Annotated in this window: 97 protein-coding genes, 4 tRNA genes and 1 other RNA gene (2 of these 102 running past the window's edge); 46 read left to right on the forward strand and 56 right to left on the reverse strand. The window is 51.8% G+C overall.

Annotated elements, in window-relative coordinates; genetic code table 11:
• Window positions 1-526, reverse strand: the start of a protein-coding gene (locus tag Q0Y46_RS00495) for a GH116 family glycosyl hydrolase (protein ID WP_297943661.1). It extends 2,612 nt beyond the left edge of the window; the window shows 526 of its 3,138 coding nt (coding positions 1-526); the start codon lies at window positions 524-526; its stop codon lies off the left edge, out of view.
• A 130-nt stretch (window positions 527-656) separates the two neighbouring features.
• Between Q0Y46_RS00495 and Q0Y46_RS00500 the strand changes: the two genes are divergently transcribed.
• The 11 genes from Q0Y46_RS00500 to Q0Y46_RS00550 all read left to right on the forward strand — a co-directional run bounded on the left by Q0Y46_RS00500 (window position 657) and on the right by Q0Y46_RS00550 (window position 8,958).
• Entirely contained in the window at window positions 657-857 is a 201-nt protein-coding gene (locus tag Q0Y46_RS00500) for a hypothetical protein (RefSeq protein WP_295678448.1), read from the forward strand.
• A gap of 23 nt (window positions 858-880) precedes the next feature.
• Window positions 881-1,477, forward strand: a complete 597-nt coding sequence (gene purN, locus Q0Y46_RS00505; protein WP_297943664.1) for a phosphoribosylglycinamide formyltransferase — start codon at window positions 881-883, stop codon at window positions 1,475-1,477.
• Between the two features lie 75 nt (window positions 1,478-1,552).
• Window positions 1,553-2,350 (forward strand): ribonuclease HII, encoded by a 798-nt coding sequence (locus Q0Y46_RS00510; RefSeq protein ID WP_366522463.1) that lies wholly within the window; start codon window positions 1,553-1,555, stop codon window positions 2,348-2,350.
• Between the two features lie 176 nt (window positions 2,351-2,526).
• Window positions 2,527-3,219 carry a MotA/TolQ/ExbB proton channel family protein gene (locus tag Q0Y46_RS00515; protein ID WP_295678451.1) on the forward strand — a complete coding sequence of 231 codons (693 nt, stop codon included), beginning with the start codon at window positions 2,527-2,529 and terminating at the stop codon, window positions 3,217-3,219.
• A gap of 11 nt (window positions 3,220-3,230) precedes the next feature.
• Window positions 3,231-3,638, forward strand: coding sequence for a biopolymer transporter ExbD (locus tag Q0Y46_RS00520; protein WP_295678452.1), 408 nt, complete (start codon window positions 3,231-3,233; stop codon window positions 3,636-3,638).
• Complete coding sequence (locus Q0Y46_RS00525) at window positions 3,635-4,363, forward strand: energy transducer TonB (RefSeq protein WP_297943672.1); 729 nt, start codon at window positions 3,635-3,637, stop codon at window positions 4,361-4,363. Before Q0Y46_RS00520 ends, Q0Y46_RS00525 begins: the two co-directional genes overlap by 4 nt.
• A gap of 27 nt (window positions 4,364-4,390) precedes the next feature.
• Window positions 4,391-5,662, forward strand: a complete 1,272-nt coding sequence (locus Q0Y46_RS00530) for a translocation protein TolB (RefSeq protein ID WP_295678455.1) — start codon at window positions 4,391-4,393, stop codon at window positions 5,660-5,662.
• Between the two features lie 26 nt (window positions 5,663-5,688).
• Window positions 5,689-6,264, forward strand: a complete 576-nt coding sequence (locus Q0Y46_RS00535) for an OmpA family protein (protein WP_295678456.1) — start codon at window positions 5,689-5,691, stop codon at window positions 6,262-6,264.
• 18 nt (window positions 6,265-6,282) lie between these two features.
• Entirely contained in the window at window positions 6,283-7,122 is an 840-nt protein-coding gene (locus tag Q0Y46_RS00540) for a tetratricopeptide repeat protein (protein ID WP_297943675.1), read from the forward strand.
• A 21-nt stretch (window positions 7,123-7,143) separates the two neighbouring features.
• A complete protein-coding gene (locus Q0Y46_RS00545; protein WP_295678460.1) occupies window positions 7,144-8,019 on the forward strand; it encodes an NAD(P)/FAD-dependent oxidoreductase in 876 nt (291 codons plus the stop codon).
• Between the two features lie 24 nt (window positions 8,020-8,043).
• Complete coding sequence (locus Q0Y46_RS00550) at window positions 8,044-8,958, forward strand: radical SAM protein (RefSeq protein WP_297943678.1); 915 nt, start codon at window positions 8,044-8,046, stop codon at window positions 8,956-8,958.
• 3 nt (window positions 8,959-8,961) lie between these two features.
• On the opposite strand, the gene Q0Y46_RS00555 is transcribed toward Q0Y46_RS00550, so the two are convergent.
• Both Q0Y46_RS00555 and tgt read right to left on the reverse strand, forming a co-directional pair.
• Window positions 8,962-10,758, reverse strand: coding sequence for a long-chain fatty acid--CoA ligase (locus Q0Y46_RS00555; RefSeq protein ID WP_297943682.1), 1,797 nt, complete (start codon window positions 10,756-10,758; stop codon window positions 8,962-8,964).
• Window positions 10,759-11,055: 297 nt separating this feature from the next.
• Entirely contained in the window at window positions 11,056-12,192 is a 1,137-nt protein-coding gene (gene tgt / locus Q0Y46_RS00560) for a tRNA guanosine(34) transglycosylase Tgt (protein WP_297943685.1), read from the reverse strand.
• 265 nt (window positions 12,193-12,457) lie between these two features.
• Between tgt and Q0Y46_RS00565 the strand changes: the two genes are divergently transcribed.
• Window positions 12,458-14,617 carry a family 43 glycosylhydrolase gene (locus tag Q0Y46_RS00565; protein WP_297943688.1) on the forward strand — a complete coding sequence of 720 codons (2,160 nt, stop codon included), beginning with the start codon at window positions 12,458-12,460 and terminating at the stop codon, window positions 14,615-14,617.
• 96 nt (window positions 14,618-14,713) lie between these two features.
• Here the strand turns inward: Q0Y46_RS00565 and Q0Y46_RS00570 are convergent.
• The 6 genes from Q0Y46_RS00570 to Q0Y46_RS00595 all read right to left on the reverse strand — a co-directional run bounded on the left by Q0Y46_RS00570 (window position 14,714) and on the right by Q0Y46_RS00595 (window position 18,463).
• Window positions 14,714-14,797: transfer RNA gene (locus Q0Y46_RS00570), tRNA-Leu, on the reverse strand.
• A 281-nt stretch (window positions 14,798-15,078) separates the two neighbouring features.
• Complete coding sequence (gene murD, locus Q0Y46_RS00575; RefSeq protein WP_297943691.1) at window positions 15,079-16,431, reverse strand: UDP-N-acetylmuramoyl-L-alanine--D-glutamate ligase; 1,353 nt, start codon at window positions 16,429-16,431, stop codon at window positions 15,079-15,081.
• A gap of 143 nt (window positions 16,432-16,574) precedes the next feature.
• Window positions 16,575-16,658: transfer RNA gene (locus Q0Y46_RS00580), tRNA-Leu, on the reverse strand.
• Between the two features lie 36 nt (window positions 16,659-16,694).
• A complete protein-coding gene (gene secG, locus Q0Y46_RS00585; protein ID WP_295678470.1) occupies window positions 16,695-17,090 on the reverse strand; it encodes a preprotein translocase subunit SecG in 396 nt (131 codons plus the stop codon).
• A gap of 27 nt (window positions 17,091-17,117) precedes the next feature.
• The gene (gene tpiA / locus Q0Y46_RS00590) at window positions 17,118-17,879 is read right to left on the reverse strand and encodes a triose-phosphate isomerase (protein WP_290958692.1); all 762 of its coding nucleotides are present in this window, start codon (window positions 17,877-17,879) and stop codon (window positions 17,118-17,120) included.
• A 140-nt stretch (window positions 17,880-18,019) separates the two neighbouring features.
• Window positions 18,020-18,463 carry a hypothetical protein gene (locus Q0Y46_RS00595; RefSeq protein WP_297943695.1) on the reverse strand — a complete coding sequence of 148 codons (444 nt, stop codon included), beginning with the start codon at window positions 18,461-18,463 and terminating at the stop codon, window positions 18,020-18,022.
• A 156-nt stretch (window positions 18,464-18,619) separates the two neighbouring features.
• Here Q0Y46_RS00595 and Q0Y46_RS00600 point away from each other — a divergent pair, with 156 nt between their 5' ends.
• Entirely contained in the window at window positions 18,620-19,543 is a 924-nt protein-coding gene (locus tag Q0Y46_RS00600; protein WP_295681741.1) for a hypothetical protein, read from the forward strand.
• Here the strand turns inward: Q0Y46_RS00600 and Q0Y46_RS00605 are convergent.
• The 3 genes from Q0Y46_RS00605 to Q0Y46_RS00615 all read right to left on the reverse strand — a co-directional run bounded on the left by Q0Y46_RS00605 (window position 19,469) and on the right by Q0Y46_RS00615 (window position 22,074).
• Window positions 19,469-20,233, reverse strand: coding sequence for a hypothetical protein (locus tag Q0Y46_RS00605; protein ID WP_295681744.1), 765 nt, complete (start codon window positions 20,231-20,233; stop codon window positions 19,469-19,471). The genes Q0Y46_RS00600 and Q0Y46_RS00605 overlap by 75 nt on opposite strands.
• 153 nt (window positions 20,234-20,386) lie before the next feature.
• The gene (recA, locus tag Q0Y46_RS00610) at window positions 20,387-21,481 is read right to left on the reverse strand and encodes a recombinase RecA (protein WP_295681747.1); all 1,095 of its coding nucleotides are present in this window, start codon (window positions 21,479-21,481) and stop codon (window positions 20,387-20,389) included.
• 44 nt (window positions 21,482-21,525) lie between these two features.
• Entirely contained in the window at window positions 21,526-22,074 is a 549-nt protein-coding gene (locus Q0Y46_RS00615) for a CinA family protein (RefSeq protein ID WP_295681749.1), read from the reverse strand.
• A gap of 121 nt (window positions 22,075-22,195) precedes the next feature.
• On the opposite strand from Q0Y46_RS00615, the gene Q0Y46_RS00620 reads away from it, so the two are divergent.
• Window positions 22,196-23,164 carry a DUF5683 domain-containing protein gene (locus Q0Y46_RS00620; RefSeq protein ID WP_295681752.1) on the forward strand — a complete coding sequence of 323 codons (969 nt, stop codon included), beginning with the start codon at window positions 22,196-22,198 and terminating at the stop codon, window positions 23,162-23,164.
• A 457-nt stretch (window positions 23,165-23,621) separates the two neighbouring features.
• On the opposite strand, the gene Q0Y46_RS00625 is transcribed toward Q0Y46_RS00620, so the two are convergent.
• A complete protein-coding gene (locus Q0Y46_RS00625) occupies window positions 23,622-24,239 on the reverse strand; it encodes a histidine phosphatase family protein (protein WP_297943700.1) in 618 nt (205 codons plus the stop codon).
• Between the two features lie 67 nt (window positions 24,240-24,306).
• Window positions 24,307-24,403: signal recognition particle sRNA small type (gene ffs, locus Q0Y46_RS00630), an RNA gene on the reverse strand.
• 621 nt (window positions 24,404-25,024) lie between these two features.
• On the opposite strand from ffs, the gene Q0Y46_RS00635 reads away from it, so the two are divergent.
• Window positions 25,025-29,041, forward strand: coding sequence for a cadherin repeat domain-containing protein (locus tag Q0Y46_RS00635; RefSeq protein WP_295681757.1), 4,017 nt, complete (start codon window positions 25,025-25,027; stop codon window positions 29,039-29,041).
• A gap of 305 nt (window positions 29,042-29,346) precedes the next feature.
• Window positions 29,347-34,776 (forward strand): cadherin repeat domain-containing protein, encoded by a 5,430-nt coding sequence (locus Q0Y46_RS00640; RefSeq protein WP_297943703.1) that lies wholly within the window; start codon window positions 29,347-29,349, stop codon window positions 34,774-34,776.
• A gap of 30 nt (window positions 34,777-34,806) precedes the next feature.
• Here the strand turns inward: Q0Y46_RS00640 and Q0Y46_RS00645 are convergent, their stop codons facing one another.
• Window positions 34,807-36,768, reverse strand: a complete 1,962-nt coding sequence (locus Q0Y46_RS00645) for a thrombospondin type 3 repeat-containing protein (protein ID WP_295681762.1) — start codon at window positions 36,766-36,768, stop codon at window positions 34,807-34,809.
• A 341-nt stretch (window positions 36,769-37,109) separates the two neighbouring features.
• Here Q0Y46_RS00645 and Q0Y46_RS00650 point away from each other — a divergent pair, with 341 nt between their 5' ends.
• From Q0Y46_RS00650 to Q0Y46_RS00725, 16 genes are all read left to right on the forward strand, one after another.
• A complete protein-coding gene (locus tag Q0Y46_RS00650) occupies window positions 37,110-37,310 on the forward strand; it encodes a hypothetical protein (protein WP_290958664.1) in 201 nt (66 codons plus the stop codon).
• Window positions 37,311-37,333: 23 nt separating this feature from the next.
• Entirely contained in the window at window positions 37,334-39,580 is a 2,247-nt protein-coding gene (locus Q0Y46_RS00655; RefSeq protein ID WP_297943707.1) for a LysM peptidoglycan-binding domain-containing protein, read from the forward strand.
• Between the two features lie 148 nt (window positions 39,581-39,728).
• Window positions 39,729-40,466, forward strand: a complete 738-nt coding sequence (locus tag Q0Y46_RS00660; protein WP_295681767.1) for an ankyrin repeat domain-containing protein — start codon at window positions 39,729-39,731, stop codon at window positions 40,464-40,466.
• A gap of 85 nt (window positions 40,467-40,551) precedes the next feature.
• On the forward strand, window positions 40,552-41,346 hold the full coding sequence (locus Q0Y46_RS00665) for a DUF3450 family protein (protein ID WP_297943711.1): 795 nt from the start codon (window positions 40,552-40,554) through the stop codon (window positions 41,344-41,346).
• Window positions 41,346-42,881 (forward strand): MotA/TolQ/ExbB proton channel family protein, encoded by a 1,536-nt coding sequence (locus tag Q0Y46_RS00670; RefSeq protein WP_297943714.1) that lies wholly within the window; start codon window positions 41,346-41,348, stop codon window positions 42,879-42,881. Before Q0Y46_RS00665 ends, Q0Y46_RS00670 begins: the two co-directional genes overlap by 1 nt.
• On the forward strand, window positions 42,881-43,540 hold the full coding sequence (locus Q0Y46_RS00675; RefSeq protein ID WP_295681772.1) for a MotA/TolQ/ExbB proton channel family protein: 660 nt from the start codon (window positions 42,881-42,883) through the stop codon (window positions 43,538-43,540). The genes Q0Y46_RS00670 and Q0Y46_RS00675 overlap by 1 nt, the downstream gene beginning before the upstream one ends.
• Entirely contained in the window at window positions 43,537-43,941 is a 405-nt protein-coding gene (locus Q0Y46_RS00680; protein WP_290958651.1) for a biopolymer transporter ExbD, read from the forward strand. Before Q0Y46_RS00675 ends, Q0Y46_RS00680 begins: the two co-directional genes overlap by 4 nt.
• Window positions 43,942-44,595 carry an energy transducer TonB gene (locus tag Q0Y46_RS00685; protein WP_295681774.1) on the forward strand — a complete coding sequence of 218 codons (654 nt, stop codon included), beginning with the start codon at window positions 43,942-43,944 and terminating at the stop codon, window positions 44,593-44,595.
• Window positions 44,585-45,577 (forward strand): tetratricopeptide repeat protein, encoded by a 993-nt coding sequence (locus Q0Y46_RS00690; protein ID WP_295681775.1) that lies wholly within the window; start codon window positions 44,585-44,587, stop codon window positions 45,575-45,577. The genes Q0Y46_RS00685 and Q0Y46_RS00690 overlap by 11 nt, the downstream gene beginning before the upstream one ends.
• A gap of 145 nt (window positions 45,578-45,722) precedes the next feature.
• Window positions 45,723-47,162, forward strand: a complete 1,440-nt coding sequence (locus tag Q0Y46_RS00695; RefSeq protein ID WP_297943719.1) for a hypothetical protein — start codon at window positions 45,723-45,725, stop codon at window positions 47,160-47,162.
• Window positions 47,163-47,233: 71 nt separating this feature from the next.
• Entirely contained in the window at window positions 47,234-48,352 is a 1,119-nt protein-coding gene (locus Q0Y46_RS00700) for a hypothetical protein (RefSeq protein WP_297943722.1), read from the forward strand.
• 15 nt (window positions 48,353-48,367) lie between these two features.
• Window positions 48,368-49,330 (forward strand): glycosyltransferase, encoded by a 963-nt coding sequence (locus Q0Y46_RS00705; protein WP_297943725.1) that lies wholly within the window; start codon window positions 48,368-48,370, stop codon window positions 49,328-49,330.
• A gap of 60 nt (window positions 49,331-49,390) precedes the next feature.
• The gene (locus Q0Y46_RS00710; protein ID WP_297943728.1) at window positions 49,391-50,830 is read left to right on the forward strand and encodes an oligosaccharide flippase family protein; all 1,440 of its coding nucleotides are present in this window, start codon (window positions 49,391-49,393) and stop codon (window positions 50,828-50,830) included.
• On the forward strand, window positions 50,827-51,888 hold the full coding sequence (locus tag Q0Y46_RS00715; protein WP_297943731.1) for a glycosyltransferase family 4 protein: 1,062 nt from the start codon (window positions 50,827-50,829) through the stop codon (window positions 51,886-51,888). Before Q0Y46_RS00710 ends, Q0Y46_RS00715 begins: the two co-directional genes overlap by 4 nt.
• 47 nt (window positions 51,889-51,935) lie before the next feature.
• Window positions 51,936-52,961, forward strand: coding sequence for a hypothetical protein (locus Q0Y46_RS00720; RefSeq protein WP_297943735.1), 1,026 nt, complete (start codon window positions 51,936-51,938; stop codon window positions 52,959-52,961).
• 16 nt (window positions 52,962-52,977) lie between these two features.
• On the forward strand, window positions 52,978-54,963 hold the full coding sequence (locus Q0Y46_RS00725) for a sulfatase-like hydrolase/transferase (RefSeq protein WP_297943738.1): 1,986 nt from the start codon (window positions 52,978-52,980) through the stop codon (window positions 54,961-54,963).
• 6 nt (window positions 54,964-54,969) lie between these two features.
• Here Q0Y46_RS00725 and Q0Y46_RS00730 read toward each other — a convergent pair whose 3' ends face one another.
• On the reverse strand, window positions 54,970-55,854 hold the full coding sequence (locus Q0Y46_RS00730) for a hypothetical protein (RefSeq protein WP_297943741.1): 885 nt from the start codon (window positions 55,852-55,854) through the stop codon (window positions 54,970-54,972).
• Between the two features lie 4 nt (window positions 55,855-55,858).
• The gene (locus Q0Y46_RS00735; protein WP_297943744.1) at window positions 55,859-58,444 is read right to left on the reverse strand and encodes an MMPL family transporter; all 2,586 of its coding nucleotides are present in this window, start codon (window positions 58,442-58,444) and stop codon (window positions 55,859-55,861) included.
• A 56-nt stretch (window positions 58,445-58,500) separates the two neighbouring features.
• Between Q0Y46_RS00735 and Q0Y46_RS00740 the strand changes: the two genes are divergently transcribed.
• On the forward strand, window positions 58,501-59,589 hold the full coding sequence (locus tag Q0Y46_RS00740; RefSeq protein ID WP_297943748.1) for a glycosyltransferase family 4 protein: 1,089 nt from the start codon (window positions 58,501-58,503) through the stop codon (window positions 59,587-59,589).
• Window positions 59,590-59,592: 3 nt separating this feature from the next.
• Here the strand turns inward: Q0Y46_RS00740 and Q0Y46_RS00745 are convergent, their stop codons facing one another.
• Genes Q0Y46_RS00745 through Q0Y46_RS00755 form a run of 3 tightly spaced genes read right to left on the reverse strand, consistent with a single transcriptional unit; the run spans window position 59,593 to window position 64,735 of the window.
• A complete protein-coding gene (locus Q0Y46_RS00745) occupies window positions 59,593-61,653 on the reverse strand; it encodes an alkaline phosphatase family protein (RefSeq protein ID WP_297943751.1) in 2,061 nt (686 codons plus the stop codon).
• Between the two features lie 2 nt (window positions 61,654-61,655).
• Window positions 61,656-62,849, reverse strand: coding sequence for a glycosyltransferase (locus Q0Y46_RS00750; RefSeq protein WP_295681798.1), 1,194 nt, complete (start codon window positions 62,847-62,849; stop codon window positions 61,656-61,658).
• Entirely contained in the window at window positions 62,849-64,735 is a 1,887-nt protein-coding gene (locus tag Q0Y46_RS00755; RefSeq protein ID WP_297943753.1) for a CHC2 zinc finger domain-containing protein, read from the reverse strand. Before Q0Y46_RS00755 ends, Q0Y46_RS00750 begins: the two co-directional genes overlap by 1 nt.
• A 106-nt stretch (window positions 64,736-64,841) precedes the next feature.
• Here Q0Y46_RS00755 and ruvC point away from each other — a divergent pair, with 106 nt between their 5' ends.
• The 3 genes from ruvC to mpaA are packed head-to-tail and all read left to right on the forward strand — an operon-like array spanning window position 64,842 to window position 66,795.
• Window positions 64,842-65,411 carry a crossover junction endodeoxyribonuclease RuvC gene (ruvC, locus tag Q0Y46_RS00760; protein ID WP_295681803.1) on the forward strand — a complete coding sequence of 190 codons (570 nt, stop codon included), beginning with the start codon at window positions 64,842-64,844 and terminating at the stop codon, window positions 65,409-65,411.
• Window positions 65,402-66,091, forward strand: coding sequence for a M15 family metallopeptidase (locus Q0Y46_RS00765; RefSeq protein ID WP_297943756.1), 690 nt, complete (start codon window positions 65,402-65,404; stop codon window positions 66,089-66,091). Before ruvC ends, Q0Y46_RS00765 begins: the two co-directional genes overlap by 10 nt.
• Window positions 66,088-66,795, forward strand: a complete 708-nt coding sequence (mpaA, locus tag Q0Y46_RS00770; RefSeq protein ID WP_297943760.1) for a murein tripeptide amidase MpaA — start codon at window positions 66,088-66,090, stop codon at window positions 66,793-66,795. Before Q0Y46_RS00765 ends, mpaA begins: the two co-directional genes overlap by 4 nt.
• Here the strand turns inward: mpaA and Q0Y46_RS00775 are convergent.
• From Q0Y46_RS00775 to Q0Y46_RS00820, 10 genes are all read right to left on the reverse strand, one after another.
• On the reverse strand, window positions 66,792-67,604 hold the full coding sequence (locus Q0Y46_RS00775; protein WP_295681812.1) for a CDP-alcohol phosphatidyltransferase family protein: 813 nt from the start codon (window positions 67,602-67,604) through the stop codon (window positions 66,792-66,794). The two genes, mpaA and Q0Y46_RS00775, sit on opposite strands and share 4 nt — an antisense overlap.
• Before the next feature lie 111 nt (window positions 67,605-67,715).
• Complete coding sequence (locus tag Q0Y46_RS00780; RefSeq protein ID WP_295681815.1) at window positions 67,716-69,479, reverse strand: ABC transporter substrate-binding protein; 1,764 nt, start codon at window positions 69,477-69,479, stop codon at window positions 67,716-67,718.
• A gap of 173 nt (window positions 69,480-69,652) precedes the next feature.
• Window positions 69,653-72,178: a hypothetical protein gene (locus Q0Y46_RS00785; protein ID WP_297943764.1), complete on the reverse strand. Its 2,526-nt coding sequence runs from the start codon at window positions 72,176-72,178 to the stop codon at window positions 69,653-69,655.
• A complete protein-coding gene (locus Q0Y46_RS00790) occupies window positions 72,171-72,878 on the reverse strand; it encodes a response regulator transcription factor (RefSeq protein ID WP_295681820.1) in 708 nt (235 codons plus the stop codon). Before Q0Y46_RS00790 ends, Q0Y46_RS00785 begins: the two co-directional genes overlap by 8 nt.
• Window position 72,879: 1 nt before the next feature.
• On the reverse strand, window positions 72,880-74,925 hold the full coding sequence (locus Q0Y46_RS00795) for a HAMP domain-containing sensor histidine kinase (protein WP_297943766.1): 2,046 nt from the start codon (window positions 74,923-74,925) through the stop codon (window positions 72,880-72,882).
• Between the two features lie 128 nt (window positions 74,926-75,053).
• Window positions 75,054-76,220 (reverse strand): LysM peptidoglycan-binding domain-containing protein, encoded by a 1,167-nt coding sequence (locus tag Q0Y46_RS00800; RefSeq protein WP_295681825.1) that lies wholly within the window; start codon window positions 76,218-76,220, stop codon window positions 75,054-75,056.
• A gap of 45 nt (window positions 76,221-76,265) precedes the next feature.
• Window positions 76,266-77,519, reverse strand: coding sequence for a hypothetical protein (locus Q0Y46_RS00805; RefSeq protein ID WP_297943770.1), 1,254 nt, complete (start codon window positions 77,517-77,519; stop codon window positions 76,266-76,268).
• Window positions 77,520-77,549: 30 nt separating this feature from the next.
• A complete protein-coding gene (locus Q0Y46_RS00810; RefSeq protein WP_297943773.1) occupies window positions 77,550-79,295 on the reverse strand; it encodes an AAA family ATPase in 1,746 nt (581 codons plus the stop codon).
• A gap of 40 nt (window positions 79,296-79,335) precedes the next feature.
• Window positions 79,336-79,632, reverse strand: coding sequence for a septum formation initiator family protein (locus Q0Y46_RS00815; protein ID WP_295681834.1), 297 nt, complete (start codon window positions 79,630-79,632; stop codon window positions 79,336-79,338).
• 1 nt (window position 79,633) lies between these two features.
• Window positions 79,634-80,539 (reverse strand): DNA-processing protein DprA, encoded by a 906-nt coding sequence (locus Q0Y46_RS00820; RefSeq protein ID WP_295681837.1) that lies wholly within the window; start codon window positions 80,537-80,539, stop codon window positions 79,634-79,636.
• Between Q0Y46_RS00820 and mazG the strand changes: the two genes are divergently transcribed.
• Window positions 80,540-81,340: a nucleoside triphosphate pyrophosphohydrolase gene (gene mazG / locus Q0Y46_RS00825; RefSeq protein ID WP_295681839.1), complete on the forward strand. Its 801-nt coding sequence runs from the start codon at window positions 80,540-80,542 to the stop codon at window positions 81,338-81,340.
• On the opposite strand, the gene Q0Y46_RS00830 is transcribed toward mazG, so the two are convergent.
• The 12 genes from Q0Y46_RS00830 to purU form a co-directional block, all read right to left on the reverse strand.
• Window positions 81,337-81,897 (reverse strand): hypothetical protein, encoded by a 561-nt coding sequence (locus Q0Y46_RS00830; RefSeq protein ID WP_297943777.1) that lies wholly within the window; start codon window positions 81,895-81,897, stop codon window positions 81,337-81,339. The two genes, mazG and Q0Y46_RS00830, sit on opposite strands and share 4 nt — an antisense overlap.
• Window positions 81,890-82,543, reverse strand: coding sequence for a hypothetical protein (locus Q0Y46_RS00835; RefSeq protein ID WP_297943780.1), 654 nt, complete (start codon window positions 82,541-82,543; stop codon window positions 81,890-81,892). The genes Q0Y46_RS00830 and Q0Y46_RS00835 overlap by 8 nt, the downstream gene beginning before the upstream one ends.
• Window positions 82,544-82,918: 375 nt before the next feature.
• Window positions 82,919-85,048: an elongation factor G gene (gene fusA / locus Q0Y46_RS00840; RefSeq protein ID WP_297943782.1), complete on the reverse strand. Its 2,130-nt coding sequence runs from the start codon at window positions 85,046-85,048 to the stop codon at window positions 82,919-82,921.
• Window positions 85,049-85,171: 123 nt separating this feature from the next.
• Window positions 85,172-85,834, reverse strand: coding sequence for an EcsC family protein (locus Q0Y46_RS00845; RefSeq protein WP_295682853.1), 663 nt, complete (start codon window positions 85,832-85,834; stop codon window positions 85,172-85,174).
• A 408-nt stretch (window positions 85,835-86,242) separates the two neighbouring features.
• Entirely contained in the window at window positions 86,243-86,602 is a 360-nt protein-coding gene (locus tag Q0Y46_RS00850) for a hypothetical protein (protein ID WP_297943784.1), read from the reverse strand.
• 155 nt (window positions 86,603-86,757) lie between these two features.
• A complete protein-coding gene (gene map / locus Q0Y46_RS00855; protein ID WP_297943786.1) occupies window positions 86,758-87,519 on the reverse strand; it encodes a type I methionyl aminopeptidase in 762 nt (253 codons plus the stop codon).
• Window positions 87,520-87,663: 144 nt separating this feature from the next.
• Window positions 87,664-89,058, reverse strand: coding sequence for a DEAD/DEAH box helicase (locus tag Q0Y46_RS00860; protein WP_297943788.1), 1,395 nt, complete (start codon window positions 89,056-89,058; stop codon window positions 87,664-87,666).
• Window positions 89,059-89,127: 69 nt separating this feature from the next.
• Window positions 89,128-90,384, reverse strand: coding sequence for a hypothetical protein (locus Q0Y46_RS00865; RefSeq protein WP_297943790.1), 1,257 nt, complete (start codon window positions 90,382-90,384; stop codon window positions 89,128-89,130).
• The gene (locus tag Q0Y46_RS00870; protein ID WP_295682866.1) at window positions 90,384-91,076 is read right to left on the reverse strand and encodes a hypothetical protein; all 693 of its coding nucleotides are present in this window, start codon (window positions 91,074-91,076) and stop codon (window positions 90,384-90,386) included. Before Q0Y46_RS00870 ends, Q0Y46_RS00865 begins: the two co-directional genes overlap by 1 nt.
• A 31-nt stretch (window positions 91,077-91,107) precedes the next feature.
• Window positions 91,108-91,779 carry an orotate phosphoribosyltransferase gene (pyrE, locus tag Q0Y46_RS00875; protein ID WP_295682870.1) on the reverse strand — a complete coding sequence of 224 codons (672 nt, stop codon included), beginning with the start codon at window positions 91,777-91,779 and terminating at the stop codon, window positions 91,108-91,110.
• 23 nt (window positions 91,780-91,802) lie between these two features.
• A complete protein-coding gene (locus tag Q0Y46_RS00880; protein WP_297943793.1) occupies window positions 91,803-92,363 on the reverse strand; it encodes a hypothetical protein in 561 nt (186 codons plus the stop codon).
• A gap of 8 nt (window positions 92,364-92,371) precedes the next feature.
• Window positions 92,372-93,217, reverse strand: a complete 846-nt coding sequence (purU, locus tag Q0Y46_RS00885; RefSeq protein WP_295682876.1) for a formyltetrahydrofolate deformylase — start codon at window positions 93,215-93,217, stop codon at window positions 92,372-92,374.
• An 89-nt stretch (window positions 93,218-93,306) separates the two neighbouring features.
• Here purU and Q0Y46_RS00890 point away from each other — a divergent pair, with 89 nt between their 5' ends.
• Together Q0Y46_RS00890 and Q0Y46_RS00895 are read left to right on the forward strand one after the other, a co-directional pair.
• Window positions 93,307-94,422 (forward strand): fibrobacter succinogenes major paralogous domain-containing protein, encoded by a 1,116-nt coding sequence (locus Q0Y46_RS00890; RefSeq protein ID WP_295682879.1) that lies wholly within the window; start codon window positions 93,307-93,309, stop codon window positions 94,420-94,422.
• Window positions 94,423-94,648: 226 nt separating this feature from the next.
• Complete coding sequence (locus Q0Y46_RS00895; protein WP_295682881.1) at window positions 94,649-95,671, forward strand: TonB family protein; 1,023 nt, start codon at window positions 94,649-94,651, stop codon at window positions 95,669-95,671.
• 67 nt (window positions 95,672-95,738) lie between these two features.
• Here Q0Y46_RS00895 and argS read toward each other — a convergent pair whose 3' ends face one another.
• The 10 genes from argS to miaB form a co-directional block, all read right to left on the reverse strand.
• Complete coding sequence (gene argS, locus Q0Y46_RS00900; RefSeq protein WP_295682884.1) at window positions 95,739-97,451, reverse strand: arginine--tRNA ligase; 1,713 nt, start codon at window positions 97,449-97,451, stop codon at window positions 95,739-95,741.
• On the reverse strand, window positions 97,438-97,851 hold the full coding sequence (gene rsfS / locus Q0Y46_RS00905; protein WP_297943797.1) for a ribosome silencing factor: 414 nt from the start codon (window positions 97,849-97,851) through the stop codon (window positions 97,438-97,440). The genes argS and rsfS overlap by 14 nt, the downstream gene beginning before the upstream one ends.
• On the reverse strand, window positions 97,838-98,251 hold the full coding sequence (locus Q0Y46_RS00910) for a LytR C-terminal domain-containing protein (RefSeq protein ID WP_295682890.1): 414 nt from the start codon (window positions 98,249-98,251) through the stop codon (window positions 97,838-97,840). Before Q0Y46_RS00910 ends, rsfS begins: the two co-directional genes overlap by 14 nt.
• On the reverse strand, window positions 98,251-98,838 hold the full coding sequence (locus tag Q0Y46_RS00915; protein WP_297943800.1) for a hypothetical protein: 588 nt from the start codon (window positions 98,836-98,838) through the stop codon (window positions 98,251-98,253). The genes Q0Y46_RS00910 and Q0Y46_RS00915 overlap by 1 nt, the downstream gene beginning before the upstream one ends.
• 22 nt (window positions 98,839-98,860) lie before the next feature.
• Complete coding sequence (locus Q0Y46_RS00920) at window positions 98,861-100,309, reverse strand: flotillin family protein (protein WP_295682895.1); 1,449 nt, start codon at window positions 100,307-100,309, stop codon at window positions 98,861-98,863.
• 179 nt (window positions 100,310-100,488) lie between these two features.
• Window positions 100,489-100,836, reverse strand: coding sequence for an aspartate 1-decarboxylase (gene panD / locus Q0Y46_RS00925; RefSeq protein ID WP_295682897.1), 348 nt, complete (start codon window positions 100,834-100,836; stop codon window positions 100,489-100,491).
• Between the two features lie 4 nt (window positions 100,837-100,840).
• A complete protein-coding gene (locus Q0Y46_RS00930; RefSeq protein WP_295682900.1) occupies window positions 100,841-101,647 on the reverse strand; it encodes a hypothetical protein in 807 nt (268 codons plus the stop codon).
• A 25-nt stretch (window positions 101,648-101,672) separates the two neighbouring features.
• Window positions 101,673-101,756: transfer RNA gene (locus Q0Y46_RS00935), tRNA-Leu, on the reverse strand.
• A 99-nt stretch (window positions 101,757-101,855) separates the two neighbouring features.
• Complete coding sequence (locus tag Q0Y46_RS00940) at window positions 101,856-102,764, reverse strand: SPOR domain-containing protein (protein ID WP_297943805.1); 909 nt, start codon at window positions 102,762-102,764, stop codon at window positions 101,856-101,858.
• Between the two features lie 22 nt (window positions 102,765-102,786).
• A complete protein-coding gene (gene miaB, locus Q0Y46_RS00945) occupies window positions 102,787-104,121 on the reverse strand; it encodes a tRNA (N6-isopentenyl adenosine(37)-C2)-methylthiotransferase MiaB (RefSeq protein WP_297943808.1) in 1,335 nt (444 codons plus the stop codon).
• A gap of 216 nt (window positions 104,122-104,337) precedes the next feature.
• Here miaB and Q0Y46_RS00950 point away from each other — a divergent pair, with 216 nt between their 5' ends.
• The 5 genes from Q0Y46_RS00950 to Q0Y46_RS00970 all read left to right on the forward strand — a co-directional run bounded on the left by Q0Y46_RS00950 (window position 104,338) and on the right by Q0Y46_RS00970 (window position 109,139).
• Complete coding sequence (locus tag Q0Y46_RS00950; RefSeq protein WP_297943811.1) at window positions 104,338-104,997, forward strand: hypothetical protein; 660 nt, start codon at window positions 104,338-104,340, stop codon at window positions 104,995-104,997.
• Between the two features lie 206 nt (window positions 104,998-105,203).
• On the forward strand, window positions 105,204-106,880 hold the full coding sequence (locus tag Q0Y46_RS00955; protein WP_297943814.1) for a hypothetical protein: 1,677 nt from the start codon (window positions 105,204-105,206) through the stop codon (window positions 106,878-106,880).
• 29 nt (window positions 106,881-106,909) lie between these two features.
• Entirely contained in the window at window positions 106,910-108,211 is a 1,302-nt protein-coding gene (locus Q0Y46_RS00960; protein WP_297943817.1) for a tyrosine-protein phosphatase, read from the forward strand.
• Window positions 108,212-108,265: 54 nt separating this feature from the next.
• The gene (locus tag Q0Y46_RS00965; protein ID WP_297943820.1) at window positions 108,266-108,997 is read left to right on the forward strand and encodes a hypothetical protein; all 732 of its coding nucleotides are present in this window, start codon (window positions 108,266-108,268) and stop codon (window positions 108,995-108,997) included.
• 68 nt (window positions 108,998-109,065) lie between these two features.
• Window positions 109,066-109,139: transfer RNA gene (locus Q0Y46_RS00970), tRNA-Pro, on the forward strand.
• Between the two features lie 35 nt (window positions 109,140-109,174).
• Here the strand turns inward: Q0Y46_RS00970 and Q0Y46_RS00975 are convergent.
• On the reverse strand, window positions 109,175-110,941 hold the full coding sequence (locus Q0Y46_RS00975) for a diguanylate cyclase (RefSeq protein WP_295682923.1): 1,767 nt from the start codon (window positions 110,939-110,941) through the stop codon (window positions 109,175-109,177).
• Between the two features lie 5 nt (window positions 110,942-110,946).
• Entirely contained in the window at window positions 110,947-112,425 is a 1,479-nt protein-coding gene (locus Q0Y46_RS00980) for an extracellular solute-binding protein (protein ID WP_295682926.1), read from the reverse strand.
• 146 nt (window positions 112,426-112,571) lie between these two features.
• On the opposite strand from Q0Y46_RS00980, the gene Q0Y46_RS00985 reads away from it, so the two are divergent.
• Complete coding sequence (locus tag Q0Y46_RS00985) at window positions 112,572-112,982, forward strand: hypothetical protein (RefSeq protein ID WP_297943824.1); 411 nt, start codon at window positions 112,572-112,574, stop codon at window positions 112,980-112,982.
• A gap of 58 nt (window positions 112,983-113,040) precedes the next feature.
• The gene (locus Q0Y46_RS00990) at window positions 113,041-113,481 is read left to right on the forward strand and encodes a DUF3332 family protein (RefSeq protein WP_295682931.1); all 441 of its coding nucleotides are present in this window, start codon (window positions 113,041-113,043) and stop codon (window positions 113,479-113,481) included.
• Between the two features lie 69 nt (window positions 113,482-113,550).
• Here the strand turns inward: Q0Y46_RS00990 and murA are convergent, their stop codons facing one another.
• Both murA and Q0Y46_RS01000 read right to left on the reverse strand, forming a co-directional pair.
• Window positions 113,551-114,828: a UDP-N-acetylglucosamine 1-carboxyvinyltransferase gene (gene murA / locus Q0Y46_RS00995; protein WP_295682934.1), complete on the reverse strand. Its 1,278-nt coding sequence runs from the start codon at window positions 114,826-114,828 to the stop codon at window positions 113,551-113,553.
• A gap of 2 nt (window positions 114,829-114,830) precedes the next feature.
• Window positions 114,831-115,343 carry the 3' portion of an RDD family protein gene (locus Q0Y46_RS01000; protein WP_297943828.1) on the reverse strand. The gene runs 240 nt beyond the window's last position, so only the last 513 of its 753 coding nucleotides appear in the window; its start codon lies beyond the right edge, outside the window — the gene reads right to left on this strand; it ends in the stop codon at window positions 114,831-114,833.

Genomic DNA, 115,343 nt, shown 5'->3' on the forward strand with positions numbered 1-115,343 from the left:
CGGCCTTGTTCAGGAGGGCGGCGGTGCGGTCGCTCCATTCGATGTGCCAGCGTTCAAACGCGGCGGCATTGTTCTTGAAGAAATCCTTCTCGGCGATAGCCTTGTTGAGCTTGGCCTCGGCCTTCTTCTGGTTGGCCAGTTCGGCGGCGCTGAAGAGTGCTTCGCCCTTCGCGTCCACGAGCGGGTACTTGGCGAGCATCTGCGTGAAGCCGGCGAAGTCGCCGATTTCGAGCGCTGCCTTCGCGCCAATCACGGATTCGCGGAAGAAGAAGTTGTTGAAGCGGAGGTCAGAAGGCTTTTCGGTGCGGACCTGCACGCCCGGCATCACGTTCATCACGGGAGTGGTGCCCGCAGGCGTGGCGGTGAATGTCGAGCCGATACCGCCGACAGCAATACCCGTGGTAGAGGGAGTCGTAGAAAGCGGGGTGTACCAGGGCTGGATAAATTCCACGGCGAGGCCCGGGGTCATCAGCTTCTGGACGGAACCGGCCTGTTTGGCGCCGGCGAGGTATTCTTTAATGCTCATATTGAATTCCATGAATAGGGTTAAATTTTTCGGATAGAAAGGTAGTAAATCTAGGGGGTGCATGGCATTAAATGAGCTTTTTTTAATCTTTCTCCTGTACGCTCTGCTTGAAAAAGACTATCTTATGGGCATGACGAAACTGGTTGCACACATGATTCCCGGACTCCTGCTCATTGTGGTGTTCGCATTCCTGAAAAGTTTTGTAATTCCCGTAGAAATCACGGTCCAAGGTTGGTTCGTGTTCCTGACCGCTGCGGTTTTCATCTTTTCGGTTATTATTCCTTGCGTCATTTACTACCTCCGCACGCCTCCCGGAATTGACCATAAGTAATTGATTTTTCTATATTTGCGCCCATGTTTAAAATAGGCGTGATGGCTTCCGGTGGTGGAAGCAACTTTAAAGCGATTATTGACCGCATTGGCGAGGGCGACCTCGATGCCCAGTGCAAATTCCTCATTAGTAACAACGGGAACTGCGGTGCGATGGAGCATGCGCGGGCCTACGGGATTCCCGTGTACCATATTTCCGGCAAGACGCACCCGGATCCGGCTGCATACGAGTCGGCTATGCTCGACGTGTTGAACCTCTATAATGTGGATCTTTTGATTTTGGCGGGCTACATGAAGGCGCTTCCGCTTTGCATGTTGCAGAGGATGCCGAACCGCATTTTGAATATCCACCCGTCGCTGTTGCCCAAGTATGGTGGCAAGGGTTTCTGGGGCATTCACGTACACGAGGCCGTGATTGCCGCTCACGACACGGAATCAGGCGCGACGGTTCACCTGGTGAGCGAGGAAATCGACAAGGGTCGCATTCTTGCCCAGGCGAAGGTGCCCGTTTTGCCTGACGATACGCCGGAGGTGCTTGCCGCCCGCGTTCTCGAACAGGAACATAACTTGTACTGGAAGACCGTTAAGGAATACTCGGAGAAAATTGTAGAAAGTAAATAGTAGGCAGTAACTTCCTACTTCTAACTTCCTACTTCCTACTAACCACTAACCACCAACCACTAACCACTATTTTTCATGAAATTCAAACTGCCAGCATTTCTTGAAAATGTTTCCACTCCGGTGGAGGGGGAGGTGGCTTTGCGCAAATTCGCTGCAGACCCGGCGTCGGTGGGTTGCGTGGATTCGCTTGATCTTTTTGCGTCGGCTGCTGCGGATGCTAGCAAAAACGTAATCGTGGTGGGCATTGACGAGGTGGGGCGCGGTCCGCTTGCGGGCCCTGTGGTGGCATGTGCCGCTGTGCTTAAAGCTCCGGACATCATGCCCGAACTGAACGACTCGAAAAAACTCACTCGGCCCAAACGCGAGGCGATGTTCGAAGCCGTGAAGGAGGCGTGCGCCTGTTATGCGATTGCTAGTGCAAGTGTTGCCGAAATTGACGAGATGAATATTCTGGAAGCGGACTTTTTGGCGATGCGCCGCGCCCTGCAGGCATTGGGCCTGCCCGGCCTCCATGAAACCGCCCCCGAAATTCCCGTTGAAGTGAATGGCTCCTTCGCGGAAATTCTCGGCTCACCGCTCATAGCTCATAGCTCACTGCTCATCGCCGTTGACGGTAACCTCAAAATCCACGGCATCCCGGCTGAAATTCAAATGCCCATCGTCAAGGGCGATGGTCGCATCGCGAGCATCTCGGCGGCCTCTATCTTGGCCAAGGTTTTCCGTGACCGGTACATGGACAAACTCGAAGAAAAGTACCCAGGTTACGGCTTCGACAAACACGCCGGATACGGGACAAAAGCTCATCTGGACGCCATCCGCCGTTTAGGACAAACTCCGGAGCACCGCAAGTCGTTCCATCCAAAATCCCTTTAAGTTCTTTTGAACGGGAACTTCTTTTTTTCTGTTAAATAGTTTTTACGTCCTTTGGCGGGCAGATACGCTGTAGACGTTCTTTTTTTTCTTATTTCTGGTTTACAATTTGTTTTTTTTCTATTTTCCTAAACGGTAAATGGGGTGAAAGCCCTTGGTTTTTCCTTGCGGAGGTCTTTTTGAACAATTCTGTCCCTCTTCTCCAAATGGTGGCGCAGTCCGACATTGCGACCATCGTTGTCCTTTGCATCCTTGCCATCATGTCCTTCGGGTCTTGGGGCATCATGATTGTCAAATACTTCGAATACAAGAAAAACCAGCGCACCAATGCGGAATTTTTCCGCAAGTTCAGCACGGTTTCTCAGTTCGTGCAGCTCCAGGGGCTTTGCGAATCTGCCGACGATAGCGCGCTTCGCCGCCTCACCGCCGAAGTTCTTAAGGAAGCCTCCAAGTTCAGTAACTTCGTGAGTTACGACTCCATCCAGCACCGCGCTTCTCTCTTGGAAGATACCATCCAGCGCTCTATCGAAGGCCTGCGCCTCAACGAAGACAAGTACCTGAGTTTCCTCGCAACCAGTTCCAATTTGGCCCCGTTCTTCGGCCTCTTGGGTACGGTGTGGGGCATCATGGTAGCCTTTTTCCAGATTGGCCAGCACGGCTCGGCAGACTTGACTGTCGTGGCGCCGGGTATCGCTATGGCTCTTATTACGACGGTCGGTGGCCTCGTGGTCGCCATTCCGGCCTCTGCTGCATATAACTATTTCACATCCCGCAATAGCCAGAACGAAATTTCCTACTTCAACTTCGGTTCCCAGGTCTTGAGTCTCTTCAAACGCGGCGACTTGCTTGCCCTGGAAGAAGTTGCCGGCTAGGAGGGCCTTAAGTGAAGCGCAGTCGCGGAAAAGAACTCAAGCAGGAAATGAACCTTACGAACATGATCGATATCGTGTTCGCGATTCTCATTGTGTTCATTATCTCTGCCCCGCTCATGAGCCAGGGGGTCAAGGTGGACTTGCCCAAGGCCGAAGCCCCGACCATGGAGCAGGAAAAGCTTTTAAAGGTTTCCATTACCAAGAACGAGGAAATCTATATCGCCGATATGATGGTCGATTTTTCCAGTTTCAATAGCGTGTTCAAGTCGCTGTGGAATGGCGAGATGGCTGTAGTCATCAACTCCGACGAGGATGTTCACTATGGTCTCGTGATGAAGGTCGTGACTCAGGTCCAGAAACTTGGGGTGACCAAACTCGGGTTCCTTACGTTGAATCCTAAGGACAAACCGGGTAAATGAGAGAGAACAAGGAAAATATCCAGTATTTCTCCACGGGAGACGACGGGACAATCATAAAGATTGTCGTGTGTGCTGCGATATTCCATTTGGTCGTGGTGGCCATCTTTGCTGCCCTGCATTTTGTAGATTTCAAGCAGGAGCCCGAGATGATTCCTGTGTTCGAAATGGTGCAGGTACAACCGCCGACTCCGACGCCTCCCACGCCGAGGACGCAACAGCCTAAGCCCAAGCAGGAACCGCCCAAGCCCAAGGTGAACAAGGAACTCCCGCCCGAAATCAAACCTGAACCGGAGCAGAAGCCCGAGGAAGTACACGAGGAGGTGCCACCCGAGCCGGAACCAGAACCAGAGCCGGAGCCGGTGGACGATTTCCCGGTGGACGATTTGGACTTGCCGAAATCGATCGAAGCGCCGAGTTTGAATCCGGTCGGTTCTGTCGACATGGATCCTCTGATGCAGGTCTACCTGGAGAGGTTAAAGCAGATTATTATGAGCAATTTCAACCCGCCGAGCAATTTGAACATCCCGAGGGATGCAAAGACAACGGTGCAGTTCACTGTGGACCGTTTCGGTGGAATATCCGCTGTCGTGCTCAAGAAGTCGTCGGGTTACAAGACGTGGGATCATTTGTCCATGCGCGCGGTCCGTATTTCCAAGGTGCCGGAACTGCCGCCTAACTACCGTGCTCCGAGCCTGGTTCTCCATTTTAACTTTACCCCGAATTAGTGCCGAGGAGTGAGAGTAATATTTGATATGAAAAGAATCTTTGCTTTGCTTGCTTTCTTGATGTTTGCGGTGCCGAGCGCATTCGCGTCAATCGATACGATTGCCGTGGACGTGGGTATTTCCGTCTTCAAGACGATGCCGATAGGCGTGGTCCCGTTTGCAGAACCCAAGGGCCGTATTTCTTGGAGCGAAGAAAAACCGCACGAAATTGTGACTCGCGATGCGAACCTCTCCGGCCGTTTCGATGTTGTCGCTTCGGACAAGTTTAATTTGGCCCTGTTCAGCCGTAACCGCGCCAAGCACTACATCACGGGTAAGGCGACCGTGCTTTCCGATGGACGCGTTCAGCTGGATTGCTACTTGTATGTTTCGCAGACAAAGGATTTGCTCTTGGGCGAAACCTACAAGGTTCAACAGAGGGACATGCGCCGTGCCGTACACAACTTCTTTGACAAGGTGGTGAACCGCTTGTGGGGCGACCGCGGTGTGGCCTCGACAAAGATTGCCTACGTGTCCAAGATTGAGGGCGTGAAGCAGGTCGTGGTGGCCGATTACGATGGTTTCCACCGTTCCCAAATTACGCGCGACACATCCATCAGCATGATGCCTGTGTGGATGAAGGGTAACAAGGGCCTTGTCTACGTCAATTTCAAGACGCATCGCCCGCGCCTTTATTTCAAGACTTTCGGCGGTGTCGAAAATCCGCTGTTCCCGTTCCTGGACCAGACGTATAGCCCTGCGGTCAACCCGAAGACGGGTGAACTCCTGTTCTCTTCGACGGTCGACGGCAAGACGGATTTGTATATCGGCAACATGCAGACGGGCAAGGCCCGCAAGTTCGCCTATCTGAAGTCTAACCAGACGAGCCCTGCCTGGAGCCCGTTTGCGACAGAAGTCCTCTTTACTAGCGACCGTGGTGGTGGCCCGCAGATTTTCGTGATGGGTAAGGATGGCAGCGACATGCGCCGTGTTACCTTCATGGGCCGCTACAACGAACGCGCGAGTTGGTCTCCGACGGGGGACCGTATTGCCTACACGTCCATGGATAACGGACTCATGAACATTTACACCTGTGCTTTGGACGGCTCCGATATCACGCAGCTTACCTCCAATGCCGGGAATAACGAACATCCCACGTGGTCGCCTGATGGAAAGCTCATCGCTTTCAGCAGCAACCGCAACGGCAGCTACCAGATCTACATCATGCGCGCCGATGGTTCCAACGTCACCCGTATCACGAAGGGTGGCGAGAATACTGCGCCTACCTGGTCCTGGTTCTACGACGAAATTAACCCATAAATCCCCATAAACAAAGAAGGTCAAAAATGAAAAAAATGAAAATGCTCGTTCTCACCGCAAGCTTCGCTTGCCTCGCTCTTGCCGCATGCTCCAAGAATCCGCCTCCGGAGACGGAACCTGCTGCTGAAGATGCTCCGGCTGCCGAAGCCACGGCCACTGCCGCTCAGGCTAGCCCGAATGCGGACTCTCTCGCTGCAGAACAGGCTCGTCTTGAAGCTGAACGCCTTGAAGCCGAACGTGCTCGCCTCGAAGCGCTCATCAACCAGATTATGTCCGAAGACGTTTACTTCGACTTCGACCGTTCCGAACTGACCGAAAAGGCTAGGGAACTCCTTGCCCAGGTTGGCGAACTTCTCCTCAAGGAACAGCGCTTCACCATCACTATCGAAGGCCATACAGACGCTCGCGGTACGGAAGACTATAACTTCACTCTTGGTGCCAAGCGCGCTATGAAGGTGAAGGAATTCTTGATTGCTTACGGTGTGACTGCTGACCGCATGGAATCTGTGAGCTACGGTAAGGAAAACCCGAAGGTCGAAGGGACTACCGAGGAAGCCTATTCCCAGAACCGTCGCGCGAATTTCCGTGTGAACATTAAGTAATTCGAGGTATTTTTGAAAATGAAGTATTTGGCCCTAGGCCTAGTTTTCTCTGTACTTGCGCTTACGGGGTGCTCCCAGATTACGATGCTCCGTACGCAAGAAATGGAGAACGTGGGCGCCAACGTACAGTCAAATGTCATCGGGTCGGTAGATTCTTCCATGAAGTCTCTCGAGGACTCGCTCCGTCAACGTATCGATTCCCTGGAAGCGAAGTTGGCGCAGGCTGCCCTCTTGCAGAACCGCATGCAGGCGGAAATCACGATGCTGTCGCGTCGCGTCTCGGATGAGTCCGAACGCAATGATTCCCGTCAAGAGGAAGTCCTCTACCGTTTGGACATGTTGCTCGGCAAGTCCGACAAAATCCTTGCGAAGAAGGTGGTCGTGAGCGGCGCTCCGGCACCGGTATCCATGGATAGCGTGGAACGCGAGGCGGAAAAACTCGTGGAAGCCGAAGCGATGTTCAATACGGCGCGATCCGACTACCATCGTGGCGAATACAAGTTGGCGTATTCCGGGTTCAAGCAGGTTTATGAACAAATGAAAACCGGTGGGCTTGCCGAAAACTCGCTTTACTGGATGGGCCTTTGCTTGATTGATGCAAAGCAAGAGGATAAGGCCAAGAAGGTGTTCACAAGCCTCGCGGAAGCCTTCCCCGAAGGGGGCAAGGTATGCGCGACGATGTTCAAGTTGGCTCAGCTTTACGCTGCCGATAACGATGTCGAAAAGCAGAAACAGTACCTCCAGAAAATCTTGAGCAGCAAGACATGCGCCTCGACGGGCGAGTTTGAACAGTCTGCCGAGATTTTGCAGGAATTGTTGGAAAAGAACCCTGCGGAAATTAAACCGCGTAGTTACTAGTAAATTATTTGTGGATTTCGAATGGCTGATATTTTGATTCTGGGCTATGGCCCTGCAGGAATTTCCGCAGCACTCTATGGGCTCCGTGCGGGGCTGGATGTGCTGATTGTCGGTAAAGATGTAGGGGCGCTCGCCCGCGCACACATGATAGAGAACTACTATGGCTTGGAAAAACCGCTCAGTGGTCCCGAGCTTGCTGAAGTGGGTAAAAAACAGGCACTGGCCCTTGGCGCCAAAATCGTGGACGACGAAGTTACAGACCTTTTCTTCGATGGGAACGATTTTGTGGCAGGTGGCCTAAGTGGGGAATATCGTGGCAAGGCGTGTATCATGGCTACAGGATCTGCCCGCAAAAAACAACCTCTGCCTGGGATGGCGGAACTCGAAGGGCATGGCGTGAGCTATTGCGCCGTTTGCGATGCGTTCTTCTATAGACAAAAGAAGGTCGCAGTCTTGGGTTCTGGCGAGTATGCCCTGCACGAGGTATCGGAACTCTTGCCGATGGCATCATCCGTTACGTTGCTTACAAACGGGAGCGAAACAACGGCGACGTTCCCCGAAACAGTGACTGTAGAAACCCGCAAACTTGCCGGGCTTGTCGGCGAGGGCGCTTTTAAGGGCGTCCGCTTCGAAGATGGCTCAGAAGAATCCTTCGACGGCCTGTTTGTCGCACTGGGTAGCGCAAGCGCCACCGACCTTGCTCGCAAGGCCGGCGCGGCCTTTGACGGCGCGAACCCCGTGCTCGGCCCTGATTTCCAGACGACGGTTCCCGGGCTCTTTGCTGCGGGTGACTGCACCGGGGGTACGCTTCAGGTGGCTGTTGCCGTGGGCGAGGGCGCTGTGGCCGGGCTTGCTGCAATCAAGTACCTGCGTGAAAAGCGCAACGCCTCCGCGTAGCGCGCTCATGGCGAAGGGGCATCCTTGATTCGCCGACTGACACTTTTAACCAATCCGGACAAATGCAACATGCATTGTCCGCTTTGTTTTTTGGCCCAGCGCCAGGCGAAGTTTGGCCTGGGCGAAATGCCCTTCGCCACTGTGCGCGCGGCCATCGAGAACGCCTTGAAAGAGGGACTGCGCGAAGTCATCCCGAGCACGATGGGCGAGCCTCTACTTTATTCTCATTTTGCTGAACTGCTCGAACTATGCAAGGCGAGCGGAGTCCCCTTGAACCTCACGACAAACGGAAGTTTCCCTGGAGAGTGGGGGGCGGATGGGGGAATGCGCCACCTGTTGCATGCGTGCAGCGACATCAAGGTGAGCTGCATGGGATTTGACGATGCTGTTTTTTCGGAGATGATGCCCGGCGGAAATTTTTCGAAGTGGAAATCGAACGTGGAAAGGCTCGTTTCCTTGGCCCATACAGAGCGGGCCGCTGCTGGCGCCGAACCTGTAAGCACAATTTCGTTGCAGGTCACATTGCACAAGAAATTTGCTCCCATTGCTGGTGCGGTTCATTCTATTTTATATTGGGCGCAGTCTTTAGGAATCGACCGCATTAAATGGAATCCGGCGGTGTTTTTGAGTACGGCTCCCGATGAATTGGTTCGCCAATATGCCTTGGAACCGGACGAAATTCAAGCGTTGAAGTCTCAACTTGTACAATCGGCAAAGTCTTGCAAAGTCCGTTGCGAGGGGTCGCTCTTTTTTGAACCTGCACAAGAACCATGTGGGGAAGATTCGATTCCCTGCCCGTTTGTCGATGAATTGTGGGTGTTGCCGGACGGGAGTGTGCAGCATTGTCCGAATCCGGAGCGCCGTTATGGTAATCCGGCATCTCCTGCGGCTCGGTGTTCTCAGTGCTTGATGCGTTGCGCTCCGCGGAGCAAGTTCTGACGGCTAGCTTTGCGGCTCCTGCTCGTGGGGCTGCCCGTACATTTCCTCGATTTGTTCTGCGTACCGGGTCTCGGTGGCTTTCCTGCGGATTTTCAAGGTGGGTGTCAGGAGTCCAGATTCTATGGTGAGTTCGTCACCGATGAGCGTCCACCTGCGAATCTGTTCCCAGTGGTTCAACTTCTTGTTGATTTTCCCGATATGGCGGTTGATGGCTTCGCGGATGCGGTCGGATTGCATGGCCTTTTCGATTTCGAAATCTTCTTTGTGGACGCGAAGCAGGCGGCGAGCCCCTTCGGGGTTCAGGAATACCAGCGCCGAGACGAACTTGCGGTCGTTCGCGATGACGAGGGCCTGTTCCACCACGGGGTGGCGGCTGATTTCCAGTTCGATGGGGTTCGGGCTCACGTATTTGCCCGTACTCGTTTTTAAAAGTTCCTTGAGGCGGCCTGTCAGGGAGAGGAATCCGTTGTCGTCGATAAATCCCTGGTCGCCGGTGCGGAAGTATCCATCTGGCGTGAAGGCTTCGCTGTTCAGGTCAGGCCGGTTGTGGTACCCGGCAAAGACGCTGTCGCCTTTGACTAAAATTTCGTTGTTTTCCCCGATCTTGACGGAAAGGTGGTCAAGCGGCTTGCCTACGGAACCGACTGACTGGTTATTTTCGCAGTTGGCGCTTACGACGGGCGAACATTCGGTAAGGCCGTATCCTTCGTAGACCGGCAACCCGACGTTCAGCAAAAAGCGGCTGATACTCTTGTTGAGGGCGCTGCTGCCCGAAATAATCATCCTGAAATTGCCGCCGATGGCATCCCTCATCCTCTTGTACACGAGGCGGTCGTAGAAACGGCGCAACAGGCTCGGGCGCTTTTCGGGGTTCTCAATTTTGGCGATTTTCACGGCGCGCTTGATAATCCAGCTTTTGGGGCCGCGCGATTTGTCTGCTGCAATCGTGATGCTTTCGTAAACGCGTTCGAGGATTCTCGGTACGACAATCATGACCGTCGGCCGGATTTCTTTCATCAGGACGGCCGCATTTTTGGGGCTGTCGGCGAAGTAGATGGGAATCCCGTTCAAGATATAGTAGTACACTGCCATTCGCTCGAAAACATGCGCGACCGGGAGAATGGTCAGTGCGACATCCTTCTTGCGGTTCAGCGGGAACAGCGGCAGAATGTTCTGGATTTGCGAGAGCATGTTCCTGTGCGTGAGTTCGACTCCCTTGGGCCGACCGGTGGAACCGCTCGTGTAGATGATGCTGAAAAGGTCGTCCGGCGCGATGGAGAACACCTGCGTCTTGATCCAGAGGGCAGATTCCGGCTTGTCGATAACTTTGAGCCCGTCCATGATCAGGGTGTCCCAGTAAACTCCGTTGGGCGGGAGTTCGGTGCCCGTATCTAGCTGGATGATGGCCTTGAAGCGGGGGAGCAGGGCCTGTAACGGGGCGTCAAGTTGAGCGATGTTCTCGATGATGAGAACCTGCACGTTGGCGTCGTCGCACTGGAACTGGAAATTTTCGGAAGAAATGTTCGGGAACAGCGGCACCACCATGGCGTGGTTAATCTGTGTCGCGATGTCGGCTAGGAGCCAGTATACGGAACTGGGCGCGATGATGCCGATGCTTTCGCCAGCAATGATTCCGCGGTCCCTGAGGGCGAGCGCGATGGCGGTTGCGTCACGCCTCAGTTTAGACCTGGAAAAGTGGACCCATTGGTCGCCATTTCTCTGGAACCAGCCGCCGAAATCCGAGCGGTCGCAGTTTGTGAAAAACATCGAAGCGAGAGATGTAAACTGAAGCGGTTCCATGTAAATGAAAATAACATTCTAAACGGCTCATGGAACGAAAAAAAAGGAAATTTTTTCTACAAAAAAGTCCCAAAATACGAATTTCTCAAAGAATCGCCCCCTGTTGGAGTAAACAGTAGACGGTAGAAAGTAAATCCTCACAACTGATAACTCATAACTGATAACTGATAACTCACAACTGACAACTCACAACTCATAACTGACAACTCATAACTCACAACTGACAACTCACAACTGACAACTCACAACTCATAACTGATAACTGACAACTCACAACTGATAACTCACAACTGATAACTACTGCAAATCGCGCTGGAGGATTTCGCACTGCTCCTTTTTCCACTCTTCGAAGGTGTCGTCGGCGATGTGCCGCTTGGCTTCGCGCATCAGATGCAGATAGAAGTGCAGGTTGTGGATGCTCGCCAGCGTGAACCCGAGCGATTCCCCGGCGTGGTGCAGATGGCGCAGGTACGCGCGGCTGAAGTTACGGCAGCAGTAGCAGTCGCAGTTCGGGTCCACCGGCTTGTCGAATTCCTCGGCGTGGCGGGCCGCCTTGTAGCGCAGCACGCCTTCGCTCGTAAAGAGCATGCCGTTGCGGGCGTTACGGGTGGGCATCACGCAGTCGCACATGTCCACGCCGCGCTCGATGAGCTCCAGCAAATTCCACGGTGTGCCCACACCCATCACGTAGCGGGCGTGGTCTTGCGGCAGAATGTCGGTGCAGAAATCCGCAATCTCGTACATCGTCTCGGTGGGCTCGCCTACGGAGAGGCCTCCCATGGCAAATCCGTCGGGTTCCAGTTCCGCGATGCGTTCAATCGCCTGTTGACGCAGGTTCTTGTGCATGCCGCCCTGGATAATTCCGAAGAACTGCTGGTCGTAACCGTGGATGGGCGGGTGTTCCTTGAGCCAAGCAAGCGCCTCCGCGGTCCACTTGAGGGTGTAATTCAGGCTGTGTTCCGCTTCCTTTGCGGTACTCGGGTAAGGCGTACATTCGTCTAGCGCCATGATGATGTCGGCGCCGATTTCCCGCTGGGCGTTCATGACGCTTGCCGGGCTAAAGAAATGTTTTGAACCATCTAAAATGCTCCGGAATTCCACGCCTTCGGGCGTAATCTTGCGGAGGTCCTTCAAACTCCATACCTGGAATCCACCACTGTCCGTGAGCACCGGGCCGTCCCACGCCATGAACTTGTGGATGCCGCCCGCCTTCGCAATACGCGGGGTGGTGGGGCGCAAGTACAGGTGGTACGTGTTCGCGAGGATGATTTCCGCCTTGATGTCCTTGAGTTGGGCGGGCGTTACCGCTTTCACGGTCGCTTCAGTGCCTACCGGCATAAAAATGGGGGTGGTTACGTCGCCGTGGTCGGTGTGGACTACGCCCAGACGGGCCTTGGACTTCTTGGAGGTTTTCAGGAGCTCGAAACGATTCATGAATTTAGTGGTTAGTAAACAGTGGTTAGTAAACAGGGGGCTGAAAACGACGTTCAAAGAAAAATTTAGAAAAAATAACCAAAATCTCAAGAATTCCTAACCACCAACCACTAACCACCAACCACTAACCACCAACCACTAACCTGTTGTCAATTTATCCATGAATATTGTCGGTTCGCACTAAAAGTGGTCTTTTTTTGGGGATAGTTTAATAGTGGTGTTTGTATGGGTCCGGGAAAAACCGAGTGAATGGAGATGTTGTTATATGAAAAGATGGGAAAAAATGGCCCTTGCGGCTACTTTCGGGTTGGTAGCATCTGTTTTTGCAGACAACCCTATCTCAAATTATCACTTTCTGGCGGACCCGGCGGCGTTCGGCACAGATGATGAGTTCTTTATCCTCACGGATACGGACGATGAATGCCCCAATACGGGCGAAAACGATTATACCATCCGAGCCCTTTACATCCTCAGTTCTAAGGATATGAAGAACTGGACGGATCATGGTATGGTTCTCCGCTATAATCGTGAAGTCTCTTATATCCAGAACATTTGGGCTCCGGGTATTGCCGTTGACAGCGGCGTGTTCTACTTGATATACCCGAATGGCGGTAGTGGTGTGGGCATTGTGTCTTCCAAGAACGTGGCCGGCCCCTATATCGATCCGGTGGGTAAGCTCCTCGTGGGTAATGGTGGCGTTACGGACTGCGACGGCATCTCGTGGTGTTTTGACCCTGCCATTTTCATTGACTATGACGATGATGGGAACCGAAAGGCTTACATGACTTTTGGCGGTGGTAGTGGCGGAAGCCGCGGTTACGGCAACAACTTCGACTTGATTGAATTCAGCAAACTTACGCACGAGAAGGTGGAACTGAATACCTCTACGAAGACGGCGCTCAAGGGGGCTGACAAGTCCTTCGAAGCTTCTTATTTGCACAAGAGGAATGGCATCTACTACCTGAGTTACAACGACCAGAGCCAGAACATCAGCTATGCGACTTCCAAGAACATCAAGGGCCCCTATACCTACCAGGGCGTCGTGATCGACAACCCCTCGAAGATTAACGGCAAGGGCGGCAACAACCACCACGGCATTGCAAAGTTCAAGGACAAGTGGTATGCGGTTTATCATGACCGTCGCCTTGTGATGTCTTCTGAAAAGCCGAAGCTCACCAACGGGCAAGATGCTTCCACGACGGGTAACCACCGCAGCACGAGTATCGACGAATTGACTTGGAACGGCGACAAGATGAATACCGTGAAATTCACGGATGCGGGCCCGGCGCAGATTGCCGATTTCGACCCGTACCAGCCCTACAAGGCTATCACGAGTTCCAAGCAGCGTAACATCCGTAGCCGTACCGACTACACCAAGGGCCAGCCGGTGGTCCATGTGCTGACTCCGCTTGCCTCCAAGGAATCCTGGATTCGCGTGTCCGGTGTTGATTTCGGTGCGGGGGCCAAGTCTTTCCGCGTGACTGCCGCAAGCGTTGCTGACGGCAACAAGGTCGAAATCCATGCGGGTAGCGTTTCCGGTACGCTGGCTGGCACTTGCGAACTCAAGAATACAGGTGGCTGGAATTCTTACGAAGACAATGAATGTGAAGTCACTGGACTTTCCGGCGTTGTCGACCAGTTGTTCCTCGTGTTCAAGGGCTCCAAGGATTCGACTATGGGCTTGATTGAATGGGAATTCGCTGGCGAGGGTGGCTCTTCTTCGACTACGCAGACACCTCATGGCGGTGTTGCTGCAAAGATTCCGGGCAAGATTGAAGTGGAAAATTACGATGACGGCGGTACCCGTCACGCATACAACGATGCCGATGCGGAAAACCAGGGTGATGCCAATGTCCGCACGGACGAGGGCGTGGACTTGGTGGCCGGTGGCACTGGCGTCGCAGTCGGTTATACCAAGGCCGATGAATGGATTGAATTCACCGTCAACGTTGAAGAAGATGGCGAATATCCGATTAAGGCTTACGCTTCTTCCGGTGCCGAGAACTCCAGCTTCTGCTTCCTTGTGGATGGCAAGGCTGTGGGCGATACCGTGAAGATGCAGAAGACGGGCGAAGATTGGAGCGTTTACGAAGAAGTCTCTGCTGGCAAGGCTACGCTGACCAAGGGCCCGCACGAAATCCGCCTCGCCATTACGGGCGACAACGTGAACGTGGACTGGTTCTCCTTTGGCGAAGTCAAGGCGGAGCCGTCGGATCCGTTGAAAGTTGCTGGGCAGGCCAAGTTCCATTATAACGAACCGATGTCCTACCAGGTATTTAGTTTGACGGGAGCCATGCTTGGGACTGTTGATTTGACCCGCATGGATGCCCAGACTGCGCTTAAGGCTGCCGGGTTCAAGAAGGGCATCTACATGCTCAAGCAGGCTCAGGGTTCCAAGAAATTCCTGGTCAACACGACCAAGTAATCTTTACGTCCTTTTGTCTCCCCGCCCCGGACTCCGGTCCGGGGCTTTCCTGTTTTGAGGGAAAAAGAAAACCCGGCTTTTCAGCCGGGTTTCTTCTGCGGTCGGACAGACTTGAACTGTCATGGGATCGCTCCCACTAGCACCTCAAGCTAGCGTGTCTACCAATTCCACCACGACCGCGTGGTCCTTAGCGGAACGGAGACAAATTTAGTTTAAAAGGATGGCCTTGTAAAGGGGAGGGGGGGAATTTTTTTTGAAAAAAACAGGAAAAACAAATATTTAAGGCTTATTTAGAAATGATGCGGGATGGGACGCTCCCATTCTAGAGACGTTATCCAGTTTTCATTATACCTAATCGGATATCTCGCTATATGTAAGGATTTGCTAGGCTGTTCTTGCTTGAAACTCAACGCTATCAGCTATGAGCAATGAGGTGTGTGTATTTACTCATGGCTCATAGCTCACAGCTCGGCGACCAGCTTGTCGAACACCTGGCCACGGACTTTATAGTTCTTGAATAGGCCAAAGCTGGCGCAGGCGGGGCTCATGATGACCGTTCCGCCCTTGCCGATGGCAAGGCTGTCGGCAAACGCTTCTTCTAAAGTGGGGAAGATGTTCGCAGGAATCTGGAGCCCGGCCTGCTGGAGCGACTCAAGCATGCGTTGCGCGGTCGCGCCGATGAGCGCAATGCGCTTGAGGTTCGGGCGGTCGTTCACGAGGATTTTCGAAAGCTCGGTGAAGTCGGCGTTCTTCTCGGAGCCGCCGAGGATGAGCGCGAAGGGGCGCTTCATGCTCGCCGTGGCGGCGATCGTCGCGTCGGGGCGGGTGGCGTAGCTGTCGTTGTAGAACTCGATGCCGTTCTTTTCGCCCTTGAATTCCATGCGGAAGGGGAGCGTCTCGTAGCTCTTGAGGGCTTCGAAAGCGTCGGCAACCTTGATGCCCAGCGCCTTCACGGCGAGGGTCGCCGCCGCCATGTTCTCGAGCTGGTAGATGCCGCGTACCTTGCAGTCTGCAAGGAATAGCTTTTCGTCGTCGATGGCGAGGGTGGCGCCGTCGATAACGGCGTCTCCGTCGCCAAAGTTCGGCCCATCAGCGAGCGTGATGGCATACTTGGTCGTGGCCGGGCTCTCGGCGGCGATCTTCGCCGTCGGAGCTGCGTCTTTTAAAAAGACGCAGGTGCCGCTGCGTTTCTGCCAGCGCACAAGGTTCGCCTTTGCATCGCGGTACTCCTCGACACTCTTGTGCCAGTCCAGGTGTTCTGTCGAAACGCGCAGCACCACGGCCACGTCGGGCGACAGGGAAAGCGTCATCAGCTGGAAGCTCGAAAGCTCGAGGATGCTCACGCGGTCGTTCGGTTCGTTTTCTAGCAGATCAAGTGCCGGCACGCCGAAGTTGCCGCCAATCTCGTTGCTCACGCCGCATTTTGTAAGGATGTGGCTGATCATGCTCACGGTGGAACCCTTGCCGAGCGTACCCGTAACGCCTACAACTTTCTTTGATTTAGTTTGTTCTAAAAACAATTGAATCTGGCTCGTCATGAGCCCGCCGTTCATCTGGAACTTGAACAGTTCCTGGCTCATCGGGTACACGCCTGCCGAGCGTACCACGGTCACGCAGTCCTTGAGACCGTCCATGTAGTTGTCGCCGCTGAACGTCTTCACGTTTACGCCAGCGGGCACTTTCGGCAAACTGACCGGGTTCTTGTCCATCACGACAATGTCCTTGATTCCGTTACGGACAAGGTAGTTGAACGTGCTCTGGCCTTCGACGCCAAAGCCCAAAACGCCAACAGGGGCGACAATAGAATTCTGCATGATAAAAAACCTCGGGGGATAATATAGCAATGGGGCTCGAGGCTCGAGGCACGAGGCTCGGAGCCCTCTGCTAGCCTCTAGCCCCTAGATCCTAGCCTCTAAACAAAAATCCACCCCGCTTATTAGCAGGGCGGACTTCAATATGCGGTCGGACAGACTTGAACTGTCATGGGATCGCTCCCACTAGCACCTCAAGCTAGCGTGTCTACCAATTCCACCACGACCGCAGAACTTATCCCAGCGAAAAAACTGGGATGAAAGTTTTACTTGGCTTCTCCGGCCGGGACTTCGGTTGCCGGTGCCGGAGCTTCAGCTGCCGGAGCGGTGAAGTTACCCGGGAGTGCCGGTGCCGGAGCGTTCTGCTGCTGGGCAGCAGATTCGCGAGTAGCCTTCTGCATGGCAGATTCTTCCACGGTGCGGTCCTGCTTGGCCGTGATGAGGCCGAGGGCGAAAACCACGAGGAAGAAAACCACGGCGACGCCACGAGTCAGCTTCTGGATGAAGGTCGCAGCACCTGCGGTGGAGAATGCAGATTGAGAAGTCATGCCACCGAGACCTGCGAGGCCACCCATCTTGTCGTTCTGCATGAGAACGAGCAACATGAGGAACAAGCACAGGAAAACGTGAATGACGATCAGAATCCAAAAGAGAGTTGTCATGGTGACGATTCCTTGGTTGGTTGAAAATTACTTAGCTTCGGCAGCGTCGATGATTTCCTTGAAGGTGTTGGCCTTGAGACCTGCACCGCCAATGAGACCGCCGTCGATGTCCTTCTGGGCGAGGAGGCCGGCAGCGTTGGCGCCCTTCATGGAGCCACCGTACTGGATGCGCATGCCTTCGGCAACGGCTTCGCCGTAGATTTCCTTGACCACGGAGCGGACGTAGGCCTGAGTGTCCTGAGCCTGTTCGTCGGTGGCCGTCACGCCGGTACCGATAGCCCAGACCGGTTCGTAGGCGAGCACGCACTTGGCAGCGTCTTCGGCAGAGACGTCCTTGAAGGCGCCCTTGACCTGGAGGCCGAGAACTTCCTTGAGGATGCCGCCGTTGCGCTGGTCAAGAGTTTCACCGATGCAGATGATCGGCTTCAGACCGGCCTCGAGGGTCTTCTTGACCTTGAGGTTCACGGTTTCTTCCGTTTCGTGGAAGTACTGGCGCTGTTCGGAGTGACCGATGATGATGTATTCGGCACCGATTTCCTTGACCATGTCGACAGAAACCTTACCAGTGTATGCGCCCTGGTCCTTCCAGTGGATGTCCTGGATGGCGAGCTTCACGTTGGTACCCTTGACGACGTCGGCAACCTTGGCAGCGGCGAGGTAGGTCGGGGCGATGACGACTTCGGTCTTCTTCACGTCCTTGGCGGCTTCCACGATATCCTTAGCGAGCTGAACGGATTCGCTAACGGTCTTATTCATCTTCCAGTTACCAGCAATGATGTACTGACGCATAATTGACTCCTTGAGAGGTTATAAAATTTAACGCGCGTAAATATAGAAAAAAAGGGCCCGCAATAAAAGGAAAAAGAGCCCAGATGGGCTCTTTTTCTGAAATTCACTCTTTCATGGGGCCTAAAAGGGCCTATCTGAGTTTAGTTGTAGTTGCTAGAACGGTTGGAAGTCGGAGCAGGAGAACCGCCGTAGCGGTCGCCTTCAATCTTGTTAAGAATCCATTCGTTTTCGTAACCCTTCAGACGAGCCTGTTCGGGATGCTTCCAGATAAGGCGGGTGATGAGCTGTCCTTCGCGGGTGTAGTATTCCCACACGCAGCTGGTGTCGTTTTCCGTTTCGTGATCAGGAGGTCCCCAGAGCAGGTTCACCATGTCGTTGGTCATGCCTTCTTCGATATAGCCCTGCTTGAACACGTCCTTGAGGCGCTTGTCGATGCCCATGCTTTCCTTAATGGCAAAGTATTCGCGTTCGTATTCGTTCTGGCCTACGCCGCGTTCAATAAGAATGGGGGATGAAGATCGGTTAGAGCATCCCCAGAGCAGCATGACGCCGAGGACGAGTAGGCAAAGATGAGACAATTTCATATATGCTCCTTAGGTATTAGATGCACACAAAATAAGAATTTATAAGGCAAGTGGCTTAATATTTCGTAGATTTTACAAATTTTTTTATAATTTTACACTGAAATGTCTAAAGCGCTGTCATCAACTCGAATTTTTTTCCTTAGTCTACTTTGTCTTGTGGGCTTTTCGTTGGGAGACGGTTTTGACCAGAGCGCGTTCTTCGGCTTCCGGTACGGCCCCAATTTATCGTGGAACTTGATGGGCAATACTCCGTTTGTGTGGGGGCAATGGCTCCCTCAGCTTAATGGGAACGTCAACTACACATGGCTGGAACCTGTCGGCAACTTGAACTATGGCGAGAGGATGGGGCAAATGCCGACATATCTCAAAATGCTCGCCTCCCTGGAAGTTTCTCCTTTTTATGGGGGGTACAAGGCCGGTCTGGGTTTTCGTCCGTTCAAGACCAATCCTCAATTGGAAGTTGATTTCGTCTACGAAAGTTACCTGTATTTCAAGTCGAACCTTGAAATGGTCAATGCCGATGTCGAGGGCGGCGGACGCATCGCAGATACCTGGAATGCGGATTACGTAGTCGATAACGTATGGACAGACGATGCCGCTGCCTACGATTATGCGCAGTTGTTCGACATCAGCGCCGATTTGGCGTATTTCTTCCCGCATGGCTCTGTCCTCGGGGCCAATGTCCACTACATCCTATCGGATGTGGGTACAGATTTTGAGGGGAAAAGCTACGACTACAAGCGCAATATTCCTGTTTTTTCAAGAGATTTCATTATCGAGCTAGCGACTTACGGTTGCTTGCCGTTGAACGAAAACTGGGCCGTCGTTTTCGAGACCACGTATTATAAAACGGGTTACCTGCGCAACGAATATACCGTGAAGAAGGAATCGCTATCTTATGGGCAGGTGATGCTTGGCCCCAACCTTTCGTGGTACGAAGGGTTGCGTAGCATTACGCTGGAAGTCGGTATGTGGAAACGCCCCAAGGACCGCTTTTATAACGGATCACTCTCTCAGCAGTTCCTGATTCAGCTTGAGTATCAGGGGTATTTCTCTTTTCCGTTTAACCGGAATCTTTAGGAATAGTTCCGGAATCGGGCGCACCTTTTTGGCGTTCTTTTGTAGCGGGTCTGACTCCAGTGCCTGGATGGGGTAGGCCGAGCGTATCCAAATGCTTCCTTGGTAGTTCGGGCCGGAGAGCTCGACCAGTGTGGGGAGGAGTTCTCCCGAAAAGACCTTCCATTGCCCAATCGTGAAAATACGGGTTTCGCGGTTTGCTCCGCGCATGACGACTTTTTGCGGAGTCGGTAGCGTATCCGAAATGATGCTCCACCATGCCATGGAAAATGCCGTCCCGAGATTGTTCAATGTCGTGTCGGGAGGTTCCTTGCATACAAATTGGCCGTTGGCAAGCAATTCCATATCGTCCAGTTTGAGCGGAGTTTCGCCGATGGTTTCTTTCAGGTGGTGCGTGCCTAGTTGCCTCTTTATCTTGTTTTTTCCCAGCTCGATATGCCGTGAATTGCCTGTCGTAATGAACTTGAATTGTTCCCGGTCAGGCAAGTTGACAAAAAAGGTGTCGATGGCTTCTGGATGATGGCGCCATTCAACGTCCATGCTCACGCGGGAGTGCTTGACGTTGATGAACCGTCCTTCGATGTTGACGACCATCGGCGAAGAAACTAAGTAATGCGGGCACAAAGACTGAGCGCTGGCTACAGCGGCAAAAAAGGCGAAAAAAAGGAGCGCAAGGCGGAATGGGCGAAGCATGGGTACAAGATAATTAATCTTATCGTCAAGAAGTGCCGCACTTCTAGGAAGTTATACAAAATCAGTGGATGCGTCGATGCAGAAAACCCCCGGCTGGGTCCCAATGGCTACAAAGGACACTGCCGGAGGTCGCTCTTTTTTAAGGAAGATTCGTTATGCTTCTTCGATGGCGGGAACTTCGCCGTCTTCGTCGGCAGAGACAGCATCCTGTTCGCTCAGCTTGAACAGCTCGACGTCCTTCATGCTTTCGCGGATTCTCTGTTCGATTTCGTTGCAGAGCTCCGGATTGTCCTTGAGGAACAGGCGCGTGTTTTCGCGGCCCTGACCGATGCGTTCGTTGTTGTAGCTGAACCAGGAGCCGCTCTTCTGGATGATGTCCAGTTCGCTGGCGAGGTCGAGGATGGAGGCTTCGCGGGAGATGCCGCAGCCATAGAGAATGTCGAATTCGCACTGGGTGAACGGCGCTGCCACCTTGTTCTTCACGACCTTCACGCGGGTGCGGTTGCCGATAACCTCTTCGCCGTCCTTGATGGCTGCGATACGGCGGATGTCGATACGCTGGGTGGCGTAGAACTTGAGTGCGTTACCGCCGGTAGTGGTTTCGGGGTTGCCGAACATCACGCCGATCTTCATGCGCAGCTGGTTGATGAACAGCATGCAGGTGTTGGACTTGGAGAGAATGCCGGTGAGCTTGCGGAGCGCCTGGCTCATGAGGCGGGCCTGCAGGCCAACATGGTTGTCGCCCATTTCGCCGTTGATTTCGGCTTGCGGCACGAGGGCTGCCACGGAGTCAATGACGATGATGTCGATAGCGCCGGAACGGACGAGAGTCTCGGCAATGTCGAGGGCCTGCTCGCCGGTGTCGGGCTGCGAGACGAGGAGCGACTCGATATCGACGCCCAGCTTGCGGGCGTACACGGCGTCGAAGGCGTGTTCGGCATCGATGAAGGCGGCTACGCCGCCAAGCTTCTGGGCTTCGGCAATAGCGTGCAGGGTAAGCGTCGTCTTGCCGGAGGATTCGGGGCCGTAAATCTCGATGATACGACCGCGGGGGAAACCTCCCACGCCGAGTGCCATGTCGAGCTGGATGCACCCGGTCGGGATGACGGGAATGTCTTGGACAGGCTGGCTCCCAAGAGCCATGATAGAACCTTTACCGTAGTTCTTTTCAATTTGGGCGATTGCGGCCTCGACGGCCTTGGCTTTATCGGCGGAAAGGTTGCTGGTAGAGTTTGTTTTTTTTGCCATGATAGTTGTCCTGTTTGTTTTTGGTTCCTGTTTAAATATAACAATTAGTGTTCTTTTGTGCAAGTGCTTTTTTGGTTATTTAACTCAAAAAGTAACTTGCCCAACACTGTATAGACGCTTTTTTCGCGGATTTTGTCCCGATTTCCTGAAAAAATTTCGCAAAAAGCGATTTTTTTACAATGGTTCGCGACGCACATCCATACCGTACCGACCGGTTTTTCGGGGGTGCCGCCTCCGGGTCCTGCGATTCCAGAGGTAGAAACGGCCCATTGGCAATCGAATTGGCGGAGAGCTCCCTCGGCCATGGCCTCGACCGTCTCTGCGCTGACGGCTCCGTGTTCCATCAGCGTGGATTCGGGGACGCCCAACAACTTGGTCTTGACCTCGTTCTGGTAGGCGACGATGCCACCCTTCAGGATAGCGGAGGAGCCGGCCTCGTTGACGATGCTGCTCGCCACGAGCCCGCCGGTGCAAGACTCCGCCGTGGCCATCATCTCGCCCCGCTCGATGAGGGCTGCCTTGATGGCAACGGCCAGGTCGTGAATCTCTGCCTGGAGGTTTTCGTGCGAATTTGTTGCGTCATTCATCTTCATGTCCTTAATTTAAAAAACAAACGCTGTCAAAAAATGACAAACGATAGGAACCTGTCAAAAAATATAGCAAGACCGGGCCTGGGCCTATCGTTTATGCCGAGTTTTTTTATATTTGAACGCAATGAAGCTTCGATTGATGCTCATATTCCTCTTTTTTGCAGCCTTCGCGTGCGTTCCCGCGCTTGCGGGCGATGTCTATGTGCAAAAGGGGAAGACGGGTATTCCAGAAATTGACACGCTCCCTGTGAACGAGTGGGACGTGCCGACGGAGCACAACTCGCTCCTCTATACGATGCTGCTCAGCGTTTTCCCAGGAGGCGGTCAATATTACACGGGGCATTATATCCGTGGTGGTTTTATCACCGGAATAGAGGCCCTTCTTGTGTACGAGGTTGTTTTCAACAAGTCCTGGCAGCGTGACCGCATCTACGAGCAAGTGAGGCCGTTCCAAGATTCTGTGGCGTACTTCTCGCGACTGGTTGCGACGGCTCCGAACCGCGACAGTATCAAGTATTATCAAGAACAGCGCATGGACTATGTGAACCGAGTCCGCACGCTGAGCGACAAGAAAATGGAGCAAGAAGACTTGAGGAAGGCTGAAACCGCATGGCTATACGGTCTTCATTTGTATGGAATGTTTGATGCTTTTGGCATCTGGTACAACAACCACTATAGGAGTGTCGAACAGCGGAGCATGAAGAAGGCTTTGTTGCTTGCAATTATCCCTGGGTTTGGGCAGATGTACAACGGGGAGTTTGGTAAGGCGGGCCTCCTCTACATGAGTATTATCGGGGCTTCGACGAGTATATGGACTTCGCAGAATATGGTGGAATACTATTTGGGGCGAAAGCACATTCTTGAACAGGAAGATGTTGAACCGGAAGATTTTGACAAGATTGCGGAACGTGTCACTTATTACCGCAAGAACCGCAACCAGTATATTTGGGCGATGGCTTTGCTTTACCTGTATTCCATGGCCGATGCCGTTGTCGACGCCCTGCTGAGCGATTTCGACAATCCTGTGCATTTGGCCCTGCTGCCCAATTTGGGGACCGGCGGCGCCCAAGCCGTGTTTACGTTTGATTTTTAGGCGCGGGGCTCGGGGCCCGAGAATAGAGACTAGAGATTAGAGGCTAGTGAAAAGAATCACGCACTTCGTGCGTCAATATAAGACGGCGTAGCCGTGATATTTTACCCTAGCCCCTAGCCCCTAGCCCCTAGATCCTAGATTCTAACCCCTAACGATCAATCAATGTTTACTTTTTTAGGCGCGAGGCTCGGGGCCCGAGCAATGAGCTATGAGCATTGAGCCATGAGCCGTGAGTTTTCAGATGATTAGTAAGCAGTTAAAGGACAAACTCAAAATTCACCACTTCCTACTGTCTACTGCCTACTTGTACTCTCGCTTCGCTCAAGTACCAAATGCTCGGCTCGGCCATGTTCAAGCAAGCTTGACCGCGGCACTCGCCTTACGCATTTGTCCTACTTCCTACTGTCTACTTCCTACTTCCTACTGCCTCTCGTCTTTCGTCTTTCGTCTTTCGTCTCTACTCCATCACCAACGGCGGCATCTGTATTCCGTCGTGGATTTTGGTGTATGCTCCTTTGTAGTGGCCTTCGCTGTCCCGCGTAAACTCGAACCGGGTGACCATGGTGTACGAGAACTCGCCTTCGACAAACCGGTTGTCGGGGAGTCCGCACCGCGAGTGCATGATGGCCGCGATGACCCCGGCGTGGGTTACCCACAGGAATTCGCCATTGTCGGGGAGCGTGTCAAGGAAATTTCCGGCCCGCAGGTCCACGTCGTAAAAAGATTCTCCGCACGGGAAACGGAACCCTCGGAGGTCTTTTTGCCAGGCGTACATCTCGCTCCTTGGTACTTCCGTCAGTTTTTGCCCTTCCCAATTGCCGAAGTTGATTTCCTGGATGGCGTCAATTTTCTCGATGGGGAGGTTTGTCGCCGCAGAAACCTTGTCGGCGAGGCGCATGCAGCGCAGGAGCGGGCTCGAATACAGTTTTGACGGCTTTGCTCCGGTTGCCAAAAACGCCTGGATGGCTCCATCGGATTCTTCCGGGAAGGTGGGGGATACGTCAAAGTCGAGCCTGCCGTAGCAGACATCTTTGGGGTTGTATGGCTTGCTGTGTCGGATGGTCCAGAGGAGCATAGAGAATAGGGGCTAGGATCTAGAGGCTGGTGGTTGAATAAAAAAAGCAACCCGTGGGTTGCAAAAAAAATCCTAGGCTACCTGAGCACATAAAAATTCGCAAGTCCGTTGCTGCTTTCGCCCTGGCGATTTGCCCGCAAATAGTCATTGCTCAGGGCCTAGGAACACCAAATATAGTTAGTTTTCCGCAAAAAATCAAATTTCTTGCGTTTTTTTGATGATAAAAATTACAATTTTATGATTATATATTGATGTGTAAAGAAATATAAACTATATTTGTGTTAAGTTTATGGGAAAAAGGGGCTGACTCTTTTCGTTTTGAAATCTATCAGTGGAAGGACGGCTTCCGGGAGTTCTACATGGTTGGGCAAAAATATAGACCAGCATTTTTTAGTAAGGCATTGTTCATTCTATTTGCCTTTTTTGCAGCAAATTTAGCCTTTGCTTCGGAAATTAGTCCGTTCTATTTCACTCGTGTCGATAGTTCTGATGATGCCAAGCAGGAAGCTGAGTGGCAGAGGCTTATCAAGTACAAGCTCTGGGGTACTGGCACTCAGACTACAATTGAGTTTAATACTCGTAATATAAGTGTTATTGAAGGAGTTGGGTTTTATAACCAGCACATATTTATAGATGACTCTGTTGGCTATTCCGGTAGTGCGACGGGTAGCTTTACGATGAGAAACATAGGCCATTCTATTGGCGGTCCTCTTGCTTTTAAAGGTGCGTACTATGGTCATAATGGAGAAGACACTATTTTGTCAGGGCCTAGCCATTTTGGAGATGTGATACACCTGAGCACAAATGGTGCTAGTAAGGTGGTTTGGCGAGGAACTGTTTGTAGCGACAAAGGTCAAAATGGATATGAACTCACGGGTGATGCTTTTTCAAAAGGCCATGCGACCATAAATTGCGACAGTTCTAGGATTCCTGCAATTGATGAAACTTTGGATGTTCCTAAAGTTGACTGGAACTATAATTTTGATAAGGTCATTGACGGTGATTGGGTCTTTGACAAGAATACAAATGTGGATACAACGAGAAGGGTATCCATTATCGATATTCCGTCGGGTACGGGTGAGTTCTACGATATTCTTGTCACGCGCAATTTGGAAGTGCATGATGGTTGCGATACTCTTTATGTTAATAACCCGCACAATCGCTATGTCCGTATTTTTGTTAAGGGATCCATGACAGTTCAAGGGGGTAAGCATAATCTTGTTATCCTTGACAAGAATGGGCCTGTCACTAATGCGAACTATGGCGGAAATCTCTTGATATACAGCCCGAACGATATTGATTTTCCTGCTTCAGAATGCATTTACCAGGGAACGTTTATTTCCGGTGGCACAATCCATTTTTGGCAACATTATAGGTTCGCCGGACAACTATTGGCGGGGAAAAGGGTTAGTATTGACGCAGACTTCATGGCTGGCGACTTCCGCTATGTGCCGTTCTATCCGTCTGTAATCGACATAGATGCCAGGGCCTACGAAGACAACGAGGTGCGTGGCGATACCGTCAAGCTGGTTCTCTCCAAGGATCCTCCGACCCGCGTCACGTTCAATTACTGCTTCTCCCTCAAGGATGCAAACTCCTGTGATGGTTATAAGGACGACGAGTTCTGCGAAGATGCCAATGTGAACGATGTGGAGACGACTTCTTTTGCTAGCCTCCCGCTTTGCGGAAGGGATACGGCCTATGGCGAATTCGAGAAGGGCTCGAGGACAATGAAGAATCCCATCATTTTCCATGCCAAGGACGACCCGTACGAGGAAGATAATGAACGCGTTATCGTAAAAGTCTTTAATTTGACGGCTGCCATTACCCCGAACGGGGACCGCAATCCCGATGCTAGCTATTCGATGAAGTTCATCATCGTGGATAACGACAAGAAGCCGGTTTCCATGGATACGACGGTATCCTCCAAGGTGAATGAGGTTTTGACGATTACCAGTTTCCCTGCATTTGGTCCTGATAGTGTTACTCCGATGAAGACTTATAACGTTGTCATCAAGAGCATCCCTTCTGTCGGGACTTTGACGTATAATGGAACGGCCGTGGCTGTGGGCGATGTCATCAAGGCAACTCCGGGTACCTCTGACCCGGCTATTGGCCAGATTACCGGGCTCACGTTCACTCCGGTCAAGGATGCCTACGGTACGCCGTATGCGACGATTGAATTTGATTTGTGCAAGGTGGACGCTCCGAATATCTGCGACAAGGGCAAGAAAATGTTCATCAATGTCGTGAACGTGGAGTTTACCATCAGGGAAAATGCTCCGATTGATACTCTTGTCGGGATGTTGGACGACATAAGAATCTCGGGCCCATTGACCTGTACGATCATTTCTGGTGATGCCGGGACAACGTTTAAGTTTGATTCGACCTCCCTCATTTTGAATTCTGCGCTTGATTACGAGACCAAGCCGTCTTATGGATTCTTTGCGAAGTGTTCCAACGGAACGGAGTATGACTCGACGGTCATCTCGGTTATCGTTGTTGACGAAAACGAGGCCCCGGAAGTCCGCGATACGATTTTCCATGTCCTAGAAAACCAGCCGATTGGCACTGTCGTCGACACGTTGCCCGTGTTGGACGAAGACCGGAACCTGGATTTCCTCCATAACACGCTCAAGATTATTGCCGGTGATTCGGACAAGTACGCTATTGGCGACAGTACCGGAGTCATCACGACCAAAGTCGTGTTGGATTACGAAGCCGACAAGTTCGATACATTGTTTGTGCAGGTCAAGGATTCTGACGGCAATGTGGATACCGCAAGGGTCATCATCGTTGTTGACAACGAAGTGGAAACGTCCACGATTGTCATTACGAAGGCCGAAACTCAGGACACGACCTGGGAGTTCCCGAAGGATACCCTTTATATCAACAGGACCGAGATTAACCTCTCTTGGACTGCCGACGGTATCCCGCAACCGGACACGCTCGTGACCGATTTGCACGAAGGTTTCAATACGGTGACGCTTACGTATTACGACAAGACGAAGGACCATGGGACTGTTGCAACCATCGTCATCTTTGTCTGCACGCGTACACCGGAAGTGAAGGTTGCCGTGGATGTCAAACCGCCCGTGGCGGACAACATCTACACGATTGTGGAACAGGTCCCTGCTTCGGATACCTCTTATTATGTGAACAAGACTGAAAACGTCATTCTAGTTGAGGTCCGGGAACCCATTCTCGATGCGACTTACACGGATTCTACGTGCAATTATTCCGAACAGAAAATGTCCATTACAGCCAAGTTGGACACTCTCGCTATTGGTGCAGACGTCTACAAGAAGATGAACGAAATTGCTAAAGCGAATATCCTGTTGGATATTACTCCTTCGGAACCGGCGACGAAGTCGAACGCCAACGATAGCCTTATCCTTGTGGAATATTTCACAAAGGCTGGAGGCGAAAAGGTGAAGGTCTCGTATTATACGGATTCTAAGGGAGATGTAATCAAGAATGCGGCCGGCATCGAGGTGATGACTGTTTCTTACGAGACGAAGGATAGCAAGGGCAACAAGATTACGGTGTCTTACCAGGCTGATGCAATAACGGGTAAGTTGATTGAACAGTGGAATGGTGGCACCTATATTGTCACGTACCCCTATACGGATAAGGCCGGGAGAACGATTGACATCTCCTATTTTGTGAGCTCCAAGGGCAAGGTGATGAAGAATGAAGAAGGCAACCCCGGCTTCGAGGTCGCTTATGAATATACCAACAAGCTGTTCGGCAATACGAGCCGTCGGTCGGTGTTTGTCGTTCTTGATACCATTAAGCCTGTTGTTAATATTGAAAGCCCTGCAGATGGCTCCAAGGTCCACACGAACTTCGTAAATGTCATTTGGACTGTGAACGACGTGAAGCAAGATACGTTGAACATGCAAGGCTTGGTTAAGGGTACGAACCCCATTATCCGTTACTATCGGGACAAGGCCGGAAATACGGATTCTGCGCTCGTCTTTGTGGTCTTGAAGAATCCGAAGGATTTGGATATCCATGTTGAAAAGCCGGTAACGGTGGTGACTTCGGATAGAGTGGAAGAATATTATGCGGAAGCTGGGGCTCCGAAGAAAAACCAGACATTTGCCGTAAGCGTGTACAATAATTCAAAGGCGGCTGAAGAGGAAATCTTAATTGGCGGGAAAATGAAGACGACCAAAGGTTCCGGCGACGAACCTTATCCTGGCAAGGAAGATCACTTGGGCCCGACAGTAACTATCGATGTGAAAATGCCTGTGGCTAGTTCCGTTGGCGGCCTCGCGACCTTTGACGACATTGTCTCGTCGGATGGACTGGTGTCTGTAGATGGCGTGGATGCTCAGGGGGGCAAGAAAATGGCTCCGTCTCAGTATGTCGCCGAGTATTGTACAGAGGAATTCCAGGAATCCTTCAGTGGGGACTTGAGCCGGCTGAATCTTTACAACACAAAACTGTCTGTGCATATTTGGGTTTATACAAATTTGGGCAATTTTGTTGATGACTACTCCTTTGATGTGGACTTGAACGATCCGGATTACGTCAACAAAGGTGGCATGCTTTCTATGGCCTTTGAATTGAAACCGGACCTTGGGGGCTATGTCCATACGAAGAGCGGCAAGTTAATGGGTACAGGGGCATACTTGTACAAGACCGAAGTGACTATGCGTACCACACTCCGCTGTACCTTGCCCCCGATTGCAGAAGGCATGCCGGCTGCAAACTTGAAGGGTGCAAAGCGTAAGGTGAGCGAGGACATGCTGCGTCCGTTCGGCTACAAGCGCCCGCCGATGAAGAAAAAGTGATTCTGAACTGATTTTTGCTCCAAAATAGAACAGGACCCATTTTCTGGGTCCTGTTCATTTTTGTTGCATATAGCCCTTTTTATGAATGAAATGATGAAAATTTTTTTTAACTATCGAGATTGTAAAAAAAATTAGGCCGGAAAATCGTGATTTTTGTTTATAAAATTAAACGAAATGTAGATTTTTGTTCCGTTTAAGGGAAAAATTTTTTATTTTTGCTATGGGACGTCTGGAAAATGTAAATTTTATGTATTCCAATTTGGAATACGGAGTTAACCGAAACACAAATCCCTTAGAAGGTTATTATGGGTAAGTGGAACAAAAAGATAGCGCTTGTTTTCGGCATCGTGATGTCGTGCTTGTTGGGCGAAGCCTTCGCTGTTTCTCCGGCGTATAATTTCTATCCCTTCTATTTTGTTAAGCAAGGTCTCGCTCAGGATGACTCCGCTAATCAGAAAATTGAGTGGGATTACTTGATGAAGTACAAGATTTTCGGCCAGACTGGAATTGACTTTATTGGGTCGAACATCAATATCCCCGACAAGACTGGATGGTTCGGTACCGCGAACGGCGCTTGGACGATGAAGAATGATGGTCATCGCGTGGGTGGCCCTATTCTGATTGGAGGACGAATTTATTTTGATACAGGTTCCGATACCTTGATTACGGGGCCGACTCGCGTTGTTGGCAATGTGGAGGGGAGCCAAAACTTCAAAGCCAATGGTGGAAAAAACGTAATTAATGGGCATGTTTGCGTATCCGGTTCTGTTGTAGGGGCGCTTGACACTTTAGTTGATAGCACTCATGCCCATTTTGGCGGCAAATATGGTACATGCCCCGGAGGAGATACCGTTCCCGCTGTAAAGACGGACCTTACTATCCCCGTGGTTATTGATAGCCTTTTACCTGCTGCTGGCTCGAACTTTCTCTATACGCGAAAGAATAATACTGCTCGTCATATGAGTGACGTTAGCTTGGATAATGACTTTCTGTATATCGATGTTCCTCCAAGTTCTAAAGCTACCGAGGATGAACGCGATGGCGATGTGTTCGATGTCCACTTGTCGTCGATTTCCTTTACGAATGATTGCGGAATAATTGTCCGTATGCCCTCTGGCGGCCGTCTTACGCGCATTTTTGTTGATGGCTCAGTGAATTTCGGACCGCATCCGCGTATTCGTGTTATGTATATGGATGATACCGCGAAGTATGTTGATTCAACTCATCATTGGGTTGGTGCGTATAGGGGTATCCAGAATGACAAATATACGGGAAACCTTCTTATTTACATGAAACAAAGCCTCACCTGGGCTGCTATTAGTCAAACGGATTCTCTCCAAGGAACATTTATCTCTCAGGGAACAATTCATGTGCAGCAGCAGATGACCCTTGCCGGTCAGTTGATTGCGAATAAAATCATAATTGATGCAAACTTTGATGGTTCCGGCTTTATCTTCGTGCCGTTCAATCCACCAAAGATAGACCCGGGAGCGCTTGCCAGTGGAAAGTACGTGGAAAACGATAAATTAGTACCCATCGATGTCAAGCTGGACAAGATTCCGACAACGGATGTACGCTTCAATTATTGCTTCAAGACTCCTGGTGATTCGGCTGGGTACAATTTTGCAGAACCCGAAGACATCAAGGATGGTGTCCCCTCTGATATGCCGCGTTGTGGTGCATCGACTGGTTCGAAAACGGACAGTGTGTTAATCCATGCGGGTTCTGTTTCTCCGACGGACAGTATCTACAAGGCTTGGTTACGAGTTGCCAAGGATAGTACTGTCGAGGGAGATGAGTGGTTCTACATTTGTATTTCGAATTTGAGTGGTGCCATAATCAAGGGCAATTACCCGACAGATAGTGCTTTCGGCGCGTGTTTGCCGTTGTTGATTCAAGATGCCGACAACCATTCTCCAGTCTTGGTAGATAACAATAATCTGATTGTTACCGAAAATGTGCTCGGTGATACTGCCGGGCAGATTTCTGCCTTGGACGAAGATGGAGATCCTCTTACGCTGCGAGTTGTTGGCGGTACAGGCAAGAATATTTTTGAAATTGATGGTGATGGCAACCTTTATCTCAAACCGGATACATCTGTTGACTACGAAACGAATACTTCCTTTACGGTGCAGATTTCTGTCACGGATGGTAAGATTCCTACACCGGTGAAAAAGACGTACACGGTTAATGTCGCTGATGTGAACGAAGCGCCCGATGCCAAGGATGGAGTGATTTCTGTGAAGGAAAATACTCCGGGAGGTACGTGGATTGGCGATGTCGTCTGGGATGATCCGGACAAGGATTCTGAATACCGTAAGTACGACATGGCCGAAGCTGTGGAAGAAACAGGATCTGCAACAGACCTTTTTGAGGTGGATTCCGCCGGCTCCATTTATGTCAAGAGCGGTGCAATCCTTGACTACGAAGTCGAGAAAAAGCACACTCTCAAGGTGAAGGTCTATGATTCAAAGCAGCCTGAACTCTTTGATTATGCGACGATTACAATTAATGTTACCGACGAAGACGATGGCCCCAAGATTGTCATTCCGCCTGACCCGGGTAACGACACGACAAAGCATATCCTTGTGCTCCATAACGGCAATCAACCGGGCGTTAAAGAGAATAACGCTAAGGACGAACTGGCAGGGAAGGTCACCGCGACCTGCAGTGCAATTGATTGCATGAAGCATCTGACGTTCTCGATGCCCGAGGACACGAGCGGACTGTTCTCTATTTCGGCGACTACTGGCGAAATTACCGTGAATGACTCCATGGTCCTCGATTATGAGAAAGTGAACGTGTACGCAGTCAAGGTCGTGGTTTGCGATAACAACCCCGCCGGTACTCAATATTACCAGTACGATACGGCTACGGTGATTATCAATGTCATTGACGTGGACGAAATGCCCTCGATTGTGCCGGGCACATTCTATGTCGACGAGAACCTCCCGACGAATTCCTCGTTTGGCAAACTAGATTCGCTCACGAGCGACCTCGATACGGCCGCCCGGTTTATCCAACATAAGTTTGTCGCCATCGCGGGGGATACGGCCGAGTTCATTGTCAAGGAAGACGGAACTATCCAGACTCGCGTTGTCCTCAAGTACAATCAGGATTCCCTCTATTCCATCACCGTGATGGTTATCGATAAGGCCGATACCTCGCTCAAGGACACGGCGACGATGGCTATCCATGTGAACGACGTAAACGACAATCCGTACTTCACTTCGGATACTTTATACGAGTTCCCGGAAAACCCGAACAATGGCTATGTCATTGGGCAGTTGACCGCTACGGACGAAGACAAGAACGATTCTGTGTTCACCTTCAAGTTGAAATCTAAAGTGGATTATGTCACCGTTTCCGAAGATGGCGTGATGAAGGTGAAAGACAGCACTGCGTTTGATTACGAAAAGGCTCATACACTCTCGTTTGAAGTAACCGTGTTCGATGAACATGGCGGTTCGAGCGATACGCTGATAACGGTGAGAATTACCGATGTGAATGAACCTGTGACGCTCCCGCCGCAGACGTTCACGGTCTCGGAAGATGAAAAGATTGGTACAACTATCGGTACCATCATTGCCAACGACCTGGATACGGCAAAGGCGTTTACCAAGCATACGTTCAAGCTGATTAGCAAGAGTGTCGGGTTCGAGGTGCTGACGGATGGAACGATCAAGCTCATTGATTCGCTGGATTATGAACTGGATTCCATCTATGTTCTCAAAGTCTCGGTGACCGATGGCGAATTTAGCGATACGAACGACATCACGATTAAGGTGAAGGATGTCGAGGAATGGTCGAAGGTTGTCATCACTCGTGGCGAAACGCCTGATTCTGTGTGGCTGATGCCGGACACCATCTATACGAACCGTTACTCCATTGATCTTGAATGGACCGAAGACGGCACTCTTCGCTATGGTACTGAAGAACTGAAAGATGGCAAGAACATCATCATCAAGACGTTCAAGGACCCGAAGAAGAATCATAGCGGTGCCGATACGGTCATCGTTTACGTAAGTTCCGCTTCGCCGATAGTGTCTGTGTCGACAAAGGACAAAGACGTCAAGGCTTCCAACATATTCACGGTTGTCGAGGAAAAGGATGAAGGCGATACAGCCTACTACGTGAACGAGAAAAAGAACAAGGTGTTCGTTTCTGTCAAGGATCCGGGCTCGTCTAAACTGGATACCTTTACAGTGAACCTGGAACTGGATTCCTTGTACATATCTTCGGCCACGTTTACAAAGACGATGAACAAGATTGTCGATGCCGGGCTTACCTTGGACCGCAATGCCACCGAAGACAAGAAGGTGCTCCAGTTGAATGGCGAGGTCTTGGAGGTGTCTTACACGGAACTCGTGAACGGTAACAAGGTCACGGTCACGTACCATACGAACTTCAAGGGTGAACTGGTCAAGGGCGAAAGCGGCAAGAAAGAAATTACCGTTTCTTATAAGATGAGCGTCGACGGAAAGGATGTGCTGATCTCTTACAAGGCGGACGCATCGACGGGTAAGCTGATCGAGGGTCGCGATGGGGCGACATATACGGTTTCGTACGATTACGTGGACTCCAACGACAATTCCATCAATGTGTCGTATGGTGTTGATTCGAAGGGTAAGTTTGCTAGGGACGATGAAGGTAATGCCGGATTCGACATTAGCTACACCTATACGAACAAGTACGGAAATACTTCGACCAAGTCTCTGTACATGGTGCTTGACAAGACACGCCCGAAGGTTGAGATTCTTTCTCCCGCCGATGGAACGGTACTCCGCTCCAACTTTGTCGACGTGAAGTGGACTGTAGATGGAGTTGTTCAGGATACTCTTGTAACCCAGGGCCTCCAGAAGGGGACAAACCCCATCATCCGTTATTATCGCGACAAGGCGGGCAATACGGACTCTGCGGTCATCTTTGTGGTGGTCAAGGGTATCAAGGATGTGGAAATCTCTATTGAAAAGCCTGTAACCGTCATTGACGACGAAAAGGTTGCCAAGTACTACGGTTCAAAGGCTCCGAAGAACGGCGAGACCTTTGCTGTGAGCCTCTACAATGTTCGTGAGGGAACCGAAAAGGTGATGCTTTCTGGCGGAAAGAATACCAAGCAGGTTTCCGGTGAAGAACCTTATCCGGGACTCAAGGGACATCTTGGCCCGACAATTGCAATTGATGCCAAGCTCCCTGTAGTGAATGCGGTCCACGGCCTCGCAACACTGGACGACCTGGTCAATGATGGTGTTGTTGCCTTGGATGGCGTTGATGCCAAGGACAGTAAGAAGATGTCGGTACAGGAATACGCCGAGAAGTATTGTACGGCGGAGTTCGTTCGCTCGCTTCCCAGTGATATCAGCAAGGCCAGTCTCTACCTGACGACGATGGTTGTCGATGTCTGGATTTACACGAACCTGGGCCAGTTTGTTGACAAGTACACGTTCTCGCTGGAACTGGACGACCCGGACTATGTGGACGATGCCGGCATGCTCTCTATGTTCATGGAACTTAAGCCCGATGTGAATGGTGACTTGAGGTCTACGAATGGTAAGCTTCTCGCTACAGGGGCTTACGTGTACAAGACGGATGTTACCATGCACAGCACGCTTCGTTGCTCGCTGCCTCCGATCGATGGGGACGACAAGGCTGGCAAGATGGGTGCCAAGCGCCGTGTGACCGAAGAAATGCTGAAGCCGTTCGGTTACAAGCGCCCGATTACGAAAAAGAAATAGGATTCGGGATAGTCCCGATAGAATCGGGTTTTAATTTGCCGGGGTGCGCAAGAATCGGACTGCGCTCCCCGGTTTTATTTGTACAGTCACATCGTCTTCGTTGAACCCTTTAGATTCAAAGTAGTTTACGATGTTGTCTGCTTGCACTTGATTGCTGCAGATTACAGTGAGCTTAAAATCAAAGCGCCGCATCAGGTAGATGACATCGTTTAGTGCGGTGAAACTTGAATTCATGAGTCGAGTGCCACCGTCCGAAATGAACAGAACTCTCTTCGATATGGCTTCGAGGCTGTACTTGCTGTTTGTCGGGCATCCGGAGCCGTCCACTTTGATGCCAGGGAATGTGCCGGGGCATTTGTCCAGGTAATCAGGAATGTGGTCTTGGTCGGTGTCCCGGTTACATCCTGTGGAGTCGACCGGAATGTTCGGTTGGGTGTTGGGGCACTTGTCCAGGTAGTCCGGTACGCCATCGCGGTCGCGGTCGGACGGGCAACCGTTGATGCCCACAAGCATCCCGCTGGGGGTTTCCGGGCACTGGTCCTTGGAGTCCGGAACGCCGTCTTGGTCTGTGTCCATCGGGCAACCGTTCTCGTCGATAATTTCGCCTTCGACACTGTTGGGGCAGTTGTCCTCGCTATCGGGAATTCCGTCGTGGTCGAAATCTAGCGGGCAGCCGGTACGGTCGACGACCAGGCCTTTCGGTGTCCCGGGGCAGTTGTCTTCCGCGTTGAGCACGCCGTCGTGGTCTTCGTCCAGCGGACAGCCTTCCTTGTCGACTCTTTCGCCAGGAATCGATTTGGGGCACTTGTCGGCATTGTCGTTGACTCCATCGCCGTCGGAATCGAGTGTGCAGCCTTTCTTGTTCACGGCAGTGCCTTCGGGCGTGTTGTCGCACATATCGAGGTAGTCGGGCACTCCGTCCTGGTCGCTGTCGATGGGGCAGCCCTTGTAGTCCACGTAGACTCCGCTTGGCGTGTTGGGGCAATCGTCAACGATGTTCAGTACACCATCCCTGTCTTCGTCGACGGGGCAGCCGCGCTGGTTCACGGCGACGCCTAACGAAGATCCTGGGCAGAGGTCCATGCGGTCGATAATGCCGTCGTGGTCAGAATCCTTCCAGCTGAAGTCAAATGTCTTGTTTAAGCTGACGGTCACGCCAATTTTGGGTTGCCCGGCTATGCGGTATTCTATTGTCTGGTCGTCGGTTTCCCGCGTGACGGGCAAACCGCGCCTTTCCTTGATTTTCTTCACGAATCCAAAGCCCATGTCGACACCCACGGAGAGGTCTGTCTGGCGGGGGAGGTGTAGGCGGATTCCTGGGGTGAACCGCAGCGGGTCGTAAAGCGGGGCCAGGGGGATATCCTTGCTGGCAAGCCTTGTTTCTCCAGAAAGTTCAAGGGAGGGGCTCAGGATTTTATTCGGGAAAAAGTATAGGCCAGTACCCCAGAGCATCGTGATATTCTTGTTGCTCATGCTCTTGAGAAAGCCGATGTAGTTGTTCCAGTGGACGAGGCTGAAGTTGTACAGCGTCGCATAAAAAGTCACGGCCATCGACCAGGAACTGGCCGTATAGGCGTAAGATTCTTTATCGCCTTGAATGTACCAGACGTGCCTTGGCCTAAACCCAGTGGATTCGCTGCCGCTGGGGGCGTATAGCTCGAGAGAACCCCCAAGTTGTACAGGAAAGGCCGTCGGGAGGCTCCCTTTTACATAGAACTGGATGTCGCCGAGGGCGGTCCCTTCGAGTTTTGTTTCGCCGACATCGCCATCGTAGTGGACGGGAACGAACATCCCGAGTTCCAGATAATCTAGCGCTCCATAGGAGATAAATGCCGAAAAAGACGACGAGGCGGCGCTGTTGTCGATGCTGACCTTTTTCCCGGATTCGTCGGTGTAGTACCCGCCAAGGGCCAGCGGTTCGCCATCGCTGACGGTCTCGAATCCGATAGAGGTGTATAGAATGCCCTGACCCAAGGTGAATGCCGAAGGCACCCTTACCCCCTCCGCACTCTTAGATATTCCAGTCTGTGCAAACAGGGAAATTGCGGAAGAAAATAGGGCCAGGAGCGTTTTTTTCATAAATCACCATAGAAATTAAAAATATTTTTGCCAAACCACTTGTTTTTTTCAGATTATGTGTATATTTCCATTTCGTGGTAAGAGAACGATATTCCAATACCGGTCGTCCTGCTTGGCACAGGAAGTCCCAAAAGGCCTACAAAATCAACAATTGGTTGATTCTATTGCAGGTCGTGGCTGCTTTTGCTCTGTGCGGGGTTATTTGGTTTGGTATTGAACGAGTTTTGCATTAACACAAAGGAAGGGAAAACTACATGAGTTTTGCTTACTATTGCGGTCGACGTCCGAAGGGAGATGGCTTTGATGCCACCGTCCCGTTCCCGAATGAAGAAGAAACCGAGGAAGAGGAAGAAGAAGAAGAAGAACTCGACGAAGAGGTCGACTTTGACCAGCCTTCTTTCAAGAGGGACCAGATCTGGTCTGACTATGCCGAGGATCTGGACTACGACCAGTGATTTCCTGGTCTCGCTTTCTTGATTTGGTAGTCGTAGCCGTTCTGGCTACGCTAGTTGTCGCCTGCTCTCCTCGCCAAGCCGCATCCTCCATGGGTGAGGTGAATGGTTCGGAGACGGATCCAAAGTCTTTTGCCGAGCTTGCCTTGAGGGAGAAGGTCTCGGATTCGCTCGCGATTCGCCCGTCGTGGCAGTATTACCAGTATGGCCTGCAAGCCATGGAAAACCAGGAATGGAGCCTTGCCCGGCATTATTTTGAGGAATCGCTCAACCAACTGGTTGCCGAAAAGCTGGATACCCAGTACATGAACGTTTCCGAGGTCGAGGACTCCCTTTACCGGTCCAAGATGCCCGAGCGGATTTTGAAAGCCATGGACGAGGTGTACCCCAACCTTGGCGAATCGGACAAAAAGGAAGAAACGTACCTCAAAAACGAGGTGGCTATCGAGGGTATCGACGATTTGGACGAAAATGCCGCCGACAGCGCTTCGTTGCAGGTCATTGAAAATTTCCTCGATACTTTGGACGTTCGGCAGTTTACGCTCCCCATTGAATTTAACGAACGCGTGCAGCAGGAAATCTTCTACATGACGACGTCCGCCCGTGCGTTCACGGAGGGCTCGCTGAACCGCAAGACGGCCTATGATTCCCTGATCAGTGTCGCTTTGTCCGAAAACGGTTTGCCCAAGGACCTGGTTTACTTGGCCCTTGTGGAATCTGGATTCAAGGTGAAGGCGTACAGCCGTGCGAAGGCATCGGGCATGTGGCAGTTTATCCCCGAGACAGGTAAACGTTATGGCCTGGATGTCAATTTTTGGGTGGACATGCGCCGTAACCCTGTGCTTGCGACCGCTGCTGCCGCAAAATACCTTTCCCGGTTGTACGACGAGTTCGGGGACTGGTTGCTGGCGATGGCTGCCTATAACTGTGGTGAAGGCCGTGTGAGGCGCCTGATTGCCGAGATGAAGGCCGATACGACCCGTGATACCAGCCAGGCAATTACCTACTGGGATTTGGCGCTCCCCAAGGAGACCATGCGCTATGTGCCGCGCATTTTGGCCGCTATGGTCATTGGGCATTTCCCGGAACATTACGAGATGACCATTACGCAGCAGCACCTGCCGGAATACGATACCGTGACGGTTTTTGATTCCTTCTCGCTGGAGCAGGTGGCCAAGGCGATCAAGGTTCCCGAGGATACGCTGCGCGACTTGAACATGGAACTGGTGATGTGGTGTACGCCGCCGGACAAAAGTTCCTACGTGCTGCGCCTGCCTGTGGGTAAACGCCCCGCCTTTGTCGACAATTACGACAAGATGGAAAAGAACAACTTCTCCAGCTGGGCCCACCACAAGGTGCGCCGGGGCGAGAACTTGGGGATGATTGCCCGGAAGTACGGGATTTCGGTTTCCGAAATCAAGCAGGCGAACAACATGAAGAACTCGAGAATCCGCGTGGGGCGCAACCTCCTGATTCCTGTCAAGGTCAAGCCGAGGAAGTCTTCGGGCAAGAAACCGGTCAAGGTGAAAATCTACGTGGCAAAGCTTGGGGACAATCTCGCTTCCGTTGCCCGTATGTACGGCGTTTCACAAGAGTCTCTGCGTACATGGAATTCGATGAGTGCAAGCGCGATGATCAAGTCGGGCGATACGTTGTTCGTTTCGAAGCCGGATATGAAACCCTCTGTAGTCACTCCGACCAAGGTCCCGCTCAAGAACAAGTATGTGGTTGAATCCGGAGACACCTATGCTTCGATTGCAAAACTGTTCGGAATTCCGGTGGTGTCGCTGCTCTATGCAAATGATGGTTTCTCGAAGCGTCTCCATGTCGGTGATACTTTGGCGGTCCCGAGCCTTTCCCAGATAAAGAAGAAGGCAAGCAAGGCCGAAAAGAAACAGAAGGTTTCTGTTACTGTGCCTAGTGCTGCTCCTAGTGCAGACGGTATGTACACGGTACGTGCTGGCGATAACCTGTATAGCATTGCGAAGCGATTCTCCACGACGACCGACATGATCCGCCGTCTGAACAACATGGGTACATCCAACGCCATCCATCCGGGGCAGGTTATCCGGGTTCAGGGGGAAATCGACGATGAAGGAAGCTCCGTTCCGGTGAACCCCGGGGAGGTTATCCATACCGTGAAGAAGGGCGAGGGCCTTTGGGACATTGCCCGTCAGTACAAGGTAACGATAGAGGAAATCGTGCGTTGGAACGGTTTGAACGATACAAAGGTCAAGCCTGGGGAACGCCTGAAAATCGTCAAGAAACGGTAAATTTTTGTAAACAAAGCGGTTTGCGGGTGATTCCGATAGAGTCGGGAAAAAGGAATTTGGTGTAAATTGTTTTTTTTCTGTACGATTTCCCTAAAAAAAAGTGTAGTTTTAGCATTAGATTTATAACAACCCTTCTTCTGGAGCTGAAATGATGAAGAAAAAAATATTTGGCATGTGCGCTTTGAGCTTGTTGCTCGCGATGACCGCTTGCGATGATAAAATGGACCCGAATAATCCGCAATCTGTACGTAAGGAACTGACCAAGAGGAAAATTCCTTTTACGCCGAACCAGTTCGTGTCTTATGCTGCAAATGGCGATACTGCCAAGATGACATTGTTCCTCCAGGCCTCGTTTGAAATTGACGCCGCCGCCGATAACGGCAACAATGCCGTGGCTATCGCAGCCAACAAGGGCAACATCATGTCGCTCAATTACCTGTTCGCTCACGGTGCAAAGGCCGATGTCCGCAACAGCAATGGCGAATCGGTTGTCGACAACGCCGTGATGATGGGCAACAAGGAAGTGGTCACGATTCTTCTTGAACAGCTGAAGAAGGAAGGTGCCGACCCGGCTGGCCTGAGTAGCGCCGTGCTGATTGCCGCTAAGCGTGGCAATGTCGATGTGCTCGAAATGCTCGCCGATGCTGGTGCTCCGCTCGATGTCCGTGGCCCGGACGGTTATCTGCCCATCCACTGGACTGTCAAGAGTGGCAACTTCGATGCGATGGTGTTCCTGATTAACAAGGGTGCCGACGTGAACGCCAAGTGCGGCCAGGGCTATTCTGTGCTCGACTGGGCGACCAACGAAGGCTATCCGCGCCTGATCAAGGAACTCAAGAAGCATGGTGCCAAGAATACTCCGAAGTATTTCAAGGATTCCAAGTAATCTTTTGCTTTATTTGCAAAGATAACGTTGCATTTTTTTTGACCTCGGCTTTTTTGGCCGAGGTTCTTTTTGTATTTTTCGCACTATGAAATTTCATACCGTCCAAAAACTGTTTCTCTGCTTGTGCCTAAGCAGCATTTTTGCTTTTGCGCAGGAAACCGTAGAACTTGTCCGCCGGCAGATAAAAGCTGTCGAGCTGGAAACATCCCGCGAAAAGTCTCTCCATGATGCCGAAAAGAAGCGTCATGCGGAATTCATCGAGGTTGGCCGCAAGAAGGTTCAAGCGCTCTCCGCCCAGAACAAGGCTTTGCTTGCCGAAATCGATTCGCTTAAGGCCGAAATCAAGAACTTGGATGACGCTCGCCAAAAGACAACCGGGACTATCCATTGGTACGAAAGCCGCAAGCAGAAGTATCAGGAGTCTCTGGCCAAGGTCATCGACTCGCTCGCTCCCGCATTCGAAGCCGACTTCCCGTACAAGAACGAAGAAGTGGTCAAGAGCCTCCACGAGATTGCCGAACAGCTTGCCAAGGGCTTTGTGAATGCCGACGACGCTATCAACCGCACTCTTGAAATCTACTATGACCGTATCCGCCTGGGTTACACGACCGAGGTTTACAAAGGGTTCCTCCAGGTGAACGCCCGCAACGTGCCGGGGACGTTCCTGCGCTATGGCGCTGTCGCTTCGGTGTTCGTGAGCAACGACGGCAACGATGTGCTGTGGTTACAGAGGACTGCGGACGGCGGTTTTGTCTGGAACAATGTTTCGGAAGACTTCGCTATGAGAACGGCCCTCAAGGACGTGATGAAGGTGGCCGAAGGCAAGACCGCTCCGCGCCTTGTCTCCATCCCGGTCTCCATTCCTAAGGAGGGATTATAATGTCTCTCGTCTCTCGCTTAAACTCTCTTTGTACTACTCGAACCCCGAGCCTCGCACCTCGCGCCTCTCTCGTCTTGGCAACTCTTCTTTGCCTTGCTCCGCTTTCTTTTGCGCAACAGAAAAACGATATTGACGCGGTCAAGAAGCGTGCCGAACTGAACAGCGCGAAGGCCGACCTCGAAGAAGCCCGCAAGAAGCGCGACATGGCTGTTGCTGCCCGCTGGAAGGACAGGGAAGCTGCCAACCAGGAACGCGAACTGTTCAATGAACGCTATCAGGAAAGCAAGGAAAAGGTGGACGCCCTGATGTCGGAACGCGCCCGCTTGTTCGAAGATGTGCGCGTTGCCCGCGAAGACTTGGCGCAAATCAAGCAGCAGGCCGAAACGGCCCGCTCGGAATTCCTCTCCTTGGCGGTGGGGCCCGAACGTTTGGAAACGCTTGCCAAGTTCCAGGAACAGGGCGTGCCCTTCAAGCTGCCGGAACGCACCGAAGCGATGAACAAGGTCAAGAAGGAAATGGGCCTGTACCGCGATGATCCGCTCCGCATTGCCCGCTCCGTGTTTGCCGTGGCTCAGTCCGAACTCAATTTTACACGTGAAGTCCGCTACGAAAAGGCCGAACTCCTGTTCGGTACTGCCGTTGCCGAAGGCGACCGCATGCGCATTGGTGGCCTTTATGCGATGCAGATGGCAAGCGTTATGGATATTAACGGGTATCATCCCTCGGCATTGATGCTCCCTGTTGCAGGGGAAAAGAACCGCACTTACAGTTGGCAGGAAAATCTCGGTACGGATGTCAAGGGCCAAGTGGCCAAGGCGTTTGCGGCTACCGCGGATTCTGCCTACGTGATGGCTCCTGTGGACGTGCTCCTGAGTACTGAACTTTCTTCCGAGATTGCTAGCCACCAGGAAAAGAGCTGGAAAGAAGACCTGGTCCAGTTCTTCAAGGATGGCGGTATCTTGATGTACCCGATTGTCGCGATCCTTGTGCTGGGTGTGCTGATTGTGCTGTGGCGCCTCGTTGTGCTTTTGATTTTGGGCTTTGGCGGAATGTCGGCACGTCGTGCCCTCAAGGCGCTTGCGGCTGGTGATGTGGACGAAGCTCGCAAGCAGGCGAAGTCGGCGAGGGGTGCTGTGGGCAAGGTGCTTCGTACGGCACTGCTTAAGAATTATCCGAGCCGAGCCAGTGCCGAAAAGGGCCTCGAGGAACTCTTTGCGGGCGAAGTCCCGAAAATCGAGAAAGCTCTCTCTTGGATTTCTGTGTTTGCGGCGACCGCTCCGTTGCTCGGTCTTTTGGGTACCGTGATGGGTATGATCGAACTCTTCGACGTGATTACGATGCACGGCACGAGCGACCCGAAACTTTTGGCTGGCGGTATCTCCATCGCCTTGGTGACGACGGAAGCTGGCCTTATCGTGGCTATCCCGCTGCAACTGCTGCATACGTTCTTGGTGAACCGTGCCGATGCGCTGCGTGGCCGCATGGAAAAGGCCGGCCTTGCCGTGTTGAACGCCATCTGGATTAGGGAACGCTGATGACCGAATATTCTGTCATCGAGACAGCCTTGGGAACCGTCACCCGTGGTGGCTGGGTCCTCGCCCCGATATTCCTGTTGGGGTGGTTCGGCTGGTTTATGATGATTGAACGCTACGGCTTTTACTTTATGCTGAAGGGGAGGTCTTCGTCGGCTTTCTGGAAGGACCTCGAAAAGGTGGGCGAGGACGAGGCCGTCAAGCGCTTGAGCAAACGCCGTTTCGGCTACTTCCTTGCCCTTGTCGAGGATATCCGCAAGCATCGTAGCGAAGGGCCTGTCGCCGTGCGCAATGCCATGGATGCGACCCGCCACGATATTTCGCTACGGTTGTCCCGTTCGCTCAAGACGATTTCTACATGTGCCGCCATCGCACCGATGCTTGGGCTTTTGGGAACGGTTTCGGGCATGGTGCATACTTTCGAGACTATCCAGCTTTTCGGATTTGGAAACCCGGTGCTTTTGGCCGATGGCATTTCCGAGGCGCTGCTGACGACCCAGGCGGGATTGCTAGTCGCTTTCCCGTTGATGCTCGCGTACAATTTTTTGATGAACAAGGTGGAAAAGGTCGAGGACCATGCATGGAGCGAAGCGCTTCGCTTTGAATCCTGGTCTTTCGAACCTGCCGAGGTGCCCGAAGACGGCACTAGGGAGGACCAATGAGTTTTATTCGTAAAAGGAACAGGGATGCTGGCGGGATTGATGTGTCCCCGATGCTGGACATGGTGTTCATCCTGCTCATCTTCTTCGTCGTCACTTCGACGTTTACCCGCGAGACCGGCGTGGACGTGACCAAGCCGAAGGCGAGTTCCGCGAAGGATCTCGCCAAGGAAAGTATCTTGATAGGGATTACCCGTCAAGGGACAATCCATATTAACGAGACGCAGGTTAACCTTTCCACGCTGCAGACAGTCCTTCGCCAGATGACGGCGGAGGCGCCTGACCGCCCTGTGATTATCGTGTCTGACCGCGATGCCCCCTCGGGCCGCGTGGTGGATGTTCTGGACGAATGCAATTTGGCGAAGGTCCGCAAGGTTTCTATTTCGGCGAATAAGGAAGAATAAATGCGCTTTTCCCCCACGGATTTCTTGGCTAGGTACTTCCGCTACCCGATAGCGGTAGTCCTTTCCTTCGTGGTCAGCGGGGTGTTCTTCTTGGCCATTCCCGTTATTAACGCATTGTTCTTTGACAAGGGTGTCAAGACGGAAAAGCCGCTTGAGGTGTTGACCGAAGTCGAGGTCCTGGTGAACGAGAAGAAACCCGAAGTCAAGCAGAAGATTATACGTACGGTCGTGAATCCGAACCCGTTCCGCATTTCGAGCCATCCGGGACTGAGCCGCAGCCAGAATTTCCAGATGGACCTTTCCCTCGCGCGTGGCAATGCCGGCGACGGAGCCGTCGTGGATGCGGGCTCCATGGAAAACGTGGTGTACGAGGCGGGCGAGGTGGACGAACAGGCCCAGGTGCTCCGCGAAATCCAGCCCAAGTTCCCCGAGAAGGCAAAGAAGATGGGCGTGTCCGGTTACGTGAAGGTGCTCTTGGTTATCGACGTGTATGGCGATGTCGTGCAGACCCAGGTGATGACGCTGGATCCGCCGGGTTATGGTTTCGAGGTTGAAGCGTTGAAGGCGGTTCGCCAGTGGAAGTTCAGTCCCGCCCAGCTTGGCGGATATCCCGTGGCGCAGAAGGCCACAAAGGAGTTCCGCTTTGTTAAGTAAGGTAAGAGGCTCGAGGCTCGCGTTCTCATTGCTATTGCTACTCTGCGTGGCTCCGCTTTTTGCTGCGGAGGACTATTTCTTCCGTGCGAACGAACTTTACGACCAGGGCAAGTACAAGGAAAGCGTTCCCCTTTACAGGGCGGCGATTGACGAGGGCCGCTATGAGCCCTTTGCCTGGTTCAACTTGGGCAACGCCCTGGTACAACTGGGGCGCAAGGAAGTGGCGTTGGTCGCGTACAAGCGTACGGTCGAATTGTTGCCGAAGTTCGTGAAGGCGTGGCTTTTGATGGGCGATATCTACTACCTGGCCGGCGATCCGGGCGAGGCGATTGCCGCCTACAAGCGCGCACTGGAACTGGGAGAAGAAAACGACCATGTCCACTTTGCCTTGGCCGAGTGCTACATGAAGGGGCGCGACTGGACACTGGCGCAAAAGCATTTTGAACGGGCGTTGAGCCTGAACCCGGACCGCATGGATGCCTGGTATGGCTTGGCCGAGGTCTACGAGAAACTGGGGGACTACGAATACGCGATAAAGACGTTGCGTAACGCCTTGCAGATGACGGCCACTGCCGGGGCCGATGTCCACTTTACGATGGCGTACTATTACCGCAGCATGGATTCCACGCGGCAGTCCCTCAACGAGATGGAAAACGGTATTTTGATGGAACCGGAAAATGTTTCCGCCCGCAGGTACTTGGCCCAGATGTACTTGAAAGAAGGCTCCCCCTGGATGGCCATTTTCACCTTGGAAGAGGGCCTACGCCACAAGAAGGGGCTTGGCGATTTGAATGTCGACCTCGGACAGATCTATTTCACGCAAAAACGCTATGACGAGGCTTTGGACTGTTATATGAAGGCCTGGCTTGCCGGGAATTCCCAGGGCCGCATCGGTGCCGAAAACGTCGGCCACGTGTATTCCAACGCCGGGGACGACGAAAAGGCCGAGGCCATATACAAGCGTATCCGCGAAAAGCGCTAGGCGCTCGCCTTGTCGCCCAAGAAGCCTGCAAACACCCCGAAAAATTTTCTTAACGTAGCCATTTTATGGCCTTTGCTGTGGATAATGGGCAAAACTTAATATATATTGGTATCATAGATAACATGGTTCTTTTTTGGTGGTAAGTATGAATCTAAAAAAATGGTTTGTTTTGGTAGTGGCCGCCTTGGCGCTGGCTGCATGCGGTGATGATAGTTCTACAGGAGGCGGCGGTGGCGGTTCCGGCGACTCTAACAATCCTGAAAATCCGGGTTCTAGCGGGAGCAATGATCCGAGCAATCCGACTTCGTCGGATATTGATTGGGTTTTACCTAACGATCCGTCCAACTTGTGGAAAGGTGCGGGTACAGAGGCTAGTCCGTATGAATTGAATAACGAACAAGATCTGCTGACCTTGATGGACGAGGTGAATGCGAAGTCTGCGAACTATAACGGGATTGCATTCAAGTTGACTGCAGATATTAAACTTACCAAGAAATGGACTCCGATTGGATGCGTCAAGGGACAGAGCAATCGTACGTTCGGTGGCACGTTCGATGGGGGAGACCATGTCATCAAGGACCTCTCTATCGACGATACGGCCTCTTACTCGGGCTTGTTCGGCTACGTCAAGGATGCAGTTATCAAGAATGTCAAGCTGGAAGGCGTTTCCATCAAGGCCGGTTCCTATGCGGGTATGCTTTTCGGTAAGGCCGAAAACACGACAATCAAGGACGTTTCCGTTTCGGGAAACATGACGGGTAACGACTTTGTTGGCGGTCTTGGCGGTAGCATCAGTGGCGGCAGCGCCGTCGAGAATGCAACTGTGTCTGGTACGGTCAATGGAAACGGCACTGTTGGCGGTGTTATCGCGACGGCTATTTCTTCGACGGTCAAGAGTGCAATCAATTCGGCTGCGGTCGCTGGGAAGACGGCTGTGGCGGGTATCGTGTCTACCTTGTCGATGAACGGCGTTGTGGAACTGTGCGTGAACAAGGGCACTGTTGCTGGCGCGATGGATGTGGCTGGCGTTGTGGCCAAGGCTGCGAAGGTCGAGGTGAAACAGTCCGGTAACGAAGGTGCTGTGACCGGTGAAGATAACAGCATGAGTTCTGTCGGTGGCGTTGTCGCTGTCGCTTCGAATTCCGCTGTACTGAACCAGGTCTACAATGTGGGGGCTGTTACGGCCAAGTCCGCCCTCGGTGTGGGTGGCATTGCCGGAAAGTTCGTGACCGAAGCTTCCATGACGAGCGCTTTCAACCAAGGGCAGATTACGGCGGAAGGCACTACCAATGTTGGCGGCCTTATCGGCAAGGCGGAAACCTGCAAGGTGACCGGTGCTTATAACGCGGGTGTGGTTTCTCCAATCGCTAATGCTGCATCTGTTGCCGGTGCCCACATGTCCACCTCGGAAATGGTCTCGGTTTACTACGATGCTGCGACGAAGGTCGCTCCGACAGAAGTGGGCGAAGCCTCTGAAGCCATGAAGACTGCAGACTTCCTCGCTGCTCTCAATGCGGTCGAGAATGTGTGGACGATGGCTGGCGATAAGTATGCCGGCTTCCCGTTCTTTACCTGGATTAAATAGTCTTCGAAAGATAGTCAAAAACGTTTACTCGCGCCCCATTGTTGGGGCGCGAATTTTCTAGTATTGGGTTTATGGCTAAAAAGAAAAAAGTTTGGAAATCTCCTGCCAATGATGGTGCCTTCCGTGGGAAGGAAGATAAAATCCGCCAGATGCTCTGCGACATCGTGAACGGCCGTAGCCGCCTGCTTGGGCGCCCTGCAGATTTGTTCGACTCGATTGCCGCTGCGATTGACGATATCGAAAGGTTTGGCGAAAACCCGAAACTCCAGCTGGAACTCCTGGCGTGGACGCTTCGCTGCGATTTTATCTGCTCGCGTATCGATGACGACGAGCCTGAACTTTGGGATGGCCTCTTTTACGATGCGGGCACGTTCTTTGTCGAACTGGCCAAACAGTACGAAGACAAGAAATATGTGTCCGACCTTGTACACGATTTGGCGATTCGCCACGTGGGCGAGGAAGGGCGCTCCTATGTGTTCCTCTCGGTATCGGAAATTCTCCCGCCCGATGCGATCAAGGCACTCCTGGACGAATTGATGAATGCCGTGGAGACCAATGAATTGCCTAACCGCGATGATATCCTGGATGCCATTTCGGACATGGCAGACGATATCGGCGATGCCGCCGAGTTTGCGAAGGCCGCCCTGATGCGCGACCCCCAGAAGAGCAATGCCACGATAATCGACATTGCGAACTCCTATTTTGTCGCGGGCGATATCGAAATGGCCAAGCAATGGCTGCGCGATGTGGAAAATCCGGGGGCCGAAGACGAAGAAGCCTGCCTGGATTTGCAGGCCGGCATAGCAGACCGTGAAGGCCGGAAGTCCGATTGTGCGAAGATTGCCGAAAGCCTGTACGAGAAATACCCGAAGGTCATCAACTTGGCTAGGCTCTGCCAGGTCGTGGATTCTACCCGTGCACGAAAGTTGCTGGAAGACCATATCCGCTACCGCAATGGCGGCACGGCGAATATCGAGTTCATGCAGCTCTTGCAGAGCATGAAGGCATACGACTTGCTGGAAGGCTACGTGACGACGTTCGAAAAGGAATTGCCCGGCATGGATGCCGATACCTTGAGGGGCATGGCCGACGAACTGGAAAAGGACGGTCAGGTGGATTTGGCCGAGCATATCCGCAAGTGGATTGTGGACGAGCCCGAAGAGGCACAGGCCTTTGACGATGCCGATTGATTAGGAAACTAGGCGATGAAGTTCCTGTACGTACTGGTCAGCGAAGAAAAGGATATCTATTACGAGCAGACGCTTGCCTCGGTGCTTTCCTTGCGCCATTATAACCCCGATGCTTCTGTATCGCTATTGGTTGACGACAAGACAGACAAAAATCTGGTCGGGAACTTCAGGGCGCAAATCAAGAATTTGGTGAACGAGTACAAGGTTGTCCCGTTTGACGAAAAAATGTCGAACATGGTTCGTTCTAGATATTTAAAGACGAACATGCGCAATCATATTGACGGCGATTTCCTGTTTATTGATGGCGATACGGCTATTGTCGATAAATTGGAACTGAAGTCGATCGATCCCAAGGGCAGTGTTTTTGCCGTTGTCGATATGCATGGTGGAGAAAACGACAAGTACCAAGTTAAGCATAAGAAAAATAATGCTGACAAGGAAACGATGAATTTTTCGCTCTCCTTCCACGACAAGTATTTCAATAGTGGGGTTATTTTTGCAAGGGATGACAAGCCTGCACGGGAATTCTTTTCTAAGTGGCATGCGTTATACCAGCAATGCGCGCAAAAAGGTATTTTTACGGACCAGATATCTTTTAACGAGACGAATCATATTTTGAATCACTCTATCGTAGAGATGCCTGGAGAATGGAACTGCCAAGTTCGTGAAGCGTATAATCACCTGTACCGCGTGAAGACCATCTATCCGATTCTTTGCCGGTCCAAGATTCTCCACTTTTTCAGCACCGGAATAGATGGGAAAAAGGAACCGCATCCGCTGATGAGAAAGGATTTCTTTGTAAAAATGAAAGAGTTGCAGTCTGTAGACGAGTCCATGCTGCAAGTCATCCGCAATGCAAGGCAATGCTTTTGGGGCGCACCCAGTGTATTGAACGAAAAAGCGTCATTCCCGCTTTTCTTCCTGTATCGCCAATTTCCAAGGTTTAGCAGACTGCTGAAATGGTTGGGTGTTGTTTAAAATTTTTATGTGGTAAACGGTATGGCCGATAATTCCATTCAAGCAGATCAAAAATTTTTGATGAAGGGTACCTTTTTTACGTTCTTGGGAATTATTCTCAAGGTGCTCGCCCCTATATTTACGATTGTTATCGCCCGTGTTTTTGGCAAGGAAATTTTTGGAATCTACGTTTCTACGCAATTGCTCGTGCTGACATTGTGCCGTGTGTCTGTTTTTGGTTTCGATTATGGCCTGCACCGTTATCTGCCGCAAAATAAAGTATGCAATCGGCCGGAACATGACGGTATTATCGGTTCGCTGCGGATTACCGCGTCGGTTGCGGTCCTGATAACGGTTATCATCTGTGTCGGTTCCTATTTCGGTTTGCATCGCCTGTCTTCGGGGCTTGAAATGTTGTCCCCGGTAGAAATTTCTTTGTACGCGCTTTCAATCCTTCCTTATTCTTTGCTTGTCCTTTTTGGTGGGGCCTCGGAAGGGAATCGTCGCCCGCAATACAAGATATTCATAAACGAATTTGCGTTGTCGGCCTTGGCTCCCATAATTGCATTGGGGCTCCATTTTCTCCATTTTGAAGATCGGCTTTCGCTCCCGTTGGGGCTGTTTGTCGCTAATTTGCTGGGGCTCATGGTTTATATATTCCTCATGAACCATCAGTTCCCTAAATTGAAATGGTTCGTGAAAGATAAAATCCCTCAGGAACTGCTTCGCTTCTCGTTGCCGATTGGTTTTTCGGAAATTGTCGGAGCGTTCTTGCTGCGTGTGGATTTGTGGATGGTCCTTGCTTTGATTGGGCCGGAGGCGGCTGGTGTTTATGCTGTCATGGTGACAATCTCGAATGGCCTGAAAGTCATTCGTCGTAGCTACCAGCCTATTTTGACTCCGGTCGTAGCCGGAATGTCCAAGGAACGCCTGGATACGGACCTGAAGCCAGTGTATTCGTATTGCGTCTCGATGGTGACGTTGATTCAACTTGGGATTGGCTTCTTTATCGTCCTGTTTCCGGAACAGGTGATGATGATTGCCGGTAAATCGTTTGTCAGCGAAGAGAGCCCGGTCGCCGTATTGGGAATCTTGATGATCGGTAACCTGATCAACGGACTTTTTGGCTTGTCCGGTTCTGTTATCAATGGCCTAGGAAAAAGCAGTTTCCTCTTCTTCTTGAATGTTGTATCCTTGGTCGTTGCTGTCGTGCTGAATTACATTTGTATCCCTCGCATGGGGATTGCCGGCGCTGCGTTGTCTTCGATGTTGTATCAAGTGATGCAATGTGTGTGGATGAACATCTATCTAAAGAGAATGGGATATTGGCCCTATGAAAAATATCTGATTGTTCAGGGCATTTGGATTGTTGGCTTGACCGTCCTCTATATTGTCGTGAATACGGTTTGCTCGCTGAATATTGTTGAAAAGGTTGTCATTTTTGCGACTGCTCTGCTTTTCATTTTGTTAACTTTCTGGAAGCAAGGCCTTTCGCAAAAAAATTATCGTAAGAAAAAATGAAAAAAGAATCTAAAGTGAGGGTGTGCTTTTTTCCTGAGTTGGAAAATAGTACAAATCTGTTTTTAGCAAATCTCGTCCGATTGCTTGAACGGACGGGAGATTATGAATGCAGCGGATTTTATGATCTTGTCAAAAAGCATTTGTCTCCTTATCGCTGTGATGTTTTTCATTTTAACTGGTTTGACCAGTGCGAAAATTTTTCGTCTTTCATTTATCGCCTTTTTGTTTTACTTCGAGTCATTGTTTCTGGAAAAAGAATTGTATGGACCGTCCACAATATAGAATCTCATGAGGTGCGGGCTCCATATAATCGTATTTTGCGCTTTTTGCTGCTTCACTATTCGCATGTCATTCATGTAATGAGCGAAAAGAGTTTCGATATCCCTTATTTGCGAAAACACCTGCATAAGGTGATGTTGATCCCGCATGGGGATTACTTTGAATCGTATCCGAAATCCAGCCTCGATGTACGCGCAAGGTTTAAGATTGCTGAGAACGCTCCGATTGCATTGTTCTTGGGTGCCGTCCGTTATTACAAGAATGTGGATGTATTAATAGATGCGTTTGCTCAAATCCGAAAGACGAAGTTCCCTGAGGCGGTGTTGCTCATTTGCGGGAAGGCGAGCCCTAAGGATTACCAGAATGCGTTGCAGGCTAAAATATCAACACAGGAAGGTGTCTATTTCTTTCCGGAATTTGTTCCGAACGAAGATGTTTATGCCTATTTGAAGAGTGCGGCTTTTTTGGTGACTCCCTATTCTTATCGTTCGGCATTGAATTCTGGGACAGCGCTGATGGCCTGTTCTTATGAGAAAACAGTCGTGACTCCTGATATCGCCAATGTCGTGGATATCCAGAAGCAGTCGGATTGCTTGTATGTTTACCACTATGAGTCAAATGAAGACCATGAAAACGCACTGATTCAGGCGATGGAACATGCGTTTGAAGATTATTATTCCGGGAAGATACGGGAGAAAGAGCTTGCCGCAATGAACTATATGAAAAACAATTCTTGGAGTGCGCATTCCGATGAATGGATTTCCCTCTATAGGGCATAATTAAAAATCAAACGCTTATCATTTGAACAATTTTATATATTAGACGTATGACCAAATACCTTTTTGTTCTGACGAGTTCTCCGAAGGATTTCTTTTGCGAACAGACGCTTGTGGCCATTGCCTCTTTGCGTGTGCATAATCCGGGTGCCTTCGTGACGCTCCTGACCGACGACAAGACCGCAGAAACACTCACTAGAAACCGTGCCGCGCTCAAGGATGCTGTAGACGAACTCAAGGTGCTGACACTTGATGAAAAGTTTACGCCGATGCTTCGCTCCCGTTACCTCAAGACGGTTATGCGCAACGTGGTTGACGGCGACATTCTCTATATGGATTCCGACATCGCGATTGTGGGTGACCTCTCGATTCCCGAAGAATGGAAGGGCGGCATTTACGCAGTGCTCGATTTCCACACGAATCTTTCGAAGGCCATCAACCGCAAGAAGGTCTTGAACAACGCGAAGATGATGGGCTTTTCGCCGATTCTGAACGACGAGATTTTCAATGGGGGAGTGATGTATGCCGCAGATACTCCCGAAGCCCGCAAGTTCTTTGAAACTTGGCACGAACTTTGGCTCTATTGCGTGTCGAAGAATTTCCCTTACGACATGGCGAGCTTAGCCGAGACGAATTTCAAGTTCGGCTATATCACTCAGAAGATGCCTGGCGGCTGGAACTGCCAACTTGCCTACGGCAACCGCTTTTTGCCGACGGCGAAGGTGCTGCACTTCTTTGGCTCGCGCATTGTCGATACTCGTGGTCACAAGGTCCCCGAGAGCATGAACCTCTTCTTGCCGAAAATCCTGCGCAAGGATTTCTACACGAACCTGAAGAACCTCCCGGTGACGGTGAATGCCGACAAGTCCATTCATATCGACGAATACTACGACGACGTGATTGCGCATGCGAAGGAAGCGTTCGAATTCCAGACACGTAAAGTGGGGGCTGCCGGTGCCTATATCATCCGCAGCTATGCCTTCGCGAAATCGCTCGCCTGGATTTATAAGAAGATGCCGGTTCTTCTTTACCCGCTGAGAGTCTTGGGGACTCTTCTCGGGAAGGACAAACGTTAATATTGATGGAGTCATTGTGCGTTTGCTGAAAAATCCCTACCTTGTGATGGCGATTGTCGCCCTGCTGGTGCAGAGCGTGTTGCTGGCGTTTTTCTACAGCCTGCCGGATCCTCTTGGGTTGTCCATGTCCGAAATGTTCGAGGGCAAGACCCTTTGGCAGATTTTCATGGCATTCGGTGCGATTCTCGTGATGGCGGCTTTGTTCGGCTTTGCGCGTGCGCCTCGCGGGCTTGCTGTTTTCTATGCGCTCTATTTCTTTGTGGCGATTGTCGACTACGACGTATTCCGTTTTTCGCACCAACGTCTTTCTTTTTCTTTCTTGCGCACGTATTTCCATATTTCGAACATTACCGATGCCACTACGGTTTCGACGTTGGGTGGCGACTTGCTCGGGACGGTTCTCTGGGTGTCGATGGCTGCGCTCTGCTTTGTAGGAGCGATTGCTTTTATTGTTGTCTATACGCTTCGGTTGCGTAAACTTCGCCGTTCGCACGCCCTCGACAATCGGAAACCGGTGTCCAGAAAAATTCCTTGGATCATGTTCGCGGTTGGCATGGCGTTGTCGCTGACACCGTTGGTGTTGTTCCTTACGGGGGCTCGCGGGTGGATAGAAATTCCGCTGATTCACACGAAGGTGGAAATGCGTTTCACTTTGGGCAAGCATACGCTTACAGCTCCGATACTCCATATAGCGGCTGTGGAAACTTTTGAGTTCATCCACGATAATACTAAAATCACCGATGAACTGGTTGGCGATTTGGACGCCTTCTTGTCTAAGGATTTTGTTGCAGGTCGCAGTAATGCCTTGGAACTTCCCATGTACCGCAGTGCTCCGACGCATGAATACAAGGCGAAAAGGCCTTACAACATCGTGTTCATCATGGGCGAATCGTTCAAGGGGCGTGTTTTCAACAAGATGCTCGACGGTGATACGGCCATTGCCCCTAATATTTTGAAACTGGCAAAAGGCGGTTATTATCCCAAGGATTCTACAGGAGAAATTCTCGGTGGCGGACTTTGGTTCAAGAACGCCTTTAGCGGAGGCTACCCGACAGTGCGCGGCACTATGGCGACCTATATGGGGTTCCCCTCGCATCCGAACCGCGATGTTCCCAGTTTTTATGCGGCAAACAAGTTCAAGGGCTGGCCGGAATTCCTGACAAATTATCAAAAAAAGTACATGACGGTATCGAACCCGATTTTTGACCACACGTTACCCTTTATCGAAAAGTTCTTTGGCAAGAACTGGTTTTTGCCTCAAGAGGTGACGCTTGCTGGCACTGTCGATAGCTTGGGCGTGAACAAGGCACTGGAATTGCTGAATACACAGCCGACGGATAGTTCGTGGCTTCTTGTTTTCAATACGATTTCGTCCCACATTCCTTTCTACAACTATCCGGATAGTTTTGCGGAAAAGCCTGACGATGCCATGGTGCGGTACCGTAATGCGGTTCGCTACACCGACAAACAGCTGGGCCGCTTCTTTGAGGCTCTTTCTGCTCGCCCTGATTTTGATAAAACGGTGGTGTTTGTCTTGGGAGACCACGATACTCCGGTAGATTCGGTGGATTACCTGGTCCCGCAGCCGCTGGGCCTTTCGGCTTCCCAGATTTTTGTCGGGATTTTCTCGGCCGATACGGCTCTCTTTAACGGGCTTACCGTTCGCGAAGATGTGGCCTCGCAGCTAGATCTGGGGCCGACGATTTTTGACCTGGCGCAGGTTCGCGAACCGAACCATTTCTGGGGATACGACTTGCTCACTCAGGAACGCCCCGCGGAACAGCCTTCGGTGTTCTTCTCCCAGAACTCCTACTACCTGGGTTTCCGTGACCACGTGCTTGCGGGTGGCCTTGAAAACGAAGATGTTTACCGAGCCGCATCCGGTGGCGAAAGCCCTTATGCGCTTACGACTGAATCGGCCGACCTTGAATGGAAAAAGAGGGCTGTGGGGGCTGCGAAAGCCGTACGCTCCGTACTCCGCAACGACATCATGATGCCGTAACAGGAACTATCCTTTTACGAACAATCGCCTAAAGAAGTTGATAATGCCGGCGGCTACCCTGTAACGGTATCCACGGCAATCCATAACCATTACGCCCTTGTACATGTTGAATGTATGGAACGCCACTTTCATTGTAGGGTGTGGCGAAGTCTTTCTCCACAGTTCCTTAAATTGAAGCCCTTCCGGGGATTCTTCAATTTGCTGGAAGGATATGCCATGACCATATTCTACATTGCTTTCTTGGGCTGGGCGATATTTCTTTCCCTTGTACTCGAACCAGTCGCCTGCGTTTCTTGCGATTTTCTCAGGAAAGTTATATTCCTTCACTTTGACATACTTTCCTGTTTCATCCATTTCGTAAACGCCCAAGATGGACCCGTTGGGATTGGGAATTTCCGTAGAATAAATCTGTTTTTTGCCAAATAATTCTGTATAGATGGCATCCGTAAGGAGCGCGTCGCTAATCGATTGCCCATTGACCAAGGCAGGTTTTTCCAGATCCAATTCGTATAGCTTTAATCCGCCACCCTTGAAATTTTCGGGATAAACCAGGATTTTGCCATCCCTACGGATAATCGCCGGAAAACTGAGATGCGAATCGAGCTCCAGAATCGTATCCGCTTTGAGTAGCTTGTTGCTGGCCTTGTCGATGGTGAGCATCGCAAGGCGCCCTCGCTTATGAGGATAATAGTATTCTTCGACTAAGACATAGATCTTGTCATCTGTAACATCGAGAATGAAGGGGTCTGCAAACCAGCGGTCTTTGCATTCGTGATTCAACCACTTGATTTTCAAGGGCTCGCCGTTAATGACTCCGTCCAAGGTGTTCTCGACAAAGCCGATATTCCAAACACCTTGCATGATGCTACGGTATAGCTCTATGGGTTTCACGCAACTATTCCTTTTTTAGGATCTTGCCGCACAGGAACATAGAGAAGACAACGCTTGCTAAAAGGAACATGAATATACTCATACAAGCAAGGTCGCCAATACCCTTCAATCCTTTATGTGTCGTAAAGAGGAATCCCACGAAACCCGCAATAGTCGTCAAGGAACTGGCCATCACGTTTCGTGCTGTTGTATCCATCAACCTGCGAAGCGTCATGGTCTTATCGGAATTCCAGGCCGTCACGAGGTGAATCGTGGCGTCAATGCCGATACCCAATGCCATCGGAATCACAATCACGTTGTAAATACTTATCTTGCCGTAGTCAAATGTCCCGTTGAGGAAGCCTAGCAATCCTAAAGTAAGGAGTACTCCCATGCCAAAGGGAATGCAACCCACAAGGAAAATTTTGGGTTTTCGGAACGATATGAGGAGCGTTCCGAAAATAACGAGGATGATTACGATTGCCAAGTTGAAACTGTCTTCTTTCACGGAAGAAATCACATCGGAAAGAATGAACTGCGAGGAGAATGTACGGAGCTTTTCGCCGTCAAAATTCCAGTGCCCGTAGCGTTCCTGGAAACGGTGTAATGCTTTTGCGTCCCAACTGGGGAAATCGCCATAGATAAAGCCGATCTTGCCGTAGGAACCGTCCTTTTCGCGGACAATATCCAGAATCCAACTGGGAAGATCCTCGGGAGCGAAGGTCTTCTCGACCATTGCCAGTTTCCTTAAATTGGCGATGTTGACGGAATCTTCCCCTTCGGCGCGGTCAAATATGCGAGCCTCTACCAAATCGCGAATTTCCTCGATGATTTCGAGACGTGCTTCCTGTGAATCCTTAGGTGGAATGAAACTCTTGAGCGTTATAAAACTGCCCAGCATGGAATCCTTTTCTACGTTGAGACGGTACATCAGCGTATCGTAGAGGCGGTCAAGCTGCGACGTCTTCGAGCCCATGACCGCTGCCGGCGTGGAGGTCTTGGCCTTGTAACTTGCTCGGGTCACTTTTGTGGAAATCTTGTTGTGCTGGACCGTCTTTACCGTGGAAGCGCGACGAAGGTTTTTAAGGTCGTGTTCAAAATCCACCTGCGGGGCAAAGTAGAGGGATATTGCTCCCAGAACAAATCCGACGATGGCGGCTGTTTTGAAGAACTTAAGGATTTTGGCTTCTGTCCAGGCTTTCGGGAAGAAACTGTTGTCCGGAGCCTTGGGAATGCCACCCATGCACTTGATGAATACCGGGAGAACCAAAATGGATGTGAGCATGCTGAAGAAAACACCTGCAGATGCAACGACACCAAATTCATAGAAACCCTTGAAGTGCGCCGCAAGCAAGGTGAGGAACGCGGCGATGGTGGTAAAGCTTGCCAAGATAAACGGTTTTAGCATGCGCTTTTGGGCTTCTTCGAGAACTTCTTCCAAGGATGCTTTTTCGCGCAGTAACTTTTGCGCGGTTCCCAGCATGTGGATGGAGTAGTCAATACCTATCCCCAGGATGATGGATGCGACAAAAACCGTAAACGGATTCAGTTTTCCGTAGAAGAGGGCGGTAAAGGCGAATGTCGGAATGCAGGCGTATAGCACGGAGCCGGTTACAAGAATCGGTCCCTTGATTCCTCTAAAGAAATACGAGGTAAGAAGTATGATCAGAACCAAACTGATGCCAAAGGAGAAAATACTGTCGTTGGCAACTTCGTCAACTTCCTTGAGGCCTTCGTATGTTCCATCCACAGTAAAGCGGGTGGGAACGGCGAAGGTCTTTCCGTTGAAATGCTGAAGGAGGGTGTCCGTACGCGCAAGAATGTGGGTGACGAATTCGTAATCCGTAGACGGCTTGATGAGTTTAGCGTTCACGACACCGTTAAACAATATCTTTCCCGTACTGTCGGGATGCGGGCAACCGATGAGGCGTGATTTCAGGTGGTCCGGTACAGGATCTTTCGGATGCCATTCATCTTTTTGGTCCTGGGCGGAACCAAGCTTGGCCTTTTTAATGAATGAAGCGAACGCGCCAATGGCTTCGTCCGGAAGGCCGAGCTCCTGCGGCAAATTTTCATCAAACCAAATGCGTTCTTTTTTTTCAGTAGTTTCGGCAGGGGCTTCGCCTAACAAGTCCACGACAAGAGGACCATTCTTCCTGCCGATTTCCAACTGAAGGTCTTCCAAATTGTTGCGGATGCGTTCCAAATGGAATATGGGCAGATAAAGAAGGGCGTTGTCCTTGAAAAATTGGTTGTCTTCGTCTTTTTGCGTTGACACGAAATCGCCTTGCCAACGGCTATGGATGTACTGCTCTATGGAATCCTGCATCGCGGCCACAATTTCGGCATCTTCGCTCTGAATGGCAATCGTGAAGCGGTCCGTGCTGCCAAAGCGCTGGTATGATTCTTGCAGAGCAAGGACGCTGGGGGTGTCATCGGGAAGCAAATGAGAAAGATCTGCATCCAGTCGAAGACCGGGTTTAACGAAAATGGGGAATGCGCATAGTACGGCAAGCAGGAAATAGAAAGCCAATGCCTTGAATTGATGCTTACAAATCAGCGGAATGTACCACGCTGAAAATTTTTCTTGCAAGGATTTCTTTGTAGTCATAGGCAAAATATATAAAAAAGTTTGCATGGACTTCCGTTTTTACTAGATTTACATTTATGAAAATCATGATTGTCCTTAACCGAATCGCCCGTGGTGGCGGGGAAAATGTGGCTGTTCAACTTGCCAATCAATTTTCCCGAATGGGACACGAGATTTTTTTCGTAAGCAACAAAGATCGAAACAACATCTCTGATTTTTATCCCATTGAGGAAAAGGTTCATATCTTCCCCTGTTTTCGTCATTTTTTCCCTTTTAAAATTTTTAGCCTTCGGCGTGCCATAAAAAAAGAGAATCCTGACATCATCATCGGGATTATGCCGGATTCTACTTTTTATACCTACTTGGCTGCTTTAGGTCTCCACAAGATAATCATTTCGTCGGACCACAGTTCGTTTGAAAAAAATCCTTATTCTCAAAGGCATCTATTCCCTTACCTCCTCAAATTCTACTTCAATGCCGTTTACGACTGCGTTACCGTTTTGACAAAAACAGACTATAATCTTGTCGTAAAGAAGTTCCGGAAAACAGTGGTGATGCCAAACCCTCTTTCTATGCCGCCAGCAAAAAGCATTTGCCCGAATAAGAAAAAGCGGATTCTTGCTGCCGGGCGACTGAATATTTGGCAATGCAAAGGGTTCGATATACTCATCAGGGCTTGGGCTCGAATCCATGAAAAATATCCTGACTGGGTCGTAGAAATTGCTGGTGAAGGTGAAACTGGACGTGAGTATTTGGAAGGCCTTATTGCCGAAAACCATTTGGAAAATCAAGTTGTTCTTTCGGGATTCCACTTGAATATCAAAGATTTCTTCAGTGACTCCGAAATATTTGTTCTCAGTAGTCGTTATGAAGGATTCGGTATGGTTCTCATCGAAGCCATGTCGCAAGGTGCGGCCTGCATCGCTTGTGATTATAAGGGCCGCCAGAGGGAAATCATCCAGGACGATTCTCAAGGTTTATGCGTAGAATGTGAAAACGAGGAAGCCTTGGCAAATGCCCTTTCGAGAATGATTGACGACGAAAATTACCGTAAGCAAGTCCAAGAAAATGGATGGAAGCGTTCCCAGGACTTCACTCCAGATAAGATTGGAGAGAACTGGATGCGCCTCCTTGAAGAATTGCTGGAGCGCCGGTCACGCACTTAAGATTTAAAGCCCGTGTTCGAGCGAGTAGTCCGAAATTTTGAGCAAAGTGTCGAGGGTCGCAGACAAGCGACCTTCTTCGTTTTGTAATTTCCCGGTGAGCTCGTTTTCTTGGCGCAGGTCGCTGTCGGCAAAGATATGCGTTTCGTCTTGAGAGGGGTACTTCGCGATAAAGCGGTAACCGTCAAGGCCGATGGCTGCATAGCCCGAGTATGCCCCGAGGGAAAGCCCTGCCAGTTCGTGCGGCTCCGGAACGCTTGCGGAATCAGTCGAGTCTGTCGGTGTACTTGCCAAACCGCCCCTTAACAAGTTGTGCCCCATGAAGATATTGGGCACCGCGAAACCGGCAAGTTCAAGCACGGTGGGCGCAATGTCGATCTGCGATGCGGGCGTGGTGTCGCGAACGGCGTCAAGGCCTTTGCCGTGGATAAAGAAGGGTATCCAGGTGATGTTCGAGAATCCGCCGCCGCTTATGGTGGAAACGCCGTTTTCGCCTAGGGGGAATCCGTGGTCGGCCATGATAATCACGTAGGTGTTCTTGTACCATTCCTCGTTTTCGATGGAGTGGATAAAGCGGGCGATTTGCCTGTCGGCGTAACCCATAGTCACGTTGATGCGTTCCTGCAAAGGCAGATTCTTTTGCTCATCGGTCATGCCGGCCGCGAAGTTGAACGGGTAATGGTTGGAGCGTGTCATGAGGGTCGCGAGGAAGGGCTTGCCTTCTTTTGCGAGGGTGTCGCGCACGTATTCGATGGCGTTGTCTATGAAGGTGGAGTCGTCTTCCCGGTTGCGGTTGTAATGCTGTGCCGTGTACCACTTTGCCATCCACACGCCTAGATTATCCCAGGCGGGGTCTGCGGCCGACATATAATGTGTGCTGTAGCCGTTTTCGGTGAGGGTCGAGACAAAACTTGGGATGGTGACGTGCGCGAGGTCGGTGGCCTGTGCAAGGCGGGAATGGTGGGGGATGCCAAGATGTGTCGAAAGGACGCCGCCCGTGGTGGGGACCCCGCTTGTGTGCATGCGCATCCAAACATGGGAATGTGCGGCGAGCGAATCCATGAAGGGCGTTGGGGTGGGCTGGATTTGTGGGTTCATGTAACCCGTATTTCGGCCACGTTGTGATTCCATGAGCACCAGGACGAAGTTCGGTTTCATCTCGCGCTGGGCCTTGAGCTTTTCGCTGTTCAGGAGTCCTGCGTTGGGAATGCGGTAGAGCGGGAGCCCATTGCCTTCCTTCGCGTCGGAGAATGTCCAATCGGAATCGCTCTCAATTTTTTGCCACAGGTTCTGGTAAGCGCTGCGGTACACTCCCAAGTCGGTTTCTGCTAGGCCTTCGACCTTCTTTGCAACAAACAGGTCGTTGTAAACCAGCGATACCACTGGACGGAGCTTTGTCATGCGGGAGTTGCCGGTCCAGATAACGTAAATGAACAGGTACGAGGCGATGTAGAAAATGATCATCGCAATGACGGATTTTTTTACATAGAAGCCTTCGCATGGACGGTACCCCTTGCAAAGCAACCTGTAAATTCCGTAAGTCGCCGGGAGCATCAGTGCGAGCACGACGAATTGCAAATAGGGTACGGAAAGGTCGTTTGCCACGTAATCGTAGAACATGGCGATGGAGGAGGTATCCTTGTATGTGTCGACGAGGCCAAAACTCAGGTGCCCACCTAGAAAGCGCTGCACTTCGTTATCGAGGAGCGTGAAGGGGAGAATGACCGCATGGAAAGTGGCATAAAGGATAGTCGTGACTTTTGCCACGATTGCGGCGCGGGCCGCCTTGTTCGATTGCCCGCCGATGATTTTTGCGAGGAGTGCGCCTACGACCACAAAGACGACAAGTGCATTGCAAATCCACAGGAAATCGAGGCAGACCGCATGGAAAATGAACCAGTCTGGCTTAGATACAAACGGGAATCCGTAGGGGTTGTTGCGGAACAGGAGCATCACGCGGAGCAGAATGTGCATGGCCCATGCTGCAAGAGAAATCAGCACGAGGTTTTGGAAGGGCGCTAAACTGGCTACCGTTTTTTTCAACAAATTTAAAATAGACGGTTTCATTCTCAATTCCTGTTGCAAATTTGTCTGTACAGTTCCAGCTGGCGCTTGAAACAGTCGTTCCAGCTGAACTTCTCGGCGTAGGCGCGGGCCTTTTGCTTCATGCTTTGCATGTCGGAACGGTAAAGTTCCACAATGGCTTCGGCGAGGGATTCGGGGGTGCGCTCCTTGAGGATGGTGCCTGCACCCGATTCGGTCACGTGCTCGAATGCTGCGCCTGCAGCGGCACCGATCTGGGCGTTTCCGCTGGCCATGCTCTCTAAAATCGAGAGGCCGAAGGTTTCCCAGCCCGACAGGGCGAGCCCCAGGTCTACGCTGGCGTAGTAGCGGGCCATTTCGTCAACGGAGTTTACAAACCCGATGTAGCGGATATGCTCGTGCTTCTGGACGGCTTCTTGTACCAATGGGAGGCTAGGGCCTGTGCCTGCGAATACAATGGCAGGCTCGTGGCCGAGTTTTTGCGTGAGGATGTCGTAGGCTCCCAGAACGAGGTCAATCCCCTTTTCCTTGCAGTGCCTGTGCGGGAAGAACATGGTGAGCCGTTCGGGGTTGCCGGCCTTGAGTTCGGTTACGAGCGATTCATCGCGCTTGCTGGGCGAGAACATCTCGATGTCGCAACCCAGCGGGATCCAGCGTGGGTCGGGCAGTCCGTTCTTGCGGAGGCGTGCCATGGCCTCCTTGGACGATGCCTGGATGCAGTCAAAGCCTTTGAATTCCTTGCGGGCGTACCAGAAAGCCTCCTTGCGGGCGAACGTGCCTGCACCGACACCAAGTTTTTTTGCAACGGGGCGACCCACATAGGTCACGGGGAAGTCCGCATGCCAAAAGCCGACCAATTTGGATTCGGGGCTCACGTGCTTTGCGGCGCGGCGGACAACCGTCGGCAAAATATAGGGGGAACCCACTTCGATGATGTCGGGCTTGTACTTGGCAAGTACGGGTTCCACTTGCGAGAGTTTCCATATAAAGCGGTATTCCCAGTTGCCCGGGAACTTGAACGCCTTCACATGTTCAATGACGAGGCTTTCGCTCTTGACTTCGGTGAATGTCTTGGAATCGGGCATTATGAAGACAGAAAGCGTGCCTTTGTTGCCGTCTTGCTCACAAAGTTTTTCGTAGAAAGCCATCTTCTGCAGGTGGTAGCGACGAACGCCGCCACCCGATGGGCTCCAGAAGTTATTTATGTCGACTATGGTCATTATTGGACTTCTTGCATCTTGTTAGAAAGCTGATCCATTTCCAGGTAGCCTTCGTAGATGTGGTTTGCTCCGAGTCGCTTGGAATTGACGGAGAGGAAGAGGTTCCCGCCCTTGGATTCCAGCCAGTAGATAGCATCGGAATCGCGCAGATAGGGCCTAGGACCTTCGAGCCCTTGTTCTGCCTGCACCAGTTCACCGCCGAGGAACAGCGGAATGTCGAGCGCTTTGTAGAGGTCAAGCATGACCGAAGAACGCCGTTCGTGGATGTCGGCAATATCCGGACGGTCGCCGATTTTCATGTGGTCGATGCCGTCGATGATGACGACCAGGTCGGGGTGTTCCTTTTGCTCGTCTTTCAAGACAGAGAGCATTTCCGTGTTGTCGAACGAGGGTTGGTCTTCCCAAATTTCCAGGCGGTTGTTGCGGACGTAGGAGATGAGTTCTTTCGTTGCGTCCAAGATATTGTGGTTCACCTGCTCGTCGGTATTCTGCTTTCTTACGGTGAGCACGGATTCGCCAATCATCATCGCAACGAGCCTGTCAAAGATTTGGCGGCGAGGTGTTTCCAGTGCGATATAGATGAGTTTGAGTTTGGGGTTGCTCTTGATGAGGTCGAGAGCGAGGCTCGACAAGAACGTCGTCTTGAGGCCGAACGGTTCTGCGGATACATAGAAACAGCCGGATTGGACGCCGTCGATTTCTTTTGCGAGCCGTGGGAATGACGAAAGCGTGTAGCCCACGTTCACGTCGGGCGGGCAACCCATGGCCGTGTCAAAGTTTTCCTTGATGTCTTGGAGGAGCATCGAACGGCGGTGGGTGTGAATGGTGTCTTCTTCGGTATGCGCAATGAGGGAGAGCAGTTCATCTGCTCCGTTCTTGCGCACGACCTGGTCCACGGTCTCGTCTTTGGGGAGGATGATGGACTTGAACCGGAGCCCGATTTCTTCGGCCATCTTGAGGTAGCGCTGGACGCGGTATTCCTGTGTGCGGCGGTTCGGTTCGCGGCGGAGGATCAGTGTGACAATTTCGGCACCGCAGGCCTTGAGCTTGAGCAGGTGGCTCTGCGTGACTTCTTGGTACATCGTCGAGACGACTCCGGGAATACCGGCGAGGTCTGCGGTGAGAGCGTCAAAAAAGCCTTCTACGATGATGGGTTTCTCGTTTTCGGGCTGGATGTTGAAGGGTATGTCGCATGGGCCAGACGCATAAGATACGTAGGCATGGCTGTGCATGTTGTCGTCGATGAGCCTACCGAAAACGGAATGAATGAGCCCCTTGGAATTGCGTGCGGGGATGGTGATGCGCGGTTCGTGGTAGGCTTCCAAATTGTCGAGGTAGAACCGGATCTGGTGGCGCTCGACTCCCGAAAGCAGGCAGTAGCTGGCGAACGGCTCCGGGTCGCCACTGTAGTAGCCGATGCCGTAAAGTTGAGCCTGGCCAATGTTCCAGCCGCGCTTGGCGAGGTATTCTGCCGAGGACGGGCTTTTGCATGCCGCCCAGTGGCAATAGCGGACAAAGCATTCCAGAACCTTGGACTTTTCACCGCCGACTTCGCGAATCCAGGGGTGTTCGTCCTGGAACGTGTCGGCCTGTTCCTGTTCTTGCGTCCCGAGGAAATCAATTGCCTCGGCGCGGGCTGCCGGTTCTTCGAGGCCGTTGAAACGGCTACGCATCACGAATTCGATAAGGTCGCCCTCGCTGCCGCATTGCAGGCAACGGTAGCGCCAGTAGCCGAGCGCATCGTAGAAGAACAGCGATGTCTCTTCGGGGGCATGGAACGGGCAACAAGCAATCAGGTTGCGGCCCCAGCGGCTCAGTGGGATTCCCAACTGGCGCGGGTGCGTCTTGGCTTTTATCAGTCCAGCGTGTTCTTGGTCTAGGAGCATAAAGAACCTCGTTCCATCGTTAGAAAAACAGAGATGTCCTATGAACAATTTAATAATTATTAGTTTTGAGGGTATAGTTGTAAATTATTTATGAGAAGGTAAGTGCATGGTTGTTCTTGGGATCGATCCTGGCTCCGTGAATACGGGTTACGCCTTTGTCGACGCCTGTGGCTCGAAATTGCAGGTTCTGGAATATGGTGCGCTTCATGCCCCCAAAAACAAGTCCTTCGAAGACCGCCTTCTGCATATAGTTTCTTCCTTAGAAGAACTCATGGACAAGTACAAGCCCGAAATGCTGGGCATGGAAAGTGCTTTCGTGGCCGTCAACGCCCATAGCGCTCTTGTTTTGGGCCATGTCCGCGGGGCTATTCTTGTCGCCTGTAAAAAGAGAGGCATGTCTTTTTCGGAGTTCCCGCCATCCACGGTCAAGCAGGCCGTTACGGGCAAGGGAAATGCGTCCAAGGAACAGGTGGCCAACATGATTTATGCGAGGTTGGGAATTGCTCCTGAAAAGGTCCTCCTCGATGCGACTGATGCGCTTGCTATCGCCTGGACCTCCGTTAACCCGAATCCGCTTTCTGAGTTGCTTCATTCAAAGCGCGGGTCCAAAAAACGCCGTGCGACTGTGAATGAATGGAAAAGCCTGATAGAAAAGATGGGAGGGACATGTCCATGAATCTATCGTCTGCTGACTATTTGCCTTATGGCCTCGGAACACCGGACTTTGCCGATGTTGGCGAGTACAAAGTTCACCGCGATGTCGTGCCGTACTTGGAAAAGCTCTCCGCCTTGGTGGCCTCGCATGGCTATTCTCTGAGGATTGAATCGGCGTACCGTTCGTTCGAACGCCAGCTCTCCATCTGGAACCGTAAAGCCAGCGGTAAATTGCCGTTGCTCTCGGCAGAAGGGGTGCCGATGCCAGTCCCGAGCGACGAAGAAGAGCTGATGTATGCGATTCTCACTTGGTCGGCATTGCCGGGGGCGAGCCGCCATCATCTAGGTACCGACTTGGATGTTGTCGATGCGAATGCCTGCCCCGAGAATTACGAAGTGCAACTCACGCCTGCCGAATGTGACGGGATGTTCGCTCCGTTCCACTCGTTCTTGGACGAAGTCTTTGGCTCCGGGGAAGAATCCTCGTTCGGCTTCAATCGAGTGTTTGTCCCGGGCCGTGGGAAAATCCGCCCGGAACGCTGGCACATCGCGCACCTGCCTACGTCGCGCCAATTGCTGGACAACTTCTCGCTCGACACGCTGCGCCATATTTACGAGAACACGGAAATCGCTTGCAAGCAAGTCATCCTTGCCCGGCTGGATTCTCTCGCCGAAGACTACATCTACCCTTACTTTATATGATGACGCTTGACTTTTCTCCTGAGAACCGGGGCATGATTCGCCTGAAGTCCGAGACGTATGGCCGGTCTGTGCTCGGGGCACCCTTGCTGTATTTCCCGTCTTCGGAGCGTACGGATTTGCTTGTTATAGCCGGAATCCATGGGGAAGAGCCTGAGACGACGTTCCTCCTGAGTCGGGCTTTGCGCCATTTGCCACAGGCCTTGGAGCATACCGCAGTCGTGCTGTGTGCCAATCCGGACGGAGTGGTTCTCGGAACGCGAGGCAATGTAGCGGGTGTCGACCTCAACCGGAATTTTCCGACATCGAACTGGAAGCAGGGGTGTATCGGGTCGCGTTCTGTTCTGGAACGTGCTCGCGATACGGAACTTTCTACCGGGACGTGTCCTGCAAGCGAACCGGAAACCAAATTTTTGCTGGAACTCATCAAGAACTTGCGTCCCAAGTCTATCCTCTCGATCCATGCTCCCCTTGGCTGCCTAGATGCCCGTGAAAAGACTCCGCTGGTCATTGCCTTGCAGGGGGTGTTTGGGCTACCGTGGGTTCCAGACGTCGGCTATGAGACCCCTGGTAGCCTGGGAACGTGGTGCAACGAAAACGGCACCGAATGCGTTACCCTTGAATTGCCCAGGATGTCTTTGGAATTGCTGTACGACCGCTATGGGGAAGCCTTCGCGAGATTCCTCGCAGGCCCCGTTCCGCACTAGGCCGCTTTTTCTTTTTCTGCCTTGGCTTCGGCGATAATCTTCTTGCGGTTGATAAGACCGATGGCAAGGCCAATGACGAGATAGCCGCCAACGAGGAGCAGCAGGTATTCGTACAAGAACGGAATGGTATCTGTGACAAAGAAGAATGCGCAGAAGTAGGTAATGACGATAAGTACCGCTTGTGCCGTATTGAACAGCTTGTTCTTGCGCGGCTGGAGCTTTGGCAGGAACAAGGGGCTTACCATCAGAATGCCCGTGACAAACAGGATGGCGACGGGGAGGTACAGCGCAGCGGATTCCGCTCCGTCAAACAGGCCACGGGACTTGAAGAACACGATGGTGATGGCGTTGATGGCTCCGGCGAATGTCGACGGAACGCCAGAAAAATGGTGGTGGTAGGTATCCGAGTCCATCGCGTTGTACTTGGCGAGGCGCATGGCTGCACAGAGTACGTAGATGCTGAACACGACGATCAGGAGTGCAAAGTGGGACTGGAACCAGTTGGGCGCGAAACCGCGGTAGGTGTAGAAAATGCAGAATGCGGGAGCAATGCCGAAGGCAATCAGGTCGGCAAGGCTGTCGAATTGAGCCCCGAACTCGGAGCTGGCGTTGACCAGGCGTGCGGCGAAACCGTCGAGTTTGTCAAAGAGAACGCAGAGCAAAATGAAATAAGCGCTCATACGTATGTAGTCCGTTCCCGGTGCCGTAATGGTATCGAAGGATCCCGTTGCCCAGCAAATGGCAAAAACGCCGAGCATGAAGTTAAGACTTGTAAATGCGTTCGGGAAAATATAGCGTAACTTGTTCACGGGGTCTCCTTTGTAGGACTGCTTCAAAAATATAAAAAAAATTGGACAGAACAAAAAAAAGGCATCCGAGTGGATGTCTTTTTGAAGAAAAATTAATAGGAAACTCTGCTCTTATTTTACAGGCTTTATGCTCCACAGGGCGTTGACACCTGCAGCGACAATCAGGTGCTGCGGCGGTGCGTAGGGATTCTCTTCGGTCGGGAAGTTTGTCCAGTGCTTGGTGGAGAACTGGTAGTACTGCGTGGGCCTGTAGAGGATCGGCATAACAGGAACCGTTTCCATGAAAATCTTGTTAAGCTCACGATAATCGGCGATGAGCTTTTCTTCGTCGGTCTCGGCCGGAATCCGGGCAAGGAGCTCGTCAGCCTGTTCGTTCTGGTAACGGCCCTGGTTTGCGAAGGCGTCTTCGCCGGCGGGCTTGTAAGACACAGAACCCATGACCTGGTCGAAACGGGTCCAAGGGGTCGCTGCGGAAAGTTCGGCGGTCTGCGTCTTCATGGAGAAGTCGAAGGTCCCGAGGCGGAGGTCCTTGTCCCATACGCCGTAGTCTACGAACTTTTGCTCGGCGGTGATACCGATTTCCTTGAAGGATTCCGAGATGACCTTGATGGCGTCTTCCCAGTCGGTCCAGCCTTGCGGGCATTCAATAGTGAAAGAGCGGACGGGCTGTTGGTTCGGGTCGATGAGTTTTCCCTTGTCGTCCCAGCTGTAGCCGGCTTCGGCGAGAATGGCTTTTGCCTTGTCGGTATTGTAGCTATACCCGTAGTTGGCCGCGTCGTCCTTGTTGAAGAACTTGGATTCGGAACCGAACGGGAGGATGAAGCCGGGCTGCATTGCCGGAGTGTAGTTGGAAACTGCGCGAGCCTTGATTTTCTCGAAGTTGATGGAGTGCATCATGGCGCGGCGGAGGACAACATCGTTAAGCGGGGGATTGTTGTGCGCCACAATGAGCGTCGTGATGGATCCGGGCTGGTGGAAGGGCTCTTCGCGGCTCCAGGCACGGATGCTGTCTTTTGCCTTTTCCCAAATGCGCGGCAAGAAGATGGACGAAATGTCGAGGTTGCCCCTGGTCATGGCGCTGTTGAAATGGTTGTTGCCATTGTACAGGGAGTGGATGATGAACTTGGGGGCGGGCTTCTTGCCGTCGTGCTTCACGTTACCCCAGTAGTTGTCGTTCCTTTCAAGGACAATCTTGTCGGGGGAGTAGGTCTTGAGGTTGTACGGGCCTGAGACAACAGGGTGGTTGTCGTTCTTGAATTCCGTAACCTTGGCCATGTCGTAGGTGTCGCCTTTCTTAGCCGCATTGATAATGGGCTCGAAAATGGCCTTGGGGAGTATGGACGTTTCGGCAATGGCGTTCAACAGGATGAGGGGATTCTTGTTTTCGGAGAAATTGAACGTGACGACTTTGCCGTTGGTGGTGATGCTCGAAATGTAGTTCCAGTTGTCATGGCGTGGAGTCGGCAGCAGGGAATCTATGCGGAAACTGTAGATGACATCATCCACGGTCACCGGTTTGCCGTCGCTCCATTTTGCTCTGGAATCCAGTGTGACGCTGATGGAGTTCTCGTTCTGGGAGAAACTTTCCGCGAGCATCGGTTCCAATTTTCCAGTGAGTTGGTTGTAGGTGACCAACGTCTCGTACATGACGCGGACATTCCCGTCGATGGGGAAGTTCGGGTCGTAGTCCAACGGGTTGAATGTAGTCGGTGGTGCCCAGTCAAAACCACCGATGTACAATGTCTCATTGCGGGGGTATTCTGAATCACCTGCGGTAACGGTTTCCTTTTCTTCTTGGCATGCGACAAGTGCCACTACGGACGCGACCGCGGCCGTCTTGAACAAAAAATTGCGGACTATAATTGACTGGCTCATAAAATCCCCAAATATTATTTCCATAAAGATAGTGATATTTTTAAGAAAAATACAATAAATTTTTATTAACAGGCCATATAAGGTGCTTGTTTTGCCCGTTTTTAACCAAAAGTATATTTTTGTTTGGAATGTTTTACTTTGGATGCACCAAGTTGTGGCTTAAATGGGCTCTGTTAGAGACTGAATCCGTAGAGAATTCGCTTGGGGGATGCGCTGAATAACGTGTGGTTCGTTATATAGGGAGAACCTGCTCCTCCAGGTGTACTGAATGTCTTTTTCTCTTTCCCGTCTTTGAGTGAAATTCCGATAACTTCGTTACCTTGGTCTATCCAGACGATGTCATCGAATACTGTGGGCAAGGTGAATATGGAACTGTGACCTTGGTATTTCCAAAGGGGTGTCCCGGATTCACTATAAAGGAGAATGTTCTGGTTCGAAAGCCCGAGGAGTAGCATGTTTTCGCCTTGGTACTTTATCGCCTGCAATGTAGAAATGGGGGATTCGAGCAATATCTGGATGGGGTCTTTACGAGGATTCTTTATGTTGTATATGTGGAGTCGGTTGTTGCCCGTGGCAATGATGAGCGAGGAGTCGCTTGCAACCAGGTGCGTGACAGAGCCTTGGAGCCTTGGGCCGTTTTCTTTTGCCTGCCCGGAGCCGTCGCCGAGCCGGATGACTTCGCCTTCAAGACTGGAAAGGTGGAGCGTGTTGCCGCTACGCGCAAAGAGGAACGGGACGGAGTAAATCTTGCGGGACCATGCCAGCCTGTTGTCGTTTCTCAAATATTTTAGGAGGAATCCGTTCCAAGTAGAAACGTAGATGGCGTCGTTCTCTATCTTGATGTCGAATGCTTTCCCTGGGAGCTGGAGTCTTGTAGAAGCCGCTTCTTTGTTAAGGTCGTAAATAGAGAGGTTGAACCCGTTGGCGAGGGCGAGCGTATTTTCGTCGGTACTCATGACCGGGCTGTTGTCCATCTTGCTGAGGGGCTTTGTCCAGCGGATTTCGCCGTTTTCGGGATTGATGCAGAGGAGCCGTTCGGCTGCGGGGTCTATTGTGTAGAGATTCTTTTTGTTGCCGAAGAACCTTGGGTATCGGGTTTTCGGGGAAATGTTCAGGAGGCTTACGAACTTTGCGTTGATTGCCTTGCTGTAGTGGTTGAGAATGAGTTGAGTCACCTGCGGATTACTGGCCGAAAGGCGGACCGCTTCGGCCCATGCGTTTTGGCGATCTTTCTCGTTACCTTTGTTGCTTTCGAGCAGGAGCGCCTTGAAAAACCAGGCTTCTGCATTGCCCGGTTCCAGTTTGAAAAGCGTATCGAGGGTCGGGGCCAGCTCGTCCCATTGTTTTTCTTCGGTGAGTGTCGCCGCCTTGTACACATACTGGTCAGAAAGCAGTGGCCTGAATCCGTAGTAGTTCGGGGCTATGCCTTGCAGATGGTTGTCGTCGAATATGAGGTATATGTTGCCGTCGGTGTGGACTGGATCGTAGAGGATGGGCTTTGAAAAATTGAAGTGCCAAAGCGGGCGCAACAACGTGTCGACGACACTCAGGGAACCTTCGTTGGAAAACAGTCCCAGCGTCCCTTGCGAGAGGGGGGCAATCGACGAAGCGTCGCTGCGGACCGTTGCTTTTTGTATTCCGCGATCCTCGTCAACTAGCGATACTTTGCCCGAGGCTTCGAGTACAGCTATGTTGTCTTCAAAGGCGCAAATCTCATCAACGTTGTTGTACGGGAGTTTCCAGAGAGGAGAAAATTGCATTTTGGGCTGGTAGCAGAACAGCGTATTTCCCGACACGAGGTAAATGTTCTTTTTGATAATGAGCACGTGGGCGATGGCATCGAAAAGCGAAATGCTGTATGTCTCGCTGCCGTCCGTTGGCGAGATGAAATGGAGTGCGTTGTCCGGGCAGTTGAGCACGTAGTGGCCTGTCGTTCCGTAAAAGCCCTCAATCTTGCAGTTGTTGTATTTTTCCGTAACTTCGGCACGGATACCCTTCTTGTTCAATATGGTCAAGGTGCGTGCGCTCATGGCCACCGCTTCGCTGTTGTGCATGAACAGGCTTTTCGTTCCTTCGACCTTGAACGATGTTAGCGGGGTTTTCGGGTGTATCGGCTTGAAAAAAAGGCTGTCTCTTTCGGGTCTTTGGTACCAGATGCCCTGGGAATTGATTGTCAGAATCTCGGCTTGGACGGGGAGGGGAACCTTTATCTCGATAAGGGAATCGTTCTCGATTTTATAGATGCTGTTGTTCTGTAGCAGAATGTGCGTGGTCGGTCCATAATAAATCTTTTTTATGGGGAACCGGACTCGCAGGGATTTTTTCAGCAGGGCCTCGGGCGATTCGCTTGTCGATGCAGCTCTTGCCGCTAGCCAGTAAGATTTGCCGGTTTCTTTTGTTTTGCGCAGGCTTTGCCGGTAGTAGTAATTGGCGCTATTCTTGCTGCTCGACAGTTCGTAGATTTTTCCGAGGAAGAAGTTCGCTTCGCGCTGGTCGTCTTTATCGCCCTGTCTGGAAACTTTTTCGAGAATGCGGACAGCTTCGTTGACGTTGCCCTTCATTTCGAAATTGTAAATCGCTTCTTGAATGTCGGAAGCCATCCTATCGGCAAAAACGCTTGCACTGCATAGCGCAAGGAACGCAACCGCGGTAAAAGCGGTATGCACGATTGCCGATAGATTTTGGCTTGTTTTAGGCATCGAACTTGTAACCTGCTCCACGAATGGAAAGGATGATTTTCGGATTGGCTTGGTCGTCTTCCAGTTTTTTGCGCAGGTTGACGATGTGGTTGTCAATGGTGCGTGTCGACGGCATGTTGTCGGGGGTGTAGCCCCAGATGTCTTGCAGGAGGTCTTCGCGCAGGACAACTTCTCCGCGGTGTTGCCAGAAGTACTTGAGAATCTGGAATTCGCGTGCCGACATCTCGAGGGTTTCGCCGTTCTTGGTCGCTTCGTATTTCTTGAAGTCAAGATGAATGCCAGAAAAGTCGATAGAATCCTGTGTGGCGGCGGTTTCGGTTGCCTTGGATGCTGTATCGGCACGACGGAGGAACGCCTTGACGCGGGCGAGGAGTTCCAAAATGGAGAACGGCTTGGTCACATAGTCATCGGCACCCATTTCGAGGCCTGCAACCTTGCTTGTTTCTTCGGTTTTTGCCGTGAGCATGATGATGAAGCATTCCGGGTGCTTCTTGCGGATGACTCGGCACACTTCGAAGCCGCTTTTTTTAGGAATCATCAGGTCAAGGATGACCAAGTGCGGCAAGAAAGAGTCCGCCTTGGCGATGGCTTCTTCACCGTCAGCAGCCGTTTCCACGATATAGTTTTCGAGCTCGAAGTTGTCTTGGAGACCGAGCCGGATGATTTCTTCGTCTTCGACGATTAGGATTTTGTGCTGCATCTTATTCTACCTTTTTGAACCTTACTGTAAATGTGGAACCCTTGCCGAGTTTGCTGGAAAGAGAAATGGTTGCTTTGTGAGTCTCGACGACTCTCTTGACGATGGCGAGCCCGAGTCCGGAACCCTTCGTGCTGCGAGTCATTTCGTCACCCACTCTATAAAAGTTATTAAATATATTTTTTTGTTCGGAACCGGCGATGCCGATACCTGTGTCCGCTACAGAAAATGTAGCGCGCTCGTCGCTGTTGTACACTTCGATGGTGATGTCGCCTGGAGCGTTCGTGTACTTGATTGCGTTCTCGATGAGGTTTTGCGCTAGGCTGTAAAGAGCCGTATAGTCGCCGATGACATAAGCCTCGGGCTCAAAGCGCGTATGGAATGTAAGCCCCTTCTCGACACCGATATCGTACATGGATTCGTAGACCTTCTTTGCGCAGGCCGAGAAGTCGATTTTTTCCCACTTGAATGCGCCCCTGCCATGTTCCATGCGGGTGTAGTTCAGAATGGCTCCGATGAGGTTTTCAAGCCTTGTTGCTTCTTTGCCGATAAGCGACGAGTATTCTTGAATTTTCTCCACTTTTTGCACACGCCCTCGTGCCATGGTTTCTGCAAACATCTTGATGGAGGTCAGCGGGGTCTTGAGTTCGTGCGAAACGCTCGAAAGGAAGTTCGCCTTCATGGCTAGCAGTTTGTGCTCCTGGATGATGAAGCGGAACATGAATATGGAACCGAGCAGCACCGTGATGAGGGAGAAGGTGAGAAGCCCGTACATCAGGAACATCCTTTGTCTGGATTCCTTGCGGATTTCTCGCATGTCTTTTTCGTACAGCGTCAAGTCCCATTGGAGGCTTTGCCCGATGTTTGTCTGGGAAAGGACGATTGCCGTGTCGGGAATTGCGCCCATGATGACGGCGTCGGAGGCATCGGTGATGGAGAAGGGAATGTTTTTCCAACTTTTGACGGTCGCGTTCAATTTGGAGAGAATGCGCGACTTGTAGGCCTCGGGGTCAATTTTTGCTATCACGATTTGGTCACCGGACAGGAGCGGGTAGCCAATCTTGAACAAGGTAATGTCTCCGTTGCTCTTGTACAGGACGCCTTCTTTTGACTGTGCCTCGTCGGTGATCGTTTCGTCAAAAAGTTCCTTATGCCGGTACAAGATGTCCATGTCGCTAATCTGGCGATTGAAGTTTTCTCGCAGGTTCCAGAAGGCTTCGCGCTTGTCGTTGGGCAGGTCTTCGAACGAAAGGATTTGAGTGAATGCGGATTCAAAGAAGAATTTTGCCGAGGGGATGTCTTCGATACTTTCGCTGTGCAGGAACTGTCCCAGAATGTTGAGGCAGTAGTCCTCGGCTTCCTGGTGTTTTTTCTGTTCGACCAGAATGTCGAAGTGCAAAAGGTTGATGGAGCGGGTCAGGTCGGCATGCAGGTATCCCTGGGGCCTGGGTTGCCTTTCCAGGAGATCGAGGAGCCGTAGCGCCTCGTCGTAGTTCTTGTGCCTGTAGCTCAGTCGGATGAGCCCGAGGATATTTTGTACCTGATCGTCTATAGTCTCGAACGGGGATTGCATCAAACGGATGGAACGTGACAGAACGGCGGCGTTGTAGTCCTTGCCGTTGATTTCATCCTTGAACAGTTGCTTTTCGATGGGGTTCGGGATGCTGGTGGAGTAGTTGGACGCCTTGATGAAGTGGCGAGACGAAATGTCGGGGTAGACGAGGCTTCCCTTGTTGAACAGGAACATGGCCTCGACGCCGTCTACGGTCTTGTAGGTTGTCGCGTTGCCAAAATCCAGCAAACTGTGGGGCTGCCCGTATAGGAATAGCGATGCTGCTTTTGTCTCTTGGAGAATCTTGTTCTGCTCTTTTTCAATGGCGTTCTCGACTTCCGTTTGGAAGGAAGCGCGGTTTTCATCGAACGTCTTTTGGGCGAGGAATATCTCGTTCTGGATGTTCCTGAAACTCAGTATGGACAAAATGGCTGTCGGGAGTACGATTGCCCCGGCGAATAATGCGAATAACAGTAGATTATTATGTGAAACCCGCATTTGAGCCCGTCTCCGTTAAATGGGGATGAGGACCGAAAGTGCGGGGCAACGCAAAATAAGAACACTCCCCCCCATGAGGAGGGTGAGGGTGATCAGCAGTAGTGCTGCCGTGATGATTAATGCTCTTGTCACTTTGCTAATTGTGCTTTATGCGTGATGGACACGCGGTGTCCGATTTCTATACGACGGTTGTTCGAATAAATTTCGTGGATGAGTACAGCAGATTCGTTTTCGCCGGAGCGGGCGACGACGCCACGGCCCAGCAGGCGGGGAGGAATAGTTGCGTCAGACTTGTCCAATTCCCAAATGGCGACGGCATCACCTGTATTGTACTGTTGCTTGACGCCCTTGTCTACCAGGATGTAGGAATACGATCCGATGATGAGCATCGGGTCCATGGAATAGCGGATGACGGCCATGCTGTCTACGTTGGATTCCTTCACGTCTTCGTAAGAGGATACGTTCAACGTTTTCAGCGGTTCCTTGAGGCGGGCCTTGGACTGGTTAATCTTGATTTCCCTGAAACTTTGTACAATCTGTGCGCGTGAGAGCGTGTCGCCGATGGCGGTAATCTTTGCGTAACCGGCGAGACGGAGCAGTGCGAACTTTTCAAAGTCGACGCCGCGAACCGTAGGCACGTTGATAGCGCGAGCGTCAATAATTTCGACGATGTCGCCCTTTTTCAGGTTTTGGTTCGTCTTCTTGCCAATGCCCACGACGACTTCGTTTTCGGGAATATGGATAATCGGTTCCTTGCGTTCGCCGGAGCGGATGGAGAAGTAGTTCTTCATCTTTTTGAGGGAATCGAGAGAAAGGACTTCCGGTGCCAGTACCTGGTAGTAGCCGTTGAAAATTTTCGGAGCGGGGCGCTTCTGGTAGTAGTATTCGTCTTTCGATATGACTTTTTTCTTCTTCTTGTCGCGGCTGCGGAGGTCGCCGAGCATGGACTCGAAGTCCCCGTTGCGTGCGTCGTTCTCGTCGCAACCGACTGCGCTCACGCCCTTCGGGAGGCTAGAGTCTGGTGTGGCTGCTGCGCAGGGGTAGGTATGCGCCTTTCCTGTGCTTTGACGGTGTTCTGCGTTGATGCTGTCACCGAGATAAATGGAGTCGCCCGGATAAATCCAGTGCGGGTCTTGGATGTGCCTGTTGTTTTCCCACAGATCGGGCCATGCGAACGGGTCGTTCAGGAATTCGTCACTGAGATCCCAGAGGGTGTCGCCCTTCTTGACGACATAGGCGGACGCTGCGAGAAATGCGACGCCGAGGCATATGGTGGCACACTTTACAAAATGCATAATAATCCTTGTAACTCTTTGAAAGTAAACAGGTTATGTAATAATTTAATCTTTTCTGGACCTAAAAGCAGCATCCTTTTGCACAAAATGCGGAATATTGCCTTTTTTTGCCCTTTCGATGCGTTCTTTGGGGCGCTGTACGTTCTTGGAACGGGCCAAAATGGCCGGATTTCGACCTAAAAGGCCATTCCGGTCGGGTACGAAGATGAACAGCACTTCGAATTTCGCGGAGCCGGGTTCCAGGTACAGCGGGACGCTCTTGCGGAGCATGTAGCCCTCGTTACGGAACTTGCGGATTTCCTTGGCGGCCACTTCGAGGTTGGAAGTCTGGAGGAGAATGCGTTCCGGGCGGGAGGCCGCTGCGGTCTGGACGACTCCTGTTGCGAGCGGTTCGTCGCCGGGCAGGTTGAAGTAGAAAGTCCAGCGGCCTTCGTTCTCGGGCTTGCGGAAGAACTTTGCAAAAAAGTTGGCGTCGAGCTTTTGCCTGTGGAAACGCATGTTGTTCTCAACAAGCGCTCGTGCGTTGTACTTCGAAGAAAGCATGGCGGTTTCGCGGCAGTCCAGGCAATCGACGGAATCGAACATGCTGGCCAGCGAAGCACCGACATAGGACGATGCAGAGTAGAACTCGAACAGACGGTCCCCCTTTGTCGGGTGGATGGCGTCGGCGATGCGCTTGGGGAGGCCAATCCAGGCGTCCTTGACGCGTGGTGCCCAGTCCAGCACGTGCATGGAGAATCCCGTGTCGGCGATAGGCATGAAGTCCTTGCCGAACACGCATTTTGCCTCTGTGCTAACCGTCTGCGCCGTGGCCGGGTCGAACAGGTGGTCGGGTTTGCACTGGATAAAGTGCAGGCTCAAGATTTCGGGGATAGAACGTTGTACAAAGTCGGTGAAAGTCTTACTTTCGTGTGCGGAGTTCCTGCCCCGGAGGTTGGCCTGGACGAGCATGGCGAATCGCCCGTCGCCTGTGGCGCGGAGCCAAATCTGGCGGATGGACTTGCGGAACGCCCTGAGGTGCTCCTTGCGCAACTGCTGGAAAATCATGGGGACGATTTCGGGAACGTCCATTTTCCGGACCGGAATCTCGACTTCGAGCAGTTCGTGCTGACCTTTGTAAACGGACTTGATGCGCCAATCGGAATGCATCGGGTCTGCCGGCGCTGTGTACCAAGCCTGGAATTTCCCAGGAATGTGCTCGGCTTCTATCCAAGCGGTGAGTTGCTTCTTGTGGTCTTCGAGCGTAAAGGCGCTGGCCTGTATCTTGACAGGTTTCGTTTCTTCTTTCTTTTTGTACATGGCGTGTAGAAAATCCTGAATAAACTCTTGCTACACCAGGAACCTGGGATAAATCCAGGAGCATTCGCGGGCGAGCATCTTCGGAAACTCGCGGAAGTTTCCATTGATTTGGTACAAGTTAAAGCTACCTTCCACGGGCGTGAGCGACATGAGGCTGTCGGCGCGGGATTGCAGGTAGGGATATTCATCGATGTTGCACGTGGTGACGACGGCGCAACCAGTCAGGGCGATGATGGTGTCTACCATCTGCATCAGAATCTGGTGCGGGGCGCCACTCAGTCGTGTAGACTTGGGGTTGTGGAGAACAGCCGAGATGGGGTCGATGATGACGACCTTGTAGTCGTGGTTCTCAAGCTTGCGGGCACCTTCGATACGCTTTGCGATGAGCTGGGCGGTCTCGATGGGGGAGAGTGCCGTGCCGCGCAGGTTCAAGAAACCGAACTTGGACGTACTGGCGTTCAGGTCGCGTTTGGAGCCCAACAGGTGCAGGCGGTTCAGGAACACGGACTTTGTCAACTCGAAGTTGATGAACAGGACGTCGCTGGAGGTGGTCGAGTTGCCGAACCATTCTTCCCCGTAGCAGATTGACAAACCTAAATCCATGAGGGCCAAAGATTTACCACTCTTCGGAGGCGCGGTGAACAGGAAAAATTCGCCGGCGCGGAGCACGTTTTCGATGATGCTCGGGTCTTTTTTCGGCGGTTCTTCGCTGTCGCTGGCAAGTTCGATGAGCGGTTTGCCGTCGAGCGAGTATTCCACCCATTCTTGCCATTCCTTGAAGTTCTTTGCACCTTGTTCCACCCCGATGAGGTACTGCTGCTTGCCGCCGCGGAGCACGCCGGGCATGCGGACCATCTGGTTCGGGTTGTTATAGGAGCGGTCGACTTTGAAACCTTGGGAGTCGAGCGTGTCGAACAGGAAATTGACTCTTTCGTTGTATTCTTCCTGGTCGGCGGCACCGATGCGGACCCAGGCCTGCACGGAGTTTGCACCCGTGTTGACCAATGCCACGCAGGGCAAGTTCAATGCCTTGTAGTAGGCGAGCTGCTTGGCAAGAGAAATCTTGGGGTTGTCCACCACCACGTAGCGGTAATGCCAGCTTTCGTCGCGGGCGTCCTTGCCACTCTTGATGGCGTTGATGCAGAGCAGGGCGCCTTCGGGGCTGTCCAGGCTCTTCATGATTTTCTTGAGGGCTTCGTCCTGGTCGACGATGTTCGAGACGATTTCCGTCGTGGCGGTGGGGGTCTCGGAAACCTTGAATTCGATAGTTTCGTCGGGCTGGAAGGCGACGCTGAGGAGCTTGGCCAGGTCTTTGCGCCAGTCGGCGGTGGGCCAGGGAATAGAAAGCGCTTCCGGGTCGATTTTGTGGTTCTGGAGGAGCTCCAGGGACTGCGTGTCGAGGCCCATGGCGAGCATCTGCTCCATGGAAATCATGCTGGCAGAAAGCGGCGAGATGATGTTGGGCGCGACCTTCGGGGGAGGCGGGGCCGCCTGTGTCTGGGCTGCCGGTTCTTCTGCGGGCTCGTCGACGACCCGTTCGGGGACACGTTTGGAAGAACGCTTCTCGTCGGAGAAGGCTCTGCGGAGGATCTGTTCGGCTTCGGTAACGGAGAGACCGTCGTCCTGGGCTTTCTGGCCTAGCTGGAAGGCCGCATCCATGTAGGTCCAGCCTTCCTCGCATGCCGCCTCGCCTGCGCGGAAAAGTTCGCTCTTGAGTTCGTTCCCACTATATTTTGTCGTGAGGAACTTATTGATTATCTTTCTTGCGCCTTCCATAATCGTGTCCTGTTTATGACAAACTCTTTATCAAGATACATTATTTTTCGGCTTTCGGTTCAACCAGTTGGAAAACCTTCTCGGAATCACGGCTCATCCCGTAACGGGTCCGCAAGATGGACTCCTTGTACAGGGAATCGTTCTGGAGGCGTTCAATTTCCGCATTCCGGGCTTCGATAACCCCCTTGAGCGAGTCGATTTCGGCCTGGTAGGCGGCGATTTCTGCCGAGAGTTCCTTTTGTTGGAGCAGGCTGTTCTTGCCTATGAACAGTTCGAAAAGGGTCAAAAGAATCAAGACCAGCAGAACGGCTACAAAGATGTAGATTTTCTTGTTCAATTCAAAACGCTCCGTCAAAATAGAATTGGAAATTGTCCTGGGTCGAGACAAGGCCTGCGATTTCCAGTTCTGTCAATATAGCTAAAAGTTCGGGGGTCTTGAGGCCGCTGTCGAGTTCCATGTCGTCAATAGTCTTGCGGAAACCACGCATTTGTACGAACAGGTCCTTCGCCGGTTCGCTCAGGTTGCAGCCTATGGCGGGGAGGCCTTGCAGGCTCGCTGCGCTGGGTTCCTGGATGCCGACTAGTTTGCGCAAGCTTTCGGGGATGAATATGGGCTTTGCCTTGCCGGAATCGAGAAGCATATTCGGGCCTGCGGCGACTTCGTTGTCAAAATCTCCGGGAATCGCGAGGAGGGGCTTCTTTTCGGCCAAGCAGAACTTGGCGGTAATGAGCGCACCCCCGTTCGATTTGCTCTGCACGACGACTGTTGCCTGGCACAGTCCGCTGATAATCTTGTTTCGGGCGATGAAGTTCCCCCTGTAGGCGCGTACGTCCGGCTCGTATTCCGTTATCGCGGCGCCTCCTGCGTCAAGGATGCTTTCGAGGAGTTCCCCGCGGCTCCCTTCCACTTTTTGCGCGAGACCCTGCGCCAGTACGGCGATGGTGGGGAGCCCCGCATCGATGGCGGCTTCGTGGCAAAGGCTGTCGATTCCCTGGGCGAGCCCCGAGACGATGACCGCGTTTGTCCCCTTCAGCGAAAAGACGAGCCTCCGGCAAAGCTCCCTTGCCGAGTAAGAAGGGCGCCTTGTGCCGACCATTGCGATGCCGACTAAGGGCGTTCCATCTTTCGTTGCCTCGGGGAGGTTCCCTGCAACATAGAGTTGCTTGGGGCAAAACTTGGATTGTGCAAGTGAAAGCGGGAACTGGCTCGCGTCGATTACAGTGTACTTTCTATCTTTGTCCATATGAAATATTCCTTTGAAGATTTGGTGAGTATAATGGCGAAACTCCGTTCGGAGAACGGATGCCCTTGGGATCGGCAGCAGACGACACGTTCGTTGTTGCCTTACCTGATTGAAGAATCCTGCGAGTTCATCGACGCCGCACAGGATGGCGACAAGGCCCACATGTGCGAGGAACTAGGCGATGTCCTGTTCCAGGTTATTTTCCATTCGCAGGTGGCCAAGGACGAGGGCAGTTTCACCATCGACGATGTCGTGCAGGGAATTTGCGAAAAAATGGTCCGCCGCCATCCGCATGTGTTCGGGGACGCCAAGGTGGATAGCGCCTCCGGGGTCGTCCGGCAGTGGGATAAGATCAAGTCCTCCGAGAAGAACAATAAAAAAATGCCTGGCAGCTCTATCATGGATAAAGTAAGCAAGAGCTTGCCGACGTTGGCCCGTGCCCAGGAACTCCAGCGTAGGGCCGCGAGAGTCGGCTTTGACTGGGTGGATCCCGAGCCCGTATTTAACAAGGCGCAGGAAGAATTTAATGAATTTCGTGCCGAAATGCAAGCGGCCGGTCCGGAAAATCCCAATATCGAGCGCATGGAAGATGAATTCGGGGACATGCTGTTCTCGCTGGTGAACGTGGCTAGGCATAGCGGATTCAATGCCGCGAACGCCCTGCAGAGGGCGAACTCGAAATTCGAGAAACGTTTCCGTATCGTAGAAAACCTCGCCCGTGCAGAAGGCAAGGAAATGAGCGAAGAATCTGCGGAACGCCTCCAGGAATTCTGGAGGCAGGCGAAGGCTAAAAAGGATTAGTCAACGGGATTCCGCTCGATAACAATTGAATCTTGCAGGTCTATGCGGATAAGCCCTTGGTTTGCTGCGATGTATGCTTTGTCGTAATCGCAGGCATTGTCTTCTGCCCCAGTGGCGTCGATCTCTAGGACGTCTTTGAAAGTCTTGCTCCCGACTTTGAGCGAGTCGAGCATTGTGACGGAGTAGCCGTCCTTGTTTGTTTTTTTATTTCCGCTCAGGTTCTTGAAAACGATTTTAACATCCTCGTCGCTCCCGCAATGGATGGTCAAGTTACCTCCGTCGTCTGTACACTGGATGACGACTTGGATTTCGATATTGTTTATCGAACCCACGACTCGGTAATCGTAGTATTCGGGCTTGTGCCTGTAGGTGTAGTCGGTGTAGGTGTCGGTTATCCCGAGATTGTCCTTGACTTCGAATGTTGTCGAGTTTTCCTGCTCCTTCTGGACAAAGCTGTTGAATTCTCCGCCGACATATTCTTCGCTGTCGTCGAAATATCCGCACGAAGTGAGCAGGAAGGTACCGGTAATGATTGCGGACAAGGTAAACTTATTCATGATGGTCCTCGTTTCCGATGAGGGTGAGCGTGTCTCCGTCGCTGGTCAGGATTCTCAGGATGCCCTTTGCCCTGGAAATGTAGGCGTATGGGACTTTGCCTGTTTGTTCCGTTTCGAATCGGTTTTGTTCCCAGGTCGTGAACTTGTAGCCGTGAATGACGTAGACGCTGTCGTAGAGAACGCCGTTGAAACTTGCCGTGTCGAGGATCTCATGGACGTCTTCGATTTTTCCGGTGCTGTCGGTCCAGAAACTGAACCGGTTGTCTGCGAAGTCAATGTGGACGGAACCAAGGTGACTGTCGGCGCTGAGGTGAATTTCGATATCCATGATGGGGTAGGTGGATGTATATTTCAGCAGGCGGTTTTCTTGCTGGGCCTCGAAGCAAAAATCGGTGTATAATCCTTTATATGTGGAGTCCGTGGTGCGCTTCATTTCGACTTCAAAACCGGACGAATGGCTGTAACGGGCGCTTTGCGGCTGTCCGAAAAAATTCTTTTCCTTCTGGTAATCGAACAGGTGCCAATTTTCGTGAGTCACGTCGCTACAGGTGTCCGTCGTGCAGCCGTCGCAGTAGCAGCCGCTCAGGATTGCCGCCGCTGCGGTGACAAGGGCTATCAGAATAGGTGTGTTAAGCCTTTTAGTCATATAGTGTATCTCCTTACAGACTAGGATATACATATCATATAGCGGGGGTGGATAAGGGAAAATGCACTTTTTTTCACTTTTTTTGCCGTATTCCACTTTGGAGTGTTCTCTATAGGAACATGGATTTTGAAAAAAGTCGTTCCTATGTGGTTAACAAGGCGTTATCTTATAGGAGTGATACTCTTCCATCTTGGTCTTGGAGAAGGGAGGCCGGATCGGACCGCGGGGTAAGATCGAAGAGTAGCACTTTTTCTACTTTCTATTCCATATTAGAAATCCCGCAGGTACCCTGCGGGATTTTCCTTTTGATGAGGGGAGCAAACAAAAGAGGCCTGCGGAAATTTCCGCAGGCCTTCTTTAATGGTTTGCCAGGAATTAGGCGCGGGCCTTGGCCTTGTCGCCGTACTTCTTGATGAGTTCTTCCTGGATGTTGCGCGGCACAGGAGCGTACTTTGCAAATTCCATGGTGAACTCGGCCTTGCCCTGAGTCATGGAGCGGAGGTCCGTAGCGTAACCGAACATTTCGGAAAGCGGGACTTCGGCGGTGATGGTCGTCGTGCCCATTTCTTCGCTCGTACCAGTGATGGTACCGCGACGCTGGGAGACGTTACCAACAACGTTGCCCTGGAACTCGGTCGGGGTGGCGATTTCGACCTTCATGATCGGTTCGAGAATCTGGGCGCCGGCCTTTTCGAAAGCTTCGCGGAAAGCCATGCGGGCGCAAATCTGGAACGCCATGTCAGAGGAGTCAACCGGGTGGAAAGCACCATCCTGGACTTCCATTTCGATACCCACGACCGGGAAGCCGATGAGGGAACCGGCCTGCATGCAGCTCTGGAAACCCTTGTCGCAAGACGGGATGTATTCCTTAGGAATACGGCCGCCGACGACGGAGTTGATGAAGTTGTAGACCTTTTCGGAGTCGCCTTCGACAGGCATCGGGCGCATCACGCCGGACATCTTAGCGAACTGACCCGAACCACCGGTCTGCTTCTTGTGGGTGTATTCGAACTTGGCTTCGCGAGTGATGGTTTCGCGGTAGGCCACCTGCGGAGCACCGGTCTGCACGTCCACGTGGTATTCGCGGCGCATACGTTCGATGTACACGTCGAGGTGGAGTTCGCCCATACCCTTGATGATGGTTTCGCCGGATTCCTTGTTGACTTCGACCTGGAACGTCGGGTCTTCCTTGGTGAAGCGGTTGAGGGCCTTCGACATGTTGTCGAGGTCGTCGCGGTTCTTGGCTTCGATAACAAGTTCGATAACCGGGTTAGGAACGTGCATGGAAGTCATGTTGTAGTGGTTCTTGCCGTCGGTGAAGGTCGTACCGGAAGCGCAATCGATACCGAACAGAGCGACGATGTCGCCGGCACCGGCTTCGGTGATGTCCACCATTTCGTCGGCGTGCATACGCACGAGACGGCCCACGGACACCTTCTTGCCGGTGGCCATGTTGGTGATCATGTCGCCCTTCCTGAGGGTACCCTGGTACACGCGGACGTAGGTAAGCTGGCCATAGCGGTCGTTCACGAGCTTGAACGCGTAGCAAACGAGCGGCTTGTCGTCGGCGCTTTCGAGCACGACTTCGGCTTCGTTGTTGTCGAGGTCGAGAGCCTTGTTTTCGACGTCGGTCGGGCACGGGAGGTAGTCAATAACACCGTCGAGGAGCTTCTGGACGCCAATGTTCTTGTGGGCAGAACCCATGAACACCGGAGTGATGTCGAGACGGATGGTAGCTTCGCGGATAACCTTCTTGAGGAGGGCCTTGTCGATCTGGTCGACGCCATACTGGCCTTCCATAGCCTTTTCCATGACTTCGTCGCTGTAGTCAGCGCAGCAGTCAACGAGCTTTTCGCGGTATTCGTTGGCCTGGTCGACGAGTTCGGCAGGGATATCCTTTTCGATCATGTCGTCGCCGTTGGCGCCTTCGAAGTAGTAAGCCTTCATTTCGATAAGGTCGACCACGCCCTTCAGTTGGTCTTCGAGACCGATAGGAATCTGCATCACGCAGGGCTTGTGGTTGAGCTTTTCCTTGAGCATGACAGCCACGCGGAGCGGGTTTGCACCAGAGCGGTCGCACTTGTTCACGAACACGACGCGCGGTACATGGTAGCGCTTCATCTGGCGGTCAACGGTAATAGACTGGGACTGGACGCCTTCCACACCGGTCAGAACGAGGATAGCACCGTCCAACACGCGGAGAGAACGTTCCACTTCGATCGTGAAGTCCACGTGCCCCGGGGTATCGATGATGTTGATGGAGTCCTGTTCACCGCTCTTGGTGTGGGTCCAGTTTGCGAAGGTGGCAGCAGACTGAATCGTGATGCCGCGTTCGCGTTCAAGTTCCATGGAGTCCATCGTGGCACCGACGCCGTCTTTACCACGAACTTCGTGGATAGCGTGGATACGCTTTGTGAAGTAGAGGATGCGTTCGGTAAGGGTCGTCTTACCGGAGTCGATGTGGGCAGAAATACCAATATTTCTGTGCTTTTCAATGTTTTTCATATTTTATTCCACTAATGGAGTTGATGTTTGAAGTTTGGGCGCAAAGATAGAAAAAAATAAGCCCCCTCTCAAGGGGGCGGTTTGGCAGAAGTTGGCCGATTTGCGTGTTTTGTGCGGATTTCCCTAGTTTATTGTTTCGGAATCTTCGTTTTTTTCGGTATCCGCGATGGTGTTGTCTCCTCCATCTTGGTCACCTTGGTCAGCGAGGGCCTTGAAATAGGCTGCTGCGGTCTTGCCGACTTCGTAGGTGTCGTAGTAGGAGTAGGCTCCGTTGCCGATAGCTCCGAGGATGGGGATGGCGCGCAAGGTGGCCCGGCCTAAGAACCGGGTCGAAATTTTGAGCCCGATTTTTTTCAGCAGGGCTTCCAGTGCGGCCATGGAAAGTTTTTGCACCACGATGCGGCTGCCGGTGCGGACGGCAACATCCCGCAGGAACTGGGCCGCGCTGTGGCGGAACAGGCACCAGACCATGGCTTCGCGGGAAAGCAGGGCAAATTTGCCGTAGGTCATGGCGATGTCGGAGACGAGCTGCGCCTGGATGCGCCAGATGGCGGCGATATCCGGGATGGATGTCAAGATTCCTGTAAAACCAGCAGGAACAGAAAGGGTCGTGCTAACTGCGGACGCCTTTACGGCTGCCTTTTGGGTTAGCCTTTTGACCTTTTCTTCGGGATTGTCCGTTGCGGTATATAAGGATTCGGGAATGTCGGTAATCAAGTCCACGAGGATGGATTCGACCCGTTCCTTTATTTTGTCAAACTTTTTTTCGTCTGTGCAGTCGTCCATAAGAAGCTCCTTATGGGGAAATATACATATTTAGGGGCTAGGGGCAAGAATCTAGGGGCTATGAGGTCGCTTCGCTTTGAGGTATGAGGAAAGTAGACAGTAGGAAGTGGTTAGTGGTTAGGAGGCTGCAGATTTGTCATTGCGAAGGGCGAATAGCCCTGAAGCAATCTCCGTCAGTAACTTGAAAGCAATGAAATCGGGGCTGAAGCCCCTTTGAGCTATGAGGTCGCTTGCAAGCTCGCTTTGAGGTATGAGGAAAGTAGACAGTAGGAAGTGATTAGGGGTTAGAATCTAGGGATTAGGGAAAAATATCACGGCTTCGCCGTCTGTTATTAACGCACGAAGTGCGTGATTCTTTTCACTAGCCTCTAGCCTCTAATCTCTAATCTCTAATCTCTAGTCTCGTGCCTAAAAAATAATCTTTGCAATTCCGCCGGCGATGCCGGAGAGCCTTTCTCCGCTGTAGTCGGCGATGGAAAAGCGCAGGCTTCTCCCGTTGAGTGCCAGTTTTAGCGCTTCGTTGATCCAGGTGCGCTCGCAGGTGATTTTCTCAACGACAATCTCTGTGCCCTTTTCTCCCTCGTCGAATCCGTAGTACCCCCTGAACAACGTTGCCTCGGATTCCCCGCGGAGGACAATCCTGACATCGGCTATTCGAGCGTTGGAATCGATGGAAACCTCCTCGATGTCGCCAAAACGCAGAACGGTCTCGTTCTTGCGGATGAAGGACTCGATGGCCCGGTCTCGGAGGTTGCTGAGTATAGACATAAGAGGTATGAGGTATGGGGTCGCGTCTCTGACGAGACGCTTTGAGGTATGAAATCTAAAAAATGATTGTGCCGGAGGCACGATTCTTATCAACTCAAAGGACGATAATCCGTGCTCATACCTCAGAGCACCGAAGGTGCGACCTCGAAGCTGTTTTACCTCGGCAACGTGAGAATGTCGATGCCGTCTTTCGTCTTCACGACGGTGTGTTCCCACTGGGCGCTGAGGCTCCCGTCGCGGGTCACTGCGGTCCAGCCGTCGCTGAGCGTCTTGGTGCCCGGGCGGCCGACGTTGATCATCGGTTCGACGGTAAAGACGTTTCCGACCTCGATGAAGGGGCCGCGTTCGTAGTTGCGGAAGTGGAGCACTGTCGGTTCTTCGTGGAATCCGCGGCCGATGCCGTGCCCGCAGTAGTCTTCGACCACGCTGAATCCGTGTTCGTCGGCGATATCCTGGATGGCGCAGCCGATGTCGTACCAGTGAGCTCCCTGCTCGCCTGCGGCACGGATGCCTTCTTCCATGCAGAACTTGGCGGTGTCGACCAGTTCACGGGCTATGTCCGAGACCTTACCCACGCAGAACATGGCCGACGTGTCACCGTGGTAGCCCGAAAGGATGGTCGTGATGTCGATGTTCACGATGTCGCCGTCCTTGAGGATTGTCTTTGCGTTGGGGATGCCGTGGCATACGACTTCGTTGATGCTGATGCAGGCGTAGCGCGGGTAGCCGTGGTAGCCCATGCAGGCCGAAATGCCCTTGTGCTGGCGCGTGTAGTCACCGATAAATTCGTCGATTTCGAGCGTGGAAACGCCCGGCTTGCACATTTCACCGGCGCGGATGAGAGTCTCGGCAGCGAGTGCGCCCGCATCGCGGATGAGTTCGATTTCTTTTGCGGATTTAACTTTGATCTTGGCCATAATTAGTGATTAGTGGTTGGTGATTAGTGGTTAGTGATTAGTGGTTAGTGGCTAGTGGCTAGTGATTAGGATCATTTAGTAAATATTCTTCCTGTTTACTAACCACTGTTTACTAATCACTGTTTACTAACCACTGTCTACTTCCTACTTCTTCCAAGCAAATTTGTCTACCAGGTACGCAAGCAGCATCTGTTCATCAGTGGTGCCGTTTGCGAGTTCTTTCACCAGCGGGAGCATGCGGCTGATGCGTTCGGTCGCCTTCTGCCCACCAAAGTGCTTGCGGACTTCTTCGAGCTGGAGACGGGTGCGTTCGCTGACCTTCTTCGCGATTTCTTCGCCCGTGAGCGGTTCCATCTTGATGAAGTTGATGCCGAAGTCGGCGGCGGTCTGCTTGATTTCGATTTCTTCGACCGGGGTAATCAGCGAAATGCAGAGACCACTCTTGCCGGCACGGGCGGTACGGCCGCTTCTATGCACGTAGACTTCGTGGTCGGCGGGGTGGTCGTAAACAAGAACGTGGGTCACATGGTCCACGTCGATGCCGCGGGCGGCCACGTCGGTGCAAATGAGAATGCGGATTTTCTTTTCGCGGAAGGCGTTCAGCGTCTTTTCGCGCATGGCCTGGGCCACATCGCCGCTCAAGGCGCCCACCTGGAATCCGTAGCCTGCGAGCACCTGTTCCAGGTAGCTCACGTCGCTCTTGCGGTTGCAGAAAATCATGCAGCTGTCCGGATTGTAGTATTCCAGCACCTTGATGGCCATGGAATCCTTGTCCATCACGTCGCAGGGGTACCAGCGGTGTTCCAGGTTGTTCGCGATGACCTTGTCGTAGCTGAGCGAAAGGAATTCGGCGCTGGGGCGCTGGAATTCGCGGGCAAGGCTCTTCACCGTCTGCGGGATGGTTGCGCTGAACATCGTGCAGGCAATCTGCTTGGGCAGGTACTTGCGGATTTTTTGCATGTCGGGGTAGAATCCCATCGAAAGCATCTCGTCGGCTTCGTCAAGCACGAGGTCGCGGATGTCGAGGAAGTCCACATGGCCACGCTGTACATGGTCCATCAGGCGGCCCGGAGTGGCGACAATGATATGGACGCCTTCCTTGAGGGCCTTCAACTGGGGTTCGTAGCTCACGCCACCGAAAATGGCGACAGAACGGATGCCTGTGCCTGCGGAAAGTTTTTCGATTTCGTCTTCCACCTGGAGGCAGAGTTCACGCGTGGGCACGAGGATGAGTGCCTGCGGATACGGATGGTCACGGACAATGACCTGCAAAAGCGGGAGAACGTAGGCCCCGGTTTTTCCCGAACCGGTCTTGGATTGCACCAGCATGTCGCGGGCGGCGAGCATGTAGGGGATTGTCTTCCTCTGTACCGGCATCAGGTCGGTCCAGCCGTGCTGCGCGAGGATTGCTTTTTGCTCTTCGGGGAGCATGTCGAACGTATAGTCGGGGAGCTTGTGCTCGGGTTCGATAATCTTGACGGGTGTTAGGAACGGGTTGACTTTTTCTTCTTTCTTTTCTTCAATAATTTCTTCACTCATAGTGCGCCCAAATGTAGCAATTTTTAGGCGGTTCCCATAGCCCCCTGTGTGACGCACTTAACAAAAAAACTACATGCTGAAGTGGTATTCCAGGCCCAAATTGATGAAGCAATCGATGGTGGAACTGCCGATTGTCGTGGGTTCCGCAGCGGCGTCGGGGCTTGGGTCTTCTTCGATATTTCGACCACGCGAAGAAATGCCGGTCCTGAGTCCGAGACCATAGTGGTTGAAAAAGATGAAGTGGCTGCCTATGCCTACCAAGGCTCCCTTGTAGGAATCTTCGAATTTTATGCGGACGTCGTAGGCTCTGGAATGTTCCTTTTTATCGTCTTTCAGGCCGATGTCTTCGACAAAGAAACTGTACTGGAATCCGATAAATGCAAATGGGGTTGTCTTGAACCATTTTGTGAGTGTGTATGTCCTGGAGAAGACGACGTTGATGCCGATTTCGTGCTGGTGGAATCCCCAATAGTCCAGTTCTTGGTAAACGGTGTCTTGGTCGTCTGTCTTGACTTTGTGGTAAGCGTAGCGGTACATCAGTTCTGCTCCGATAAACCCGTACCAAGTGCCTCCGGCATAGAGGGCCATTTGTGGGTCGGAGTCGTCAATGAAGTTCCAGAGGCTTGCCGAATCCTTTGTGATTCGGTAATTTCTCACGCGGCTCTTGGTGTGGCTGCTGTACCAGTTGTCTGGAGTGAGCGGAATTTTTGCCTGCGAATAGCCTACGGCGATTCCCGCCCATCCCTGGAACCCAGGAATTTCCTTGTAAGATTCGTCGGGCTCGGTCATTCTCTTGGCGCGTTCTTCCTTGGTCAGCCTGCGCTTTGTTGAAGCGTCAAAAAAGGCGGCGGCAATGTGGTCGCCCAGGGCGATCTTGTCTCCAGTGTTTGTGAAGACGCCTGCGGCAACGGGCTCTGCCGAGTTTTCGTCAAAGGTCGCTGCATAGGTTTTCCCGTCGCGGTTCCCGATAAACAGGACGAGTTTGTCTTCGACGGATTGGAGCCTTGCAGCCATGGCCGGGTGCCTTGCGCGGAGATGCTCCGGTTTGACATTGTCGTCTATATTGGCGAGGAGCCAACCGGCGTACCGTACTGCGATGGAGTCTCTCTCCAATTCACCGGCCATTCGGCATTTCGGTTCGCCGATACCTGTGTTGTTGCGCTTGAGCGAAAGGCAAAATTCCTTGGGGTCGAGTGCCGGGGCTTTGTCGGCACTCCAGATGAGAATCTCGGCGTCTTTCCAGAGAGTCCAATGGTTATGGAAAAAAACGTTGTCGGCAAATGTCGAACAAACAAAAAGCAATATGGCGAGGATGAATCGTTTCATTATTGCACCCCTGCCGTTAAGTTCTGTTTAATCTGTTTCACCGACATGGCCACAATCTGGCTGATGTCGTTGAGGGTCAGTTTCACGTTAGGTTGGTCAATCTGGTTGACTGCGCTGTAGAGCGGGCGCTGCTTTACATTGTCCCAGAGCGTATAGGATACGATGGCCGAAAGGTTCTTGGATGTCTTCTTTTCGGGGGCCTCGTTATGGATGAGCGCATAGTCGTAGAAGTTTTCGCGCTGGAGGTCAGTGCCCAGGATGAATTCGTGGATAATCAAAATGTAGGGAGGCACATTGCCTGAGGAATCCTTCACGACGATTCCTTGTTCCGGGAGATGCCCCTTTATGAATATGCGGGAATCCAGTTTCTGGCTTTCTTCGGGGAAATGGTTGATGGCCGTGTCGGGAATGACTGTCACGGAAGCATACGCCTTGCGCAGTTCTTCAAGGAATGCCTTGGAACTGAAATGGCTGGTAAATGTCTGTATGCTGTCTTTGCTTATTTCCAGTTTTTTGGCAAACCAGCTGGAACGAGTTACCACGAAAGCTTCGTCGAGGCCCGTGACGGCAATGGAGTCCACCGGGGCCTTTTTGTAGCTTGGGTGTGACTGGTCCCAACGATAAGACTGACTGCATCCGCAAAGGATGCACATCAAAAAGATGCAAATTGCAAAATGCAGCCTCATAACCATAATCCTATACCCCAACTTGTAGAACTTACGTCTACTTGACGCCCCATTGTTCGCGGTAAGCGTAGACGCGTTCAAGAATCCCTTCCGGAGCGTTGATTGCCTTGCGGTTCTCTTCGGCCTCGAGGAACTTGATGATGTCGTCGATGCTCACGATAGAACGGGCTTCCAGGCCGTAGTGGTCCTGGACGTCTTGCAATGCAGATTTCCCGTTTTCGAGGCGCTCGCGACGGTCTACGGAGATGAGGAGGCCGACCACGTTGGCGTTTTCGATTTGCGAGAGGGCCTGCATGGTTTCGTTGACACTTGTGCCTGCGGTAATCACGTCTTCGATGATGACGATGTTCGTCTTTTCGGCATACTTGTAGCCGACGAGCGAACCGCCTTCGCCGTGGTCCTTGACTTCTTTGCGGTTGTACGTGAACGTGAGGTTCCTGGCGTAAACATCGCTAAGTTTCATGGCAGTGGCTGCGCAAAGGGGAATGCCCTTGTAGGCCGGCCCGTAGAGGTTCTCGGCCTTGCCATCGAAATGTTCCATGAAGGCGGCTGCGTAAAATTCCGCGAGGCGCGAAAGGGTTGCCCCGGTACGGAACTCTCCCGTATTGATAAAGTAAGGTGTATTACGTCCGCTTTTAGTGACGAAGTCCCCGAATTTCAAGGCTCCGGCTTCAACAAGGAAATGTACAAAGTTGTCTGTCTTAGTCATAGATAATACCGTTTTTAGTTTGCCTAGGTGGCGTCGGCACCACTCAGTAAGGCGATGATTCTAGAGAACACGTTGGCTTCGGTCAGCACTTCGATAGCGACCAGCAGCGCAAGTACAACGATGCAGAGGCCGATGTAGACGAGGAACGATCTCTTGAACCCGCTAATCTTGATTTTGAAAATCAACCAGGCGATGAAACTCAGGATGGCGCTGAACGTCCATGCGGCGATAGCTCCCAGTGCAACTCCCGGAATGAGGCTCACGAGGAAGGTGACCGCGATGCCCGGCATAAAGAAGAAGCATATGCAGAGTACGCTGATGAGGGCGAATCCGACATAGTGCGAGAAACCGCGTTCCCTCTGGATGATAATCTGGGGCTGCTCGTATGCGCCTGTCGCGTAAGACGTTTCGGCAGGTTCCACCTGCGGTTCCTGTTCGGGTTCGCTGGAAGCGGCTACGGGTTCGGTGGCCGCTTCCGTCGCTGTTTCGGCGGCAGGCTCAGTGACCGGAGCTGTCGTTTCAGGAGACTCGCTGGGGGTGTTCTCCACGGGTTCGGTAACCTTGTTTTCTAGTTCTTCAGACATGACTGCTCCTAGAGGATGAATGTTCTACCGGCATACACGAACACGCGGTGCTCGAGCCAAAGTTTAAGTGCCTGGGAAAGCGTACGCTTTTCAATATCTTTGCCGAGTTCCACCAGTTCGTCGATGCTGGCCGTTTCGGGCACGCGCTGGATGTCCTGGCAGATGATGGGGCCCTGGTCCAAATCTTCGGTGGCGAAGTGGGCCGTGGCGCCGATAATCTTGACGCCCTTGTGCCATGCCTGGTGGTAAGGCTTTGCACCCTTGAACGCGGGCAGGAACCCGTGGTGGATGTTGATAATCCTGTACTTGAATTCCTCGGTGAAGGCTTCGCTCAAAATCTGCATGTAGCGGGCGAGCACGACTGTGTCGGTCCTTGTCTCGGCGATGATTTCCCTGAACCGGTTCTCGGGGATGCTCTTGTCGGGGTTGGACGGCACGTAGTAGAACGGCACGCCGAAGGTCCCGCCTACGGGGCCCAGATCGGGATGGTTGCCGACGATGCAGCTGAATTCGCAGGGGAGGTCGCCGTCGCGGTGCTTGAGGAGGAGGTCGTAAAGGCAATGGTCCGTTTTGGACACGAAAATGGCGACACGTTCGGTTTTGGAGGTGTCGAAGAGTTTCCAGTTGAGTTCCAGACGCGGGGCCAGGGTTTCCAGGTGCTTGTAGACTTCCTGGATATCGTTCGATTCCATGTTAAAAACGGCGCGTAAAAAGAAAGTTTCAATGTCTTTTGCCGTATGCTGCTGTAAATCGATAATATTGGCGCCGGCCTTGGCCAGAACCTGGGTCGTGCCCGCAATCAGGCCCTTCTGGTCGGGACAATGGATTTGAAGTATGTAACGAGTAATTGCCATGCCTACAATTTAATAAAACAAAGGTTTCCAAAAAGAATAAAAAAAACTAACATTGTTCATGTTCAACACTATTTACAGGGACATTCACTGTGAAAAAAGGGTATTTTTCAAAAATTGCGTTAGCTGGCATTTTTGGCCTTGCTTCGTCACATGTTTTTGCGGTTCCGCCGAAAACTTGGGATGCTATTTTTAATGCCGAAGGCCAGGGGGAGTATACCGCTGCAAAGGTTGAAGGCAAAATACGCATGGGCAAATACACGCACTACAAAGAAGTGCAGCCTGTTTCGTTTGTGGTCAAGGACAGTTTGTTCGAATTTGCCGTGTCGGGCAATCTGACCGTCCCTGCCGATAAAATCGAAAAAGAAAATTTTTACGAGAAATGCGACGAGAGCAAGGAAGCTTGGATTTCGTATTTTGACAAGCCCCGTCAGTTCGGGGATCAAGAGTTGATTCTGGATGTGAAGGGCGTTGACCTTGCTTGCGGCGATGAACTCTATGTTGTGGACAAACTAAAGATTAAGTTCAAGAATGCCGAAGCCCAGGAAAGATGGGATTTGGATTTTGAAACCCGTGAAAGGCCCAAGCGTGACAAGCTGATTGCTTTCCGCAAAAACGAACAGGAACACCGACAGCTGATTCGCGACAAGATTGGCATGGTGAAGGACCCGCGCGACGGCCAGGTTTACAGAACCATCAAGGTGGAAGGTCGCGAATGGTTTGCCCAGAATGTGAATTACAATGTGGAAGGCCACTCCTGGTGCTACGAAGATAAGGACTCTTATTGTGTGCGTAGCGGCCGTCTCTACGATTTGGAAGGTGCCCGCAAGGCTTGCCCCGAAGGCTGGCACCTGCCGCGTGACCGCGAATGGCAGGACATGCTCAAGGGAATCACCGGTTGCTATGATGGTGTGGACAAGTGCGAAAAATTCGCGAACAAGATGAAGGCTACGACCGGTTGGCAGGGCGGTGGCGGTTCTGACGAATACGGCTTCTCCGTGTTCTCTTCGGGTTACCGCAAGATGATTGGCAAGTCCATTGTGCGCTACGAAGATATGGGTGAATATGCCGGCTTCTGGTCTGCACAGAACGGCCGCAACGAGACCATCTGGATTTGGGCCATGGGCCGCATGAGCGACCAGATGGTTCGCCAGCTTGTGCCGAGCAAGAACAATGCTTACTCTGTCCGCTGCATCAACGGAAATTAGTAGACAGTAGGAAGTAGTCGGTAGGAAGTTTTCCTAATGCGAAAAAACGAGAGCTTGAAAGCTCTCGTTTTTTACTGTCTACTGCCGCGAGCCCAAAGGTTCGTAGGCCTGAGCTCGCCAAGAAACTCAAGCAGAAAATTCGGACCGAATGGGCCAATGGCCTCGAACAGGTCGCACGAGAATCCGGCAAGTAATTTTTCGCTCTATTCTTTTGTATATATAGGCTATGGTGCGCCTAGTTTTTACGATTCTTTTATTGAATGTTGCGCTGTTTGCACAGGTGTCGCGTCCTTCGGAAACGGCTCGTTTTCCTAACGGCTTAGGGGAAGGTCTTGAAGATATCTTTGGTTCTATTGCCATTGATGAATTTCGTGACAACAAGAATTTTTGTGAAGCCAGTACATACGGCATGAATGTCCTTGTCCTAGACGGCTATTTTGTCGTGAAGTACAACCAACCCTTTTCTGTAACGACCGTTGACGCTTTAACCACTCGAATCTTTACGAGTGACACTACTCGCGAGCGCCCTGTCTGGGCGAGGGTCTATAAGGTCGTTCAAGCATCGCCTGATTCCGTTGCTCATTTTTTGAAGGATGTGCGCAAGAATAACGCAGGGAAGGTAGACCAGAACGAACTGAATTTCTCGTTCCCTTATCAGGACGAAAGCATCTATAAATACAAGAAGTTTCTCGGTAAGCTAAAGGCGGCCGGTTTTACCAAGATTCGTCTCCTGGCAAGACATGAAGAATTTGGTGACGAGGTGTATAGAAAATTGCAACTCAAAAAATACAGTAAAAATGAAATCGAGTCGCGTGAAAGTATAAAGCATCACTGCAATACAAGTTGGCTGCGTATTACGGATTCGCACCTTTCTTTTTCTGCGTATAAGCCTATTTCTCAGATAGAAATGGTTGTGGGGAAGGGAACTCGCTCTATTAAAGGAGTACTCGATGTCGTTTCAAAGAATCGACCGCTGATGGATAAGATTCACAAAAAGTTTGCAAACTTTTTACCCCGCCTAAAGGATGTCAAGAATCTAGAGCATCCCGATGCGCCTGTTCAGATTGAGGTCTTTGTGAAATTCACCATAGACCCGGATGGCAAGGTTACAAAGGTGGAAAAGCAATCCTCGAATTCCGAAAATGAGGAATTTGACAAGGCTATTTGCGATGAAGTTGCTACCTGGACATTTGAAAAGGCTGATTTTGAATCTAAAGTAACGGTTCCTTTCAAATTCAAGAAAAAATAAAAAACGAGAGTTTATACTCTCGTTTTTTACTGTCTACTTCCTACTTCCTACTGCGCGAAGCGCGCTGCTACATCTGCCTGATGGGGAAGAGGCCGAGCAAATCGAGCACGTTTTCAAGCACGATCTGTGTGGCCTGAACCAGGAACAGGCGGGACTTTTCTTCGGCGCTGCCGAGCACACGGTCTTCGTGGATGAACTTGTGCGCGGCTTCGGCGATTTCCAAGGCATACTGGGCGAGTACGCTCGGTTCGTCACCGGCGACGGCACCCAGAATTTTTTCGCCCTTCTTCGCGAGCAGGTTGATGAGGCTATAGGCAGCATCGTCGGTGAGCTGCGCCATGTCAATTTCGGAGATGTTCACGGTGTAGCCGGCCTTGCGCATGATGCTGCACAGGCGCACGTGGGCGTTCTGGACATACGGACCTGTATCGCCTTCGAAGCTCATCACGGCATCCCAATCGAAACGCACGTCCTTCAAGCGGCTGTTCTTGAGGTCGTTGAAGGTGAGGGCGGAAATGCCGATCTGGCGGGCGATAAGTTCCTTGTTCTCGAGTCCCGGATTCTTCTGGTCGATGAATTCGAGAATCTTCTTCTGGGCGGCTTCGATTACATCGCGGAGGAGGCTTGCCGTACCGGTACGCGTCTTTCCTTTTTCCCACTTGCCATCGACCATCTGGAGAATCACGCCGAACGGGATGTGGTACATGTCCTTGTACCATTCGCGGCCCATCTTCTTGAGCACGTGGAACACCTGCTTGAAGTGGAGTGCCTGTCCGAGGTCCACCACGTAAAGGCACTTGTCGAAGTTGTATTCCTTCTTGCGGTAGCATGCGGCGGCGAGGTCGCGGGTGGCGTACAGGGTGGAGCCATCGCTCTTGCGGATAAGGCAGGGGTTCAGGTCGAACTCGTCGAGCATCACCACGTCCAGATCCTGGCTTTTGACCATCAGGTTCTTTTCGCGGAGTTCGTCGAGAATGGCTGGAATTTTGTCTTCGAAGAAGGATTCGCCGGTGTAGTGGTCAAAGCCCACGCCCATCATGTCGTAGATGCGCATGAGTTCCTTCAGCGTTGCTGCGCGGAAGGCGGTCCAAAGCTTGCGGTAGAATTCGTCACCCTGTTCCAGCTTTGTGAATGCGGCGCGCGCTTCGTCTTCGAGGCCGGGTTCTTCTTTGCTGGCCTTGGAGAAGGCGGCGTAAAGAATATTCAATTCCTTCACGGTGAGGCTATCGAGCGTGGCGTCGTCCGTGGGGCGCTTTTCGCGCAGGTACATCACGATGAGCTTGCCGAAAGCGGTTCCCCAGTCGCCCAAGTGGTTGATGCGTTCCACCTTGTAACCGGCGGCCTTGTAGATGCGGGAAAGCGAGTTTCCGATCATCGTGGAGCGCAGGTGGTGGAAGGCGAGTTCCTTGCCGATGTTCGGGGAGCTGAAGTCGATGCACACGACCTTGCCATTCGGGGCGGCGTGTCCGTATTCAAGTCCCTTCGCAGCGATTTCTTCGAGCGTCGACTTCGCGAGGAATCCGCGGTCGATGAAGAAGTTCAGGTAGCCGTTCACGGCTTCGACCTTCGAAAGTCCTGCGGGGAGTTTTACCTGGGCGGCGAGGTCTTCCGCAATCATCTTCGGGGCCTTGCGCATCACCTTCGCGAGTGAAAAGCAGGGGATGGTGAAGTTTCCGTGGCTGGTGTCAGGCGGCACGGAGATAAGTTTTAATGCGGCTTCTTTTTCGAAGGAGCCGGTGGCGGCGAGCGCCTCTGCGATTTCTTGCTCAAACGAGTTCATTGTCGTCGGCCTTCTTGTCGGTTGTCTTTACAAAGTCGTTTTCGTCGAGTTTCACGATCTTGCCGTCGGCGTACAGGCGGTCAAGCGAAATTTCGTTACGCTTTTCTTCTTCGAACAGGTGGACCATCAGGTCGAGGCCGGCATCGAATACGGCCCAGCGTACGCCTTCCTTGTATTCCACACCCACGGACGGGAGCTTGTTCGCCTTGAATTCCTTGCGCAGTTCGTTCAGAATGGCCTGCATCTGGGCTTCGCTCTCGCAGGTGGCCACGAGGAAGTAGTCGGTCACGTCCTTGATGCCGCGCAGGTCAATCAACTGCACGTTCTGGGCGCGGAGTTCAAACAGGATGCTCGCTCCGATGGTTACGGACTCTGGCAAATCTTGCTTATTCTTTGTCATTTGTTTCTCCCTGCTCGGGTTCTATGATTTGTTTAAAATCTTTCCCTATATAAATAGTCGCGTCTATGTCGTTCGCTCTCTTGCTTGCGACCTTCATGATGTTTTTCGTCTGGAGCGTCTGGGCGAGTGCCTGGGCTCCTTCCCATTCAGGATTTCTCAGGACGAGTATGGTCTCGTCGTAGTTCTGGAGAAGGTCGTTGCGGTAGCTGACCACGTCAAACCCGTTCCGGCGTAGGAACGAGGTCATCTTTGCGGCCGATCCCACTTCTCCACAGCTGTTTAGGACTTCTAGCGAGCCCGCATACTTCCGTTTTTCCTGAACTTTGGGCGGTTCCTTTTCCTTGCACCCAGTAGCAAGCGCAAGTAGAGCAACGAACACCAACATGATAAAAAAACGCATCACGGGTAAAAGTTAGAATTTCTCCAGGGACCGTAGTAGCGATGCATAGGTCCATAGGCTCTTAAAGCGTCATCTTCTTTGGTTACGCCGATGCGGAGGTAGGCATTGTTGTTAAAACGGTACTCCAACCCGACGTTCGGGATGATGGGACGGACTGTTCCTTGTTGCACGTCTTCCCTGGGAATGTTGTAGTTCAAATTGCTGTATAGCGGCATCCAGAGGCCGACTGCGCCAAAAAGGTGCAAATCCGGCGAAAATTCGTAGTTCCAGTGGGCGAGGTAGCTCTGTTGCGCGAATGTTCCGAATGAGCCTCCGATGATGCTTGCCGAATAAGTATAGGCGACGGTCAGGGCCGGGTCGAAAGTGGGGTGGCGCAACAGGCGCTCTCTTGGGAAGTTTTCATGGTTCCACGGAATACCGTCGTCGGTGGCGACATAGACCGTGTCGTAAATGGTGTCAATTACGGTAACTGCCGGTGAAAGTGTATCCCGGATTGCTTTTGGGGCCATGACCGAATCCGCCTTTGCCGGTGATTCGGCAAGGGCGAAGGTTATGGCAAGCAATATCATGAACAGCGTCAACCGCATGCCATGAATATAGAAAGTTCGTCTATTTCTGGGCGGAATCCTGCGGAGTATCGGGCTTGGAAACACCCGCGAGTTTTGCGCCGAACATGGATCCGAGAACCGTTCTTAGGTCGATTCCGAGGGAATCCGTGAGCCCGTTCGTGACTTGCGTGAGCGTCTTGGTGATATCTCCGGTGAGTTTGGCCGTATTGCCTTCGCCGTACATGGTGATGTTGCCGATTTTTTCCATCGGTTTTGCAACAGCGGCGGCAATTTGTGGCATTTGTTCAAAGTACTTTTCAATGGTTTTCAGCTGCATTTCTTGGCGAGCTGCATCACCATAGAGTTTCATTGCCTCGGCTTTCTTGTTAAGTGCTTCGGCTTCGGCGAGGCCTTGTGCCTTGATGGCTTCTGCTTCTGCCAAGCCCTTCGCTCTAGTGGCTTCGGCTTCGGCCATGGCTTTTGCCTTGGTGGCTTCGGCTTCGGCAAATGCTTTTTCCTTTTCGGCGTCAGCAATTTGCTTGATGGCCTTGGCGCGCTGTTCTTCCTTGTAACGGTCGGCTTCGGCGTCTTTCTGTTGCTGGAAGAGTTCCGCCTCGGAGCGCTGGATTTGTGCCTGGCGTTCGGCTTCGGCCTTCTTCTCGATTTGAGCCTGGAGTTCCTTCTCGGTTACGGCGACCATGCGTTCGCGAATTTCGATTTCTTTTTCCTGCTTGGCAACTTCGGCTTCGGCCTGGGCCACGTTGATTGCCTTTTGCTGTGTTTGCTTCTGGATTTCGTAGGCTGCGTCGGCAATAGCTTTTTCGGTATCCGAAATCTTTTGCAGGTTCGCCTTTTTCACGGCGAGGTCGTTCTGCTTCTGGGCAATTTCAAGTTCGGCGGCCACGGCTGCGTCGTTTGCATCCTTCTTGGCCTGGGACTGAGCCACGCTGATATCCCTTTCGGCATTTGCCTTGGAGATTGCGGCAGCCTTACGGATGGCGGATGTCTTGTCGACACCCAGGTTCTCGATGACGCCGTTCGCATCTTCGAAGTTCTGGATGTTGAATGTCTGCACCACGATACCGAGCTTTTCCAAGTCCGGAATGGCGTTTTCGAGAACGAGTTCAGAAACTTGCTTGCGGTCGCCAACGAGGTCCACGAGCTGCATGCGCCCGACGATTTCACGCATGTTACCTTCGAGAATATCGACAATCATCGCGCGGATGTCTTCGGGCTTCTTGTTCAAGAAGTTCTGTGCCGATGACTTAAGCCTTTCCGGGTTATCCGAAATCTTGGCTGTCACGACGGCATCGACAGAAACGTTGATGTAGTCCTTCGTGGGGACCGGGCTACCCGTCTTGACGTCAATCTGAATGAGTTGTAGCGAAAGGTGGTCTGCACGTTCAAAGAAAGGGATTCTAAGGCCGGCGCGCCCGATAATCACTTTAGGCAATTTGCGCAAACCGGAAACGATGATGGCCTCGTCCGGAGCGGCCTTGATGTAGGACATGACAAAAACGATAACGAGAAAGGCTACCGCGAAAAATGCGACTGTAAAAATGATACTGGTTTGCATAGGATAATCTCCATTTTTTGCTACTATGAATATATATCAAAAGGAATGTCAAGAAATGACGTTTTAACAAAAAACGTCAATTTTTTTATGAATCTGAGAATGACCGAATTGGCTTAAACGATTTCGTTCTTTTCGTTTACGTGGACAACGGTGGGTTTCCACGTTTTCGCTTCTTCCGGGGTCATGGACGCGTAGGCAACGATAATCACCAGGTCGCCTGGCTGAACCAGACGGGCCGCTGCGCCGTTCAGGCAAATCATGCCGGATTTGGCGGGGCCTTCGATGACGTATGTTTCAAAACGCTCCCCATTGTTCACGTCGAGAATGCCGACCTTTTCGTAGGGGAGTATGTTCGCTGCGTCCATCAAGTCACGGGCAATAGTGATAGAGCCCTGATAATTCAGGTTCGCATCGGTGACTGTGGCTCTGTGAATTTTGCTTTTTAACAGCTCAAGCTGCATGGCTTTAGAACTTCACTTGCAGCATGCTGGCGACGCCCTTGTCCGGAGTCGGGAGAATGCCGAAACTGAAACGGTTTGCATCGGGGTTGTTGGCCCACTGCGTGCTGAAGAAAGCGTCCGCGAAGGACCAGATATGGGCTCCGACAACGGGAATCAAGAAATAGAACCAGTTGTCTTGCTTGTCCACGAGCATGTATGCTGTCGCACCCACACCAGCAACCCAGAGGGCGTCAATCCAGATGGCTTTGGATGTATGCCCGACTTTCCACTGGTAGAGTGACGGAATGAGCAGCGACATGTACGCATAGCCCTGGTCGCCAGAACGGTTCCTGTAAGAACGGTCGATGTCTGCATCTTCGAGACCTTCGGAACGCTGGCTTAACCATTGTTCTTCGGTCACGCCGAGACGCATCCACGGCTTTTGCAAATATTCAGAAGGACGGATTCCCAGTTCAACAAGATGTGTCAACTTTTCGCGTGTGACACCTTCTTCTTTCGCTTGCTGGAATTCCCACTGAGTCAGGCCCATTTCTTCGTAACGGAAACCTTCCCATTCGTCCCCACTCGCCTTGGCTGTGCCTACTTTCTTTTCTTCTGCGGTCGGAATGGGCTGGTCGGCTTCTTCTTTGGCCTTCTTTTCAGCATCGGCTGCATCCATCTTGTCGAAGTCATCGTCTTCGTTGGATTCGCCGTAAGAATAAGACTGCTCGGTATCGGAAGTAGTTGATTCGTCATAGTCATAGTCGTACTGAGCTAGGGCCATAGAGCCAGCTACAAGCACCATTGTCAAAACGTTACGCCATTTAGCCATCTTAACCTCAATTTCCGAGCCTTAATGCCGGGGGAGGGAATCGAACCCTCACACTCTCGCGAGTACCGGATTTTGAGTCCGGCGCGTCTACCAATTTCACCACCCCGGCTAGGGTGTGTCTCAAATATAGTACATTTTCGTTACTTTGAAAGGTTAAAAAAAGGAAATAATTGCCTGTTTTGGTACAAAATCGGCAATTTTTAGGTAATTATTTCTTTAAGGTTGCTCGGAAATCCACATTTAGAGGGGATAGCTCTCTTGCTCCGTAATCAATGGCCTTTTCTTTTGAAACAAAATCACCGGATTGAACTACATATAAAGTCCTAGATTCTTGGGGCTGTTCCACGATGTTGCACGGAATTTTGCGCTTTTTTAAGTTCTCCACAAGGGCTTCGGCGTTGCTTTTCATGCTGAATGCACCCAGTTGGAGCGTCCAAGATTCTCCCTGTTGGGGTTGAACTGCGGCTGCCGGTGCGGATTTTTTTGCGGTTTCGTCCGAGTCAAAATCGGGGAGGTCGATAATTGCCGGTGCGGCCGGAGCTGCCGTATTTGCTGCGTTTGCGGCTTGTTTCGGAGTTTGTTCCTGTGCTGTGGGTTGGGCTGTGGCTGCCTTTGTGGGTTGTTCTTTGCCAAGGTTAGAACAAGCTTCGTTCAATGCTTCTTGCTTGATTTTTGCTTGGACTGCAGTGCAGACTTTCTGGAGTACGGGGGCCTGTTCCGGTTTTGAAGTTTCGATGGCGTGTACGAGCGCATTGGCCGCATTTTCGAATTTGCCAAGGTACAATTGGAACTGGGCGCGGGTCATCATGAGATCGGCGTAGACTTTTTTTTGCGGATTCGTTTTTTCGATGAGGCTGTCAAGGCGCTTCCCGGCTTTGGCGAAGTCGTTCGCGTTGCCAGTCTGCGAAAGCGCGAGGACGTTCCACAGATAACATTCCGTGCGGCTGTCGGCGGGCTGCTTGGGACAAGCTTGTTCAAAGGATGTGGCCGCCTGTTTCCAGTTCCCTGCGACATAAGCCTTCTGCGCATCCGCCATCGACTGCGCAAAAGCGCTTGTGCCGCAAATCAAGAACAAAATAGCGGCAATTCCGCGAACATTCCAAAACTTCATTTTCATTACCTCACACCACAATCATCCATTATCCATTATCAATTATCAATTTCCCTCTAATCGTCCATCCTCTAATATCATCCAATTTCACTTTCACGTAGTCGCCAGGCTTCACGATTTGGCCAACTTCGGGCTTGAACACCACTTTCTTGAAGTTGTCGGTGCGGCCGCGCAGTTCCGTCTCGTCGCGCACGGAGTTCTTTTCAACTAGCAGTTCCTCGGTGCGGCCGAGCATCATCTGGTTACGCTTGAGCGTGATGGCGTTCTGCAGTTCCACGAGGCGCGTGTGGCGTTCGTTCTTTTCCTGTTCGGTGAGCGTTTCCGCTTCCTTGTACGATTCCGTGCCCTTGCGCGGGCTGTAGATGAACATGAACGCAGAGTCGAACTGGCAGGTCTCAAATGCTTTGAGAGTCGCTTCAAAGTCTTCTTCCGTTTCGCCCACAAAACCGCAAATCACGTCCGTCGAAATCCCGTAGAATGGGTCCTTGCTGCGCAACTGCTCGATAATCGAGAGGTACTGCTCCATGTTGTGCTGGCGGCGCATCTTCTTGAGCATCGCGTCGGAACCGCTCTGGATAGGAATGTGCGCGTAGTGGCAGACTTTCGGGTTGTTCAGCAATACGTCGATGAGTTCGTTCGTGTAATGCCTCGGGTGCGGGCTCGTAAAGCGGATGCGGCGGATGCCGCCGATTTCGGAAACCTTCGTGAGGAGGTCGGCAAAGTTGCCGCCTTCCGTCTTGTAGGCGTTCACCGTCTGGCCGAGGAGCGTCACCTCGGTAATGCCCTTGTCGGCGGCCTTGCGGACTTCGGCGAGCACGTCTTCCATGTCGCGGTATTTTTCCGGCCCGCGAAGATACGGCACAATACAGTAACTGCAACGCTTGTTGCACCCGCGCTGGATGGCGACGAACGTGCTGAAGTCGTTCTGGAGCTTCGCGTATTCGCCCAGGTAGTTCTCGCTCAGGTCTTCGTCGATGAACATCTTGTGGTGCGTCTGGTGCAGCGGGCTCTGGGCGTCGCCGAGCAGCAGTTCCGGGATTTTCTTGTACTGGTCCGGACCCACGATGTAGCTCACGTTCGGGAGGCGCTTCAAAAGTTCCGACCCGCGATTCTTGGCCATGCAGCCGCACACGACTACTTTCACGTTGGGGTTCTTCTTGTTCAGGTACTTGAGCTTGCTGATGTTCGCGATGGCGGTTTCCTCGGCCTTTTCACGCACGCTGCAGGTGTTCACGATGATGAAGTCGGCATCTTCCTGGTTGCTCGTCTCGACGCAACCGCTCATGTCGAGTTCCTGGGCGATCATCGCCGAGTCATACTCGTTCATCTGGCAGCCGTATGTGGCCAAGTGGTATTTTTTCATGTATGTAAATTTAGTAAAAAAAGAGGGGGAGGAGTCCCCCTCGCTGTAGCCACGGCTCAGTCTGCACCGCACGCGAACAAGGGCTCGGCCTTCGGCCTCGATTGTTCGCTTAGCGGTCAGGCTATCGCCGTGTCTGCCGCTACCCCTACTGCGGGGACACCCCGCAACGCCCTTTTTTGAAAAAAATATATTTAATTGTGAAAAAGGAATAACTCTATGATTGATGTTCAAAAGTACAATAGACTCAAGGAAATAAACAAGAAATATGGCTATGGAAGCTGGGCTCTTTGGCCCCCAAAGGATAATTCTGAGGAAGGGGATGCAAAGAATAAAGATGTTTCTTTCTTTGATGAGAGAGAAAAAAGTGGTGAATTGTTTAATCAATTGACGGACAAGGTTATAATGCTTGCCTTAAATCCATCTGGAAAAAATAATGGGATGAAACCACGTCTTTGGGAAAATTTCCGTGGTGGAAGGTATGATCAGCGTATTTTTATGCTTGTGAAAAAATTTGAAAAACTTAAATTGGAAGGGTGCTATATTACTGATCTTTTTAAGGAAAAAATTGGATCTTCTTCAAAGGACGCAGAAGAAAAAATTTATAAATGGAAAAAAGAAGGAATATTGAAAGAAAAAGTAGAACCATTCATTAATGAATTGAACACGATTGGCTTAGATAGCTTGGATTGGATAATTGTGTTTGGGAAGGGAACGACATATAGGTTGTTGATGAATCTTGTTGATGACGGTTTTTTTTCAAAAGAAATTGAAGATAAAGTTAAATCAGTGACTCATTACTCATTTCGGTATATGAATGATGATAAATATTTGAAATGCGTTGAGGAACAATTGAAAGAGCAAAGAGTGCTTGTGTGAATTAGGCGAAGTTGTAATCTGATATTTGCTTCATTGGTCCTTTTTCATAGTTTTCATCTCTACTGGCGGGCGCCCATCAGCAAAATGGCTTTTTTGTCGCTTTCTAGCCGATTTTTAAACCAAAAAACGGTCTTGCTGTATAGCATTTGTTACCTTTTCCAATAAAAATTATTGGAAAATTTGACTTTTTCTGATAGATTTAAATTATGATGGAACTCTTTAGCAGATCTCTTGGGAAGATTCTTCTGATGACCGCAGCGGTGCTGTTTGTCGCTTGTGGCGATGATGCGAGTAGTTCCGGCCCCGAGGGCGGCGAAAGCAGTGCGGTCGAAGAATCGAGTTCTTCGGATGTTGCGCAGTCGAGCTCGTCGACAAAAAAAATGTCCAGCAGTTCTTCAAAAACCGAGGCCACTTCGTCGAGCTCGTTGCAGGCTTGCTCTTCGAGCTCCCGCAATGGCGAAAAAGACACTTCTGCGGTTCATGCTGCCGACACAACTAAAATTACCTATGCCCTCAAGCGTTTTGACGGCCCGCTTTCTAACCCGCACAAGGGTTTCACGGTCCCGACCGAAGGCCTGTGGACTTTCGTCCCAGAATTCGAATATGGGCCTTACGGTTCCTTGAACAACAAGGCGTGGGACCTTATCACGTACGGCTCCGGTTACCAGAAGTGGAACAAGTTGAACCCGGCAAAAGGCGTTTACGACTGGACAGAACTGGAAAAACTGCTGAATGGTTTGGCCGAGCACAACATGGGCTACGCCTTGCGTGTGCTGCCGTATTCCCCGTCATTTGTCAAGGGTGATGATACTCCTGAAGAAGAGTATGACTGGACGCCGTCTTTTGTTTACGAATCGGGAGCAAAGAAGGTCACTGCTACCGTACAGTGGAACGGTTTCCATGCCACTGTTCCTGTCTGGGATGACTCGGTCTACCTGTACTATGCAAAGGAGTTTGCGAAGGCGCTGGCCGAAAAATATGATGGTGACCCGCGTATTGAATACATCGATATCCGCACCTTTGGTGAATGGGGCGAGTGGCATGCCTCACACCTAGACGGCAGCGAAATGCCATCTGATTCGATAGAGATGGATTTGCTGGATTACTACGCCTCCGTTTTCAAGAAGACTCAGCTGGTGTTGCCATCCAGCGGCATGGGCGATGTGTATACGCATGCGCTTAAACTCGGCATTACCAAACGTGACGACGGATTCATCGGTATTCCCGGCAGGCCGGATTCACTGGTGCGTGCCTACGAGGCCAACTTGCCGACTATCGCCGAGAATATCGCCGGCTATACCACGATGTTGAATTACACCGACGTGATTCCTGGAGGCTATTTGAAGTGGACTCCGCAACGTTGGGTAGACGCGATTACTACGGCCCACTTGACTTACTACGTGCTGGACCAGGACAGCGATTGCGGTTACAATTTTTACAAGGACAATAAGGCCCTTGCCGATTCCATGAGCAAGGTCATCGGATACAATTTCACCGTTGCAAAAGCGGAACTGGTTACTGTCGCAAGTGCCAAGGATACTACAAGCACGCTGAACATTACCGTCGAGAACACCGGCGTGGCACCCTGCTTCTTCGATGTCTACATGGTGGCGGAATTCGTGGATAGTACTGGCAAGGCTCTCGCCCCAATTGGCGAGACCGTCCGCATTCCGAAGGCTACCTTCAAGGACGGCAGTTCGCAGGATTTCTCCTTTACGTATAAAACCGCTGCGGGGAAGGCGAATATCGCGACCCAGCCGGGTGTTTCCGTGGCCCTTTCGCTCTACGAAAGCGAAGATTCCTTCAAAAAAGGCCAAAATCCGACTGTCCGCTTCGATAACGACGGCCTCTTGGAAAACAAGAAACTATTGTTGAATCCGTAAACGCACATAAAAAAGTATATTCAAGCATTATGCACTGCGTCGTAAAAATTTTCCTGTGGACGGTCGCCTTTGCCTGTATGGGCATTGTCGCTTGTGGCGACGATGATAGTAGCAGTTCCGCTCCTATGGGTGGTGAAAGCAGTTCTGTCATCGTTGAAGAATCAAGTTCTTCGATAGAGCTTTCTTCTAGTAGTTCTGTTCTTGAAAATCTGTCCAGTTCTACAATTGATTCGTCGGAATCTACGGAAAAAGTTGCCGCAAAAGAAATTACCGAGATTTCGACGACGGTCATAGAAGACACTTTGGATTTGTTCTATTACGGTTGCATGAATCTCAATTTCAAAGCGGATTCGTTCTTGACCATATTTGAACGCGGCGACCTCGTTACGTTGATGGTGGACGGCTACGACACGCTCGATGTACCGGTGGTTGGGTACAGAGGCGATGTTTCTGTAGGAGAATATCTTTTAAGTGTCGGTGATGCTACAGGTTTTGTTACGCTGGAGGTCCTTAATGGAGACCCGGCAGAAGCCATTGGTATTGGTCGCGATGTCAAATTCCCGATAAATGTTACTGTGAAAATGAAGGAAAAGGGTGGTTATGTCAAATATTTGGAGATGCGTCAACATCTGACGATGTCGTATTATTTGGAATCGTATCCGACTCTTTCCATTGAGGAATTTGCGAATTTCAGGATGGTGAATACGACGGGAATGGGCGAGGGGGTGTTGTATCGTTCGTCAAGCCCGATCGATGCGTCGCTGGGCCGCAATCTATATGCGGATTCCTTGGCTAAGGTTGCGGGGGTCGCGACTTTCGTGGATTTTGCCGAAGTCATGGAAACGGCCATGACATACAGGGACTTTGCCGATTCCTATTATGCGACGCAGAATGCGATTTTCCTTGGCGTTCCTCCGGCATTTGTGAACAAGGTGTTCAAGGATGCGCTTGTCAGGGGGTACCGCTTTATGATTGAACATGAGGGCCCCTACCTGTTGCATTGCACTTATGGCATGGACCGGACAGGCTTCTCGATTGCGGTGCTCGAAGCGCTGATGGGGGCGACGGCCGCCGAAATCAAGGCCGATTATGCAAAGACCTTCATTAACTATTGTAGCGTGGTTGATAACGTGCAGGTTGCCTTGACTCAGGACCAGGTGGATTTGCTTAAGGATATTATCGCCATGAATCTGCGGAACTCGTACCATACGGTGGGTGTCGATATCTCGGATTTCGATAATGTCGACTTGGCGGCTGCAACAGAGAAATACCTAGTTGCACTTGGTATGGACCAGGCCGAAGTGGATGCACTTAAGAATCGCTTGAAGTAAACCCGCTTGCCCTTGAATTTGAACTTGTAATAATTTTTTTTGTATATTTAGCGCATGAATTTCAATTTTTTTAAACCGTTTGTTTTTGCTGCTCTTGCTTGCGCATCGGCGTCTTTTGCGGATGATGCAATTCGTTTTGTCCCCGAAACTTACCCCATCGGTTATGTGAACCAGGGCGATGTCAAGCACATTGTTCTCAAGGGTGCGAATGTGTCGGGCAAGGACATCAATCTCGAGAATGCCTTCGGACAAGGTATCGGGATGACGAATTTCAAGTATCCCACCAAAATTGCCAAGAATTCCCCGGTCACTATCGAATTCGATATTGACTTTTCCGAAATGGAAGGCCAGGTCAACCCGGTCGTCGTTATGGTCGGTACGGATGGCAAACCCTATACCGCCAAGATGGACGGTTTTGTCGTGGCTCCGTTCTTCTTTAGCGAAAAGCTCTTTGATGCAGGTTACTATGCCAAGGGCGAAAAGCGCGAGTGGACGTTCTACGTGTGGCAGACCGACAAGAAGGACAGGCCGGACTTGGTTCTGGATTCGGCAAGTCTCCGTGAGTTCTCGATGAAATCGAAAAATGTCATGCTGAATGTGGACAAGATTGACCAGATTAAGGAAGGCGGAAAGGTCCCCGGCGTAAAGATTACGCTTACGACGAAGGGTTTCTTGCGTGAGGGTTGGGAACTCAAACAGCAGAGTATTCGCAAAATTGTGGCGTTCAAGAGCAAAAAGTTCCCGAGGGCGACTCCCGAGGTGCTGATTGTGGGTTATTGGAAGTAAAATTTCGTTTTTTTCGGGGCTTCACCTTGAAAAATTGCGAAATTTAACCTAAATTTGACGCCGACCCACGGGATGTAGCTCAGCCTGGTAGAGCGCTTGAATGGGGTTCAAGAGGTCGCTGATTCGAATTCAGTCATCCCGATAAAAGACACCGCTTAACGAAGCGGTGTCTTTTTGTTATGGGTTGAACCCCTTTTTTGTCCGTTTGTTCGCTTTTTGCTCTTCGGCGAGTTCTATGGCGGCAGCCCTGTAATCTTCTTCGGTTGTACGGCTGGGGTCCCAGATGATGACTCTGTTCCTGCCAGAATCTTTACCTTCGTAAAGGGCCTTGTCGGCGGTCTGGATGCTCCGGCTCGCTCCGAGTTTCGGGTCGAAGCGGGTTACGCCAAGCGTAATCGTCACCTTGATTTTGTAGTCGGCGTACATGAATTCCATGTTTTCAACCTGCTTGCGGAAGCGCTCCGCCACCACGGCGGCACCGTCTAGGTCGGTTTCGGGGAGGAGGGTCAGGAACTCTTCCCCGCCATAGCGAGCCAGCACGTCGTAACGGCGCAGGAGCCCGCGGATAGTATGCGCCACTTCCTGGAGCACCTTGTCGCCACAGCTGTGGCCGTAAGTATCGTTGATATGCTTGAAGTGGTCTATGTCGATGAATATGAAACAGAACGGTTTCTTGGAACGCTCGCTGCGGCCAATTTCGTTATTGATGGTCCTGTTCATGTCGCGGCGGTTCGGGAGCCCCGTCAGTTCGTCCGTTCTCGAAATGATGTCCAGCTTGGCGTTCGCGATTTCAAGTTCGCGGGTGCGTTCCTTGACTTCTTGTTCCAGCATGTTGCGGTGGGCGTTCAGTTCGCAGATTTGCCGTTTGATGGTGGCGTGCATGGTGTTGAATGCTTTTGAAAGCTGCCCGATTTCGTCGTCGCGCCGCCCGACGTTGATTTCGTCGATATCCAAGTCGCCGTTGTTGATTTGCTTGATGTGCGAAATGAGCTTGTTCATTGGCCGGCCGAGGATGAAGAACAGCCAGATAGCCGTGAACAGCAGTGCGATGATGGATGCTACGAGAATGATGATGCTTGACGTGATGACCGCCGTGACGAGGTTGTTGATTTCGGCTTGTGGCTGGAAGGCGAACAGGCCGAGGTCGTAGTTCGGGTCGTACACGTAGTTGGCAAGGTAGGTGTTCCCGTCGTTCAACGTGATGAACGTTGCCGTCTCGATTTCGTAGGTCTTGGGGTCGATGTCGTTGATGCCAATTTCAGAAATTTTGTGAATCCCGTTGAGCCATTTTTTCAGGTTGGGGTGGTAGATGATTTCCCCGTTGGCGTTGATGGCGACTAGGAACCCGTTTTGCCCGATATGGTGCTCCGAGAAAATTTTCCAAAGGCGCTTGGACGAAAAGTTGCCGACTAGGCTTCCGTCACCGGAGGTAAGGTCTGTGACAGCCGTGCCGAACGCTCTTGTGGGCGTGTTGTTCTCGTCGCGGTACCACGGCGATATGAGGGGGCGGTGCGGAGTTATCCTGCTGAAGTCGATGGGGTAGGTGACTTGGGCCGAGGTCAGCATCGAGTTGTCGCAAATCATCTTCTTTTCGCGGTCGAAAAGCGATACGGTTTCGCCGGAAATGAACAAGGAAGAAATGTTGTAACTCTTGAGATAGCTGGCCGCCGTGTCGTGAATCATGCTCTGGATGGCGGATGTCTTGGCGAGTAACTCGAGGGTGCTGCCGAATCGCTGCATCTCGCTGTGGGCAGACATCGATGCCTGTTGCAGCAGGCTAGAATTGTTGTTGTGGCTCCATTCGAATATCAGGCTGAGCTGGCGCTGCGTGAAGAACGCCGTGCCCGCAACGACAATCAGCGACATGGAGACAATCAAGAGGACGATGCTCTTGAAGATGATGCTCTTGGAAATCCGGATTGTCTTGAATTCGTTGGCAGCCATAGTTCTTATTTCTTCCTTTTGCGTTTATAGGCGGATGCAAATCCGAATATGAACAGGATGGCGAACAGCCATGGCGCTATGCGCAGGTTGTTCCGGATGTGATCTGTGTTCGTCGCCTCTTTCGGTTGTTCGGGCTCTTCGGTCGAGTCGAGGATTTTCTTCCAGAGGGTCTGGAATTCGGCGAGCGTCATGACCGAGGTCCCCTTGTAGCCGAGCCTCTTGTTTATTTGTTCGGTGTACTCCATGAAAATGTTGTAGAGTTTTTCGTCGGAGTAGAGGGCGGGAATTTCAAGCTGGTCCCATACCGCACTGAACATGACCACGAGAATTTGCTCGATATCGCCCCATTCCGGGATGGTCGTGTAGGTGCGCCCTGTTTCGAGAGCCTTGACCATTTCTGTGTAGGCGGAATCTTCGGACCAGGTTTCCAGAACTTTCACCGATGTGGGGAGGAATCCGATTTGCCGTGTGTAGGCATCCAGGTTTTCGTCCTGTGTCAGGTACAGGAGCAGGTCTTCGGCTTCGGGGCGGTTGTTCTTTGCTGGGATGGCGAGGTTGCTCCCGCCGACAAAACTGACGCTGCCTTCTGTGCCTAGCGGGATGGGGAAGGCTTCTACGCCGTCGGCCCCGATGCGCGCGTTCGAAAGGCCGCCCTGGTCGCCGAGGAAGCGCGTCTGCGTGATGATTTCGGCGGTGCTGATAATGAATGCCAGTTCGCCGTTGTTGAACAGCTGGGCAATCTGGGCCGAGTTCATCTGCAACATTTCGGGCGAGACGAGTGTGTCGAGGATGAATTTCAGGTAGCGGCCAATACCGAGCAATGTCTGCTCGTCTAGGATGTTTGCCTGCCATTTGCCGCTGGAATCTTTCTTGAGGAAGTCGCCGCCGTTGCTCCAAACCCAGGGGGCGAAGTTATGGGTGATATTCCAGTCGCTTTTGCCCGGGAGAGCGTAGGCTTTCACCCTGACTCCGTCGTCGAGCGTTTCTTTGGAATCGTTTATCTTGCGCACGGCTTTCAGGAACCCTTGGTATGTCGCGATGGATTCCTTGGTGATGCCGTTTTTCTTGAGGATGCGCTTGTTCCCGAGGACGGGGCGGATATCGATGAACCACGGGATGGAATAGATTGTCGTGTCGGAATCGATATGCGTCGTGCTCCAGCTAATCGGTACGAACCGTTCGGGCTGGATCTGGGGCAATAGCTTGTTGAGTGGCTTGATTTCGCCACGCGAAGCGAAATAGGGGACCCATGTGGTGCCGAGTTGCAAAATGTCGGGGGCCTTTTCTCCAGATTCGAGCGCCGTGGAAATCTTGTTCCATGCATCGCCCCAGTCGAGAACTTGGATTTGGGTGGGGATTCCTGTTTGCTGTGTGAACTGGGAGAGGGTCTGTTCGAGTTTTTCTTTCGGGGAGGCTCCGTTCGGCATGATCCAAACCGTGAGTGGCTGTACAGATGCAAAAGCCGTCGGTATGGCGAATGCCATGAAAGCAATAAATCTCCCAAAAAATTTTGTCATAGGGTTTTACCTTTTGTGCGTGCGCGTTTGCCTGCGGGATTCCTAAATTGTAAATTAGTATAAAAAACCGGAGAATGAACTAAAAAAAAAGTTTAGGTTTCCGTGGAGGTGGAATGCTCGTTGCTGTTGGAATTGTAGAATATGGTGACCGAGTCCTTGTGCGTAGGCGGTTGCCGGGGTCGCCATATGGCGGTACATGGGAATTTCCGATGACTCCTATCGATTTTGGCGACACAGTGGAGCATTCTATAGAGTCGTGGGTGTTTGAATCGGCGGGTTTACGGGCCCATTCGGGGCTTCCTGGGCCTGCTTTTGACTGTAAATCGTTGCCTGGGTGCCGTTTTTTCCCGGTGAAGATGCTTCCTGAATCTCCCAAACTCGCCACAACAGGTCCGAACGTTTGTAAGTGGTTGAAAATAAAGGACTTACGTAGAATAAAGATGTCACTGCCGAGTGTGATGTATGTCAAACAAAATGAAAAAATAAGCTTTTTATTCAAAAAAGTATGCTTAAAAACCCCATAAAAAAATTTTTTAGTTATATTTTGGAACATTCAAACAACATATCTTCAAGGAGCAAAAAATGAAAAAAAGTATCTGCACTCTTCTCTGCGCCGGTGTTATCATGCTCACTGGTTGCTATGGTTCTAACGCTTGCTTCAACAAGCTTCACAAGTGGAATGGATCGCTTGGCAACAAGTGGCTGAACTCCATCGTCTACTTCCTCGGCTTCTGGATCTTCCCGGTGTACGGGATCTGCCTGTGGCTGGTCGATGGTCTCGTTCTCAACACGGTCGAATTCTGGACGGGCTCCAATCCGCTCGCTTCCGGCGATTCCTACTATGAGAAGGATGCCCAGGGCAACTCCGTTGCTGCTGTGAAGAACGCCGACGGTTCTATGTCTGTGGAACTCACCACTGCAGAAGGCCAGAAGGCAAACCTCACTCTCCAGCGCGATGAAAACGTTGTCCGCGCTTTGGACGAAGAAGGCAATCTCGTTGCCCAGTACGAAATCGAAAAGTAATTTCGATTAGGAAATATGAAAAAGGACGGATTCTTCAATCCGCCCTTTATTTTTTTGTTTAATCTGTTTTTATTCGTCGGCAGCGTCCGGATTGACGCGCTTGACGGTTACGCCAATCTTAGCCATCTTGGCTTCGAAATCCTCGTAGCCACGGTCCAGGTGGTAGATACGGCTGATGGTTGTTTCGCCCTCGGCCATCATGGCGGCGAGCACGAGGGCCGCACTGGCGCGCAGGTCGGAGCCCATGATGTCGGCGCCTTCGAGTGGGAGCCCGCCCTTGATAGTTGCCGTGTTGCCGTTGAGCTGGATGCTCGCGCCGAGGCGTTCGAGCTCGGCGACGTGCTTGAAGCGGTCGTTGTAGACGGTGTCTTGAATGAGGCTGTTGCCCGGGACTGCAAGGAGGGTCGCCATGAGCGGCGCCTGCATGTCGGTGGGGAACCCGGGGAAGGGCAGCGTGGAAATGCTGATGGGCTTGAGTTGCACGTCGCGGGCGTCCACCTCGGCCCAGTCAGTACCGGTGGTGACTTTGCAGCCGATTTCGCGGAAAGCGTCGAGTGTCGACGCAATGTGTTCCGGGATGACTTTAGTGACTTTCACGCGGCCGTGGGTGATGGGGGCGGCGCACAGGAACGTGCCTGCCTCGATGCGGTCGGGGATGGTGTTGCCATTACCGGGGCGGAGACTCTCGACGCCTTGCACGGTGAGCGTGCGCGTGCCGCGGCCCTGGATCTTGGCTCCCATGTTGGTGAGGTAGTCAATCAGGTTGTCGATTTCGGGTTCGAGGGCTGCGTTCTGGAGCACACTCACGCCCTTGGCGAGGGTCGCGGCCATGAGGACGTTCACCGTCGCGCCCACGCTTGAAATCGGGAAGTTGAAGTTGCCGCCGGGCAGGCGACCTTCGCAAGTGGCTTCGACATAACCGTGTGTCACGGTGATTTTTGCGCCGAGCGCCTCGAGGCCCTTGAGGTGCAGGTCCACAGGGCGCGGGCCCCAGGCGCATCCGCCGGGGAGCGAGACGCGGCAGCGTCCGAAGCGGGCTACGAGCGGACCGAGCACGTAGAAACTTGCGCGCATGGTCTTCACGAGTTCGTAAGGGGCTTCGAGGTGGTCGGCACCACGGGTGTCAATCTTGAGAACGTGGCTCCCTCCGCTGATGCGGCAGCCAATGACGCGCAGCACGTCGGACATGGTCTTCATGTCTTTGAGGTGCGGGACGTTCGTGATTTCGGATATACCGTCGGCAAGGAGAGTCGCCGCCATGACAGCGAGAACGGCATTCTTTGCACCAGAGATTTCTACTTCGCCGTCAACGGGCCCTTTGACTTGGGGGACGACAAACTGATCCATAGTTATTTCTCCGTGATTTGTATAGTCTTGGGTGTGTTATAGACAACGCATGTACTTGCGATAAAGTCGTGGAGGCCCCTGCGCTTGGGGTCGATGAGGACGGTCAGGTAACCGAGGCAGTAGAGCATCATGCTCATGAGGCTTGCGATGTAACGGATGATGGATGCGAGCCACGTTATCTTGTCGCCTTTCGCAGTTTCGACATGAATCCGGAAAAGCATCTTGCCGATAGTCGCTCCGTAAAGGGCGTGCAGTACGACGAAGTAGACCGTTTGCAATAAAAGCGATATCGTAAAGAACAGGTCCATTCCGGGCGCGTTAAAAATCGCATTCATGGTCTCGATGGAGGGGCTGCTCGAGAAGGCATCGGTGGCCTGCGTCAGTTCTTGGAGGTTTATGGTCCCTGCGCTGCACAAGACGACAAAGGCGATAATCCCGGCGAAGCCGAGAAGGATTGTGTCTACGGAGAAGGCGAGACCGCGGACGAAAAAGCCAGCGTAGTGCTTGGTCAATAC

Source organism: uncultured Fibrobacter sp. (assembly GCF_947305105.1).
Classification (GTDB): Bacteria; Fibrobacterota; Fibrobacteria; order Fibrobacterales; family Fibrobacteraceae; genus Fibrobacter.

Bases quoted from the DNA above. Each gene is read 5' to 3' on its own strand.
- Q0Y46_RS00500 (WP_295678448.1), top strand. From the start codon at position 657: ATGACGAAACTGGTTGCACACATGATTCCCGGACTCCTGCTCATTGTG.
- purN (WP_297943664.1), top strand. From the start codon at position 881: ATGTTTAAAATAGGCGTGATGGCTTCCGGTGGTGGAAGCAACTTTAAA.
- Q0Y46_RS00510 (WP_366522463.1), top strand. From the start codon at position 1,553: ATGAAATTCAAACTGCCAGCATTTCTTGAAAATGTTTCCACTCCGGTG.
- Q0Y46_RS00525 (WP_297943672.1), top strand. From the start codon at position 3,635: ATGAGAGAGAACAAGGAAAATATCCAGTATTTCTCCACGGGAGACGAC.
- Q0Y46_RS00530 (WP_295678455.1), top strand. From the start codon at position 4,391: ATGAAAAGAATCTTTGCTTTGCTTGCTTTCTTGATGTTTGCGGTGCCG.
- Q0Y46_RS00535 (WP_295678456.1), top strand. From the start codon at position 5,689: ATGAAAAAAATGAAAATGCTCGTTCTCACCGCAAGCTTCGCTTGCCTC.
- Q0Y46_RS00540 (WP_297943675.1), top strand. From the start codon at position 6,283: ATGAAGTATTTGGCCCTAGGCCTAGTTTTCTCTGTACTTGCGCTTACG.
- Q0Y46_RS00545 (WP_295678460.1), top strand. From the start codon at position 7,144: ATGGCTGATATTTTGATTCTGGGCTATGGCCCTGCAGGAATTTCCGCA.
- Q0Y46_RS00555 (WP_297943682.1), bottom strand. From the start codon at position 10,758: ATGGAACCGCTTCAGTTTACATCTCTCGCTTCGATGTTTTTCACAAAC.
- tgt (WP_297943685.1), bottom strand. From the start codon at position 12,192: ATGAATCGTTTCGAGCTCCTGAAAACCTCCAAGAAGTCCAAGGCCCGT.
- Q0Y46_RS00565 (WP_297943688.1), top strand. From the start codon at position 12,458: ATGAAAAGATGGGAAAAAATGGCCCTTGCGGCTACTTTCGGGTTGGTA.
- murD (WP_297943691.1), bottom strand. From the start codon at position 16,431: ATGCAGAATTCTATTGTCGCCCCTGTTGGCGTTTTGGGCTTTGGCGTC.
- secG (WP_295678470.1), bottom strand. From the start codon at position 17,090: ATGACAACTCTCTTTTGGATTCTGATCGTCATTCACGTTTTCCTGTGC.
- tpiA (WP_290958692.1), bottom strand. From the start codon at position 17,879: ATGCGTCAGTACATCATTGCTGGTAACTGGAAGATGAATAAGACCGTT.
- Q0Y46_RS00595 (WP_297943695.1), bottom strand. From the start codon at position 18,463: ATGAAATTGTCTCATCTTTGCCTACTCGTCCTCGGCGTCATGCTGCTC.
- Q0Y46_RS00605 (WP_295681744.1), bottom strand. From the start codon at position 20,233: ATGCTTCGCCCATTCCGCCTTGCGCTCCTTTTTTTCGCCTTTTTTGCC.
- recA (WP_295681747.1), bottom strand. From the start codon at position 21,481: ATGGCAAAAAAAACAAACTCTACCAGCAACCTTTCCGCCGATAAAGCC.
- Q0Y46_RS00615 (WP_295681749.1), bottom strand. From the start codon at position 22,074: ATGAAGATGAATGACGCAACAAATTCGCACGAAAACCTCCAGGCAGAG.
- Q0Y46_RS00620 (WP_295681752.1), top strand. From the start codon at position 22,196: ATGAAGCTTCGATTGATGCTCATATTCCTCTTTTTTGCAGCCTTCGCG.
- Q0Y46_RS00625 (WP_297943700.1), bottom strand. From the start codon at position 24,239: ATGCTCCTCTGGACCATCCGACACAGCAAGCCATACAACCCCAAAGAT.
- Q0Y46_RS00640 (WP_297943703.1), top strand. From the start codon at position 29,347: ATGGGTAAGTGGAACAAAAAGATAGCGCTTGTTTTCGGCATCGTGATG.
- Q0Y46_RS00650 (WP_290958664.1), top strand. From the start codon at position 37,110: ATGAGTTTTGCTTACTATTGCGGTCGACGTCCGAAGGGAGATGGCTTT.
- Q0Y46_RS00660 (WP_295681767.1), top strand. From the start codon at position 39,729: ATGATGAAGAAAAAAATATTTGGCATGTGCGCTTTGAGCTTGTTGCTC.
- Q0Y46_RS00665 (WP_297943711.1), top strand. From the start codon at position 40,552: ATGAAATTTCATACCGTCCAAAAACTGTTTCTCTGCTTGTGCCTAAGC.
- Q0Y46_RS00670 (WP_297943714.1), top strand. From the start codon at position 41,346: ATGTCTCTCGTCTCTCGCTTAAACTCTCTTTGTACTACTCGAACCCCG.
- Q0Y46_RS00675 (WP_295681772.1), top strand. From the start codon at position 42,881: ATGACCGAATATTCTGTCATCGAGACAGCCTTGGGAACCGTCACCCGT.
- Q0Y46_RS00680 (WP_290958651.1), top strand. From the start codon at position 43,537: ATGAGTTTTATTCGTAAAAGGAACAGGGATGCTGGCGGGATTGATGTG.
- Q0Y46_RS00685 (WP_295681774.1), top strand. From the start codon at position 43,942: ATGCGCTTTTCCCCCACGGATTTCTTGGCTAGGTACTTCCGCTACCCG.
- Q0Y46_RS00695 (WP_297943719.1), top strand. From the start codon at position 45,723: ATGAATCTAAAAAAATGGTTTGTTTTGGTAGTGGCCGCCTTGGCGCTG.
- Q0Y46_RS00700 (WP_297943722.1), top strand. From the start codon at position 47,234: ATGGCTAAAAAGAAAAAAGTTTGGAAATCTCCTGCCAATGATGGTGCC.
- Q0Y46_RS00705 (WP_297943725.1), top strand. From the start codon at position 48,368: ATGAAGTTCCTGTACGTACTGGTCAGCGAAGAAAAGGATATCTATTAC.
- Q0Y46_RS00710 (WP_297943728.1), top strand. From the start codon at position 49,391: ATGAAGGGTACCTTTTTTACGTTCTTGGGAATTATTCTCAAGGTGCTC.
- Q0Y46_RS00715 (WP_297943731.1), top strand. From the start codon at position 50,827: ATGAAAAAAGAATCTAAAGTGAGGGTGTGCTTTTTTCCTGAGTTGGAA.
- Q0Y46_RS00720 (WP_297943735.1), top strand. From the start codon at position 51,936: ATGACCAAATACCTTTTTGTTCTGACGAGTTCTCCGAAGGATTTCTTT.
- Q0Y46_RS00735 (WP_297943744.1), bottom strand. From the start codon at position 58,444: ATGACTACAAAGAAATCCTTGCAAGAAAAATTTTCAGCGTGGTACATT.
- Q0Y46_RS00740 (WP_297943748.1), top strand. From the start codon at position 58,501: ATGAAAATCATGATTGTCCTTAACCGAATCGCCCGTGGTGGCGGGGAA.
- Q0Y46_RS00745 (WP_297943751.1), bottom strand. From the start codon at position 61,653: ATGAAACCGTCTATTTTAAATTTGTTGAAAAAAACGGTAGCCAGTTTA.
- Q0Y46_RS00750 (WP_295681798.1), bottom strand. From the start codon at position 62,849: ATGACCATAGTCGACATAAATAACTTCTGGAGCCCATCGGGTGGCGGC.
- Q0Y46_RS00755 (WP_297943753.1), bottom strand. From the start codon at position 64,735: ATGCTCCTAGACCAAGAACACGCTGGACTGATAAAAGCCAAGACGCAC.
- ruvC (WP_295681803.1), top strand. From the start codon at position 64,842: ATGGTTGTTCTTGGGATCGATCCTGGCTCCGTGAATACGGGTTACGCC.
- Q0Y46_RS00765 (WP_297943756.1), top strand. From the start codon at position 65,402: ATGTCCATGAATCTATCGTCTGCTGACTATTTGCCTTATGGCCTCGGA.
- mpaA (WP_297943760.1), top strand. From the start codon at position 66,088: ATGATGACGCTTGACTTTTCTCCTGAGAACCGGGGCATGATTCGCCTG.
- Q0Y46_RS00780 (WP_295681815.1), bottom strand. From the start codon at position 69,479: ATGAGCCAGTCAATTATAGTCCGCAATTTTTTGTTCAAGACGGCCGCG.
- Q0Y46_RS00785 (WP_297943764.1), bottom strand. From the start codon at position 72,178: ATGCCTAAAACAAGCCAAAATCTATCGGCAATCGTGCATACCGCTTTT.
- Q0Y46_RS00790 (WP_295681820.1), bottom strand. From the start codon at position 72,878: ATGCAGCACAAAATCCTAATCGTCGAAGACGAAGAAATCATCCGGCTC.
- Q0Y46_RS00795 (WP_297943766.1), bottom strand. From the start codon at position 74,925: ATGCGGGTTTCACATAATAATCTACTGTTATTCGCATTATTCGCCGGG.
- Q0Y46_RS00800 (WP_295681825.1), bottom strand. From the start codon at position 76,220: ATGCATTTTGTAAAGTGTGCCACCATATGCCTCGGCGTCGCATTTCTC.
- Q0Y46_RS00805 (WP_297943770.1), bottom strand. From the start codon at position 77,519: ATGTACAAAAAGAAAGAAGAAACGAAACCTGTCAAGATACAGGCCAGC.
- Q0Y46_RS00810 (WP_297943773.1), bottom strand. From the start codon at position 79,295: ATGGAAGGCGCAAGAAAGATAATCAATAAGTTCCTCACGACAAAATAT.
- Q0Y46_RS00820 (WP_295681837.1), bottom strand. From the start codon at position 80,539: ATGGACAAAGATAGAAAGTACACTGTAATCGACGCGAGCCAGTTCCCG.
- mazG (WP_295681839.1), top strand. From the start codon at position 80,540: ATGAAATATTCCTTTGAAGATTTGGTGAGTATAATGGCGAAACTCCGT.
- Q0Y46_RS00830 (WP_297943777.1), bottom strand. From the start codon at position 81,897: ATGAATAAGTTTACCTTGTCCGCAATCATTACCGGTACCTTCCTGCTC.
- Q0Y46_RS00835 (WP_297943780.1), bottom strand. From the start codon at position 82,543: ATGACTAAAAGGCTTAACACACCTATTCTGATAGCCCTTGTCACCGCA.
- fusA (WP_297943782.1), bottom strand. From the start codon at position 85,048: ATGAAAAACATTGAAAAGCACAGAAATATTGGTATTTCTGCCCACATC.
- Q0Y46_RS00845 (WP_295682853.1), bottom strand. From the start codon at position 85,834: ATGGACGACTGCACAGACGAAAAAAAGTTTGACAAAATAAAGGAACGG.
- Q0Y46_RS00850 (WP_297943784.1), bottom strand. From the start codon at position 86,602: ATGTCTATACTCAGCAACCTCCGAGACCGGGCCATCGAGTCCTTCATC.
- map (WP_297943786.1), bottom strand. From the start codon at position 87,519: ATGGCCAAGATCAAAGTTAAATCCGCAAAAGAAATCGAACTCATCCGC.
- Q0Y46_RS00860 (WP_297943788.1), bottom strand. From the start codon at position 89,058: ATGAGTGAAGAAATTATTGAAGAAAAGAAAGAAGAAAAAGTCAACCCG.
- Q0Y46_RS00865 (WP_297943790.1), bottom strand. From the start codon at position 90,384: ATGAAACGATTCATCCTCGCCATATTGCTTTTTGTTTGTTCGACATTT.
- Q0Y46_RS00870 (WP_295682866.1), bottom strand. From the start codon at position 91,076: ATGGTTATGAGGCTGCATTTTGCAATTTGCATCTTTTTGATGTGCATC.
- pyrE (WP_295682870.1), bottom strand. From the start codon at position 91,779: ATGACTAAGACAGACAACTTTGTACATTTCCTTGTTGAAGCCGGAGCC.
- Q0Y46_RS00880 (WP_297943793.1), bottom strand. From the start codon at position 92,363: ATGTCTGAAGAACTAGAAAACAAGGTTACCGAACCCGTGGAGAACACC.
- purU (WP_295682876.1), bottom strand. From the start codon at position 93,217: ATGGCAATTACTCGTTACATACTTCAAATCCATTGTCCCGACCAGAAG.
- Q0Y46_RS00895 (WP_295682881.1), top strand. From the start codon at position 94,649: ATGGTGCGCCTAGTTTTTACGATTCTTTTATTGAATGTTGCGCTGTTT.
- argS (WP_295682884.1), bottom strand. From the start codon at position 97,451: ATGAACTCGTTTGAGCAAGAAATCGCAGAGGCGCTCGCCGCCACCGGC.
- rsfS (WP_297943797.1), bottom strand. From the start codon at position 97,851: ATGACAAAGAATAAGCAAGATTTGCCAGAGTCCGTAACCATCGGAGCG.
- Q0Y46_RS00910 (WP_295682890.1), bottom strand. From the start codon at position 98,251: ATGCGTTTTTTTATCATGTTGGTGTTCGTTGCTCTACTTGCGCTTGCT.
- Q0Y46_RS00915 (WP_297943800.1), bottom strand. From the start codon at position 98,838: ATGCGGTTGACGCTGTTCATGATATTGCTTGCCATAACCTTCGCCCTT.
- Q0Y46_RS00920 (WP_295682895.1), bottom strand. From the start codon at position 100,309: ATGTCCTACATCAAGGCCGCTCCGGACGAGGCCATCATCGTTTCCGGT.
- panD (WP_295682897.1), bottom strand. From the start codon at position 100,836: ATGCAGCTTGAGCTGTTAAAAAGCAAAATTCACAGAGCCACAGTCACC.
- Q0Y46_RS00930 (WP_295682900.1), bottom strand. From the start codon at position 101,647: ATGGCTAAATGGCGTAACGTTTTGACAATGGTGCTTGTAGCTGGCTCT.
- Q0Y46_RS00940 (WP_297943805.1), bottom strand. From the start codon at position 102,764: ATGAAAATGAAGTTTTGGAATGTTCGCGGAATTGCCGCTATTTTGTTC.
- miaB (WP_297943808.1), bottom strand. From the start codon at position 104,121: ATGAAAAAATACCACTTGGCCACATACGGCTGCCAGATGAACGAGTAT.
- Q0Y46_RS00950 (WP_297943811.1), top strand. From the start codon at position 104,338: ATGATTGATGTTCAAAAGTACAATAGACTCAAGGAAATAAACAAGAAA.
- Q0Y46_RS00955 (WP_297943814.1), top strand. From the start codon at position 105,204: ATGATGGAACTCTTTAGCAGATCTCTTGGGAAGATTCTTCTGATGACC.
- Q0Y46_RS00960 (WP_297943817.1), top strand. From the start codon at position 106,910: ATGCACTGCGTCGTAAAAATTTTCCTGTGGACGGTCGCCTTTGCCTGT.
- Q0Y46_RS00965 (WP_297943820.1), top strand. From the start codon at position 108,266: ATGAATTTCAATTTTTTTAAACCGTTTGTTTTTGCTGCTCTTGCTTGC.
- Q0Y46_RS00975 (WP_295682923.1), bottom strand. From the start codon at position 110,941: ATGGCTGCCAACGAATTCAAGACAATCCGGATTTCCAAGAGCATCATC.
- Q0Y46_RS00980 (WP_295682926.1), bottom strand. From the start codon at position 112,425: ATGGCATTCGCCATACCGACGGCTTTTGCATCTGTACAGCCACTCACG.
- Q0Y46_RS00985 (WP_297943824.1), top strand. From the start codon at position 112,572: ATGCTCGTTGCTGTTGGAATTGTAGAATATGGTGACCGAGTCCTTGTG.
- Q0Y46_RS00990 (WP_295682931.1), top strand. From the start codon at position 113,041: ATGAAAAAAAGTATCTGCACTCTTCTCTGCGCCGGTGTTATCATGCTC.
- murA (WP_295682934.1), bottom strand. From the start codon at position 114,828: ATGGATCAGTTTGTCGTCCCCCAAGTCAAAGGGCCCGTTGACGGCGAA.